We start from the raw sequence: 94,853 nt of genomic DNA, 5'->3' as shown, positions 1-94,853 counted from the left end.
ATGACCCAATCCGCTGTCAAGGGCCACAATGGCCCAGCCGACCGCTTGCAATCGGTCGGCGGGGCCTGCCGTTAAACCCGTCCCGGTCCGCCCCCGGCATGTCATCGACGCCTTCGGCTCAGTCTCATATCCGCGGATACCGCTCCGGCGGCCCGCAATCCTCTCCTTCGGCGGGGTTCCCCAAGTCTGTCGAGGCGCATGCGGAGGGCTCCGCGCGCACAGCGAAATAGGGGGTATCCCCGAAGGCCGCCCGGCTCGCCGGGGCGGGGGCTATGTCCATTCCGCGCCCTCCCGGCACATCGTGCCGAGGGCCCAGAGCCACCTCACGAGCTCGGCCGCGGTGGCCGCGTTGGCCTTCGCCTGGGGCATGCCGCGGGCGAGCATCTCCTCGCGCCGCCGCAGGAGCCGCTCGGATCCCTTCCTCCCGTGCATCCTTATCTCGAGGGGCACGCCCGTGTCCCTCGGCATGAGCTTCGGCTGGTGCCGCGCCGCGGCGTAGCACCATGAACCCTCAACGGCCAGCTTCCTCACGAGCGCGTTGCCCGCGCCGCTGATGCCTCCGAGCAGCACGGAGTCGCCGCTCGACCTCTGGCTCGGCGCGAGGCCGAAATAGGCCGTGACCTGCCTTCCGGAACGGAACCTCGTGAAGTCGCCGACCTCGGCCGAGAAGGCTGCGGCCAGCGCGAAGGCGCAGCCCTTGATCGACTGGAGGGCGGCCGCCTCCGCGGCGATCGGGCTGGCATCCACGGCCGCCCTGTACTCGGAGAGCAGGTCCGCCCGGGCCTCCGCCGCGGCCTCGACCTCGCTCCTCAGGGCGGCGAGCGTCCGAACCCCGCCGTCGTCCTCCGGCCTGACCTTGTCGAGCCACCTCAGGAAGTCGTAGGTCCAGTACTTCCTCGGGTTGCCGGCGGGCGTGGTGCCGCCGTAGGCGAACCCTCGCTTTGCGAGGAAGGCGAGCAGCCGCTGCTTGGCGGTCGCCAGGCGCGCGGTCGCCCCGTCGTAGGCGCCGGCGAGGTCCCTGATGCCCTCGACCTCGGGGGAGGGGACCCATACGGGGGAGATGTCGTGGGCGAGTATCGCCTTGGCCATCCTGGCGGCGTCGTTCCTGTCGTTCTTGGAGGCCGAGTCGGCGGCCGACCTGGGGATCTTCGAGACCGCGGCGACGACACACTCGACGCCGAGCCCGGCGAGCTCCCTCTGCGGGGCGAAGCCGGGGTAGCCGCTCTCGTAGGCCGCGAGCGACGGCCCGGGGAACCCACCCATCCACCCGGCGATCTCGCCCCAGGGGTTGCCGGGGAACCTCCTCGTCACGGCCTCGCCGGTGTCCGCGTCGAGGGCGCAGACGGTGGTCGACCTCAGGTGGACGTCCATCCCGAACGCGGTAGAATACTTTGGCATGGGAGCCTCCCAACCTCGTTGCGGCGCGGCTGCGCCTATGGCACTTCAACATCATTGTCGCAGCCCCGACCCGCGGTCACGAGCGGGGGCTCCTATCTTTTTAGTGCCCTCGGATTGGGTCATAGTGTCTGTCGTTGCCAAGACATCGGCACTCCCGTTGCTGGCAAGGGGCGGCACTTGGGGACGTTCCTTTTCTGCCGGCACCTGGGGACACTCCTGATGTAGTCGTTGGGGACGTTCTTGATGTAGTCGTTGGGGACGTTCTTAAATGACTACTGAGGATGAGCGTCCAAAAATCCGCGCTCGTTCGATTGGCGCATGTCTACGCAGCGTAGGTTGTCGAGCCTGGCCTTCAAATGGATACTGACTGTCGAACCGGTTCACTCCATTTCTTCAACTTGATTGGACAGCCCATGAACCAGACACGGCAAACCAATGCTTCCCATACTTTTTTGGCAGCGCATGCCATCAAGCGGCTGCGCGAAGAGCGCGGCCTCACCCAGCGCGCCCTGGCGGAAAGCCTTGGCGTGACCGATAAAGCCGTCAGCAAGTGGGAATCCGGCCGCGGCCTTCCTGACATTTCCCTCGTTGAGCCTTTGGCCCAGAGACTCGGCATAAGCGTGGCTGAGCTTTTGGCTGGTGACATTCGGGCTAACGCCAACCGTGCAGGCAATATGCTCAAAGGCGTCTTTTACGTTTGCCCTATCTGCGGAAACGTTGTGCACGCGCTCGGAGAAGGCAGCTTTAGCTGCTGTGGCTCCACGATGTTTCCCCAGGAGGCCGAAGAGCCGGACGCGGACCATGCCTTTTCCATCGAGCGCATCGAGGACGATTGGTACGTCACGCTCGATCATCCCATGACCAAGGATCACTACATTAGCTTTGTGGCATATGCGACTATGGACGGCATCAGCTTTAAGAAGCTCTATCCAGAGCAATCGGTGCAGCCGCGCTTCCATATTACCGGGCGCGGCAGAATATTTCTTTACTGCAACCAACACGGACTCTTTACGTCGCTGACGCCTCGCAAATAACGGCTGTCTATCCGCCCTCCTCATGCGTTCCCAGGGGACCCAAAATGAGCGTGGATAATCTCCCGGTTTTGGCTCGGTGACGGCCTCAAAGTGGGAGATTGTCCACGCTCGTTAGTTAAGCGTCCAAAAATCCACGCTCGTCGCTACTTGAGCCCGGGCAGGCGGGTGTAGGGAAACGATTGCTCCAGGAACTCGGAGCAGCGGGCGTAGTCTTTGGCAAAGTAGCTGCTGTAGAGCGAATCGAGCACGTATTGCACGGCGATGTGGCACGCGAACTGTGTGATGCGGTGCGTCATGCTCTCGTGGTCGCTCACCGTGAGGTAGGCGGCAAAGCCGGGGTGAATACGCGCGCAATGAGGCGTGCCGATGACGATGGCCGGGACATGCCGACTGCTGATGATCGGCAAGATGTCCTTGAGGTTGGGGGCAAGGCCGCTGTAGGAGATAGCGATTGCCACATGGTCGGGGCCCGAGGCAAGCGCCGTGCGCACCTGGGCTTCGGCATTGTCGTGGCACGTCGCACTTTTACCGTCGGAGAGTAGGCGATCGCGGAACATTCCTGCTGGATAGAGGTTGTGCGAGCCCGTGAAAATATCGACCTGTCGGGCGTTCGCGATGAGCTTGGCGGCGTAGTCGAGCTGTGCGGGGTCGAGCAGCTCCTGCGTCTCGGCCAGCGTAGTCTGGTAGAGTCCTTCCATACGCTCCATGACCTGCGCGGGGGTGGACGTAGCATCGAAGGGAAAGTCGATGTCCACGTCGCGACGGTTTCCCGCCTCAGTTGTCAAGCGAATAAGCTCGACCTTGAGATCCTTGAAGCCCTCGAGGCCGAGCTTTTTGCAAAAACGGTGCACGCTCGCAACGGAAACGTTGGTGCGCGCGGCAAATTCCTTAATAGAAAGCCCGCGGATGTCCTCGCCGATGGCAAGGGCCGCAATGCCGGGTTGTTGCTCGGTGGGGGTGAGGCCCTGCGCCTCGGTAATCTTGCGTTTGATATCCATGCGAACTCCCACACTTGCCAAACCTGGCAAAAAGGAACGGGTTTATTTTGGCACGTTTCGGTCGGTATCAGGAAGTGTCAGGGACGGGGCGGCGGCGGTCCGTGGGCGCGAAAAGAAGTGTCGGGTTTGGCGCGCCCGCTTCTGCCCGTTCCGTGCGCAGACGATACTCGGCTTATCGAGGGTTAATCGACAATATGAGAACCACTGGGGAAAAGGTTTTGGGAAGGGCTTGAAAGGGCTTGCGATTCGAGCCCTCGCCTTAGTATTTTGGCCATTTGGCACTATAATCACCATAGGCATGCGCATAACGTTGCGCTGAATCAAGAGGAGAAAACGTATGGGTCTGTTTGACATGTTCAAGAAGAAGGCTGAGCCCGCGGCTGCCGCTGCTCCGGCCTCCATCTCTGCTTCTGCCGGCGCCGACGTGCTGTGCTCGCCCGTCAAGGGCAAGGTCATCAAGATGGCCGACGTGCCCGATCCCGTCTTTGGTGGCGAGGTTCTGGGCAAGGGCTGCGCCGTGTGGCCCGAGGACGATCTGGTCTACGCTCCCTGCGACGGCAAGGTGACCGTCACCATGGGTCACGCCGTGGGCCTGCAGTCCGATAGCGGCATCGAGGTTCTGGTGCACGTTGGCGTCGATACCGTCAACATGAACGGCGACGGCTTCGAGGGCTTCGTCAAGGCCGACGATGTCGTTAAGGCTGGCCAGCCAATGCTCAAGATCGACCGCGCCAAGATCGCCGCTGCCGGCTACAAGGACTGCGTCGTCGTGGCTGTGTCCAACACCGCCGAGTTCGCCGACGTCGAGCTCGCCGTCGAGGCTGACTCCGCTGTCTCCGCTGGCGATGCCATCGTCAAGGTCGTCCGCAAGTAGTCTGCGGCAACATAAGGGTGTTTTGGGGTGGTCGGGTTATCCGGCCGCCCTTTTTTATTGCAATGCGGCGGAACGTTTTATTGCGCGTTGGGCGGACCGGTAAACCGTTCGGACGTTAAATCGAGCCGACTGCGCCTTTGCTTTGCCGGGGGTGTTCGTTATCGGCTAGTATGGCCTTATTGTTACGACGCGCACCGCGTCGGGAAGCGCGGTGCCGCTTGTTGGGAGGAATGTCATGAAGAAGAAGCTGCTGCTTGCGCCCCTGATGGCTGTTCTGGTCGCGTGCGTGGTTGTGCTTTCCGGCTGCGGAGGTCCTTCGGTTGAGGAGCTCATCACCGAGGATCTTACGACGCAGTTTGACGAGGTCAAGAACGGCGGCGACGACTTCCTCGCCGGCCTGGAAGAGGCCTCGGGCGACGAGTTCGAGCAGCTGGGCATCGATCCCAAGGAGTACGCCAAGAGCTATCTCGAGGGTTTTGACTACAAGATCGGCGATGTGACGGTCGACGAGGACAAGGGCACCGCGACTGCCGATGTCACCATTACCTGCAAGTCCATGAACAAGATCGTTGAAGATTTCGCCACCCAGTATCAGGAGAAGATCGCGGCGCTCGATACGATGCCTTCCGAGGACGACCTGTACAAGATGGCCGGCCAGGTCATGGTCGACGTGACCAAGGCCGCTAAGACCAAGGACACCAAGGTTACCTTCAAGTACACCGCCAATGACGATGGCGAGTGGTATGCTGACGATTCCGCAACCACCGAGATGATGAATGCAATGATGAACTAGGGGAGTTACGCGGTAGTTCGTTGCGGCGTTTTACCAAACGCCGCAACTGCTCGACGCTGCAAACGCCCCTAAGCGGCAATCTGACGTTCAATTTCAAGGGCGCGACCAGAAGGTCAGCGCCCTTTCATTTCACGTCACCTTGCTCGCTTAGGGGCGTTTTCGCTGTCCGTCCTCTACCTGCGACGTTGCCATTGTTTGACCAGTCGTTTAAGAACGTCCCCAACGACTACTTTCCGCGCAACGGCATTGCGGCGGCTGGGTTGGGCAGCGCTGGCGTTACTCGCCCAGGATCAGCGCCGCGAGCTCTTCCTGCGTGTCAACCACGTAGTCGGCACCGGCTGCTTCGAGCTCTGCGCGGCCTCGGAAGCCCCAGCTGACGCCCGCACTCTTAAGGCCGGCGTTGTGGCCGGTCAGGATATCGACATTGGAATCGCCCACATAGAGCGTGGTTGCCGGATCGGCACCCAGCTCTTCCATCACATGCAGCGTGACGGGTGCTTCGGGCTTGGGCGGAAACGCATCGACACGGCCCTGCACCAGCGCAAAGCGCTCGGAACCAAAGTATTTCTCGATAAGCGAAGCCGCCGAGACGTGGTCCTTGTTAGTGAGTACGGCAAGCTGCACACCCGCGGCGCGCAAGCGGTCGAGCATCTCGATCGTGCCGGCATAGGGGGCGGTGTGGTCCTCCTTGTGCTCGCCGTAGTAAGCCCTAAACTCGGCAAGCGTCTGCTCAAACATACGGCCGTCGCCCGCATACTCGGCGGGCATAAAGCGCTCAACCAGCTTGAGCATGCCGTTTCCCACCTTGTAGCGGTACTCGTCGACGGCAAACGTAGGCCAGCCGTGCGTCTCGCAGGTATGGTTGCCGGCGGCCGCCAGGTCCTCGAGCGTGTTGAGGATGGTGCCGTCTAAATCAAAAATCACATGGGAAAAAGCTGCTGCCATGAAAGCTCCCGTCATTGGGTTTAAAACGCACCTCATAATACTGGGCTTACGTGTCTGGCGTGGCTGGAATCTGAACATCTCCAGGGATATCAAGCCGCATCGCGCCGACCGTGCGGTTCCGCCCTAGCAAATTCTCGGAAGCTGTTCTCCTACGAGCATGTCGAGGATGCGGGTCGATCCCCAGCCGGTGCGTACGCGCACGGCGGGACGGGTGTCCTCGGCAAGCGGCAGCACGCGACCGATAATCGCGGCGTTTTCGCCGTAGCGCGCGGCGCGCATGGCTGCCAGCGCGGCATCGGCCTGCTCGGCCGGCACCACGGCAACCATCTTGCCCTCGTTTGCCACCTGCAGCACATCGTAGCCGAGCATCTCGCAGGCGGCCTGCACGTCGGGGCGCACGGGCACAGCATCCTCGTCGATCTCCATGGCAACGCCGCTGGCCTGGGCAAACTCGTTGAGCGTGGATGCCAGGCCGCCGCGCGTGGGGTCGCGGAAGCAGCGGGTGTCGGGGGCGGCGGCGAGCACGTCGGCAACCAGATGATTGAGCGGTGCGGCGTCGCTTTCGATGTTGCTCGAAAACGCCAAGCCCTCGCGCTGGCTCATGATGGCGATGCCGTGGTCGCCTAGCGTACCCGACACCAGGATGACATCGCCGGGCCGACAGTTTGCACCGCTGAGCGCTACGCCCGCGGGCACTTCGCCCACGCCGGCGGTATTGATGTAGACGCCGTCGGCACCTCCACGCTCGACCACCTTGGTGTCGCCGGTGATTATGGACACGCCCGCCTCGCGCGCTGTTTCGGCCATGGTTTGCACAATCTGGCGCAGCTTGTCCATGGGATAGCCCTCTTCGAGGATAAAGCCGCATGAGAGGTAGCGCACGTTGGCGCCCGAGGTCGCGACGTCGTTGACGGTTCCACATACGGCGAGGCGGCCGATATTGCCGCCGGGGAAGAACTGCGGCGTTACCACAAAGCTGTCGGTCGACATGGCGATTCGCCCGCTTGCGGGCAGCGCGGCGACGCCGGCATCGTTGCCCGCGAGCAGCTCGGGCGACCCAAAGGCATCCAGAAAGACCTCATCGATAATGCGCTTCATCATCTGGCCGCCGGAGCCGTGGCCCAGCAGGACAGTGCTATCGGTGGCATTACGGGACATATCGAAAACTCCAATCGTGGGTGGTGCCGGTACGCGGGAGCGTCCGGGCTAGTCGCGGTATCTAAAGTACGCCGCGCAGCTGCCTTCGGAGCTCACCATGCAGGGGCCGACGGGGTGTTCGGGCGTGCAAGCGCGGCCAAACAGAGGACAGTCGCTCGGCGTGATGGCTCCGCGCAGCACGTCGCCGCAGCGGCAGCCGCGTGGCTCGACCGTCGGTTCAATGGGTACGTCAAAGCGGGCGCCGGCATCAAAGCGCACGAATTCGGGTCGGATGGAAAGACCCGAAGCCGCAATCGGTCCCAGTCCGCGCCACGTGGTGTCGCACGGCTCAAACACCTGCTCGACCAGCTGGCGCGCTACGGGATTGCCGTCTGCATTGACGCCACGGCGGTAGGCGTTGTCGATTGCGGGCCTGTGCTCGACAACCATCTGGACCAGCATGCAGATGCCCTGCAAGATATCGACCGGCTCAAACCCGGTGACTACACCGGGGGTCTCGAACTCATCGACCAAAAACCTAAAGGGTGCCAGGCCCGTGATGGTAGCGACGTGACCAGGCAGGATAAAGCCGTCGATGGTCGTTTCGGGGTCGTTGGAGATCGCACGCAGAGCCGGCGGCGTGGTCTTGTGAGCACAGTAGACCGAGAAGTTCTGGAGCTCGCGCGCGTCGGCCTCTAGGATGGCGGCGGCAATGGTGGGCGTTGTGGTCTCAAAGCCGACGCCCATAAAGATAACCGGGCGTTCGGGATTTTGCTCAGCAATGTCGAGTGCGTCGAGCGGAGAGTAGACGATGCGGATGTCGCGTCCCGCCGCCTTTTGCGCGGCAAGCGAGGTGGACGATCCTGGCACGCGCATCATGTCGCCAAAGGTGGTGATGATGGCGCCGTCCATCTTGGCGAGCGCGATTGCATGGTCGATATCGCGGTTGGCGGTAACGCAGACGGGGCAACCCGGACCGCTCAGCAGTTTGAGCCCGGCAGGCATAATGGAGCGAAAGCCATAGCGCCCGATGTTCACGGTATGCGTGCCGCAGACTTCCATAAGGTTGATGCTGCGGCTGCCGACAAGCGCATGAATACGATCGATGAGCTCGCGAGCCAGCCTGGGGTCGCGAAATGCCGAAAAGTCGATACCGGAACGCGCCGGCTGTCCGGCCGCCACTAGTATGCCTCGGCCGGATTGCTGGCCAGTTGGTCTTCTTCGGCCAGTTCGGTCATGGCGTTAACGAGCTCGAGCGTTTCTTGCGCTTCCTGCTCGTCGACGATCTGGATGCCAAAGCCGGCGTGTACGAGAATATAGTCGCCAACCTGCGCCGTCGGTACGAGACGCAGCGAAATGGGGCGCTCGATGCCCATCATGTCGACGGTCGCCTTAAGGTCGTCGTCGCGTTTGACCACTTTACCGGGAACGGCAAGGCACATAATGTTCCCCTTTTATACGTTTTGCGCTGGATAGGCGCCTAATTACCCATCAGTTGATGGTAGCGCTCGCGGAAGTCACGAGCAAACGCGTTACACCTGTGAGACGGCGGCGCGCAGGCTGGCAAAACAGCCTATCGCAACGCCGTCTGCGCGAGGCGAGCGCGAGCGATGGCGGCCTGACCGTAGGCGATGCAGCCGTCGTTGGCGGGTACAGCGTGGGGGACCAAGACGGCAAGACCGGCGTCTTTGAGTTCGTGGGTAAGGAGCTGAAGCAAAAGCCGGTTCATGAACACACCGCCCGAGAGCGCGACGGTGTCGAGGTCTTCACGGACGCAGATCTCGCTTGCGATGCGGGCCGACGCGCGTGCGATGGTGACATGGAAGTCGAGCGCGAGCTTGCCGGCGGGCACGCCGGTCCTGATTCCATCCAAAAGCGCCTCAAAAAGCGGTCTGGAGTTCAGAACATGGAAGTCGTCCGGACGGGATGATTCGGTTACGGAAAAGCTGGCCATATTGCCGGTGGGGCAGGCACTTTCACTGCTGAACGCGCGCCAGGCGGCGGCTTCGAGTTCTATGGCAGGCTCGCCCTCGTAGGTTGCCTTGTCGCAGATGCCCAGAATTGCTGCCGCGGCATCAAAGAGACGCCCCATGCTGCTGGTGCGCGGGCTGTTGATGCCGTGCTCGATCATGGTGGCTGTCACGCTGCGCGTTTGCTCGTCGAGGCTGCCCAAAAGCCGAGCGGCGCCTGGGTGCTCGAGCAGACCGAGCTCACTGAGCAGGGCAAAGGCGTTGCGGCGGGCGTCGCGCACGGAGGCCGCCCCGCCGGGGAGCGCCCAGGTGAGTAAATGCGCGGCGCGCTCAAAGCCGCCAAGGCCGGCAACAAGAAACTCGCCGCCCCAAATGGTCCCATCGGTGCCGGCGCCGGTGCCGTCAAAGGCGATGCCAAGGACACGCGCGTCGGTTGTAAGCTGGCCCGCGGCGATGGCCTCGGCCATTACGCTCGCGATATGCGCATGATGGTGCTGCACCTCGACGAGCGGCAGATTGTGCTCCCGTGCCTGCTCGCGCGCCCACTGGCTCGATAGATAGCTGGGGTGCAAATCGCAGGCCAAGGCGGCGGGCGCCAAGTCAAAGAGATCTTCCAAGCGCGTGCGCGCGGCGTTCCAGGCATCGAAGGTCTCGCCGTTTTCAACATCGCCGATATGCTGCGACACAAAACAGGTTGCCTCGCCGTTCGTCCCTTCACGCGTGAGCGCAATCGTGGCCTTTTGTTGTGGCCCGCAGGCGAGCACGCAGGACGGAGCGCCGTCGAGCGCCGGCAACGGCAACGGCTGGGGTGCATATCCGCGAGCGCGGCGCACGGGCATAACGGCGCCGTCGACCACGCGCACTACAGAGTCGTCGTAGCGCGAGAGGATCGCGCGGTCGTTGCCGAGCAACGCATCGGCGATGCCGGCGGCAACGAGGTGTTCCCAGGCAAGATCGTCGTCGGTTTCTATGGGTTCTTCGCTCAGGTTTCCGCTGGTCATGACGAGCGCGTGCATACCGCAGGCTTCTGCCGCGGCAAGCAACAGATGTTGAAGCGGCGTATAGGGGAGCATGATGCCGAGCTCTGGAAGGTCGTGCGCGACGGACGGCGCGAGCGCGAGGGCGTCGGGGGAGCCGCCGCTCTCGCAAGCAGCACGTCGGCGCAGCAGCACAATGGGGCGAATGCTGCCGGCCAGCAAGCCGCGCTCAACGTCGCTGACATGGCATAGGCGTTCAACGTCGGCAAGGTCGCGCATCATGACGGCAAGTGGTTTGTTGCTGCGGCGTTTGCGACGGCGCAGCTCGGCCACCGCCTGCTCGCTGGCGGCGTCACAGGCTAGATGAAATCCGCCCAGGCCCTTGATGGCGACGATGCCACCGCTGGCCAGCAGCTCAACGCAGCGCTCGATAATGGCGTCGCTGGCCTCGCGTGTGGTGCCGACTGCCGGTGTCGCGGACGAATTCCCGCACGCATCGCCGTTCACAGCCTCGCGCCACGTAATATGCGGCCCGCAATCAAAGCAGGCATCGGGTTGCGCGTGAAAACGCCGGTCGAGTGGGTCGGCATACTCCGCGGCACACTTGGGACACATGGGAAAACAATCCATCGACGTGGCCGCTCGGTCATAAGGCAACGATCGGATGATGGTAAAGCGTTGGCCGCAGTTAGTGCAGTTGATAAAGGGGTAGTGATAGCGTCGGTCGGCGGGATCGAACAACTCGCGCAGACAATCGTCACAGGTAGCGATATCGGGCGAGACGAGCGTCGTGTGCGCGGTCTGGTCCTGCGATGCCACAATGCGAAAGCCCTGCTCATCGGCAGCACTCCAACCGCCAGGCCCCAAGTCCACAACCTCGACATGCTCTACGCGAGCCGCCGCGGGCGCATGCTCAGAAAGCGCGGCAACAAAAGCATCGAGCGCATCGGCCGGAGCGTGCGCCTCGATATGTACGCCGTCGCCCGCATTGAGCACCCATCCGCAAATGCCATGCGCCATGGCCTCGCGATACACAAATGGTCGCATGCCAACGCCCTGCACAATGCCCGTCACATGAATATGCACATGCCGCATGCGACACTCCTCATCAAAACCGACCAAAAAGGGACAAGTTTATTTTGGTAGGTAAAACGCTAAACCTGCCAAAACAAACCTGTCCCTTTTTGGTAGGTGCGCTACAGCCCCAGGCTCTGCTTGGTGGCGGCGCACGTGAGCTCGCCGTGCTTAACGCCGCGCAGGCCCAGCAGGCGATCGGCTAGTTCGTAGACGCGCTCGCCGCGACCCTTGAGTGCCAGGATCTCCAGACAGTTGTGGTGATCCAGATGCACGTGCATGGTCGATACGATCTCGCCGGTGTAGTCGTGCTGCACTTCGTCCAGACGGCGCGTCAGGTCGCCGGTATGGTGGTCGTAGATCATGGTGAGCGACCCGATAACATGCTCGTCGGGCGTGCGCATCTGCTCCTTGGCGATCGAGGCGCGAATCAGGTCGCGCACGGCCTCGGAGCGGTTGGCCACGTCGCCGCGGCGCGCGATCTGTTCGTCAAAACGGCGCAGCAGGTCATCCGGTGCGGTAACCGAAAAACGGACCAGCTCGGAGCCGGAGCCACTACAGTGGCAGCCCGCGTCACCGTCCGCCCCGTGCGGATGCTCGTGCTCGTACCCGCAGCCGTGCTCGTGTTCGGCCACCTTACACCAGCTTCACGGAGCCGACGGAGTTGTGGTCGGCCTCGATGGCTTCCTCGTAGCCCTCGAGCGCGTCATGCGCCTCGTGCAACGCGGCCATGGCGGCCTCGAGCTTGGCGCCGATGCGCTCCATGTCAAAATTCTCGGTCGCATGCAGCAACTGATGGCTCCATTCGTGAGCGAGCTCGATGGTGTCGTCGACCTGTTTGACGCTCATGGCAAGCTGGCTCATGTTCATTCCAACATCATGCATGGGAAATCTCCTTTTGTATGGGGCAGTTCAGTGGTTCAGATTTTACTACGCCCGCTTTGCGCGCAGCTGCATAAGAAAACGGGTGCGAGCCTGTGCGACCCGCACCCGTTCACTGGGGGCTGTTTGTAACTACCATACTATCCGTGGTCGCATGCCTTGCGTTTGGCACTCCGGTGAGCGGTGCGAAACCGCTCATGGACGGCAGACAAGTAACAAGCGTATTACAGATGTTTCTCCAGCAGTGCCTGAAGTCTTGCCTTGGGTAAGGCGCCAACCGAGCGGTCGACCTCCTCGCCGTTCTTAAAGACGATCAGCGTGGGGATGCTCATGACGCCAAACTTCATGGCCAGGTCCTGGTTGTCGTCGACGTTGCACTTGGCCACAGCCAACTTGCCGGCCAGCTCGTCGGCAACCTCGTCTACGATGGGCGAGAGCGAGCGGCAGGGGCCGCACCACGGGGCCCAAAAATCAACCAGTACGGGCAGGCTATCGTTGACGACAGCGCCGAAGTTCTCGGGGGTAATCTGCTTAATGTCAGCCATGGTGACCTCCATAATACGACGCGGCTCGGCCGCGTAAAACTCAGTACGACCGTGCTTATACCCAGCGGCCCGCAAAGCAACCACTCGCGGGCGGCTCTTTTATATAATGGTGGGCACGCAAACGATTGGAGAGCGCATGCCCACGTCACAAAGCCAGAAAAAAGAAGCCATCGCTCAGGCGACCGAGCAGGAGCTCGCGTCGCTTGCAGATCGCGGTGTGCGTATCGCGGGCAACGCGTGCTCGCCGATTGTGCTGGTCAAAGGCGATTTGGATGAAGCCGAGTGCTCGGGCGGCGAGCTGGCCGCCGGCGCGGATGGCGCCGCGTTGCGCAAGGCGCTCGGTGCCATCGGATATGCCCCCGAGGATTTTTGTGTGCTGGCAAGCGTCGCCGGCGCGGGCGACGGAGCGGTCGCGGCGGGCGAGGCCCTGACGTGCGACCTGTTCCGCGAGGCGCTGGAGACCTTGGACCCCGAGGCGGTGCTGCTGCTGGACAACAGTGCGGCCGATGTCATGCGCGAGACCTATGCCGATATGCTTGTGGCAATTGATGACTTTGACACCGCCATGCTCAAGCCCGGCCTGGTCGCCCATGTGCAGGGGCGCCGCGTGCTGGCGCTCGACGGTTTTGAGGCGGCGCTCACCGACAAGGCCGCCAAGCAGCGCATGTGGGCCTACATTAAGCAGCTGACCCCGGCGGCTGCACCGCTGTAGCGAGGTTGGCGGCAGCCCCTACATCACGGCGCGCAGCTCAAACCGGTCGCCGTTAATGCGGAACTGGCAGTTGCCGTTCATGCGCTCGACGGCAAGCATAATGCTCTTGGTGCCAAAGCCGTGCCCAGTGTGCTGAGTCACGGGCATGCCGTCGACCATGTGCGGCGCACGGCCAAACGTGTTGGAAACCAGCAATAGAAGCTGACCGTCTTCGTAGCGAAGGTCCAGGTCGACAAACCGCTTGCCTTCGGGGGCGGCGCTCGCCGCGGCGATGGCATTGTCCAGGGCGTTCGATACCACACTGAATAGATCGACATCGCCCACGTGGACGGTTTCGGGCACGGCGGCGTGCAGGTCGGCGGTGATGCCGTGCGCGTTGATGTCCGCGGAAAGCGACGAGAGCGCAATGTTGACCGTTTCGTTGGCGCAGTAGCGGCGCACGGCGGTGCGGTCGTTGGTCTCGCAGAGCGCGTCGATGCGCTCGAGTGCCTCATCGGTGTGACCCTCTTCGATCAGGGCCGCTAGACCGCGCAGGTAGTGGCGCATGTCGTGACGGAGAACCGAGAGCTCGCGTCCGGACTGGCGCCAGGCTTCGAGCTCTTTGATGGCCGCGCTGTCGCGGGTCGCGAGCATCCAGCGCTCGCGCTCGGCGATTTCCTTTGCCTCGTATTCGCGAAGGTAGACGGCAAGAAACATAAGGTAGAACGCGCAGAGGGCGAACGCCAAAAACTCAACGGTTACTACCGAGCCCGAGTGGAAGAGCGTGGTATAGACGTTGGTGGCGTAGTCGAAGATGTAGTAGACGAGCGGCAGGATGAGCAGAATCTCCAACTCGGTGGGGCTTTTGGCCGCCAGGCGCGGACCGATGTCTCTGGCCCAATGCAGCAAGATCGCAAAGACGCCGAGCGTCGTGATGATGCGCGCCGCGTAATATGCGATTTGCGAATCGGTGGCAGCGAATGCGGCGATGCCCATCCAGTTGCTAAACTGGCAGCTCAGGTAGGCACTGGTAACGCCCAGGATGGCGAGCAGCGGACTCAGGCGATAGCGAACGCACAGGTAGACGACAAGCGGCAGATGCACGACGAGTGGATAGGCCTGTCGGGCGAAAAGCTCGCCGCCGACGGCATTGGCGAGGCCGAATGCGCATCCGGTTACGGCGCCGACCCCAACCAGCTTCCACCGTATGCCGAAAACACCCGGACGATGCCGTGCAGATCGCTTCGCTCTGCTATAGTCTCCCAAATTCACGTTTTCTATTGGGATGGTGGTTAATATGGGCGACATACTCGAATCGTTCCTGCGCGTGGCGATGGTGGTGTTCATCGTCGGTCCGCTCACTGCATGGGTCGCCCGTCGCGGCGCGCGCGAGCGCAGTGAGGCGACGGACAGCCTCGATCGCTTCACGGTGCGCATGCCCGCTGCCATTCGCACGATCATCGCCTGCTGCGCCGTCGCGTTCGAACTGCTCATGCTGGGTGTCTACGTCTGGCAGGGCGTCTCGTTGGGCGAGTGGGACCACGAACTTGTGTGGTTCGGTCACGCCATGGCGCTCGCGGGCATGGCCATCTGGGCCCTGCTGAGCATCCCGCGCATCGACGTGGACGGTGAGCGAATTCTCTCGCGTAACGCCTTCGGCATCCGCAAGGAGACGACGTTTGGCAACATCACCCGTGCAACGCTTCACACGCAGATGATGAGGATCGACCTGTTCGAGGGCGACCGGAAGTTCTGCTCGATAAGCCTCGAGGGGGTGTGCTCGCTCAACCTCCTCGCCCGTCTGGAGGAAGAGGGCATCGAGGTCTCGGACGCTGTTGACGGCCCGATGACCAAGGCGGGTCTGTGTTGGTCTGCCATCAAGCCGTTGACGATTGTTTTCAACGGTATGGCGCTCGTCTTCTCGCTCGTGATCGCCTTCATGGCTGTTTTCACCGACGCCGGTGCTCGTCTGCTCCTGCTCGTCCCATGCCTCTTCCTGTTCATAGGGGGACTCCTGCCTCTGCTCATGCTCAGCATGCCCGCCCGTGGTATCTACGAGATCGGCAGACAGGAGCGCGAACTCGGTTTCTCCTTCGCCGAGGAGATGGCGAGCCGAGGTGCCACGGGCACCTCGCTTGTCGACGACGATTGGTTCATCGAGATCAGCAACGCCCGCGTCGTGGCGTTCCGCCGCGATTATCTCAAGAAGGTCACGGCGCACGAGGATAGCGAGAGCGGCGACCGTTGCACGGTGACCACGAAAGGCGGTCGCAAAATCAAGGTGTACGCAGCGGGCAGCACGCTCGAGGACCTGCGCTCGTGGTTCAAACAGGGTGCCAAGGCCAGAAGCACGCTCGACCGTGCAGAGGACGTGCTCGAGACGACGTCTGATTGGGTTGTCTGACCTGTATCGTCTTTTCGGACACGCATGCTAGAGGCCCAATCCTTTAGAATGCATTCATCGACGACCGAGAGGACGGTATGCTATGTCCAACCCAGCCGCCAAGTACACCGACGAGTTCAGGCGCGAGACCGCCGACTACATCATCTCGACGGGCAGGCCGATAACGGAATGCTGCGCAGAACTGGGCCTGAATTCCAAGACCGTGAACAAGTGGGTGCAGAGCCGCCGGCGCGAGCTTGCCGGCGGGCCCGACCCCAAGGCCGAGGACCGCGAGCTTCGCGAGGCGAAAAGGCGCATACGCGAGCTCGAGATGGAGAACGCCTTCTTGAAAAAAGCCGCGGCCTTCTTCGCCAAAAGCCAGGCGTAGCCGCATGCTACCGGATGATGTTGGCGGAGAAGGCCGAATTCCCGGTGAAAATGATGGCCCGCGTGCTCGGCGTGAGCCGATCGGGCTTCTACTCGTGGCTCTCCAACGGCTGCCCGCGAGAAGACTGGTCGGCCGAGCGCGAGGCGGTCCGGCGCGTGTGGCTGGAGTCGGACCGCAGGTTCGGCTTCCGGTTCGTGAAATGCTTCCTGCCCGGCGAGTTCTCCGGATTGACCCTGTACAGGGTGCGCAAGCTGATGCGCGAGCTGGGAATACGCGGCTGCACGCCCAACGCCAGGAAGCGCACCACCATCCCCGACCCGAAGGCCAGGCCCCGGCCCGACCTGGTGCGCCGCGACTTCACCAGTCCCGTTCCAACCTGCAAGCTCGTGGGCGACATCACCTACCTGCGCACCGGCGAGGGATGGCTGTACCTGTCGACGGTCATCGACCTCAACACCCGCATGGTGGTGGGCTGGTCGCTCTCCGAGCGCATGACCGCCGACATCGTGGTTTCGGCGCTGGCGTCGGCCAAATCGCGCGGCTACGTGGCCGGCAACGCGATATTCCACGCCGACCGCGGCGCCCAGTACACCAGCAGGCTTCTGGCCGAATGGGCGCGCGACAACGACGTGCGGCTGTCCTGCAGCCGCGCCGGCAACTGCCACGACAACGCGGTGGCCGAGTCGTTCCTCGCCACGCTGAAGAACGAGATGTACTACAGGCGCAGCTTCCCGACCAGGGATTCCGCCAAGCACGCGGTGGTCGAGTTCATCGAGGCGTACTACAACCGCCGAAGGCCCCGCTCGACGATCGGCTACAAGGTGCCGGCCGAGGCCATGGCGGCCTTCTTCGAGAGAACCGAGCCCAAGCTCGAGGCCATGCCTATGGCCGCTTGATTTCTCGAGCATGCGTGTCCGAAATCTTGACACAGGTCAGAAGGCCTCGATGCCAGCGCTGCGCCGATATGGGGCAGCGGCCCCCCGTTGGCCGCCATGGCCCTGACTTCCGAGCGTATGCTGGCGCCGCTCGTCTTAAGACGTTGACCTCCATCCGGAGCCTGCGGTTCTCGCGCTCGGGCTCCAGGATCCGGTTCTACTCGGGCGTGCGGTTGTCGGCGGCGCGCGGCGAGCCGGTCTCGTTTATCGACTTGACCCGCCTCTCCACGGTGCTCTTGTCGAGGTCGCACTCGTCCATGGCCTCGCGCCTGGGCTTTCCGGCGTTGTGGAGATCGACTATCTTCCTCTTGAACTCGTCGGTGAAATGCCTCGGTCTGGGGCCGGTCGAGGCCGAGCCCCCGGTCCGGCTGGGGTAGCATGTCGCTGCGGACCATTGTCTTTCCTCTCGTTGAATATCTAGGCGCTGACGATTCTAGGCGATGGCCCTCTCTTGCTTCTTACACCTCGATTGTGCTCGCTACCCCCCAGCGGGCCCGGATCGAGCGATTCGGGCCCGCTTTTGGGGCCTGCCGGAAACCCGGTGGTCAAAAAGGGCCAAATATGAGTACTGTTACCAGTTTGGTGGCAGCCAAATGGCCTCAAAAATCGGTGCCAGAGGCCAAAAGTGCATCGATTTTCGTTCTTCAGAGTCGCGATCGGGCTCCAAACAAGGCGATTTTGCTGCTCTGGACCGGAAAATCGATGCTACTAATTTGGTGACAGTACTCATATTTGGCCCTTTTTGACCACTGCCCCTTGGTCCAGGACAAAACGGGCTGCCCGAATCATGGGGCGGGTCCATTTTCGGCTGTCCTCAGCTTGCCAGTTCGAAAATGGACCTGCCGCATGATTGAATCTTTATTTCAACTTTACACCTAGGTTTACAGCTGTCTTGTCAGCTGTAAACCTAGGTGTCATACTAAAGCCCCAAGATTCGCCAAAAGAGAGGGGCCTTGATGGCACAGAGCGCGAACATGGATGCGTCGGAGCTTGCACGCGATATCGCGGCCGGCCTAGCATCGGCAACGACGGCAACGGAGCGCGCGGCACTGGTGCCCGCAGAGCTCGTCGAGGCCATTCAGCAACTTAAAACCCAACGCGACGCGGTGATCCTGGCGCACTATTACGTGGCGCCCGAGGTTCAGGCTGTGGCCGATTACGTCGGCGACAGCTTCTACCTGGCAAAGCTTGCCAAGAGCCTGCCGCAGCAGACCATCGTGCTGTGCGGCGTGGAGTTTATGGGCGAGAGCGCCAAGCTGCTCAATCCCACCAAGACCGTGCTGCTGCCCGAGCCGGGCGCGGACTGTCCCATGGCGCACATGGTCAAGCGCGAGACGGTCGATGCGGCGCGCGCCGAGTACGGCGACGACATGGCCGTGGTCTGCTACGTCAACTCCACGGTCGAGATCAAGAGCTGGAGTGACGTGTGCGTTACCAGCTCAAACGCCGTCAAGATCGTCTCCGAGCTGCCGCAGCAGCACATCTTGTTCATTCCCGACCAGAACCTGGGCCGCTTCGTAGCCGAGCAGGTGCCCCAAAAGCACGTCATCCTCAACAACGGCTACTGCCCGCGCCATCACATCATCACCGTCGAGCAGATCGTTGACGCGACGGAGGCCCACCCCGACGCGCTCGTGCTGGCGCATCCTGAGTGCAAGGCTGACGTCCTGGCTGAGGCCGACTACATCGGCTCCACCGCCGGCATCATCAAGTATGCCGAGGAGTCCGACGCGAGCGAGTTCATTATCGTGACGGTCCGCGGTGTGCTCTACGAGCTCGAGCGCCGCTGCCAGGGCACCGGTAAGAAGTTCTACTTCCCCGCGGTGCAGCCCAACTGCGTCAACATGGATCTCATCACGCTCGAAAAGCTCGTGCGCTGCCTGGAGACGGGTGAGGGCGAGGTGCAGATCGGCGTGTCGGACGAGGCTGCCGACCAGGCCAAACTTACGCTCGACCGCATGCTCGAGTACGCAGCACGCTAGAACAATGTGGCATGAGGGACGGTTTCTTATGTCACATTCAAGGGAGAGGATTCCTGTGGAAACCAAGCAATACCCCGATATGGAGTGCGACGTCGTCATTGCCGGCTGCGGCGTAGCGGGCCTGTACGCGGCGCTCAACCTGCCGACGAGCACGCGCGTGATCATGCTCTCCAAGGGCGCGGTCGACGAGTGCGATTCGATGCTCGCGCAGGGCGGCATCTGCGTGCTGCCCGAGGGCTCGGACTACGATGCCTTCTTTGAGGACACCATGCACGCCGGCCATTACGAGAACCGCCGCGAGAGCGTCGACATCATGATCCGCTCGAGCCGCTCGGTCATCAACGACCTGCTAGCGATGGGCGTGGATTTTGAGCGCAAGGCCGATGGCGGCCTCGACTTTACCCGCGAGGGCGCGCACAGCCGTCCGCGCATTGCCTTCCATGCCGACATTACGGGCAAGGAGATTACGACCAAGCTGCTTCAGGCCGTCCGCAAGCTGGATAACGTGCAGATTCTCGAACACGTTGCCATGACCGACATCCTGACGGCAGAGCGCGATGGGGCCACGGTGTGCACTGGTGTCGTCGCTGTTGCCGTGGACGAGGACGATTCAGCTCGCCCCGCCGACGAGCTGGCAAATGCCGCTGAGGGCGTGCATGTCGGTAAGCCGTTTAAGATCCATGCCCGCCATACGCTGTGGGCGACGGGCGGCATCGGTGGCGTATACGACCATTCGACCAACTACCCGCAGCTCACGGGCGACGCCTGCTACATCGCGCAGGAGCACGGCATTAAGATGGAGCACCTGGACTACGTGCAGATCCATCCCACGGGCCTGTTCTCGCCGCAGCCAGGCCGTACGTTCCTGATCAGCGAGAGCTGCCGCGGTGAGGGCGCGATTCTGCTCAATGCCGCCGGCGAGCGTTTTACCGACGAGTTGCAGCCGCGCGACGTTGTCGCTGCCGCCATCCGCGAGCAGATGAAGCAGGACGGCACCGAGCACGAGTGGCTGAGCTTTGCCCCCGTCGAGCGCGACGTGGTGACTGGGCACTTTGCCAACATTCGCGCGCGCTGCCTTGAGGACGGTCGCGACATCTTGGACGAGCCCATCCCCGTTACGCCCACGCAGCACTACTTTATGGGCGGCGTATGGGTCGATAAGGACGGCCGCACTTCGATGCCCGAGCTCTACGCTGCGGGCGAGACGGCTTGCAACGGCGTTCACGGCAAGAATCGCCTTGCATCAAATAGTCTGCTCGAGGCGCTGGTCTGGGGTCGTCGCGCCGCGTGGTACATGCGCACCGGCGAGTCGCTGGCCGTGGAGCAGGCGGGCGAGCCCGCGCTCGATGGACGCCATCGCGCCCTGAGTTCCGATACCCTTGCAATCGATGATTTGGCCCGTGCCGCCGGCACGCAGGCCGCAGAGGAGTAGACCATGAATCCCATTACCATGAAGCTCGTCGTCGATGATCTGATTTTACAGGCTCTGCGCGAGGACATTACGTTTGAGGACGTGAGCACGGCGAGCGTGTGCCCCACGGCGCGTCCCGCCACGGTGGAGCTTATCGCCAAGGCCGACGGCATCATCGCCGGCTTGGATGTGTTTGCCCGTACCTTTGAGCTGCTGGATTCGCAGAGCTCGGTGCTGCTCGACGTTGCCGATGGCGAGGAGGTGCACGCCGGCGACCATGTGGGTCAGGTGCGGGGCGATGCGCGCGTGCTGCTTTCGGGTGAGCGCGTGGCGCTCAACTACCTGCAGCGCATGAGCGGCATCGCTACCTACACGCACAGCATGGCCGCGGCGCTCGAGGGAACCAAGACCGTGCTCGTCGACACGCGCAAGACCACGCCGGGCATGCGCGTCTTCGAGAAGGCCGCGGTCGAGATCGGCGGCGGCAGCAACCACCGTTACAACCTGTCGACGGCCGTCATGCTCAAGGACAACCACATCGACGCCGCCGGCGGCGTGATGCGTGCGATCGAGATGGCGCGCGCCCATGCATCGTTTACCACGACGGTCGAGATCGAGTGCGAGAACCTGGACATGGTGCGCGAGGCCGTGGAAGCCGGCGCCGACATCATCATGTTCGACAACATGACCCACGACGACATGGCTGCCGCGATTGAGCTTATCGATGGCCGCGCCAAGACCGAGTGCTCGGGCAACGTGGACGCCAGCAACATTCGAGCCCTGGCCGATCTGGGTGTCGACTATATTAGCTCGGGCGCCCTGACGCACTCTGCGCCGATCCTCGACCTCTCGCTTAAGCACCTGCGTCTGCTGGACGGTAAATAATGAACGCCCGCGAGCGTCGCCGTGCCATCATGGGCGTGCTCGAAGGAGCCAAGGAGCCCGTTTCGGGCAGCGCACTTGCCCGCGAGGTTGGCGTGAGCCGTCAGGTCGTGGTTCAGGATATTGCCCTGTTGCGTGCCGATGGGCACGATATCGTGGCGACCAACCGCGGCTACGTGCTGCAGGAAGCCGCGAGTAGCCCCGCCGTGCCCACGCGTCTTGTTAAGGTGCGCCACGGCGTGGAGCAGGCGGGCGACGAGCTTACGAGTATCGTCGACGCGGGTGGCGCCGTGCTCAACGTGATCGTCAACCATCGTGTGTACGGCAAGATCACGGCCGACCTGGACATCCGCAATCGTCGCGATGTTGAGCGCTACCTGCACGATATCGAGAGCGGCAAGAGCTTTCCACTACTAACGGTGACGAGCGGCTACCACTTCCATCGCATCGCGGCGGAGGACGAGCAGACCCTCGACGAGATCGAGGCCATACTCAAGGAGAAGGGCTACCTTGCCGATTTAATGCCCTACGAGGATGATTTGTCCTAACCCGATACTGTCTATATAAGTTGCGGTGAAATAGTTCCTACAATCGGCACCTAAGCAATGAGCCAGGAACTATTCCACCGCAACTGCCAAGGTAGCCCCGTCCCCAATTAGCTGCCTGTACAAACAAAAGGAGGCCTCCGCGGCGATGCGGAAGCCTCCTTTTTTGTGCACGGTGTACTTTTGAGTGTGCAAGTGGGGGAGTTGTTACTCCTCGACGATCTCGGTGATCGCGCCAGCGGGGCAAGCGTCCTGGCAAGCGCCACAGGCGACGCAGGAGTCCTCGTCGGCGACGGTAGCGACGTCCTGGAGCTCCAGAACGCCAGCGGGGCAGGAGTCGACGCAAACGCCACAAGCGATGCACTCGTCGGCATCAATTACGGGATGAGCCATGGTAGTTTCCTCTCTGTTGACCGACGCTACAGGCGATGCGCGCCGGTTTGATTCGGGCAAAAACATACCACGGGAGCGACCGTTTGCAATACCCTCTGGCCGGCATCTTCATACCGTTCGCCGAGTATGCCAAGGTTTACTAAAAAACGCGCAGGTGGGGCCGTTGAGCTGCGCAAATGTTAGCTATAGGTGACTTGTAATATTGACCTATTGAGCGCGCCTGCGGAAAGGGCATCCCGTTATTTGGCCGAAAACCGGGTCGCAGTTTCCGGTTGGGCCCGCTAGCGGAAACTGCGACCCGGTATCAGCTCTCAAAACGGGATACGGTTTCCGGTTGAGCCTTCAGACGGAAACTGCGACCCGGAATCTACGCTCAAACCGGGATGCGCTTGCCGCAAGACGGCCCCCAGGCACCCCCGGACGCAAACCTCAGCCATCTCTACATAGATCTCAATAGATTTGCCGAGAACTCATTCAGCGCATCTACCTGCGCATTTAAGAACCTAAACTCTCAACAATAAGAAATCTTATATGAATTGACTTAGATTTTGTATATTCCGGCCCATAAGGGGATACACTACATCCTGAAAGACAAGCCGAAGCGCCGCGCGACAGATCGTCGAGGCGGCGCGAACGCAAAAGAGAGAGGGAATTTCTAATGAGTAAGATTCTTGGTATCGACCTTGGTACTACTAACTCCGCAATGGCCGTCCTCGAGGGCGGTTCTCCGACCATTATCGTGAACGCCGAGGGCGACCGCACCACCCCGTCTGTCGTGGGCTTCCGTGCTGACGGCGACCGCGTCGTGGGTAAGGCCGCTAAGAACCAGGCGGTCACCAACCCCAAGAACACCGTGTTCTCCATCAAGCGCTTCATGGGCCGCAAGTACTCCGAGTGCACCTCCGAGATCAAGACCGTGCCGTATGAGGTCAAGGAGGGCCAGGGTGGCCGTGCCGTCGTCGATATCGAGGGCAAGGATTATACCGCCGAGCAGGTGAGCGCCATGACGCTCGCAAAGATGAAGGCCGACGCCGAGAAGTATCTGGGCGAGACCGTCACCGACGCCGTCATCACCGTCCCGGCCTACTTCAACGACGCCCAGCGTCAGGCCACCAAGGACGCCGGTAAGATCGCCGGCCTCAACGTCAAGCGTATCGTCAACGAGCCGACCGCTGCTGCTCTGGCCTATGGCCTGGACAAGCAGGGCACCGACCAGCGCATTCTGGTCTTCGACCTGGGCGGCGGCACCTTCGACGTCTCCATCCTCGACCTCGCTGACGGCGTGTTTGAGGTTCTGTCCACCTCGGGCGACAACCACCTGGGCGGCGACGACTGGGATCAGCGCGTCATCGACTGGATGGCCGATAAGTTCCAGCAGGAGAACGGTGTCGACCTGCGTCAGGACCCCATGGCCCTGCAGCGTCTGAAGGAGGCCGCCGAGAACGCCAAGAAGGAGCTCTCCGCAGCCCAGCAGTCCACCATCAACCTGCCGTTCATCACCATGAACCAGTCTGGCCCGCTGCACCTCAACTACACGCTGACCCGCGCCGAGTTCGAGAAGATCACCCGCGACCTGCTCGAGCGCTGCAAGCAGCCTGTCACCAACGCCCTGCGCGACGCCAAGCTTAAGCTCTCCGATCTGACCGAGGTCATCCTCGTCGGCGGCTCCACCCGTATGCCCGCCGTCCAGGATCTGGTCAAGACCATGACCGGCAAGCAGCCCAACATGTCCGTGAACCCCGACGAGGTCGTTGCCGACGGCGCTGCCGTCCAGGGCGGCGTGCTCACCGGCGACGTCGAGGGCATCCTGCTGCTCGACGTTACCCCGCTGTCGCTGGGCGTCGAGACCATGGGCGGCATCATGACCAAGATGATCGACCGCAACACCACGATCCCGACCTCCAAGACCGAGGTCTACTCTACCGCTGCCGACAACCAGACCAGCGTCGAGATCAACGTGCTCCAGGGCGAGCGCGAGCTTGCCCGCGATAACAAGTCGCTCGGTAAGTTCCAGCTGACCGGTATCCCGGCTGCCCGCCGCGGTGTGCCGCAGATCGAGGTCACCTTCGACATCGACGCCAACGGCATCGTCAAGGTCTCTGCTAAGGACAAGGGCACCGGCAAGGAGCAGCAGATCACCATTTCCGGCTCCACCGCGCTTTCCGACGACGAAGTCGATCGCATGGTCAAGGACGCCGAGGCTCATGCCGAGGAGGACAAGAAGCAGAAGGAAGAGGTCGAGGTCCGCAACCAGACCGACAGCCTGTGCTACTCCACCGAGCAGACCCTCAACGAGCTGGGCGACAAGGTTTCCGCCGATGTGAAGTCCAAGGCCGAGGCCGCTATCGCCGACGCCAAGAAGGCGCTCGAGGGCTCTGACGTCGAGGCCATCAAGGCCGCTGGCGAATCCCTGCAGTCCGTAGCCTACGAGCTGGCTCAGGTTGTCTACGCCGACGCTCAGCAGCAGACCGACGGCGCCGCCGGTGCCCAGCCTGCCGACGATGACGTTGTCGACGCCGACTACGAGGTTGTGGACGACGAGGACAAGTAATCATGTCCGCCCGTAAAGCTCGCACGGAGGCGGCCGCCGCTGGCGCCGCCCCCGTTGACTCTGAGGAGAAGGACGTGAAGATTCCCGTAGAGGCCGTCGACGATACCGAGGCCAACGAGGCCGAGGCCGCCGAGGCTGCCGAGAACCAGGTAGAGGATTCCAACAAGGAGGCGACGATGACCGAGGACGAGATGGTGGAAGCCGCTATCCGCGCCGGTGAGGAAGCCGCCGACAACGACTTTAAGCTCAAGTTCGAGCAGGCCCAAAAGGAGCTTGCCGACGTACGCAGCGAGCTCGATGCTGCGGCAGAGGCTCAGAAGGCCGCCGAGGACAAGGCAAAGGACGCCACCGAGCGTACCGCCCGTCTGCAGGCCGACTGGGAGAACTTCCGTCGCCGCACCGCCAGCGAGCGTATCGCCGAGCGCGAGCGCGCGACCGAGAAGCTTGTCACCGCGCTGTTGCCGGTGGTTGACGATATCGAGCGTGCAATCGACCATGCCCGTAGCCAGGAGCTTTCCGACGACTTTAAGCAGTTCGTCGATGGCGTTGATGCGGTGCATGCCAAGCTGCTCGATGTGTTTGCGCACGAGGGCGTTGAGCCCATCGACCCCAAGGGCGAGGCGTTCGATCCGCTCGAGCACCAGGCCGTGGGGCGTGTCGAGGACGCATCGCAGTACGACGAGACCGTCAACGACGTGTACCAGAAGGGCTACCGCATGGCGGACCGCATCCTGCGCTCCGCGATGGTGACGGTGACCTACGGTGGCGAGAAGCGCCCCGCACCGGAGCCCGAAGCGGCGCCCGAGGATGCTGCGGCCGATACGGCTGAGAGCACCGAGGAGTAATTGAGAAGGGCCCCGGGGCAACACCCGGGGCCCTTTCTGGCCTAGTGCCATATGACAGTATGAGCCGCCGCCCGTTGAGCGGTGGATGAAACAGGAGAGGAGCTACGATGGCTGCAGGCAAGACCTTCTATGACATCCTGGGCGTATCCAAGAGCGCCTCCGACAAAGAGATCAAGAGCGCGTTTCGCAAGCTCGCGCAAAAATACCACCCCGATGCCGGCGGCGACGAGGCCAAGTTCAAGGAGATTAGCGAGGCTTACGAGACGCTTTCGGACGAGAAGAAGCGCAAAGAGTACGACCAGATGCTCATGTTCGGCGGCATGCCGGGCGCGGGCGGCGCGTATGGCGGCGGCTACTGTGCCGGCGCGGGCGCCAGCGGCTGGGGCGATATCTTCGACAGCATCTTTAGCGGCAACGGCGCTTGGGGCAGCGATTGGGGCTCGGGCTTTGCCGGGGCTGCGGGTAATGCCGGTGCCGGTGCGGGTCGCAGCCGTGCTCGCAAGGGCGGCGACCTGTCGCTGACTGTCGACGTGACGGCCGAGGACGCGTTTCGCGGCGTGACGCACAAGGTCACCTATCGCATTCCCTCGACGGGCGAGCAGCAAACCATTACGGTCTCGGTTCCCGCAGGTGCGGTCGACGGCGGCAAACTACGCTACAAGCGTCGCGGCGAGTATGGCGTTGCGGGTGGCGAGCGCGGCGACCTGGTCGTGACCACGCATGTGGAGGAGCACCCGCTGTTTAAGCGCAAGGGTGCCGATGTGACCATGGAGGTACCGATCTCGGTTTACGAGGCGGCGCTCGGCTGCACGGTGGATGTGCCCACACCCGGCGGCGCGACGGTTCGTCTGAAGGTGCCGGCGGGCACCCAGACGGGCAAGAAGTTCCGCTTTAAGGAGATGGGCGCGCCCGATGTTAAGCACCGTGGCCGCACGGGCGCGCTGCTCGTCGAGATCAAGGTGCAGGTTCCCACGAACCTGTCCGACGATGAACGCGATGCCATGACCAAGCTGCGCGAGGCCGACACGCGCGACTATCGCGAGAAGGTCAATCGTTACAAGGCGACGTACTAGGGCGGTCGCGGCGCACGCCCACGCCCGCGGGCTTATGATGGACGATAACGAGACGGAAAGGGGTCAGGTAGCATGGCCGAGGACAATAGGAACAAACCGCTGTACATGATCAGCGTGGCGGCCGAGCTGACCGGCATGCACCCGCAGACTCTGCGCGTCTACGAGTCCAAGGGCTTGGTGAACCCCCAGCGCTCGGGCGGCAACACGCGTCTGTATTCGCGTGCCGATATCGAGCGCCTGGAGCTCATCAACCAGCTGACTGACGAGGGCATCAACCTTGCCGGCGTGGTGCGCATCCTCGATATGAAGGAGCGTGCCGAGGAGCGCGAGCGCGAGAACGAAAAGCTCCGCGCCCGCGTGCGCCAGCTCGAGGACGAGCTGCACGAGTATAAGATGCAGAAGAAGATCACCGCCCTGGCCCCGCGCGACGGCTCGGTCAACCCCGAGCAAGTCATGCGCAAACTGCTGGGCACGGGCGGCGACCTGTAGGCACTCATTGGGGACAGACTTAAATGAGTACCTGCAGAATGAGAGTGGATAATCTCCCGTTTTTTGCCTGTTTGCAGGCTCAAAGTGGGAGATTATCCACTCTCGTCATTTGAGCGTCTAAGTCTGCCTCCCCAGGACCTAACTCGTCCTCTGCTTTACTGAGATAAAGTGAACGCAGAGATTCGTAACCCACTCGCAACCGTTCTATGGCACGATATTGAACGAATGTATGCTATGCGCCCAAATCTTTTGGGCAGAGTGGGAGACAGTATGGTCAAGCTGTACGAGGACGGCATCTACCTGCGCGGCGGCAGCGAGGTTGTGCCTGCGGCCGAGGCTGCCGAGCGCGGTATTACGCAGACACCCGAGGATGCCAAGCGCGGCACCATCGCGTATTCGATCCTCCAGGCACACAATACGTCGGGCGACCCCGAGGCACTCAAGATTCGCTTCGATGCCATGGCGAGCCACGACATCACCTTTGTCGGCATCATCCAGACGGCGCGCGCTTCGGGCATGGAGCAGTTCCCGCTGCCTTACGTGCTCACCAACTGCCATAACTCGCTGTGCGCCGTGGGCGGCACCATCAATGAGGACGACCACGTCTTTGGCCTTTCCGCAGCCAAGAAGTACGGCGGCATCTTCGTTCCGCCGCACATCGCCGTCATCCACTCCTTTATGCGCGAGAACTTTGCCGGTTGCGGCAAGATGATCCTGGGTTCCGACTCGCACACCCGCTATGGTGCCCTGGGTACCATAGCCGTGGGCGAGGGCGGCGGCGAGTTGGCAAAGCAGCTGCTGCGCGACACCTACGATGTCGCCTATCCCGGCGTCGTGGCCATCTACCTCACGGGCGCCCCGCGCCCCGGCGTCGGCCCGCACGACGTGGCGCTCGCCATCATTCGCGCCGTCTTTGCCAAGGGCTACGTCAAGAACAATGTCATGGAGTTTGTGGGCCCGGGCATCGCGAGCATGACGACCGACTACCGCAACGGCGTTGACGTCATGACCACCGAGACCACCTGCCTGTCGAGCATCTGGGCCACCGACGAGGACACGCACGCGTTTTTGACCATGCACGGCCGCGGCGACGACTATCGCGAGCTCAAGCCCGCCGATGTCGCCTACTACGACGGTTGCGTCGAGGTCGACCTGTCGAGCATCAAGCCCATGATCGCACTGCCGTTCCATCCTTCCAACGGCTTTGAGATCGACGAGCTCAACGAGAACCTCGAGGACATCCTGCACGAGGTGGAGCTCGAGGCCGCCAAGATCGGCGAGGGCAAGACGCACTTTAGCCTGCTCGACAAGATCGTCGACGGCAAGCTGCACGTGCAGCAGGGCGTTATCGCCGGCTGCTCGGGCGGCAACTATGACTCCGTGGTCCAGGCTGCCCGCGTGCTCAAGGGCGCCAATACCGGCTGCGGCGAGTTCTCGCTGTCGGTCTATCCCACGAGCCAGCCCGTGGCGCTCGAACTTACACGCCGCGGCTACATCTACGACCTCATGGAGGCCGGCGCAATCGTGCGCACGGCATTCTGCGGCCCGTGCTTCGGCGCCGGCGACACGCCCGCCAACAACGGCCTTTCGATCCGTCACACCACGCGCAACTTCCCCAACCGCGAGGGTTCCAAGCCGGGTAATGGCCAGCTGAGCGCCGTGGCCCTGATGGACGCCCGCTCCATTGCGGCAACGGCTGCCAACGGCGGCGTCCTGACGCCGGCGACCGACCTGCCCGAGGACACTTGGGACGAGGCCTGCGAGTACACCTTTGACGACGCGCCGTACAAGAAGCGCGTGTACTGGGGCTTTGGCAAGGCGGAGCCTGCCGACGAGCTGGTCGAAGGCCCCAACATCAAGCCGTGGCCCGCGATGGAGCCGCTCGGCGACGACATCCTGCTCAAGGTTTGCTCCAAGATCATGGACCCGGTCACCACGACCGACGAGCTCATTCCCTCGGGCGAGACGAGCTCCTTCCGCTCCAACCCGCTGGGCCTGGCTGAGTTTACGCTGAGCCGCCGCGACCCGGCCTACGTGGGTCGCTCCAAGGAGGTCGACGCTGTGGAGAAGCGTCGCGTTGCCGGCGAGTCCGCGGGCGACCTGGCGGCGTTCGATGCCGAGCTTGCCGGTGTGTTTGAGGCGCTGGCCGGCGCGGGTGTCGCGGCCGATGCCAAGGCGACCGAGTTCGGTTCCATGATTTACGCCAAGAAGCCTGGCGACGGCAGCGCCCGCGAGCAGGCCGCGAGCTGCCAGCGCGTAATTGGCGGCCTGGCCAACATCGTCCACGAGTACGCCACCAAGCGCTATCGCTCCAACGTGATGAACTGGGGCATGGTGCCCTTCCAGATGGAGGCCGAGCCCAACTTTGAGGTGGGCGATTACGTCTTTGTGCCGGGTATCCGTGCCGCGCTCGATGGCGACCTGAAGGACATCGCCGCCTACGTGGTGCGCGCCGATGGTGCGGTCGAGCAGATTGAGCTCTACATTGCCGATATGACGGCAGAGGAGCGTGCCATCGTCAAGGCCGGCTGCCTGATCAACTACAACAAGTTCAAGGCCGCTGCCGAGTAGCGCACTTAATTGTCCGCCCGGGGCTTACCCTTTCCCGCCCGCTCACGCGCTTCGCGAGGGCCGCGTTCGGGAAAGGGTAAGCCCCGGGCTACATTTCTGCGTTCTCGTTGGGTCTTGAGGGACGCTAATAAATAGACTTGCTTGATGCCGCCTCTGTTATCGGGGCGGCTTCTTTTTGTTGAAAACCACCACAAAGGGGGCAGGCACCTTTGTGGTGGTGGGGACGAGCTCGATGCTGTTGTGATCGTTGAGCGGCATGTTAATGGGCGGCTCTACAGAATTTCATCTGGGCTGGCGGGTTTGGTTGTTTTGGGGATGCCGAGTTTGGATGACGCGAAATCGTCAACATTGTCCTTAATTCCGTCTTTGGTGTAGACAGTGACCATATAGGTGCTGTGTCCGAATTCGCCCTTGTCGCGTGTTGCCCAGGCATCCCAGTAGGCGGCCCCGTTTCGCCCTTTGATTTTTCCGACACGGCGGAGTTCTGTTCGCTTTAATTTCTGGTTGCTATAGATGGTTCGACCGGCCTCCTCGGTGAGCCCGCACTGTCCAAGCATCTTGTCGAGGACTTGGTTCATGTGGCGCTCATCGGTGTTTGGTGCGTAGTCGTAGGCGAGGGTGATGAAGTCGAGTGGCTGGTCGTCGATTAGATAGTTTAGCGTCTGAGGTCCAAGGCAGAAATAGGGGGAGCATCCGTCGATCTGACCGAGCAGTGGCAACTTTGACTGCCAACTTCCGGTGGGAATTCCATCTTCGTAAAACACGCCGCGACAGATAAAGGAGAGCGAGGTGGCACGCGAGCCGGCGTCGACCATTCCGCATAAATCGAAGGGCGAGGTGATACCAATGGAAAAGGGCGTGATGACGATAAGGAAGAGCATCACGATGGGTATGGCGAGAATGGCGATGACGTTGCGACCGGTGGAATGAGGCGGCTTCATATGCGCTCCTCGAGACAAAGATCTGTTGAGGATAGGCAGAAATGGATATGTTCAGAGAGCAATTCAAGTTTAATCTCATTGCGCGAGATGGTCGACCGTTAGCGTCGAAAACCACCACAAAGGTGCCTGTCCCCTTTGTGGTGGTGAGGAGCGCGCGGCTTCTTTTGGTAATAGTGTTAGCTGGCGGTATCATTAGTGCAGGTGGCGAAGGTTTGCATTGTGGGGTGTTTTGCCGTGAGCCGTTCTGCCCGTATTGGATTGATTGTCTTGGCGCTTGCGATCGCTGTGGTTGGCGCGGGCGCTGTCGGTATGGCATTTCTACCTGCTGCGGTGACGGAGCCGGTGGTCAAGCCTGTGACTCAATCTGTCGAACTTCTGACCGGCGACGACAAGCCCGAGACCATTACCGTTGATTTTGATGAGCAGCCGGCTGTGCTGGGTATTAGCAATTATCCGCGTATTCAGCTTGGGGCCATGCGCTATACCACGGATACAAGCCTGATCGATAGGGCGTCCGAGCTACTCAAGGGCAAAACATTTAAGCGTTGGTACGGATATGCGTCCTATCGGGCAAAAGCGAACGACATGGTTGGCGGATGCCACTCGTCCATCGAGCTGGACACTGCAAACGGCGCAAAGTTATGTGATGTCTCGTACGATCCGGGCTACGAGGGCAATGAGGGTCCGGGCATCTACATCATGGACGGCGATGTCGCCTATGTCATGGAGGGCGACCAGACCGAGCTCAACGATTTTATGGGTCAGTGTATCCAAGATGCCTATAAACAGACCTGCTTGCCTGACCCGCAGACTGCACGCGATAGTGGGTCTGCCCGTACATGGCTGTTCGAGGATGAGATGCCCTGGACCGTCGAATCGGGAAGTACGGGTTCGGCGAAGGAGTAGAGACCGCGACCACCACAAAGGTGCCTGTCCTCTTTGTGGTGGTTTTCGGTCTGTCTCGATCTGTAACATCTAGGATCAAAAATGGCTGCTAGATGTTACAGATCGAGACGGTAGCGCGCCTGGGCAGCGGCGGGCTGACATCTCAGTACCCTATCCGTAATTCACTCAGAAAATCTTATATATAGAGACTTAGATTTGTGTATAAGATCGCGTAAAGCTGGCAACAATACTTCTCGAACAACGTGAAGCCGCCCCGTAGGGCGGCCGCCCCAAGAGAGGTGATTCCATGAGAATCGATAAGCTAGCAATGACGTCGCGCGAGGCGCTGCAGACCGCCATGAGCACGGCTGCCGATGCACAGGCCGGCGCGGTGGAGCCGATCCACCTGCTGTCTGCCCTGCTCGGTGCCGGCGAGCGCAATATCTCCGTGATCATCGAGCGCATCGGTGCCGACCCGGCTCAGCTCGCACGCTCCACACAAGATGCCATCGACCATGCGCCCAAGGTGTCGGGCGAGGGTCAGCAGATGGGCCTGTCCAACGAGCTCGTTCGCGTGATCGAGAAGGCCGAGAAAAAGGCCACCAAGATGGGCGACAGCTTTGTGGTGACCGAGCATCTGCTGATGGCACTTGCCGAGGACAAGGGTGAGGCGGGTCGCGTGCTGCGTGACGCCGGCGTGACCAAGGAGCGCATCGAGCAAGTCTACGAGGAACTGCGCGGCGATGACCGCGTGACGTCTGCCGAGGACAAGACGCAGTTTGAGGCGTTGGAGCAGTACGGTCGCAACATCTGCGATCTGGCTCGCGCCGGCAAGCTCGACCCGGTCATCGGCCGTACCGACGAGATCCGTCGTACTATTCAGGTTCTGTCCCGCCGCACCAAGAACAACCCCGTGCTTATCGGCGAGCCGGGCGTCGGCAAGACGGCCATCGTCGAGGGCATTGCTCAGCGAATCGTGGCCGGCGACGTACCGAGCACCCTGCGCGACCGCGACCTCATCGAGCTCGACATGAGCGCGCTGGTCGCCGGCGCCAAGTACCGCGGCGAGTTCGAGGACCGCTTGAAGGCCGTGCTCAAGGAAGTGCAAAAATCCGAAGGCAAGGTCATCCTGTTCATCGATGAGCTCCATACCATCGTGGGCGCGGGTGCCACCGAGGGCTCCATGGACGCCGGCAACATCCTCAAACCGGCGCTCGCTCGTGGCGACCTGCACGCGATCGGCGCGACCACGCTCGACGAGTACCGCAAGTACATCGAGAAGGACGCGGCGCTCGCCCGTCGTTTCCAGACCGTGATGGTCAGCGAGCCTACCGTCGAGGACACCATTTCGATCCTGCGTGGCCTGAAGGAGAAGTACGAGATCTTCCACGGCGTACACATCACCGATAGCGCGCTCGTGGCTGCCGCCGACCTCTCCGACCGCTACATCGCCGACCGCTTCCTGCCCGACAAGGCTATCGACCTGGTCGATGAGGCCGCGAGCCGCCTGCGCATGGAACTCGACAGCATGCCGGTCGAGATCGACGCCACCACGCGTCAGCTCACCCAGCTGCAGATCGAGGAACAGGCGCTCATGAAAGAGACCGACGACGCCTCTAAGGAGCGTTTGGAGGCTCTGCGCCAAGAGATTGCCGAAGTCCAGGAAAAGCTCAACGTGCAAAAGGCCGGCTGGCTCAACCAAAAGAACGCCATCGACCACGTGCAGGAGCTTAAGGGCCAGCTTGACGCGGCCAAGAGCGAAGAGGAGCGCGCGACGCGCAACGGCGATCTGGGCCGTGCGTCCGAGCTTCGCTATTCTGTGATCCCGGGTCTGCAGCAGCAGATTCAGGATTCCGAGGCTGCGCTCGAGGCGCAAAAGCAGCAGGACGGCGAGGGCCTCAACGAACAGGTGACCTCCGACGAGATCGCCGAGGTCGTGAGCGCCTGGACCGGTGTGCCCGTGTCCAAGATGATGCAGGGCGAGCTCGACAAGTTGAAGGGCTTGGAGGGCGAGCTGCATAAGCGCGTTATCGGTCAGGACGAGGCCGTCTCCGCTGTAGCCGCGGCCGTGCGTCGCAGCCGTGCGGGTCTCTCCGACCCAGACAAGCCCATCGGCAGCTTCTTCTTCCTGGGCCCCACCGGCGTAGGCAAGACCGAGCTCGCCAAGGCGCTGGCCGAGTGCCTGTTCGATGACGAGCGCGCGCTCGTGCGTATCGACATGTCCGAGTATATGGAGAAGTTCAGCGTCCAGCGTCTGATCGGTGCGCCCCCGGGATACGTGGGCTATGACGAGGGCGGCCAGCTCACCGAGGCCGTGCGCCGTCGTCCCTACTCCGTGATCTTGCTCGACGAGATGGAGAAGGCTCATCCGGATGTCTTTAACGTGCTGCTGCAGGTGCTCGACGACGGCCGTTTGACCGACGGTCAGGGTCGCCAAGTGTCCTTCAAGAACACGATTATCATCATGACGTCCAACGTGGGCTCCAAGGCTATCGCCGATCTGTCCGGCAAGGACGAGGAGGAGATGCGCCATCAGGTTGACGGGGCCATGGCTCAAACCTTCCGCCCCGAGTTCCTCAACCGTATCGACGATATCGTGGTGTTCCATCCGCTCGGCATGGCGCAGATCGAGAAGATCGTCGACATCCAGCTCGCCGACGTCCGCGCGCGTCTGGCCAAGGAGCGCATGACGCTGGCCATCACCCCGGCGGCCAAGCAGATGCTCGCCGTGGGCGGCCTGGACCCGGTCTTTGGTGCCCGTCCGCTCAAGCGTCTCGTGCAGCGCGAGGTCGTGGATGCCATTGCCGCCGCTATCATCGACGGTACGGTGCGCGAGGGCGATCAGGTGACGGTCGATGTCGACAAGGACGGCGGCTTTACCGTCGTGTGCGACAACACGCCGGCGGCCACCTACGAAGTCCCCGACGCCGAGTAGATTTTGGGCCGGCTTTAAAACCGCCCCTCATCGCAAAACGCCAAGGGCGGCGGATCCAATCGGGTCCGCCGCCCTTTTTCGTGCGACAATCGATGGTGTTGAACGTGAGTACATGGCAAGGAGCTATGCAGATGACAGACAAGAACAAGACGAACACGCCGGCGACCGATGCCGCACCCGCCGCACCTAAGCCTGCGCCTAAACCGGCGCCCAAGCCGCGCGACCCCTATATCCGTGCCGAGAACGAGGATGACGACGGCTACGATCCTTATAGCGATCGTCGCCCCGAGCGCGAGCCCCTCTTCGAAGCCGACCCCTGGCGTTAAGTAGCTCATTTGGGACGGGGCTTTTTTAGCTACTTTGTTTTCGGCTAGAGGCGTTCATGCCTGCCCCCTCGGCCGCTCGATATCCTCCGGGAGGGGCCACTAATAGAAAACTTGCTTATCCATTAATCAAGATACGCATAATCTTGCTCTCCTGCTAATCAAGAATCGTTATAATCTTGATTAGCAGGAGAGCAAGATTGGAGAATTATGGCATTCAACGACTTGGTGGCTCAAAAAATAAAGGACTTTGAGCAACAGGGGATTCCGCAGGTCTTTGAGCGCGACCTTGATCTGGGCAACCCGCAGGAGCCAAAGCGCGACAACATCGTATATGTGATTGTGGGCGCCCGTCGTTGTGGAAAGACGTATCGCCTGTATCAGGAGATACGGCGGCTTCAGGGCCAAGGCGTCGAGCTTGACCGGATGCTATATTTCAATTTTGAGGATGAGCGCTTGCGTCCGTATGAGCCATCGCTACTAGCGGACGTGCTCGATACATTCTATGCACTATATCCTGCTGCTCGAGGCGAGGGCGCCTACCTTTTCTTTGACGAGATCCAGGAAATACCCGAATGGGGTGCGTTTCTGCGACGCGTGGTCGATACGGAGAAGGCGACCGTTTACGTGACGGGATCTTCTTCTAAGATGCTGTCCTCAGAACTTAAGAGCGAGTTCAGGGGCCGTTCTCTTGTGCGAGAGCTTTTTCCGTTGAGTTTTTCGGAATACGTCCGATATAAGACGGGGGGCGTTCCTGAGTCGAACGCGCCCTTCTCCTCAAGCGCTGCAGCGTTGCTCCGACACCATCTGGTCGGATATCTCGAGCGAGGGGGATTCATCGCGACACTTGAGCAGACGCCCGCAGACGCGATTCAGCTGCTACAGGAATATGCGTCGCGAACGGTCGCCATGGACGTCGTTGAACGTTACGACGTCAAGAACCCCCGTTTGGCCTCGCTGTTTCTGGCGCGGTGCATGGCATCTTCGGGACGAGAGCTGTCAGTGAACAAAGTGTACAACGAGTTCAAGAGCAGACAGATATCCGTCAGTCGAAATACGCTCAGCGACTTACTTGAGTATTACGAGGACGCCTACCTGCTGTTTTCGGTGCCGGAGTTCACGCGTTCGCTTGCAAATAATACGCGGTCTGCGTCTAAGGTCTACGCCGTCGATCCTGCGATGTTCGGAGCGTTCTCCCCCGCATCGGCATTGGATCATGGTCAGAGGCTCGAGACCGCGGTGTTCAATGCGCTCAGAAGAAGGACCACCGCCGTGCGGCCCGGTTCGGTTTGCCGCCTGCTGATTAAATATAAGAATAAAAGCCATGAGGTGGACTTTGTGGCTGGGGATGCACTGCTCATGCAGGCTTACGGCCTGATTCAGGTAAGTGTGGATATGACAAGCGAGAAAACGCGCGAGCGCGAAATTGCCGCGCTCGATGCCGCGATGGCCCAGTTTGATCTTGGCGAGTCGGTAATCGTTACCATGGATGAGCAGGCCGATATTCCATGCAAACACGGCGTGGTGCATGCTGTGCCCGCATGGAAGTGGCTCCTTTCCTAATCGTCTATGGATTTGCGAGGCCAGGACTCAGGTGTCATGGTCCGCTAGTCCTGGGCCTTGATGCTCGGCAGGAGAATCTGGGCGAGGTAGTCGGTCTCGAGTTTGGTCGCGGCGTCTGCCTTGCCGTCTTTGCCGACCAGTACGTTCTTGATCTGGCTATAGGTGTAGCGGTTACCGGTCGTGAACTCGACAAGCTCAATGGCCGTGTCCATGGGGTAGGTTGACACGGGATTCTGCGTCCGTCCGTTGATGGTCTGGGGCACCACGTACGGATAGACGGGGCCGCTGGCGTAGACGGTATAACCGTTGCCTAGATTGGCCGCACCCAAAACCGTATCGCCCTCATCGGGCGTAAAGCTCTCGCCCTCGCGCACCGCGACGAGCGTCACAATCGGCGTATCGCTGTCGCCGGCAAGATAGATGCATAGCGTGCTGCCATTTTGCCAAGTCTCGACCTTGCCGTACCACTCGACGGGGATATCGAGCTGGTAGAGGTCGGTTGCCTTGTGGCGAGCGTCAGCATCGCGGGCTGCCTGTGCCTTTTGCGCGCTCACGGCATTGACGGCGGCGTCGCGCCGCGCGGTTGCCGCCTGCTGGAGCACCTTGGCGGTGGCGGCGGAGCTCGCGCCTCCCTCCTCGGCATATTTGGCGGCGGCATCGATCTGGTCGTCGGTTACCGTGTCGGCCGAAGGCACCTTGAGCTTAAAGGCGGCCTGGCTGCTTAGGTCCTGTCCGTCGCTCTTGATCGTGACCTGCGCCTTGGTGGTCGGCACGGTATAGACGGTGCCGTCGGACGCGATGGGGGAGGCAGCGATGGAGAGCGTGTAGTCACCGGGTAGCAGTTTGATGCCACGGCCGTGCTCGTCAACATAGAGTGTTTCGCTCACGGAGGATCCGTCAGAATCCTGGCCACTCACTTGTACGGGAATCTTGGAGCCGGCGGAACAGTCGAGGCCCGCGGCATGCACGCCAATCTGCACCGACATCATCGTGTGGGCATTGGCGGCGACAGCGGCAGCCTGCTCTTGCTGATATCCGTTCCAGGCAGCATAGCCTGCACCGCCGGCGACGAGCGCGACGGCCACGACACCGGCGACCATCAGATTGCGGCGCTTGGGCGACATCTTGCGATGGCGGACCTCGGCTTCGTGTGCCGAGGGAACGGACGGCAGGGGAATATCGCCCATGGCGATGGTCTCATCCACGGCTGGTGCGGAACCCAGGCCAGGAAGCTCGCGAGTCAGCGAATCTTCGGCCGGTAAGCTGTCGAGCAAGACGGTTTCCTCGCCCGTGTCGGATTCGGGCTGGTCGTCGGCCTCGCTTTCGGTGTCTTCGTGATCTGCCTCATCTTCGGCAGGCTCAACATCGTCTGCATCCTGATCATCGGGCTGCGCCTCGATTTCCGGCTCATCCTGCACATCAACGCTCGAATCGTCAAACGCAATCTCATCGAGTGAAATTCGGTCTAAGCTCTCCAAGGCCTCAGCGCAAGCTTCTGCATCTTGGGCCGCATCCTCTTGACCCATCGTCTCATCTTTCATATATCCCCCAAGCTCAATATCGGGACAACACTGTACCCAAAAACGGGACCACATAGAGCCGCCGTATGATTTGAAATCCGATTTTATATATGCGCATGTTTTTGAATAGATGAATAAGACGCAACGACAAAAGCCCCCGGAAAGCGAGTGAAACGCTTTCCGGGGGCTCTGCGAGACATTGGATTGAAAATCCTGGCGGGCGGGCCTATGCCCAAGCGCCAACAGCGACCAACATGTTACTCGGCGTGCGCGTAATCAACCTTGGCGCGGCGAGCGGTAGCCTTCTCCCAATCGCTGGTGCCCTCAAAGACGTCCTGCTTGTAGGGATTGCGGCCGAGCTTCTTGGCACGGTAGACGATGTAGATGATCGCGGCGATGTTGGCGACCAGTGCGGCGATCGAGACCGCGGTAGCGGCGCCGGGGTCGAGCGTGGAGTGGGTCACAAAGATGGACTCCTCCTGGAAGTACGGGAATACCTGGGCAAACATGCACCAAATAGCCAGCGTAAAGGCACGGTTCTGGATCCAGCCGCCCTTGTTCCAGATAAAGGCGGCGACGGTGGGCGCCAGCAGCAGTGCAAAGCCGCAGAACCAGGAGTGGGTGGGCAAGCAGTTGTAGGTGTAGCAGAAGTTCCAGATATCGTAGGCGATGATGTAGACCCAGGTCATGTCGGGCCACAGCATGTCGGTCTTGTCCTCAGAGGCGTAGACACTCCACCAACCGGTCATGCAGAAGATGTTGATGATACCGGCGATGCCGTTGAACACGTTGTTCCAGCCGGCGAGCTGCGTGGCGCCCTCGGAGGTGACCCAGGTGGACTCGCCCAGGACAAAGAAGTGATAGGCGCTCTCAAAGTCGGACACGACGGCGATCATGATGTTGATGGCGACGATCACAAACGGCCACGCGCGGAACCAATGCGCCTTGCCGATCTTGCCCCACTGGTACTTAATGGCAATGAAGCCCCAGCAACCGGCCAGCGCCGCGTATACCTTGGCGTAGTGGAACCAGCTGTTCTGGTACACATGGGTGGGGTTGGTGAGCGCCCACTCGGCACCCTGTGAGACGCCGATGGCGATAGCGACGCAGTAGATGGTCATGGCCAGCGGAGCCACGCCAAAGATGATGGCCGCGCCCAGCTTGGTGCGGCGGCCGACCTCGTTGAGCACGATCAGGCCAATAAAGACCATGGCCCAGCCGGCCCAGTGGATAAGGGTATTGCTACCCCAAACATCGAACAGCATGCTGCTCTCCTTTCACAAGCCCGCGGCCCCTCTTCTGATCGCGGGCAGTTTGGCCAAATGTCGTCAGTTCTGGGGCTTGCGCTCCTGATACTTGGCGGTATAGCCCTCGATATGGAGCGTCGAGGCGATGATTTCCTTGACTGTCTCGTCGGGCACATCGGGGTGCGTGCGGATATACATCAGCAGCCCCATGATGAGGGTGTAGAACGTCTCGTAGACATGGTCGATGCGTAGCTCGTGATGGGCGACAAAATCCACCACGGTGGTATCGCAGATATACTGCGCCACGCGCTGGACCACGTTGTGCAAAAAGCCGCCGTAGAGCGCGCCGCTGCTCGAGGTGAGCGTGCTCGGCAACTCGTGGCCGCTCACGACCAGGCGCTTAAAGAGCGGAGCAACGGTGTCGAGTGCGCCTTCGATGTCGCCAACCGTGCGGCTGGCGTTCCACTGCTCGAGCTCGGCGATAAAGCCGTCGATTGCCTCGTCCATAACGGCGGTGACGGCGGCATCCATATCGGCAAAGTAGTGGTAGAACAGCGAACGCGTGCAGCCAGCCCGCTTGGTCACGGCCGATACCGAAAGATGGGACACACCAAGCTCGGCGCTCACGGCGCGCACAGCGGCGAGGATCTCGCGACGGCGCTCGTCGCCCGTCAGGCGTTTTGCCGCGCTATCGGATGCGGGGACGGCATCGACCACAGAGATATCTGCTGCGTTGTTGCCCATGTTTTGCCGCCTTTCATCCTCTTTTGCCTGACCGTTCGCCTAACAGTCTTGAATATTGTTGACGGTTCGTCAATACTGTTTTTGACACAATGTCAACAATAGCGGGTGAACGGCATGGGGGCATGTCGAACCCGTACAAAGAGGGGCGCCGCGGTCTCGCCGGGCTGTGGCAAGAGAAGGGACGACTATGATTCTCAACGGACCGGGGATTAGCTATACCGAGCCCGATATCGGCGCGGAGTTCGTGCCGCCGATACCGGAGCATCCGCGCGAGGCCATCGTCAAACTGTGTGAGCACTGCACCAACCGCCTGCTGCACCGCGACGAGCTGCTGGGCTACGAGTACTGGTCGTTTGCCGAGGCCGCAACCGACGAGCAGGCCGAAGTGCTCTGCAAGATGAAGATGCGCCGTCCCTATACGCTGCCCGAGATGGTCAAGCTCACCGGCATGCCCGAGGCCGATATCGAAAAAATGCTCGACGACATGAGCTACACGGGTCTGCTCGAGTACAACTGGGAAAACCCCGAGCGCGCCAAGCAGTGGGTGCTGCCCATGCTGGTGCCGGGTTCCGCCGAGTTCCTCAACATGCGCGTGAGCCAGCTCGAGGAGCATCCGGTCTATGCCAAGTTCTTTGAGCAGGCGTCCAAGGGACCGCTGTCCAAGGCCACGCCGATGGTGCCGCCCGGCGGTGCCGGCATCGGCATGCATGTCATTCCGGTCGAGAAGGCCATCGATGCCGCGAGCACCTCGGTGCCGATCGAGCATATCGAGCATTGGCTCGACAAATACGAAGGTAAGTATGCCGCTAGCACCTGCAGCTGCCGCGCGAGCCGTCGCGTGATGGGAGAGGGCTGCGCCGACGACCCGGCCGATTGGTGCATCGCCGTGGGCGATATGGCCGACTACGTGGTCGAGACCGACCGCGGCCATTATGTGACGCGCGAGGAGGTCTACGACATCCTGCGCCAGGCCGAGGACAACGGCTTTGTGCACCAGATCACCAACATCGACGGTGAGAACAAAATCTTCGCCATCTGCAACTGCAACGTCAACGTGTGCTACGCCCTGCGCACTTCGCAGCTGTTCAACACGCCCAACCTGTCGCGCTCGGCCTACGTCGCCAAGGTCGAGAAGGACAAGTGCGTGGCCTGCGGTCGCTGCGTTGAGGTGTGTCCGGCCGGCGCCGCCAAACTGGGCCAGAAGCTCTGTAGCAAAAAGGCTGGCGGACAGGTGCCCGAGTATCCGCGCCAGGAGCTGCCCGATGCCACCAAGTGGGACCACACCAAGTGGTCGCCCAACTACCGCAACGACAACCGTATCGAGACGCATGAGTCCGGCACCGCTCCCTGCAAGACGGCCTGCCCCGCGCACGTTGCCGTTCAGGGCTATTTGAAGCTCGCGGCGCAGGGCCGCTATGACGAGGCGTTGGCGCTCATCAAGCGCGAGAACCCGTTGCCCGCTATCTGCGGCCGTGTGTGCAACCGCCGCTGTGAGGATGCCTGCACCCGCGGTCGCGTGGACGAGGCCGTGGCCATCGACGAGGTCAAGAAGTTTATCGCCCAGCGCGATCTGGATGCCGCGACTCGCTATGTCCCACCTGTGGTGACCCCGACGCGTGCCGGCGGCTTCGACCAGAAGATCGCCATCATCGGCGCCGGTCCGGCCGGTCTGTCCTGCGCCTTCTATCTGGCCGAGAAGGGCTACAAGCCCGTCGTGTTCGAGAAAAACGAGCGCCCGGGCGGCATGCTCACCTACGGCATTCCCAGCTTTAAGCTGCAGAAGGACGTTATCGAGGCCGAGGTCGAGGTCATTCGCCTGATGGGCGCCGAGTTCCGCTATGGCGTGGAGGTCGGTCGCGATGTGACGCTCGACGAGCTTCGCGCGCAGGGCTTTAAAGCCTTTTACGTGGCCATTGGCTGCCAGGGTGGCCGCCTTGCCGGTATTCCGGGCGAGGATGCCGAGGACGTGACCGTGGCCGTCGACTTTTTGCGCGAGGTCAACAGCGGCAAGATCGACGCGCTGCCCGGGCGCACCATCGTGGTGGGCGGCGGCAACGTGGCCATCGATGTCGCGCGCAACGCCTGCCGTCTGGGTTCCGAGCACGTTGAGATGTTCTGCCTGGAGAGCGAGGTCAAGATGCCTGCCAGCGAGGAGGAGCGTCGCGAGGCCATTGAGGACGGCGCGCACATTAGCTGCGGCTGGGGCCCCAAGGAGATTCACCTGGACGAGGCCGGTCGTGTGTGCGGTATCACCTTTAAGCGCTGCACGCGTGTCTTTGACGACGAGGGCCGTTTTGCGCCCGAGTATGACGAGAACGACTTGCGCCGTGTCGATGCCGACCGTGTCGTCATGTCGATTGGCCAGTCCATTGTGTGGGGCGACATGCTGGCTGGCTCCAAGGTGGAGCTCGGCCGCAGCCAGGGTGCCCTTGCCGATCCGCAGACGTACCAGACCGCCGAGCCCGACATCTTTGTGGGCGGCGACGTCTACACCGGTCCCAGCTTTGCTATCGACGCCATCGCCGCCGGTCACGAGGCCGCCGTGTCCATCCATCGCTTTGTGCAGCCGGGCTCCACGCTCACCATCGGCCGCAACCAGCGCCGCTACACCGCGCTTGACCGCGACGATGTTGTGATTGAGAGCTATGACAACGCAAGCCGCGAGGTGGCACGTGTCGACCGCGAGCGCGAGAAGGCTGCGCCCTTTAGCGAGTACGTCGAGACCTTTACCGAGGAGCAGGTGCGCGCCGAGACCGCTCGCTGCTTGGGCTGCGGTGCCTCGATCGTCGACCCCAACAAGTGCATCGGCTGCGGCCTGTGCACCACCAAGTGCGCGTTTGACGCCATCCATCTGGATCGCGACCGCCCCGAGTGCTCCACGATGGTCAAATACGAGCAAAAGCTCCCCAGCCTCGGCAAGTACGCTTTGAAGCGTGCGATCAAAATCAAATTTGGGAAGAAATAAAAAACGCAACAAACAAGAGAACGGCGTAGAGAACGGTTGGACAGCGAGCGAGTCCCAGGCGTGGCGAGGTGCCTTGAAAGAGGAGGGCATAGGGCTTTTGCCCATGCCCGACGATTGAAAGGCAGATCGTCCGTCTGGGGCTCGCGCAGCGTCAAGTCGACCGCCGTTCGTTAGAACGGCGGAAGAAAAAGTGCATGAATTAGGAATCGTCTATCACATCATTCGCGATGTCGAGAATGTGGCGCGCGCCAATGGCGTGAGTCGCGTTTCGAGCGTGACGCTGCTCCTGGGCGAGGTCTCGGGCGTCGTTCCCGATCTGCTGCTTGATGCTTGGCGCTGGGCGGCAGATAAAAAGCCTATCACGCAGGGCGCGGAGCTTATTGTGGAGCCTGTCGAGGCCGTGACGCATTGCGAGGCGTGCGGCTGCGACTACGCGACGGTCGAGCACGGCAAGACCTGCCCCCATTGCGGTAGCGGCGAGACCTATCTGCTGCAGGGCCAGGAGGTCATGATCAAGCAGATCGAGACCCCCGACGAGGACCCGACAGACGCTGCCCCCGACGGCCTATCCGATGCCCCCGATGCCGTCGACGCCGCCAACCCCCTCCACATCGCCTAACTTAGTCGTTGGGGACGTTCTTAAACGACTAGTCATTAAAGAACGTCCCTAACGACTACTTTGCTAGAGCATATTTCTTACCATTAGTCAAGCACCATCTGTTTAAACGAAATAGCCTCAACGCGAGCACATTTGTGTCTGTTTAAAACCGGCAATAATGAACAGCGTGCTCAATTCGGTCATGTAAATAGATCAGCTATCAATCCTCAGCAGCAAATCAGCCAAAATACTGGAATGTAATCAACTTGTAACAAAACAAGACGTTTAAACAAATAATGCTACCTTTTGCAGTTTTTCAAACAATTCTGCTGTATTTGCAGCTATACTCCATAACTGTCGTGTAGGAATTACGTAGACAAAAAGGAGGTTATGTGATGGTAAGTATTGTTCTTGCTAGCCATGGTGACTTGGCGGCTGGAATCAAGCAGACGGGCTCGATGGTCTTTGGCGATCAGCCGTCTGTTGCCGTGGTCTCGCTCGAGCCGAGCATGGGCCCCGACGACTTCCGTGCCAAGGTCGAGGAGGCAATCGCTTCCTTCGAGGACCAGGAGCAGGTGCTCTTCCTCGTTGATCTGTGGGGCGGCACGCCGTTCAACCAGATCAGCGGGCTCATCGAGGGCCACGATTCCTGGGCTATCGTCACCGGTGTCAACCTGCCTATGCTCATCGAGGCATATTCGCAGCGCTTTGACGCAAAGAACACTGCACATGCGATCGCAAAACATCTCGTGACTGAGGCTAAGGCCGGCGTGCGCGTCAAGCCCGAGTCTCTGGAGCCCGAGGAGAAGAAGCCGGCTGCGGCCGCCGCTGCTCCTGCGGGTGCCATTCCTCCGGGAACGGTGATCGGCGACGGGCACATCAAGATCGCCCACGTCCGTATCGACACGCGCCTGCTGCATGGTCAGGTGGCCACCACGTGGACCAAGCAGATCAACCCCAACCGCATCATCGTGGTCTCCGACGGCGTTGCTCACGACGAGCTCCGCAAGACCATGATCGAGCAGGCTGCCCCTCCGGGAGTCCACGCCAACGTCGTGCCTATCAAGAAGATGGCCGAGGTCGTCAAGGACACGCGCTTTGGCGACACCAAGGCGATGCTGCTGTTCGAGAACCCGCAGGATCTGCTCAGGGCCATCGAGGCCGGCGTCGACATCAAGGAAGCCAACATCGGTTCCATGGCCCACTCCAAGGGCAAGGTCGTCGTCACTAACGCTGTCGCTATGGGCGATGACGATGTCAAGACCATCGAGGCTCTCAAGGCCAAGGGCGTCAAGTTCGAGGTCCGCAAGGTTCCTTCGGATTCCTCCGAGGATCTCGACGCCATGTTGAAGAAAGCTAAGGCCGAACTGGCCGCTCAAGCATAGTAAAGGAGGGTCCGATACATGTCTGCAATCACTATTCTGCTTGTTGCGATTGTCGCGTTGCTTGCCGGTATGGAAGGCATTCTGGATGAGTTCCAGTTCCATCAGCCGCTCGTGGCATGCACGCTTATCGGTCTCGTAACCGGTCACCTTCAGGAGGGCATCCTCCTGGGCGGTTCGCTCCAGATGATGGCCCTTGGCTGGGCTAACGTCGGCGCCGCCGTCGCGCCTGACGCCGCTCTGGCCTCGGTCGCTTCTTCGATCATCATGGTGCTCGCCCTCAACGGCGGCGCCACCGATTCGGCCAAGGCCGTTACCGCCGCCATCGCCGTCGCCGTCCCGCTGTCGGTCGCTGGTCTGTTCCTGACCATGATCTGCCGTACCCTGGCTACCGCTATGGTTCACGCCATGGACGCCTGCGCCGAGAAGGGCGACTTCGCCGGCATCGAGCGTTGGCAGTACGCCGGCATCCTCATGCAGGGTGTTCGTATCGCCATCCCGGCAGTACTTCTGTGCATCATCCCGGCCGAGGCCGTTACCAACGCGCTTAACGCTATGCCCGATTGGCTGTCCGGCGGCATGGCTGTCGGCGGCGGCATGGTCGCTTCCGTCGGTTACGCCATGGTCATCAACATGATGGCCACCAAGGAGACCTGGCCGTTCTTCATCCTCGGCTTTGTCCTTGCTGCCATCCCTCAGCTCACGCTGATCGCCCTTGGCCTCATCGGCATCTCCCTTGCCCTCATCTACCTTGGCCTTAAGGATCTGGCCAAGCAGGGTGGCGGCATGGGCGGTGGCTCCGGTGACCCGCTCGGCGACATTCTGAACGATTACGAGTAGGAGGGGAGTGATACATATGGCAGAGAACAAGATTCAGCTCACCAAGGCTGACCGTAAGAAGGTTTGCTTCCGTCATCAGTTCCTTCAGGGCTCGTGGAACTACGAGCGTATGCAGAACGGCGGCTGGTGCTTCGCAATGATCCCTGCGATCAAGAAGCTCTACACCAGCAAGGATGACCAGATTGCCGCTCTTAAGCGCCACCTGGAGTTCTATAACACCCACCCCTATGTTTCCGCCCCCGTCATTGGCGTTACCCTCGCCCTCGAGGAGGAGCGCGCCAACGGTGCTCCGATTGACGACGTCGCCATTCAGGGCGTCAAGGTCGGTATGATGGGCCCGCTCGCCGGCGTCGGCGACCCCGCCTTCTGGTTCACCCTTCGCCCGATTCTGGGTGCACTGGGCGCTTCCCTGGCCCTGTCCGGCAGCATCGCCGGTCCGCTGCTGTTCTTCTTCGCGTGGAACATCATCCGTTACGCCTTCCTGTGGTACACGCAGGAGTTTGGCTACAAGGTCGGCTCCTCCATCGCCAAGGACCTCTCCGGCGGTCTGATGGGCAAGGTCACCGAGGGTGCTTCCATCCTGGGTATGTTCATCATCGGCGCCCTGGTCGAGCGCTGGGTGTCCATCTCCTTCACCCCGGTCGTCTCCAAGGTCACGCAGTCCGCTGGCGCCTATATCGACTGGGCCAACCTGCCCGCCGGTTCTGAGGGCATCAAGCAGGCATTGACGATGTACAGCTCTGTCGGTGCCAACGCACTCGACCCGGTGAAGGTCACCACGCTTCAGGCCAACCTCGATCAGCTCATCCCCGGCCTTGCCGCCGTGTGCCTGACCCTTCTGGTCTGCAAGCTCCTCAAGAAGAAGGTCAGCCCGATCGTCATCATCCTGGCTCTCTTCGCCGTCGGCATCATCGGTCGCGTCTGCGGCTTCATGTAAGCACGCTTCGGCTTAAGACCGAGAGTTGCTAGGCAAGGGCTTTTGAGCCATTGAAACGGGCCGCACCCGGTGGGTACACTGGATGCGGTCCGATTGTTTTTATTGGAGGGCGAGGCGCGTATGGCGCAATCTCAGAACAGCACGGTCGATCTGGCAACGCCGGCAACCTGCCTGATGGGGCTTACCAGTCACGGTAACGTGATGGTGGGCAATAAGGCGTTTGAGTACTATAACGAGCGTAATCCCGAGGATTATATCCAAATCCCGTGGGACGAGGTCGACTATATTGCCGCCGAGGTTTTGCGCGGCACCAAGAAGATTACGCGTTTTGCCATCTTTACCAAAGAGAATGGCCACTTTACGTTTTCGACGCGCAATGACAAGGAAACGCTTCGCGCGGTGCGTAAGTACATTGACGAGGACAAGCTCGTTCGTTCGCCCGACTTTATCGATGTGACGGCCAAGGGCGCCAAGAGCATCCCCTCCGTTATCAAAAACCTTTTCCACAAAGGCAAGTAGTCATTAAAGAGCGCCCCCTCAAAGTGGGGCGCAGTCTCCCATGTGGCTCGATCGGGAAAGTGCATCCCAGTTCGAGCGTCGATTCCGGGATGTAGTTTCCGGAACGGGGTCGTTTGGGAAACCGTGTCCCGTTTCGAGCCGAAATTCTGGGTCACAGTTTCCCAGCGAGGTCTCATGGGGAAAGTCTGACCCAGAATTTGCCTGGATAGTGGGACGCACTTTCCGGAGGGCTGTTCCACCGCAACTTCGAAGAGTGGGTATACGCTGCATTACAGCGGCGTAAATCTGCTACACTAATACAACATGCCTCCGTAGCTCAGGGGATAGAGCACCGCTCTCCTAAAGCGGGTGTCGACGGTTCGAATCCGCCCGGGGGCACCAGAGATTTGCCGAGCCCGGTACCACTACGGTGCCGGGCTCTTCTGGTCTAAAGGCCGGATTCGGACCGTCGACACCCGCGTCACTTATTTCCCCGCGGGGGGAGTTTTCGAATCCGCCCGGGGGCACCAGAGATTTGCCGAGCCCGGTACCACTACGGTGCCGGGCTCTTCTGGTCTAAAGGCCGGATTCGGACCGTCGACACCCGCGTCACTTATTTCCCCGCGGGGGGAGTTTTCGAATCCGCCCGGGGGCACCAGAGGAATATCGAGCCCGGTACCGCTACGGTGCCGGGCTCTTCTGGTTCATGCCATGTCAAAAATGAAGCGCCCGCTTGCTGGGGGAGCAAGCGGGCGCCTGTGAGCGAATATGTTTGCGGCGAGAGCCGTAATGAACGGTTGGGTTGCGACTAGTTGGTCGTACCGGAATCGTCGCCCGTGCTCGTGCCTGAACCCGAACCCGAGCCAGAAAGTGCAACCGTCAGCGTAATCGTGCTGTCGGTGGACTGCTTGCCGGTGGGGGAGACGCCCGTGACGGTGGTGTTTTCGTTGCCACTCACGGGGTTGCCGTTCTGATCGCAGAACGCGATGTTGTAGAAGCCGGCGTTGTTGAGCGCGGTGACGGCGGCGGAAATGCTCTTGCCGTACAGGTTGCCCGGGACGGTGGCCTTGCCGGACTTCTTGGCAATGACGACGGTAATCGTGGCGCCGGGCTTCTGCTTGCCACTGGGGTTCCAGCTAATGACGGTGCCCTCGGTGACGGAGTCGTTCTCCTGGTAGCTGACGTCGACGCCAAAGCCTGCCATATCGAGGGCGTTGCGCGCCTGGGCCTCGGTCATGTCGGTCAGGTCGGGGACGGACGTGGTATCCGGGCCGCTCGAGACCTTGTACGAGATGGTCGTGCCCTTCTCGACTTCCTTACCGGCTTCGGTGCCCTGCTCAAAGACCTGGCCCTCATCGGCCTCGTTGGCCTCCTCGGAGGCGTTGCCCTTCAGGCCAACGCTTGCCAGCGCGGCTTCTGCCTGGTCCTTGGTCAGGCCGACCAGCCGGGGAACCTCGACCTTCTCGGAGGGCTTGGGGCCCTTGGAGATTACCAGGTTCACCTTGGTGCCCTTGGCCTTCTTGGTGTTGCCGTTGGGCGTCTGCTCGGCGACCTTGCCCTCGTCGACATCGTCGTTGTAGCTTTGGTCGATGGTGCCGACCTCGAGGCCGGCTTCCTTGATCTGCTCGACGGCAGTCTGCTGGTCCTTGCCTAGCACATCGGGCACGGTGACCTGCTCGCCGCCAAAGAGTCCTGTGGCAAAGGCCACCACGATACCGATGACGGCAACGGCTGCCACCACGGCGGCGATGATCTTGTTCTTGTTGGATTTGGGCTTTTCGACCTCGTAGGAGCCGGTGGAGCCCGAAACCGAGCTACGGGCGGTATTCTGGCCGCTCACGCCCGAGACGGGACGCACCATGGCGCGCGTCTGATCGGAAAGCTCGCGAGTCTTGGTGGCGCCCAGCTCACCGGGGGCACCGATGATGCGCGTGGGCTCCGAGATGTTGACGGCACGGCCCGACAGGTAGCTGTTGAGCACCTGACGCAGCTCGTCGGCGGTCTGGAAGCGGTTTGCCGGGTCCTTCTCCATGCACTTGAGGATGATGCGCTCAAGGTCGGCGTCGACACCGGAGTTGATCTGGCTCGGCGGAATAGGCAGCTCGTTGACCTGCTTGAGTGCGACCGAGATAGCGTCGTCACCGTCAAAGGGAACGCGGCCGGTGGCGCACTCGTACATCACGACGCCCAGCGAGTAGATATCCGAGGTGGGGCCGAGGTCCTGACCACGGGTCTGCTCGGGGCTGACGTAGTGGGCGGTTCCCAGCACGTTGTTGTCTTGCGTGAGGTGGCTGTTCTTGGCGCGCGCGATGCCAAAGTCCATCACCTTGATGTTGCCGTCTGGCAGCACCATGATGTTCTGCGGCTTAATGTCGCGGTGGATGATCTCGTGCTTGTGGGCGACCGAAAGCGCGGAGCTGATCTGCGAGCCGATCTGGGCGACCTTCTTGGGGTCGAGGGCGCCGTGGCTCTTGATGCCGCTCTTAAGGTCGGTGCCGCGCAGGTACTCCATGACGATGTAATAGGTGTCGCCGTCCTTGCCCCAATCGTAGACGCCCACGATATAGGGGGAGGAGAGACCGGCTGCTGCCTGGGCCTCCTGCTTAAAGCGTGCGGCGAAGGTTGCGTCGCCAGCATACTGCGGCAGCATGATCTTGACGGCTACCGTGCGGTCGAGGACCTGGTCCTGCGCACGGTAGACGGTCGCCATACCGCCTGTCCCCACCTTATCCTTGAGGAGGTATCTTCCCCCGAGGACCCTCTGTTCCATTCCTGCTCCTAACATAACTATTCGCTCAACGATGTGTGTAGTACCTACGATGTGGCCGCTGGGGCCGTGTGGCGCGTTGCCGCTAACTCTTCGGCCGCGGCGCGCCTCGGGTGTCCGATTCGATCATGGGCATCACGCTCCCTGTGCGGCGAGCGCCGCGGTCAGGACGATGCCGGCAATCTTGGCGGCCTTGACGTCATGCTTGTCGTAATCCTCTAAGGCCACCGAGATAGCGACCGTGGGTGAATCGTAAGGTGCAAAGCCAACGAACATCGAGTTGACGTTGGTGCCGCCGGTTTCGGCCGAGCCGGTCTTGCCGGCGACCTTGACGCCGGGGATTTGGGCATCGGTGCCGGTGCCGGACTGGACGACGGCAAGCATGGCCTGCTTGACCTGGTCGGCCGTGGCGGAGCTGACGGCCTGACCCAGCGAGCGGGACTGCGTGGTCTTGACCACGGTTCCGTCCGGGGCGAGTACCTGGGCTACAAAGTACGGGTCCATGACTACGCCGCTGTTAGCGATGGCGGCGGCAATCACGGCGTTTTGCATGACGGTGGTCTGCGGGCCGGGCGTGTGGTCCATGCCGACAGGCTGGCCGGCGCCGGCCCAGGCGGTCTCCCACTCGGTCATGAGCGACGGGTCGGCCATGATGGAGGCCGCGGAGGTCAGGTCCTGGCCGAGCTTTTGGCCGTAGCCAAAGGCGTTGGCAAACTGCACGAGCGTGTTTGCGCCAACTTCGTTTGCCACCTGGCCAAAGACGACGTTGGAGGACACGGCAAAGGCCTGCTGCAGGCTGATGGTGCCGTAGCTCTCGTTGGCATAGTTGGTGACCGGTGCGTTGCCGATGTCCATGGAGCCGGGCGCCTGGTAGGTGCTGGTAAGGCTGGCGGTACCGGTCTCGAGTGCCGCGGAAAGCGTAACGACCTTAAACGTTGAGCCCGGCGTGTACAGCGCGTCCATGGCGCGATTGTACATGGAGCCGTCCTCGCCGCCGCCCGTCTGCAGCAGGGCATCGATGTTGGTGTTGTCGTAGGTGGGCGAGCTGGCACATGCGAGCACCGCGCCGGTACGCGGGTCGATGACCACTACAGCGCCCTTAAAGCCCTTGAGTGCCTGCTCGGCCGCCGTCTGGATGCGCGAGTCGATGGTGAGCTTGGCGGTGTTGCCCGGCTGGGTCTGGCCCGCGAGCGACGCGATGGCGTTGTTCCAGCTGGAGTAGTCCTTAGAACCGGTGAGCGTGTCGTTCATGACGCTCTCGATGGCGGTGGTGCCATACTGCTGACTCACGTAGCCAACCACGTGCGCTGCCAGGTTACCGTTGGGGTAGGAGCGTACGTAGGTGCCGTCCTCCTGCTGCAGCGACTCGGCCAGCGTCACGCCGTCGGACGTGATGATGGAGCCGCGCTGGATGTACTTGGAGCGGGCGATGGTGTGGTTGTTGGTCGGCATGTCCTGATAGTCCTTGGCCTTAATGACCTGGACATAGGTGAGGTTGCCGATAAGGATGGCGAACAGCGCCGTAAAGGCGAGCACCGCACGGGTTAGACGGTTGGCGAGCGCAACGCGGCCGAGCACACCGGATTCAGGCGTGTCGAGCAGGCGACGGCGCATGCGCGAGCCGACGGAATGGCTGCCGCTGCCGTAGGAAGACGAGGTGGCAAAGCGCGTGCCCGTCGGGGCGGCGGCAGATGCGACCTGATCATCGGTGATGGCGGCCATGGTGCCGGTGCCGGTAAGCTCGGCCTCGCGTCCGGTCGCCTCGTCACCGGCGCGCAGCAGGAGCGCGACGATGATAAAGCTCGCCAGCAGCGAGGAGCCGCCCTGGCTCATAAAGGGCAGGGTGACGCCGGTCAGCGGGATCAGGCGGGTTACGCCGCCAACGATCAAGAAGGCCTGGAAGCTGATGGCGGCCGTAAGGCCCGTGGCACTAAAGGCGGCAAGGTCGGATTTAGCGCGGGCAGCCGTGGTGAGGCCACGCACGGCAAAGAGCATAAACAGGATGAGCACGGCGCCGCCGCCCAAAAGGCCCATCTCCTCGCCGATAGCCGAGAAGATAAAGTCGGACTCGACGACGGGGATGTTGTTGGCCATGCCGTTGCCGATGCCAACACCGACCAGACCGCCATCGGCAAGCGAGAAGAGCGATTGGACGATCTGGTAGCCCTGGCCCTGGGCGTCCTTAAAAGGATCGACCCAAACCTGGAAACGTACCTGAACGTGAGACAGGAACTTGTAGGCGCCCACGGCTCCAACGGCTAAGAGCGCAAGGCCGATAACGACATACGAAAAGCGTCCCGTGGCAACGTAGAGCATCAGCAAGAAGATGGTGTAGAACAGCACGGCCGAACCCAGGTCGCGTTCGAAGACGACGACGAGCAGGCACACACCCCACACGGCAAACAGCGGCAGCAGCAGTCGCAGGCGAGGGATCTTAAGACCTAAGATCTTGCGGTTGGAGATGGAGAGCAGCTCGCGGTTCTCGGCCAGGTACCCGGCCAGGAACAGCACGATAAAGACCTTGGCGAACTCGCCAGGCTGGATGGTAAAGCCCGCGATGCGAATCCACAGCTTGGAGCCCGAGATCGTGGTGCCGATAAAGATGGGCAGCATCAGCAGGATGATGCCGATGATGCCAAAGGTGTACTTGTAGCGCATGACCACGTCGAGGTTTTTGACCAGTGCGAGCGTTCCCACCATCAGGGCCACCGAGACAAACAGGATGATGAGCTGTGAGATGGCGAGAGCGGGGGCGAGGCGTGTCACGAACGTGATGCCGATGCCCGAAAGTATAAATACGATGGGTAGGATGGCGGGGTCGGCGCCGGGCGCCAAGATGCGCACGGCGATATGTGCCGCGGCGAAGGCGGCAAAGAGGCCGATCGGCACGGCGAGCGTCTCAAAGGAGATGGCGGCGCCCGCGGTGAGCACGTACATCGCATACAGCAGGATGACGGGGAACGCCGAGGCGATTAGCAAGAGCAGCTCGGTGTTGCGGCGACTCATAAGCGGCACTCCCTTTCTAGTTCTTTTCGGAGGCTTCGGCCTCGGCGGACTGTTCGGCGGTTTTCTCGGAATCTGATTCGGAGGTCGATCCCTGATTGGTGTTGTCGCGAATCGTTTGCGCGTCAATCACCTGGCGGGTCTGCTCCTCGTCGATCTGGTGGCGGTATTTGGATATCGTGTCCTGCGCATCGTCGACACTTGTTTGCGGAATGCCCGCCTTGAGGCGGTTTTGCGTGTCTTCGGGCAGGTCGGATAGCTTGATGCTGGTTTCGCTTTCGAGCCAGTGGAGCTTGAGTCCGAGCGGCTTGCCGGGCAGGCCGCGCCAGACGGCGACATTGCCCTGGTAGGTACCCAGGTAGTACGAGCCGGTGACACCCGTGTAGGCCCAGATGCCAGCTGCCAGCACAAAGACGAGGGCCAGAATGGCGGCGATAGTAATGTTGCGGCGACGCACGCGCTGCGCCTCGCGCATAACGCCGTCGTCAACCAGGTCAACGACTACTACGGTCACGTTGTCGTGGCCGCCGGCGGCAAGCGCCGCGTCCACTAGGTTGTCGACGCAGATTTGCGCGGTTGAGGACTGCGTGGCGATGTTCTCTATATCGCTATCGGGAATCATGCTCGAAAGGCCGTCGGAGCACAGGATCAGGCGGTCGCCTTCCTCGATATGCAGAGTGAAGTGGTCGGCATACATGGCGGGGTCCGAGCCCAGCGCACGGGTGATGACCGAACGGTTGGGGTGGACGCGAGCCTCGTCTGCCGTAATCTCGCCGGCGTCCACGAGTTCTTCCACATAGGAGTGGTCGCTGGTCACGCGGATGAGCGTGCCCTCGTGGAGCAGGTAGGCGCGCGAGTCGCCCACGTGGGCGATGGCGAGCGTATCGTTTTCGATATAGGCGCAAGTGGCTGTGCAGCCCATGCCGGGCTTGCCCAGGCCATTCAAGGCGGCCTCGATTACGGCGGCGTTAGCGGCCTCGACGGCTGCCGCCAGGCGTGCGGCGTCGGCGGACTGCGGGGCCGTCTTGGCAATAGTCTCAACGGCGATGGAAGAGGCCACCTCGCCGGCAGCGTGACCACCCATGCCGTCGCATACGCAAAAGAGCGGCGACTGCACCAGGTAGGAATCCTCATTGTGCGGGCGCACGCAGCCAACGTCGGAGCGGGCGCCCCACATGAGTTGCGTGGTGGTGCCGGCATCATAGGTCGAGTCGGTCTCGATGCGCTCCTCGGTCAGGGGCTCAAAGCTCATGGTCGAGCCGGGGTCTTTGAGCTTGGCCTCAACGGCGGCAACGTCGATTTCGGCTGTGTCACCGGGAGAGACGGTGTCGGTCTCGGCGTTTGATTCGGAATCGCCGGTGTCCGGGGAGTCGGGCTCCTCGGAAACGCGGGCGGTCGGCTCGTCATCTTGCGGGCTGACGTCTATAGGCTCGGGCGCCGGCGTAGACGCGGGCGCAACCTCGGATGACGGGGCTATGGGAAACGCCGGCGCGGCGGGCTCGGGTGCCGCAAACACCGCAGCGCTCTCGTTGATTGCCGCGGCGACGGGCTCTGCAAAGTGAGCCGGCGTCGGGGTTGCTTCGGGCGCTGTGGGCTGATCCGCAGCATGTGCGCCGATGGGCGCCGCTACGGCATTTTCTTCGTCCTCGTTATCGGCGAGATCAGAAATATCATGCGTGACATGCGAAAGAGGCAGGGAGAACACGGTGTCCTCGGGTTCCACGGGTGCGGAGCCCGCCGGAGCGGCGTGGGCCGGCGCAGCTGTGGCGGCGGCCGGTGCCTCGGTCATAGTTGCGGACTTGTTCTCCTCGTCGATCATCGACGGTTCACCTTCATGACCACATCGCCAATCTGGACTTCGTCGCCCTCGCGCAGCGTTGCAGGCTCCACAAGCTGGCGGCCGTTGACGAGCGTGCCGTTAAGCGAGTTGAGGTCCTCGATGATGAGCGCCGGGCCCTGCAGCGAAAAGCGCGCATGCGAGGCCGAGACGAACGGTTCGTTGATGCAGATGTCCGAAGATGGCGAGCGACCAACGATGACGGGGCCGAGCATGTCTACGTGGATGCCACGGATGCCGCGCGGGCCCTTGTCCACATCGATCGTCCAGATAGCCGAGTCGCGGCGCTGTCCGCGCACAAGTCCCACGCCGGTCTTCATGACGGCGAACAGGAAGATATAGAGCAGGGCGACCAGGACGATGCGGCCTGCAAAAAGGACGATATCGATGTTCATAAGCGACTATCCCCTAAATTCAAAGGTGCTCAGGCCAAACGTCAGCAGATCGCCGTTGCGCAGCGGGCAGCGCGTAATGCGGCGGTTGTTGACGAGCGTGCCGTTGGTGGAATTGAGGTCCTCGATCGACCAGTCCGAACCGGTAAAGGTGAGCTGGGCGTGACGGCGCGACACGTTGGGGTCGCGCAGGGCGATGTCCGAAACCGAACGCTCGCGACCGATGGTCACCTGTGCGGAGGTGATGCTATGGCTCTCGCCGCTCACGACGTCGACGAGCTGGGCGAGTGGGCGCTGCGGGGCGCGAGTGCTTGCCATGTTGGAGGCGATGCCGGCTGCGGCGCCTAGGCCCACGGCGGCACCGGTCGCGGCGGCTCCGCCCATGCCGGCAAGCGCGTCGCGCGAGACGGTCTGCGGCACCGGGATGGGTGCGGCGGCGGGGTCGGGGACACTAGGCGCGAAGGGATCTGCCGTGGCAAGCGGGTCGGGAGCGGCGGCGCGAGGCGTTGGCTGCTGCTGGGGCATGGCGGCGGGGCGCTGCTGCTGCGGGGCAGCAAATTGCTGCTGGCCGGCGCGCGGGGCGCTGGCGGCGCGGCTTGCGGCCGAGTTGTTCTGTCCCAGGCCGTTTTGGTAGGCGCGCTCTTCCTCGTACAGGCGGCCGAGCGTGGGCGCATCGACGTTCTCGGCAAAGACCGAGAACTTGCCGGCGCGCAGCTGCGGATCGATCATAAAGCGCACGAGGGGCTCGCCGACAAAGACATAGCGGCGCTTTTCGGCCTGCGCTTTCACAAACTCGCGGACCTCGCGCGAAAGCTCGGGGTAGAACGGGGCGAGCATGGGATCGTCGTCGGCGGCGATCAGGATGGTATAGAGTGCCGGCGCCGTGTTGACGCCATTGATCACCAGAGTCTGATCCTCCATGTCGCGAGCGGCCTGCTTGGCAAGCTTCTTAAAGGAGAACGGGGCACGGGTGGCACCGAAGATGCCGGCCACGTGGTCCTCGAAGATGTTCAGGAAGTTCACGAAAGATCACTCTCCGTATAGGTTCTTTGGTATCCGAGCAAATATAGGCATATCCCAACGATTATAGAGGATAGGGTTCCCGCAACTGCCGCCTTGGCGGCGACCGCGGCTGCAAGGCTGGCAATTTCCATATGGTGTGCAAGACAGGATGCCGCTGCGCAGCCGATGCCGGTGACGGCGATGGCGGCGATTGCGGCAAGGTTTGAGCCCTGGTCGGCACGCTTGGCATGGGCATTGAGCAGCGCAGATGACGCTGCGGCAGTTGTCGCGACCAGCACAAAGGCAGCCCAAAGGAGTGGGTCTTCCAGCGCTGCGGCAACGTTACCGAGCCCCAGCACGCCTCCGGCTGAAAGCGCGACCGTCGCCAGACGGGCAAAAAGCACGCCCATGCCCGTTGCCGCGGCGGCGCTTGCCGGGCCGAGCCAAAATGACGCGACGCCGGCGGCGACCCCAGCTGCCAGGAAGGTATTGCCAGTCAGACAGCCAAGCGCGAGTGCACAGGTGAGCGCGGCGCTCGCGGCAGCCTCGGTGCGACCCCAGGCGATCCACCAACCGGACATGGCAGCGGCAAAGACCACCGCGACGGGCAACATCGACAGGATGCCCTGCGCCTGCATGGTGGCGTTTGCCATGAGCACCAAAAAGCCCACGGCCGAGATGGCCGAGCCAATCTGCGGTGCCAAGCCGGCTGCCGCTCCGATCGCGATAGCCGCAATGACCAGGCCGGGAAGCGCCGCGACCCCGGCTGTTTGCATCAGCAAAAAGCTAAAGGTGCCGCACGCTAGCGCCGAGATAGCGTGCATGGTGTAGTCGCGCGCATGGCTCCAGCGCGTGCCCGCCCAGCCGAGCGCGGGGTCGACCTCGATGGCGTCGTCCTCGTAGTACGACGGCTCGATATCGTCGAGCTCCTGCTCGTCATCCGAAAGCTCGCCAACCATTTGCTCCAGACTGCGACGGCCCTCGCGCACGCTGCCCAGACCGGCAAGGAGTTGGTCGCAAAATGCCTCGATGCTGTTGGGGCGGTCCTGCGGCATGGGGGAGAGCGCGCTCATGAGCGCGGCCTCGGCTCCCGGGGGAAAGTGTGGTATCAGCTCGCTGGGATAGGTGGCGCCGCCGATGATGCGGTCGAGCGAGTCGGCGGGCGTGGCCGCCATAAAGGGAGCGCTGCCGCACAAGCCCTCATAGATAACGCAGGCAAGGGCAAAGACATCGGCGCGTTCGTCGACCGTGCCGGTCTCGATATCGAGCTGCTCGGGCGGCATGTAGCCGATGGTGCCGCCGCGCGAGCCGCCAAAGCCACCGGCGGACGACAGTCGCGCCATGCCAAAGTCGGTGAGCTTTACATTGCCCGAGTGGTCGATGAGCACGTTGGCGGGCTTAATGTCCAGGTGGAGTACGCCATTGCTATGGGCGAAGGTGAGCGCCTGGCCCAGGGCATCGGCAATGGCCGCGGCCTCGTCAAAGGTGAGCGAGTGGCCGTCCACGCGATGCAAAAACTCGGCCAGCGACATGCCATCGACATATTCCATAACCAGGTAGGCATAGGCGGTGTCATGCGTAAAGTCGATGACCTGCACGATATTGGGATGTTGAAGCATGGCGGCAGTGTGCGCCTCGCGCAGGACATCCATGATGTCGCTGGCGGGCATGCCGGCGCCGTTGATAAGGGGGATGCGCTTAATGGCGACGCGGCGGCGCAGGTGCGTGTCGCGGCAAATCTCGATGGAGCCAAAACCGCCGGTCGCAAGTGTCTCGAGCGGCTGGTACCGCTTGAGCAGCTCGCGAGAGCTGGTGCCCTCCAAAGGAACGTCCGGCGAGAACCGGGCGGTATGTTGCGAGAAAAGCGGCATGGCCAACCCTCGTGCGTTTAAAGTTCGTTTGCGAGTGGCGGGCGCGGAGCCGAGCCGTTCGCGGTGGCATAGATGCTGCTAGTGTAGCACGCTCGGGCGGATGGCGAGGATAACGGGATGTGAGGCTGCCTGTCTGGTTTGGTCTTAGCGCTTCTTCTTGTTCTTCTTCTGCTTGCGCTGCTTGCCCTTGGTCTCCTGGGGCTTGTCGCCCTGCTTGGCTTCGGCTGCGGCCTTCTCGGCCTTCATCTTCTTGCGTTTGGTCTCGATGCGGAGTTTTTTGTTGATGCGCGCCTTGAGGAAGGGGCCAAACTGCTCGGCATCGCCGCGAACAAAGGTGTCCTTGGGGATCGTCACGCCCTGGTCGGCGAACATGGCCACAAAGATGCGCTCGCCGTCGAGCACGTGGTCGAGCTTCTCAAACGGGAAGAACTGCGACTTGCCGCTCTTGCCCCAGACCATCAGGCCGTCCTCGTTGGCGGCGACGCGGCGGTAGCGGCCGCCCATGGACTCGTCTGCCTCGACGGCTTCGATAAAGTCGCGCGCGAGCGTATGGTGCAGATTTTTGCTCCACCAGGCCAAAAAGGCGCCGAACACGATCAGCACGACGCCGAACTTGATCCAGCTGCCGCCGGCCACCAGCATGCCGATGCCGATGAGCACGGCAATCGCGGCGGCGACGTACAGGGAGCCACGGCGCCTGGGCGAGGCGACCAGGCGGGCGAAGTCGGTGACGAGGTCGTTTTCGTACTGATACTCGTTGAGGTACAGAATGCCGTCATCGGCCGCGGCCTGCGCCTCGAGCGCGACCTCGACCTGGTCGGCTGCTTCGGAGGGAATGAGGTTGCTCTCTGCGTCTGCCATGCTCTTTGGACTCCTATCGCGGCGGACTCGCCGTACGGGTTATTATGGAATGCAGTATGCCGTGCGACCGCATGGCCGCCGCGGCAACAAGACTCAGTATACCCGGGGGAGCACCCATGGAATCGTTGTACCGAAAGTATCGCCCGCTCACCTTTGACTCCGTGGTGGGCCAGCAGCATATCGTCTCGACGCTCGAGCACGCCATCACCGAGGGGCGCCTGTCCCACGCCTACCTGTTCTGCGGACCGCGCGGCACGGGCAAGACCACCATGGCGCGCATTCTGGCCAAGGCGCTGCTGTGCCGCAATGCCGAGGCGGCGCGCGCCGAGGGTGCAAGCGGCTGCATGCCCGACGGTACTTGCGAGGAGTGCGAGCTCATTGCCGAGGGTAACCACCCCGATGTCTACGAGCTCGATGCCGCCTCCCGCACGGGCGTGGACAATGTGCGCGAGGAAATCATCAACTCCGTCAACTTTGCCCCGGTGCGCGGCAAGTACAAGATCTATATCATCGACGAGGTCCACATGCTCACGACGGCGGCGTTCAACGCGCTGCTCAAGACGCTCGAGGAGCCGCCGGCACACGTGATCTTTGTGCTGTGCACCACCGACCCGCAAAAGATTCTGGAGACCATCCTCTCGCGCTGCCAGCGTTTCGATTTCCATCGCATCGGCAACGAGGATATCGAGCGTCGCCTGGCATACGTGTGCGAGCAGGAGGGCTTCGATTACGACGATGAGGCGCTGGCTATCGTGGCGCGCCATGCCAAGGGCGGTATGCGCGACGCGTTGTCCACGCTGGAGCAGCTGAGCGTCTTTGGCAACGGTTCTGTGCATGCGGACGACGCCCGCTCGCTTTTAGGCGAGGTTTCGGACCAGATTCTGGGCGAGTTTTCCCGCGCCATTGCCGATCGCGATGTTGCCGAGCTCTATGGACTGATCCGCGCGCAGGTCGAGGAAGGAAACGACCTGCTGGAGCTGACGCGCGACCTGGTGGCGCATGTGCGTGACGTGTACGTTGCCTGCGTTGCCGGTGCCCGTGCCGAGCTGTTTGAGGGCGGCTCCGAGCAGGCCGAGGCGCTTGCTGCCGAGGCCGCTGCCTTTGGCGAGCATCCTGCCGACCGCCTGGCCCGTGTGCTGACGGTGCTCGACGATGCCGCACTGGAGATGAGGGGCGCGAGCGACGTGCGCCTGGTGCTCGAGATCGCCTGCACGCGCCTGGCACGTCCCGAGGCCGATTTAACGATTGAGGCATTGGCCGAGCGCGTGGCCCGCTTGGAGGCCATGGTTGCCAACGGCGCCGTGCCGGCGAGCGTGGCTGCTGCTCAGGCCGCCGCGCCTGCAGCATCCGTACCCGCTGCTGCCCAACAGCCGACGCTAATTTCGGGCGCTCGTGCTGCCGCTCCGGCGGCATCCGCTGCCCCCGCTGCTACGTCCGCGCGCCAGGGCGGTATGCCTTGGGACCGTGGTGCTGCTGTTCCGGCTGCCCAGCCTGCGTCCCGTTCTGCGTCCGTGTCAGCTTCCAAGCCTGCAGCGCCTGCACCTCAGCCTGCGCCGACTCCGACGCCTCAGCCCGTTGCGGCTCCCGCGCCTGCCACCGCTCCGGCACCTAAGCCCCAGTCCAACAATGCCGCCCAGGTTGCCGCCGCCGGTACTGCCGAGACGCCCGCGGTCGAGGATGCCGGAGAGCTGCAGCGCAAATGGGCCGAGGTTGTCGAGCGTGTCAAGGCGCGTCAGGCTTCCTACGCGGGGCTTTTGCTCAATGCCCGCGCCACGGCTGACGACGGCTCCAGGCTCACGGTCTCGTTCCCCGCGGGCTCGACCTTTGCCATCAAGATGCTTGGACGCGCCGACACGCAGTCGGTGGTCCTGCCGACAGTCAGTGCGGTCTTCGGTCGTCGTACCGTCGACTATGTCCTGGATGGGGGTGGCACGCCGGCTCCTCAACATGAGGAGCATTCTCCATCTGCACGGGCTGCGGTATCTGCGGACCCGCAACCCGTGTCCTCGGCGGCCCCTGCATCCTCGAGCGCCAGCGCGACGCAGCCAAAAGCAGCACCGATAGCGGCGCCGACCCCGTCGGCGCCTAAGCCCGTCATGGCCAAACCGGCTGCTCCGACACCCGCGCCCAAGCCTGCCTCGCCCGCGCCCAAGTCGTCTGACCTGGGCAAAGCCCCCTGGCTGCGCTCCGACAACCCCGCCGGCGCTCCTGCCACGGGCAAGCTCCCGACCGAGCCCGCGCCCCGAGCGCCCGAGCGCGCGTCCGCTCCCAAGGCTCAGCCCGCCGCGCCGTCTGCGCCATGGGAATCCGAGCAGGTTCCCTACGACGATGCCATGGTTGGCGGTTTTGTTGCCGATGCTGGTGGGGACGATCTGCCTCCGTTCGACGTGCCGGGTGCGGCGTCCGCGCCCAAGTCCGCTGCAACTGCCCCCAAAGAGGAGGACGCTCCTGCAGCTCCCTGGGAGTCCAACTCCGGTGCGGGCGGCCCCTTCGGCCATCAGGGTGCAGCCCCGAGCATCCCGCAGACCGAGGACGAGGCCAAAGCCCTCATCCGCAGCGTCTTCGGCCAGTCCACCATCTTCAAGCCGGTGGAGTAGCTGCGCAGGCGGGTATACTGCTCAAGAAGAGAACCCCTTGCCCGGGCGCATCTGTATTTCGGACATGTGCAACGTGGTGCCGCGTATATCGCATTCGAGCAGACAGGCGCGTGACGGTCGGCCTAGGATGCTGAGGTCGATACGATACGTCGCATGGCTGTCCGTGTACTCGACTTGCTCGGCGTTGACGGTTGCTCCGATTGTAAATAAAGAGCCCAGTTCGGCATCGACAATCTTGGAGTCCTTTATCTTGACCTTGAACTCTTGGTAGAGGGACGGGCTGTTGTAGTAAATGGTTCGGGTTCCGTCGGTGCATTCATCGGTCGTCTCCCATTTGACGACGGGCTGGTCCGAGCTGGCTATCAGCAGTTCTGCTCCAAAAGCTATGGCATGGGTGATGATAACCAGTAATACCCAGACGACAAAGAGATAGAGAACCACATATGCAACGGGGTGTTTTGAGCGGATGTTTTGGAGTACGGCTGGGACATTCACGAGGGCACCTCCAAATCGTCATCTATGACAATCAAATTATACCCAGCCGCCATGCGTGCCGCCTCGAGCAGCGGCTCGGCATTTTGCCATGTAGCCTTGTAGCCCTACGCATAAACTGCCTGGTTCCAGCTCTGCTAGATGTAGCTTGAGATAATTATGCAACCTTGCATAATTCGACCTTGCATAATCTTGGGCGTGCGTCACGCTCAAGGACATGTATATCGACTGAGGTAGCGTGTCCGCCCCGCTTGCTTGCCCCGCGCCGTGGTACGATTTTTGAGTTTGAAAGTCCCGTCGCGCTCCGGCTGCCCTTGCAGCTTGTCGCGCGGCCGCACGTAAAGGAGCCATCATGGCCGGTATGAACATGCAGCAAATGATGAAGCAGGCTCGCAAGATGCAGGAGCAGCTTGCCGCCGCGCAGGAAAACCTTAAGTCCCAGACCGTCGACGCCTCTGCCGGCGGCGGCATGGTCAAGGTGACCGTTAACGGCGAGATGGAGCTCGTCAACCTCACCATCGACCCCGATGCCCTCGATCCCGAGGACGTCGATATGCTGCAGGACATGATCATGGCTGCCGTCAACGAGGCCGTCCGCGGTGTCAACGAGCTCGCCAACAAGCAGATGGGCGCCATCACCGGCGGCCTCAACATCCCGGGCATGCCGTTCTAAGACACGCATATATATGAGTGCCAACCATAGTCTGCAAAAATTGCTCGATGAGCTGGGCCGTCTGCCGGGCATTGGTCCCAAGTCGGCCCAGCGCATCGCCTATTACCTGCTCGAGGCCGATGCCGAGGAGGCGCGCCGCCTGGCCGAGGCTATCCTGGAGGTTAAGCAGGAGGTTCACTTTTGCAGCCGCTGCTTTAACTACGCCACGGCCGACGAGTGCTCCATCTGCCAGGATTCGATGCGCGATACCACTCGCATTTGCGTGGTGGGCGAGCCGCGCGATGTCCAGGCGATTGAGCGCACGGGCAGCTACCACGGTCTCTACCACGTATTGGGCGGCGTGATCAGTCCCATGGACAAGATTGGTCCCGAGCAGTTGCACATTCGTGAGCTGCTGGCACGCTTGGGCCACGAGGACATCCACGAGGTCATCATCGCCACCAACCCCAATATCGAGGGCGAGACCACGGCGAGCTACCTGGCCCGCACTATCAAGCCGCTGGGCGTTGAGGTGTCGCGTCTGGCGAGCGGCCTTCCCGTGGGCGGCGACCTGGAGTATGCCGACGAGCTTACGCTTGGGCGCGCCATCGAGGCCCGTCGCACGATTTAGGTGGCGAGCCTGCTCCTGCCGTATGTCTTCATCGCGACGCACGGGGTAGCCATAATTTCCCCGTGCGACTGTAAGTTTGTTGTGCAACAAAGATGCTTTGTATCCGCTTATCGCATGGATGCTTCCACTCGCATCCTTAATTTGCCCATTCGTTGCGGAACCTTTTGGGTTCGCTGATACACTCAAATATGGATTCGAATGAATGCGCCGCTCCCGAGCGGCGTGTTTTTGTTGGAGGAGAACGCATGCGGCCCGGTGGCACTCAGACAAAGCGCGGCGCCGCGGTGCGCATGCGACGCCGACTGGGCTTGGCGCCGCGGGCGTACGCACTGCTGTCTTGCTCGCTGGTGCTGGTCATAGCTGGCGTTTCTGCCTATGGCATGACCGTGCCGTCCATGATGCAGGCACATGCCGCACGCGAACCGCGCGTGGGGCATGAGGTCAAAAGTGACCTGGGGACCACGACTGGATATGCTTGGGCAAGTGTGGTCGCGCATATTGTGTTTGGCACCGGCGACGCGGACGGCGCCGAGGCCCCGGACAACGAAGTCACGCTTGCCAATGGCAAAACCATCGTGCTCACCAACACCAAGATCATCGATCGGTTGTCCAACAATAGCGTGGCGGCAACGGTGAATAAGGTCGAGCAGCAGAAGGAGCAGGACGCCCAGCAGTCCGGAAAGCCCGGTAGCTCGGATACTTCTGGCTCCGGCTCGGATTCGTCGAGTTCGGGCGGTGGCTCTGGGTCGGGTTCCTCTGCCGGAGGGTCTGGAAACGGCGGCTCGACGGGCGGCAACACTGACAACGATGCAAACTCCGGTGGCCTTTCCGCTGCTGAGGAAGAGAGCATTCACAGCTGGCTTGTGACCAAGTACAACATGCTCGACGGCTATGTTTCTCGTGCCAATGACGTGGTCTCGACCTATAACTCTACGGGAGATCCCAGGCCGTGCGACAGCCTGGTCGGGGAGATGTTTGTCATTCGAGCCGAGTTCGGTCGTCAGACATTCTCGCCCCGGTCAAAGTGGTATCAGCAGTATGCCAATCTGTGGGGCTGTTACACCAACCTATGTCAATGGGTCGGCCATTACGGCGATGATGACGTCGCGCTCGGTAACTTCAACAATAACGTGGCGGCGCTTGCCCTATGATGACCGATCTTGCATCCACCACACCACAATCGCTCGGTCGCGATCCCATGGTCGGCCTGCGCCTGGCGCGTGTCGACGGGTTTGAGCCGGCCATTGCGCTCGGTCAGGACGAACTGCCTGCCTATCTGCGTCGTTTTACGATACTGTTTGCCGACGATGCCACCATGCGCCGTGGCGGTATCGGCCGCGTGACGCGTGCCGTCAACGCCCAAGGCGAGGCCGTGGCACTCAAGCAGCTCATCTTGCCAACGTGCGATGAGTTTGACGATGCCGCCGCCCATGAGGCGCTGGTCGCCAAGTTCAAAGCGGCGTTTCGCGAGGAATACGAATGCCATCGCGCCCTTTCGGGCCTTAAGGGCTTTCCCCGCCTCTATGGCTGGGGCGAGGTCGACGGTGTGCCTGCAATTGTCATGGAATGGGTCGAGGGCGAGACGCTCGCCCGCTTGCGCTCGCGCTTTGCCGTGGACGATGCCGGCCGCCTATCGCCGCTTGTGGCGGCGCGTCTGGGTCGCGACCTGTTCGATCTGCTCTGCCGTATGAGCCTGGTGGGCGAGGGCTTTGTCCATCGCGATATCTCGCCCGCTAATATTTTGGTGCGTACGGCGCGTCTACCGCTTGACCGGCAGCTTGCCGAGGGCACCTTTGACCTGTGCCTGATCGACTTTGGCTCGTCGCTGGCGCTTGAGCCTGCGTCGGCCGTGGCCGGTACCGGCGGCAAGGCGTCGTTTACGGAGCGCTATGCCACGCTGCGTCGCGCGACGGTTGCCTATGCCCCGCCCGAGATGCTCACCGACGATATTCCCGACCTGCGCGCTTTGCGTATGTCGCCGGCGATCGACGTCTATGCCGCAGCAAGCACGGTTTACGAGCTCATTGCCGGCGCCGCGCCATACGAAGCCGCGCCGAGCACTTCGGGCACCTCGGGTTCGCGCAAAAAGACGCGCGACATCGCCAGCCCCTACCGTCTCAAGATGGACACGCTGCCCGACTATCCCATTGGTGCCCATGCGCCCGGTTGCGATTTGACTCAGCTGCTTCGTCGTGAGCCCGATGTGGCGCTCGCTGCGGCCGAGCAGGCCCAGCAGCTGGGGCTTGAGCCGGATTCCGAGGAGCTACGCGATGCGCTGGCGTTTGTCGATGCCCAGCTGTTCGACGTGGTGATGGCCTGTCTGTCCAGCCATCAAAAAGATCGTCCCGAGCCGGCGGCGGTCGAGGCGGCGCTCTCGGCGTTTTGTGACCACTATGCGCAAAATGTCGGTCGTTCGCTCCGCGGCGAGCCGCTCACGCCGTGCCCCATGGATGCGTCTGGCCGCGCGGTTCGTCGCGCGCTGATGGTCGGCGCGACGGTCGTCTGTGGCGTGGTTTGGGCTGTGGTCGTGGTTTCGGCCGCGCTGCTGGCGTCGGGCGCTCGCGTGACGGCGACTTTGGGATCGCTCGTGTGGTCTGGGTCGCTACCGGGTATTATTGCCGCACTGGCGTTGGCGCTGCCAGGCATAGCCGGCGTTGCCGCGGGGGCACTTGCGCGCGATCGGCGCTCGGGCTTCCTGCAGGGTGTGCTTGCGCTTTCTGCCTGCGAGGTTCCGGTGCTGGTTGTGGCTGCATGTAGCGTATTTTCCCAACGCGCCGTGATGGGCGGCCTTGTTGCCGCTCTGGTTGCAACCTATACGCTTACGTGGTTTTTGCTTGCGATGGGCTTTGCCTTTGAACTTCCCGTTTCGGCACCGCGACGCACAAAAGCCCAGATGGCGACTCCGCGTGCCGGTGGAGCCGCAGCTGTCCGTACTTTTGGCGGACCTGTCGAAGTATCGTCCGATTCTATTTCTACGACCAAGGAGGCCTAGGTCATGGCATCTCAAGTTGAGCTCACCCCATGCGGGGCCATGTTTGACATCTTTAAGCGCGCAGCGCATCTGAGCCATATCGAGCTGTGCGGCTTGGTGCTTTCGTCCCGTCCGCTCGCCGACGGCCGCAGCCCGCAGAGCCGAGCCGCCGATCGCTCTTGGGTTTCCCGCTTTATCGTTCGCGCGCCGGTCGGCACGCTTCAGCAGCGCTACTTTGCCGAATACGGTACCTCGGCTGCGCGTATTATGTCGCAACTGGCCCTGCGCCAGCGCAATCCCATGGACTCCACGGCTGTAATCAATATGGTGTGCGGTCCTGCAGGTGAACCGATGGTACGCGCGCTCGAAGAGTGCCACCAGGACACGAATCTCTATCGCAACGCGCTCGATCGCCTGTCCCAGGCGGTGGAACTCATGCCCGCCGAGCGCGCCGAGGTCGTGCTGGTGCTGTTTGTCGCCGTCGGTTGTTCGGCGGATGTGCGGTCCTCGGTGAACTATGCCATCGACTACGCGAACGCGACCTGCGGCGGAGGCACATCCACGCCGCGTTCGCTTGGCATGTCGCTGACTGCGGGCGAACGCGAACCCGCCCCGGCGCACCCTTTGGGCTTGCTGCGCGTGCAAAACAGTTTTGTCGTGAGCGCCCCGCGCTGGATTCAGCCGAGTGAGCAGGGTGTTGAGATTGGCGCGCTGGCCACTGGTGAGGGCGATATTACCGACGTCGGCGACGATGTCTCGGCCCGCCATGCCCATATCTGGTGCGATGCTCAAAATATCTGGCACGTCGAGGACTTGTCGTCCACCAACGGAACCGTGGTGGTAAACGGGGCCACGCGCGTTTGCATTCAGGTCGAGCCCGGCCGTTCCGCCAAGCTCAATCCCGGCGACGAGCTCAAGCTCGGCGAATCCACTACCTATGCCATCCTCTTCGGTGCCCTCTAGCCGGCAGTTAAGGACGTTCCTTTTCTGCCGGCACTTGGGGACACTCCTCGGCGCGCCAGAGCCGGTCGCCTGGGGATGGAGAGGCCATTTTGGCCCTTGGCGGTCAGTCGGGGCGAAACTAGAAGATCTTTCCGATTCGCGGCTGTTCATGCTTGTAGAGCATCTAAAACAATAGGATGTTATTCTGGAATATGCCGGGTGCGTGAACTTGCCTGTCTTAGCCTTAATAAGGTATAGGGGAGTTTGGCTCAGGGGTTCCGTGTTGTTCTTCAGCGCAGTATTGTGGGACAGATTTGCTGAGATTGGCGCCTTACACCGCAGAGCGCACGGAAGGCTCTCGATTTGTGTTCTGGCCCCAGAATACAGGGCCTGATACTTACCAACTGTGGCATGGATGTAACATCTGTAGAAATCAACCCTTTTGTTGTCGACCTTTGTAAGAAAAACACTGCCATCAACTCTTTGGATGACGAAACTAGGGTGCTTGAGGGGAGCCTTTACTCCCCTCTGAGAGATGACTCATGTTTTTCGCTTGTCGTTGTGAATCCTCCGTTACTGCCGATTCCGGATGAGATTCCTTATCCCTTCGTTTGAGATGGAGGACAATCGGGTCTGGATAAAACACTTCGTATTCTTAAGGGTGGCGATACGCATTTAGAGAAAAACGGTAAATACTGCTAATAGGGGTGACGACGATGGTGCGGGGGCGACCCGCGATGCTCTCATCAATACGTCGGATACTTGGGAAATCAGGTCTAGATGCATGTATGATGATGCTGTGTGGCTATTCAATTAATCCGCGTTCCGAATGGGTGCAGGGTATAGCTGCGACATCGTATGCTTTTGACCCGGCGCGATACTCAGATATTTCTGAGGCGGTTGACGAAGTTTATACGCACTATGCCGCGCAAGGCGTTTCGGAAGTTTGCACATCTACGTTACGGGCTTAGGTTTCTTCAAGCGAGCAGGCCGGTTGCGTTATTTCGAGCGATTTTTCTAGTCTAGACGACAAAAGGCAAAGGATTTGATGGGTATAAAACGCGGACGTTTGTGGGCGGATGCTCAAATCTATTGTGGCAATCGGGCGGTTGAAAAAGATATTTCAACCGCCCGATTGCCAGGTTCGTCGGAGGAGATGTCCGATTCCGACTCTCTTGTAGGAAGAGCTTGAGATCGTATTGGCCCAAGGCAATCTTAAAGCAGTCTCATTGGCAAATCTTCGCTCCTGTTGTGTTGAGGTGTAAGGTATCAGTGATTGATGTTTTGTGGCGGGTAGATTGGGGCCTTCCTTGATTCGATGCGTTCTCTCGAGGTTCATCAGAGCAAAAGGGGCTTTCGTCTTCATTGCTATCACGGTGATTGGAACCGCTCTCTCCTATGCCATGCCATACGTGAACGGGAAATTCTTAGATTTTCTTCTCGGTAACCGCAGCGAAAGAGACGCCGTACTCTTCGCGCTCCTGGTTGCGTCAATAGGAGTTTTCTCCACCCTCTTTACTTATTTTGCAGGAACACTTTCCATTCGCATAACCACGAGACTTTCCTTTGATCTCCTCAGGGAGGCCGTCTTGCGTTTTGAAAGAGACGATTACTTGGTGAGTCGGACCATCGATCCAGCCTATACAACGCAACGGATTATTTCCGACTCTAGCGTGGTCTCATCCTTCGTTTTGGCGAATTTTATCAGTGCGCCGCTGTCCATTGTAGCCATTCCCATCGTATTGCTTGTCATATGGTCAATTGATTCAACTCTCGCGGTGTTTTCCATCATTCTCCTCATCGTGTATTTCTGTGTAATTACTGGGTTGAGGAAACTTTTGTATAGGGTCACGTATGAGAAGAAAGAGGCGGACAGCGCCTTTTACGCCGCAATTGCATCGCAGCTTAATCAGATTCTCAACATTCAACTGACATCTTCGTACGGCAAGAGCGAACAAGCGCTCGACGCTGGGTTTAAGAGCTATTTTCCCAAAGTTTTGCGCTCCGGAAAGCTATCATATTCTCTGACATCGCTCGATGGTCTTTTCGCAGCGTTGTTTCAAGCGGTGATACTTGTTGTTTCCGGAGTACGAATCATTAACGGAACTATGTCAATAGGCGAGTACACTATCATCGGTACATACTTCGCGGTTCTCTTTAAGACTTTGAAAAGTATGATGTCATTGTTCAAATCCTATCAAGATGCCAAAGCATCATGGGATAGGACGGCTATCGCGACGAGAGAAAAGGAGAGATCGGGGTGGAATCGGACCGATTTAGCTAAACTCGATGAAATAAATGACATTTCGGTATCTGATTTGGAATTCTCGGTTGCCCTTCCAGACGGATCTGTCCGAGAGGTCCTCGGCGGGTTTTCTTTCAAGTTTTCCGGTCCTGGTACATATTGCATAGTTGGGGAAAACGGAAGAGGCAAGACGTCACTTCTTTACTTGATGCTCGGGCTATACTCATCGAAAGGCAAAGTAAAATACAACGGCGTGCCAATCGAAGAATGCGACTTGGATTACATACGTGCGAGAGAGATATCGTGCTGCCCACAGTCGTGCTTCGCGCCGGACGAAACGGTGAAAGAGCTGTTAGAGTATTTCGACACGCCCTTTTCTTCCTATCACCGGGGTGTAGATGGCCTACTTTCGCTGGAAAACAGCGTGAAGGAGTTGCTCGGGAAACGTTGCTCCGCGCTTTCGGGCGGTGAGCTGCGCCGAGTGTACTTATGGTCGGCGATTTCACGCAAGTCGTCAGTTTTGGTACTCGACGAGCCAACGACTGGGTTAGACGCTGTAAGCCGCGCCGAGCTTGCGGCCTATGTTAAGCGCAACAAGCAAAGCCAGCTGATCATCATTGTCTCTCACGATGACGAGATGGTCGGCGCGGTAGAAGGGGTAGTGGATTTAGGCAGCATGTACCGGGGTAAATGCTGACAAGTGTAGTGCTACCCAACTGACAGAGATAACAAAAAAGCGATGCAGATGCACGTAGCATTCAGTCGGTTCGGACTCGGTGCCTTCACGCCATCGCAACGCTTTCAGATATAGTTCTCATTCTCTTACTAAAGGAAACTTTAGTCTACGTTGTCTTGTCGAGACAGAGGTGAAGCGAAGTGTTGTCGCGACGTATCTTATTCCAGGTGGCTCAGTATCATCGTGAGAATCACACCAAAGTGTACTTACAATTCTCGTGTCCCACGGACAACATGAGCTGAGCATTGAGGTTCCACCCTTTGCTGCAACTACACGGGGTTGGACGGCAATGAATATGCCGGGCCGCATGCCACGCGCAGCGGGGGTCCATGCCCCAGTATGTTGCCTACAGCAGCCTCGATGTCCACGCACACATCATCTCTGCCTTCGTGTTCAATCCGTTTGCCGGAGAGTGCGAGGGTTACAAGGCCGTAGAATACGAGCCGAACAAATGAAATGCGGTATCGACGCATAGGATTAAACTGACGATTGCTTTGCACCGAAAATACGCCCGGAAAGCCGCTATGGGTGGCGGCCCGGGTTAAATTGAGAGGCCCGTCCGATCACTTTCATGTGACGAACGGTCGGGCTTCTTATTCCACTTGCCAATGCTCGGCTCATATTGGAAGAAAGCTACGCTAATGTTTGCGTGATACTCCTATTTTTTCCGAAGAAAGAATCGGATAATGAAGAATAACAATAAAAAAGGTGCCAGATATAAAGCAAGTACAAAGGTTAATCCAACGAGACCTTGCAATAATGGCATAACTCCTCCCAGACACGAGATTTTGGTATTTGTCCCCATCTTATTTTGAATTGGACCAAATAGTTCCTAGACACAAAAACTACTCGTCAACTGGATCGCACCAATCTGCTGGCAAAACACAGCTTGATTCTTTATCGACATAGCACCAATCCGCAACAGGGCACTCGGCGATGTCGTAAAAATTGCATATATCAACTCCAAGACAACAAGGCTCAACGGGAGTATGTTCATTTGAACCAACAGGATGGATATGCTTCATAACAGCTCCTCACCTTAATCCAATTAGAGACTACGTTTGATCAATGCCACAGTGATCTACAACGCAGATGCTGCCGCCATCCATGTCATAGTCGCAGTAATCGTATGCACCACAGCCATCTGCTTTATCATAAACAGTACAGATGTCAGTAATGCCCAAGAGGCAGTCAAAAGACATCGGCTTCACGCCTGCCTCGTCGCCACTTCCTGGATTAATCGGATGAATATGCTTCACGACTACCTCCCTTTGAGTGCAGAAAAACCTCAATATTGTGTATAACAAACCAAGATGTCTAGTTCACCATATTTCTAGAATGGTTTCGGCGAACGTAGCAATAAGCTTCGCAGACGGTAATCAGAAGAACGAACACCTCCACAATGGTGACAGCAATGCGCTGAACCGCTTATTCCGATACAGTAGCTTCTCGTTGATTTTTCTCCTGCGAAGATGAGTGGCGGGAAATAAGGTCAAAAGCCATCTCGTAGCACATTTTTCTATATTCACATGATGCAGGGTGTAGACTCTTGGGCAAGTAGCCGTGCTCGTCTGCAGCCTCCCAGCTACAGCCCCCACCACAGAAAGACCGAGCCCAACAGTCCGTACAGTCAATTCTTTTTTCGACACCCTGACTCCAGTTTTCAATATACCTAGTTTCGTCAATTCCGGTGACGATGTTGCCCATTTTGAATCGCATCATCCCGACAAACCTGTGACAGGGGTATACGTCCCCTTCGGGAGTCACGGAAATAAAACGCCTGCCAGCCCCGCATCCGACAAAGGCGATCCTGTTGCTCATAATCAAATCAACTGCAGTTTTCAATGTTCTAAACAAGGGCTTTTCCCCTTGATCAATCTGTTTGAGATATTGATCCGCCAAATCTATTAGGCCCGCCCTGATTTTGTTTAATGAGTGTTCGTCGAGTTTGATATTCTCATCGAATGAGCTCACGGGCGAGAAGTAAATCCTTCTGAAGCCCATCTCTTTAAACTGAAGATAGTCTTCAACAAGGTTACAGTTATTATTTGTTAAGGTCGCTCTTGCGCCGAAGGGGAACGACTCGGAAAAACGACGAACGTTTTTGTCGATATCGGAGAAAGAGCCGCCTCCCGTCTTGTACGGGCGCGATGCATCGTGCTTGCATCCTGTACCATCGAGACTAATCAGAACAGAAAACCCGTGCTCCTTGAAAGAATTCACAGCAGTGTCATTCAAAAGCGTTCCGTTGGTCGTAATAGAATAGGTAAAGTTTCTATTGGGGCATATTCTTTTTGAATAGTCGACCGTTTTCCATATCAGCGGCTCGTTAATCATGGGTTCCCCACCAAAAAAGACGATCGCAAGCGTTTCGTTTTCCGATGAACTTGCGACGAGGTAGTCGACCGCCTTGAAGGCTATCTCGTCTGTCATCAGCAGAGGAGACGTTCCATAATCTCCTTTACCGGCAAAACAGTAACTACAACCAAGGTTGCATGCATGTGAAACGTGGAGTTCGATGGATCTAAGTTTTCGAGGCGTGTCTTTTGTTAAGAAAGTCCGCTCAGACAATCGTTGATACTCATCAATGTCGTCTTCAAGTTCTGCTATGGTCGTTTGGTCGTAGCCTTTCGCAGCAAGTGACTTTGTTAGCAACTTCGAGTTGACCGTTCTTCCCGATGCTTCAAATATGCGAAGCGCATCTTCTGATGCTTGGTCAACCTGAAAGCAATTGCGAGTGACCTCATCGAAGCAGTAACGACGATCACTTACTGAGAAAAAATGCATACGTTCCTCAATTTCATGCTGGACTGGCACTAACCTTGTTTATTGTTGCGCAGCTATAAAAAACCACCAGCGGGGATTCGGTGTGCGGCCCAATCGGACTCCCAAAAGGTTCTATTTGAGACTGGCAAGCTTTGTGTTGTTGGCACTTCGACAGCGCTCTTTATTCCAACATGGAGCCTCGCAGTTTGAGTCGACTTGCCTCTGGAAGGTCCGATCTTAACTTGATTTAGGATGAAAACAGATTACAGGCGCGCTCCTCTAGAAAGAAAGGAAACCAATCGCCGCCTTTCACCAGGAAAGTTTTTATAGCCCACCTCGAGCAAAATGAAAGATGCGAGAGCGATTGGGGAACAACGCGAATCTCCCCTTTTGGGTGGGAGCGAGCCTTCAGCCACCGGCGAACGACTCGCCCTGGTCAGAATCTGGAAGTGGTGCCGGGCCGCTTGGGCCTCCCCGGTGACTTCGTGGGGCTTACCTGCCTGACGTCGAGGAGTACATCCGCAAGATTCGTTCCCTATGCCGTTTGCTCTCACGCCCGCCTTAGTTCCAAGTCGGGCGAGCCGCCGCGCTCATGCGACCCGTGGCGGCGACACGTCGACGCCGCGCTCGCTGAGCACATCTTCGGTCGCGTGCGAGCACGAGGTCGCGCCGGCGCATCCGCTGGGACTGCTGTGCGTGCAAAACGGCTACGTGGTGAGCGTCCCGCGCTGGATTCAGCCGAGTGAGGAAGGCGTTGAGATCGGCGCGCTGGCAACGGGGGAGGGCGGCATCACCGACGACGTCTCGGCCCGCCATGCCCATATCTGGTGCGACGAGTCTGGCGCATGGTTTGTCGAGGACCTGTCGTCCACTAACGGCACCGTGGTGGTAAACGGGGCCACGAGTGTGTGTATTCAAGTAGAGCCCGGCCGCTCCGCCCAGCTCAACCCCGGCGACGAGCTCAAACTCGGCGAATCCACCACCTACGCCATCCTGCTCGGCGCCCTCTAGCCGGCAGTTAGGGACGTTCCTTTCCTGCCGGTACTTGGGGACACTCCTTGGCGCGTCAGAGCCAGTCGTCCGGGGATGGAGGGACCATTCTGGCCTTTGGCGGTCACCCGAGGTAAACCTTTACCGCCCGCCTATATTTGTCGAAATTACACTTAACGGCGGGGTACAATAAGCCCGCATGCGGATTTCCGTTGCGGGCGCTTCCCATCGCCGGGGCGTGCCCGGGAGCATCCGGCATGCGGCCTTTGCGGCGCTCGGTCATGTGCAAGACGGGCGGTCGGGTCTGTGGGGCGCGTCAGTTGCCCCTCGCCTCGGCATGTCTTCTCTCCACGCCACGTACCTGCTGCTGAGCCTGCCTGCCAGATGATTGGAAGCAACAGCGTAAATCCCATCACGCCAACATCCCGGCGATCGCCGGGGCCTGTATACCTATATGAGAGGAGAGGGGTATATGGCGCGTAAGTTTAAGTCTATGGACGGCAACGAGGCGGCCGCATATGTTTCGTATGCGTACACCGAGGTAGCGGGAATCTATCCCATTACGCCGTCCAGCCCGATGGCCGACCATGTCGACCAGTGGGCGGCCCAGGGTCGCAAGAACATCTTCGGCACCCCGGTCAAGGTCGTCGAGATGGAGTCCGAGGCGGGTGCAGCCGGTACCGTTCACGGTTCGCTGGGTGCCGGTGCTCTGACCACCACCTACACGGCTTCTCAGGGTCTGCTCCTGATGATCCCGAACATGTACAAGATCGCGGGCGAGCAGCTCCCGGGCGTCTTCCACGTCTCCGCGCGTTGCGTCGCTTCCCACGCCCTGAACATTTTTGGCGATCACTCCGACGTCATGGCCTGTCGTCAGACCGGCTTCGCCATGCTCGCCGAGGGCAACGTCCAGGAGGTCATGGACCTCTCGCCGGTGGCTCACCTTGCCGCCATCGAGGGCAAGACCCCGTTCCTTAACTTCTTCGACGGCTTCCGCACCAGCCACGAGATCCAGAAGGTCGCCATGTGGGACTACAAGGATCTGGCCGAGATGTGCGACATGGACGCCGTCCAGGCTTTCCGCGATCACGCGCTCAACCCTGAGCACCCGCACACCCGCGGCAGCCACGAGAACGGCGATATCTTCTTCCAGAACCGTGAGGCCTGCAACAAGGTCTACGACGAGCTTCCCGCCGTCGTCGAGGGCTACATGAAGAAGATCAACGAGAAGCTCGGCACCGATTACGGCCTGTTCAACTACTACGGCGCTCCCGATGCCGACCGCGTCGTCGTGTGCATGGGCTCCTTCTGCGACGTGCTCGAGGAAGTCATCGACTACCTCAACGCTCACGGCGAGAAGGTCGGCCTGGTCAAGGTTCGTCTGTTCCGTCCGTTCTCCATCAAGCACTTCGTCGACGTTCTCCCCGAGACCGTCCAGAAGATCGCCGTCATGGACCGTACCAAGGAGCCGGGTTCCATCGGCGAGCCGCTCTACCAGGACGTCGTCTCCGCTCTCTACGAGGCTGGCAAGACGGGCATCAAGGTCGTCGGCGGTCGTTATGGCCTGGGCAGCAAGGACACGCCTCCCGCGTCCGCTTTCGCTGTCTTCGAGGAGCTCAAGAAGGACGAGCCCAAGCGCGAGTTCACCATCGGCATTGTCGATGACGTGACCAACCTGAGCCTGCCCGAGGCCGAGGATGCGCCCAACACCGCAGCCCCCGGCACCATCGAGTGCAAGTTCTGGGGTCTGGGTGGCGACGGTACCGTCGGCGCCAACAAGAACTCGATCAAGATCATCGGCGACCACACCGACAAGTACGTCCAGGCCTACTTCCAGTACGACTCCAAGAAGACCGGCGGCGTCACCGTCTCGCACCTGCGTTTTGGCGATTCCCCGATCCGTTCGCCGTACTACGTGACCAAGGCCGACTTTGTCGCTTGCCACAACCCCAGCTACATCGTTAAGGGCTTCAAGATGGTCCGCGACGTCAAGCCGGGCGGCACCTTCCTGGTCAACTGCCAGTGGAGCGACGAGGAGTTCGCCGAGCACATGCCCGCCGTGGCCAAGCGCTACATCGCGAACAACAACGTCAACGTCTACCTGATCGACGCTATCGACCTGGCCGCCAAGGTCGGCATGGGCAAGCGCACCAACACGGTGCTCCAGTCCGCCTTCTTCGCGCTGGCCAAGGTCCTGCCCGCCGAGGACGCCCTGCAGTACATGAAGGACGCGGCTACCAAGTCCTACATGAAGAAGGGCCAGGCTATCGTCGACGCCAACCACAAGGCCATCGATGCCGGCGCTACCGCCTTCCGTAAGTTCGAGGTTCCGGCCGACTGGGCTACCGCCGAGGATGCCGCTCCCGTCGAGCTCTCCGAGGAGACCAAGTCCGCTATCGCCCAGCAGGTCAAGAACCTGCTCGAGCCCATCGATCGCATGGACGGCGACAGCCTGCCTGTTTCCGCCTTCGTCGATTGCGCCGACGGCCAGTTTGAGCTGGGCGCCTCCGCATACGAGAAGCGCGGCGTCGCCGTGGTCGTTCCCCACTGGGACGAGACCAAGTGCATCCAGTGCAACCAGTGCGCCTACGTGTGCCCGCATGCCACCATCCGTCCGTTTGCGATGACCGAGGACGAGGCTGCCGCCGCGCCCGAGGCTACCCGCACGCTCGACGCCATGGGCCCCAAGGCCAAGGGCATGAAGTTCACCATGGCTGTGTCCCCGCTCGACTGCATGGGTTGCACCAACTGCGTCAAGGTTTGCCCCAAGGGCGCCCTCGAGATGGTTCCCACCGAGCAGGAGATGGACCAGCAGCCCGTTTGGGACTACATGGTCGAGAACGTCTCCGAGAAGAAGGAGCTCATCGCGGCCAACGTCAAGGGCAGCCAGTTTAAGCAGCCCTACCTGGAGTTCTCCGGCTCCTGCGCCGGCTGCGCCGAGACCGCCTATGCACGCCTGGTGACCCAGGTCGCCGGCGACCGCATGTTCATTTCCAACGCCACCGGCTGCTCCTCCATTTGGGGCAACCCCGCTGCCACCGCTCCTTACTGCAAGGACAAGGACGGTCACGGCCCGGCGTGGAACAACTCCCTGTTCGAGGACAATGCCGAGCACGGCCTGGGCATGGCCGTTGGCTATGAGGCCGTTCAGCACAAGCTGATCGCCGCTACCCAGGACATCATCGCCGCCGATGGTCCGTCCGACGAGCTCAAGGCTGCCGGCCAGGCTTGGATTGACTCTGTCAACGACGCCGAGGCCTCCAAGACCGCTGCCGCTGCCTACGTTGCCGAGCTCGAGAAGTGCGGCTGCGAGGCTTCCAAGGCAATCCTCGCCGACAAGGCTTACCTCACCAAGAAGTCCTTCTGGATCTTCGGCGGCGACGGCTGGGCCTACGACATCGGCTTCGGTGGCCTGGACCACGTCCTGGCTTCCGGCCACAACGTCAACGTCTTTGTCTTTGACACCGAGGTTTACTCCAACACCGGCGGTCAGGCCTCCAAGGCCTCGAACCTGGGCCAGGTCGCTCAGTTCGCCGCTGCCGGCAAGGTGACCAAGAAGAAGTCTCTGGCCGAGATTGCCATGAGCTACGGCTACGTCTACGTGGCGCAGGTCGCCATGGGCGCCAACCCGGCTCAGACCCTCAAGGCCATCCACGAGGCCGAGGCCTACGACGGCCCGTCCCTCATCATCGGCTACAGCCCCTGCGAGATGCACTCCATCAAGAAGGGCGGCATGCAGAACTGCCAGGCCGAGATGAAGAAGGCTGTCGAGTGCGGTTACTGGAACCTCTTCCGCTTCAACCCCGAGGCTGCTGCCGGCAAGAAGTTCTCGCTCGATTCCAAGGAGCCCGCGGGCGGTTATCAGGAGTTCCTGATGAACGAGGCCCGTTACGCTTCGCTGACGCGTTCCTTCCCCGAGCGCGCCGAGGAGCTCTTCAAGGAGAACGAGCAGGCCGCTATGGATCGCTATCAGCACCTGCTGAAGCTCAAGACGGTGTACAACGAGGCCTAAGTCTCCCACCGCAGGATCTGAGGGCTGACCTTCGCGGACGTCCTCGGACATGAAAGAACCCCCGCTGCGCACTACGTGCGGCGGGGGTTCTTTCGTCCTGCGGAGTGTCCGCGAAGGTCAGCCCTCAGATCCTGCTACGACTACGTCCTCGGATTGTGGGGCTGAATGAAGGATGTGGCTGTGGGGGTGCCTTGTCCCGGTCGCTGTTTCGCGGCGTGGCCGCGAAACCACGCGCCACTTTGGGCATGGAGGGCTAGCTGATTGTGGCCTTCTGCTGCCCCAGTGCTGTTTCGCGCTTTGCGCGAAACATCGCAGCACTTTGGGCATAGTGGGGGAGTTGGTTGTCGCTGCCTTCTATCCCCTTGCTGTTTCGCGCCTTTGGCGCGAAAGGCGCAGTACTTTGGGCGTGGGGGCTGGCTTGCGGACTCAGATGACCTAGAGAGATATGGGTGCAAACGAGAAATCGTTGTTGGGGTCGTCCTTTTCCATAAACTCATCGAGACAGAATGTCATATAGATTGGAACGTAAAGGATCTTGCCCTCTTTGCAAAGGTTTTCGTGGCTCAGCACAACGGCCTCGGGAATTTTGTACTCGCCCACACTCATCAAACGGTCGATGGCTGCATGTGCTCGAACTTTCTTGCCCGATTTGACTTCGATTGGGACAACATGCCCGCGGGCACCTTCGATTACAAAGTCGACTTCACCGACCTCACGCGTTTGGTAGTACCACGTATCTGCTCCGAGGGCAACGAGTTCCTGTGCGACCACGTTCTCATAGAGGCCGCCGAGGTTGGGGGTTTTCATGTCAAGGTAGACGGCGCGTGCCGTGCTGCCGGGATACCGCGATGCGAGCATACCTGTATCGGACTCGTATAGTTTAAAGGCCGTCGTTTTCTCCGTCCTCTTGAGAGGGCTTCGTGCCTCCGTCACCTGGGGGACCATCAATCCAACGCCTGCGTTCACCAGCCATAGGAAATCCTGCTCGTATTTTTGAAGACGAGCTCCCTCGCCTAGAGACGAGACGATAAAGCGATGGGACTCCGCCTCAAGCTGAACGGGAATTTGCTCGAAAATGGAGCGAACGTTAAACGCTCGAGTCGATGCATATTTAGAGATATCGCTTTTGTACTGATCGACTAGCTGAATTTGAAGCTCACGCGTTCTCACGAGCGAATAGCCCGAATCGATATAGTTCTGAACGACCTCCGGCATGCCGCCGCAAACGATATAGGCTCTAAAGTTTTTGAGCATCGCCTCATGAATATAGTTTTCGACGGGACGTCTCTCGACAAGGCGGCTGCGAATATCTGCAAGCACATTTTCGCTGACGCTGTTTGCCCAACAAAACTCTTCAAAATCCATTGGCCGCATAACAATGTGCTCGACATACCCCACCGGGAAAGAAGAGATCCCCTTAAACTCAGTCCCAAGCATAGACCCCGAGAAGACATAGCTAAAGCGCCCGTCCTCGACCAGCGCCTTCATGAGCGTGACGATCTGCGGATACTCCTGTATTTCATCGACAAAGATAAGCGTATCTCCCTCAACAAGCGGTGCATCCGCAAGAAGGGCCACGCGGTTGATAAAGTCAACGGCGTTCTTAGCGCCAATGAGCACATCTCTTGCCTCGGTATCGAGCAGCAAATTGGCCTCAAAATACGACGCGTAGTTGTCTTTACCAAACGCGCGAATCGCATAGCTCTTGCCAATTTGACGCGCACCGGTAACAAGCAATGCCTTATGAGAGTTATTTTTCCAGTTCAAAAGCCTATTAGTGACCTTACGGCGTAGCATTAAAACCCCCAAATGACAAAAATTGGCAAATAGATTTGCCCTAATCATACAAAAATTGGCAGATAGATTTGGCTCTAATCATACAAAAATTGGCAGATAGCAAAGATTCGCTTAGGTCTCAAAGTCATCGAGTCGGCGCGGTGCCATGCGAAAACGCTGGGGACGCCGTTAGCGTTCTCGGCTGCTTGAGTGGGCAGGAGCGAAAGGGCATCAGTGGCGTTCATGCAATACCCGACGGTAAAGTTCCATACTGCAAACTCACAGTCGCTTGCCGCGGGATGAAGCGCGTTCGGCTATCCCTTTTGTTGGATGAAAAGCCCCGTGTTATTGCAGGGGTGCATACTTGTCTTGCAAGTGCATAGAATCTCGTATAGTGCGAGTAAATAATTGCAGTGTCCGTTATGTGTTTAGCAAAGATATAGTTTGCATAATCCAGCCTAATCTCTGCTCTAATTAAATAAAGTCGCACGTAGATGACGTAAACATGTGTGAGCTGGGCTTCTTTACGCTGAGCGGGTAAAAACGACCGTTCACCGTTAAACTATTTTCAAAATGAATAAAATGAGCGATAAAGAGAATATAAACCTTAATAAACTCGCGTATTGCACGGACGCGGGTTATTAATGGGTTGTAGGCCTTTTACAGAAAGGATTCCAGCAATGTCTAAGCCTCTTGGCAAGCCCGATCGTATTGTCGTCGCCCTCGGCGGCAACGCCCTCGGCAACAACCCCGTCGAGCAGATCCAGGCCGTGAGCAACACCGCCCACGCTCTCCTTGGTCTTATCGAGCAGGGTAACGAGATCATCATCACCCACGGCAACGGCCCGCAGGTCGGCATGATCCAGAACGCCTTCGCCGCTGCCCACGACGCCATCGGCACCCCCGAGATGCCGCTGCCCGAGTGCGGCGCCATGTCCCAGGGCTACATTGGCTATCACCTGCAGCAGGGCATCGGCCGCGAGATGCACAAGCGCTATAAGCGTTGGCACGCCGCCACCGTCGTCACCCAGATCGAGTGCGACCCGGACGATCCCGCGTTCAAGAACCCGACCAAGCCGATCGGTCCCTTCTACACCGAGGAGCAGGCCAAGGAGTTCATGGCCGAGGATCCTTCCAAGGTCTTCGTCGAGGATTCCGGCCGCGGCTGGCGTCGCGTTGTCGCTTCCCCTGATCCCAAGAAGATCGTCGAGGCTGACTCCATCCTCAACCTGCTCGACAACGAGTTCATCGTCATCGCCTGCGGCGGCGGCGGCATCCCCGTCGTCCGCGACTACGAGAACAAGGGCTGCTACAAGGGCGTTCCCGCCGTTATCGACAAGGACCTGGGCGGCGAGCTGCTGGCCGAGGACTGCGACGCCGACGTTCTGTTCCTGCTGACCGCCGTTGAGCATGTCGCCATCAACTTTGGCAAGCCCAACCAGGAGGAGCTCGAGGACATCACCGCCGACGAGGCCGAGCGCCTGGCCGACGAGGGTCAGTTCGGCAAGGGCTCCATGGAGCCCAAGGTCCGCGCCGCCATCAAGTTCGCCCGCTCCCGCAAGGGCCGCACCTGCATCATCGGCGCCCTGGACAAGGCCGCCGAGACCATGGCCGGTCTCTCCGGTACCCGCATCCACGAGTAGTCTCTACTCTGTTGCCTCTCTCGTGGGCGCCAGACAAGACGTCCACAAACTAGCCTCTCTTCATGAGCCCCGCAGTCCGCTCCGACTGCGGGGCTTTTGCTATTCACCTAGTCGTTGGGGACAGACTTAAATGAGTAGTCCAAAACGGGATCTAGTTTCCCTTGAGGTCCTCAACGGGAAAATGCATCCCGGAATTTGGCCGAAAAGCGGGATGTTGTTTCCCAAACGGACCGCTAGCGGAAAGCGCATCTCACCATTGAGTTCCAAAGTGGGATGCGCTTTCCGTACCGGCGGTTCCTGGCAATCTGGGACTACTCATTTAAGTCTGTCCCCAATGAGTGTCCCCAATGACTAGTAGTAGGCCCACATGGCTTCGATTTCGTTGAGGACCTCCACCACGCCCCAGCGGCGGGCGCTGCGGCTGGCCGAGTTGGGGTCGTAGACGCCAATCTGGTTGGCATCGTCGATGCCGTAGAGCACGATATAGTGGCCTACGTTGGTAAACGTGCCGGGGCGCACTGCGGCGATGACGGGCGCACCCGAGCGAAGTGCTTGGGTAATCGATTCGCGATTGTTATAGAGCTGCGTTCCGTTGAGCCCCAGCTGCCACGCACCGCCTGTCATAAACGACCACTCGGTGGCACCAGTGGGGGCGTAGTTGCCGGCTTCGGCCAGTGCGCATATATCGACCGGCGTCTTATCGGTGTGGCCGGTCTTAAAGATATAGACCATGGTGAGGCAAGTGGGACCGAAAGCGTTTTCGCGAATAGTGCCACCGGCATAGGGCAGCTCCGACCATGCGGGGTCAATTTGGTAGATGTGGGGCATGGTGCCGGCACTCCACTGCGAGCGTGGGGTCGAGAACGCAAAGGAGTAACCGGGTGCGACGGGAGCTTTAAGCAGCTTGTCCTCGGCAGTGGGCTCGAGACCGGCTGATCCGTGAGAGATACAGGATCCCAAAAACACAAAGACGAGGCAGGCGGCGATGGAGCAAAGCGCAAGGCGCAGGCGGCGGGCCGGAAGCGCGTGGCTTGTGAAATGCGACGCGGGGCGAGGGGCGGAATTGCCGCGATCGCGTTGAGGTCGCGAAAAGGAGCGCTTAACGTAGTAGTCGGTCTTACGGCGATCGTAGCGGCGTGGCTGCGATGTGTCGGTCTGGCGTTGGCGTGTGCTCGTACTCATGCGGTCTGACTGCTGCACGGTACGGCTTTGTTGCCGCGAAGAAGCCCCGAGCTGCTCTTGGGGGCGCTGCGGGTTGTCGTTGTCGGAGGTGCTTCTGGGCGTTGGCGTGGTGCGGCCGGCAAGGCGCACGCTTTGTGGCCGTTGGTCGCCGTCATTGTATCCATATGCCATTCGAATCACCTTGCCTCATGTGTAACTTGTCTATCCTACATAAAAAGAGGCGCGACACATGGGTATGTGCGCCAAAAGCCTGACAAATGGTATGAACGTTGCCGCGCCGCGCGCCAAGCGTCACGGCAACATGTATTCAAAAGCAGACAAGATGAAAGCGTCCAAGACGAATGACGTCTTCCGCCATTCGTCCCAAAAACGGCGCCGCTCGTTTTGCAGTTCTGCCTTCGGTCGAGCCACAAGCGGCGCTGCTGTGCCAAGGCCGTATCTTAAAGCCACGAAATAAAAGCGCGCGGCAAAACAGACCGCGCAAGGGGTGACGCCAAAGAGGCGTCAATAAGGAAAGGAGGGGAACAATGGCGGACAAGAACGCAGAAGTTGCAGTCGAAGGTAACGGCGGCATGAAGAAAACGCTTTCGCTCTGGAACTTCTTCACCATCGGTTTCGGTGCCATCATCGGTACTGGTTGGGTCCTGCAGGTCGGCGACTGGATGGTCGTGGGCGGCGGTCCCGTTCCCGCTATGATCGCATTCCTCTTGGGTGCAATCTTCCTCGTGCCCGTCGGAGCTGTTTTCGGTGAGCTCACGGCTGCTATCCCCATCTCGGGCGGCATCGTCGAGTATGTCGACCGTAGCTTTGGCCGTACGCTGAGCTACATCACCGGATGGCTTTTGGCCCTGGGCAACGGCATCCTGTGCCCGTGGGAGGCCATCGCCATTTCGACCCTCGTGTCCGAGATGTTCGGCAGCCTGCCCGGTCTTGAGTGGCTGCGCGCCGTCAAGCTCTACACCATCTTGGGCGCCGACGTTTACTTGTTCCCGACGCTAATCGCGCTCGGCTTTGCAGTCTACGTCATCTTCCTCAACTTCCGCGGTGCCAGCTCGGCCGCCAAGCTCCAGGCCTTCCTGACCAAGGCCCTGCTCTGCGGCATGCTGCTCGCCATTGGTGTCTCGCTGTTCACCGGTTCGCCGGAACACGCCATGCCCGTGTTCTCCCAGGTCACCGGTGCTGGCGGCGGCAAGCCCGCTACCGAGGGCACCAGCCTGTTCGCCGGCATCGTGTCGGTCCTGGTTTTGACCCCGTTCTTCTACGCCGGCTTCGATACCATTCCTCAGCAGGCTGAGGAAGCAGCCGAGGGCCTCAACTGGAACAAGTTCGGCAAGATCATCTCCCTGGCCCTGCTGGCCGCCGGCGGCTTCTACATGGTCTGCATCTACTCGTTCGGCACCATCCTCGACTGGCATGAGTTTGTTAAGAGCCCGGTTCCCGCGCTTGCCTGCCTCAAGGGCATCAACATGCTCCTGTACCTGGCCATGCTCGTCATCGCCACGCTTGGACCCATGGGCCCGATGAACTCCTTCTACGGCGCCACGAGCCGCATCATGCTCGCCATGGGCCGAAAGGGCCAGCTGCCCGAGAAGTTCGCCGAGGTCGATCCCAAGTCCGGCGCTCCCAAGCTCGCCTGCGTCGTTCTGGGCGTCATCACCGTCGTCGGTCCGTTCCTTGGCAAGAACATGCTCATCCCTCTGACCAACGTGTCGGCTCTCGCCTTCATCTTCTCCTGCGGCATGGTCGCCCTCGCTTGCCTGCGCATGCGCTTCACCGAGCCCGACCTGCCTCGTCCCTACGAGGTGCCCGGCGGCAAGTTTGGCATCTGCCTCGCTGTCGCTGCCTGCGCCGTCATCATCGGCTTGCTCGTGATCCCGTTCTCTCCCGCCTCCCTCAACATGGTGGAGTGGAGCATCGTGATCGGCTGGCTGGCCATTGGCCTGGCCCTCATGGCTTTCACCAATTCCCGCAAAAAGTAACGCCTGGCCGGGGCGGATCGGGTGCGCGGAATCCTCTCTCCCGCGCACCGAACCCGGCGCCACTTGGGTAGCTTTGTGAGGCCTTAACCCAACACGGCCTCGCCCACTATATGGATCCATAAGGAGGAACCATGTCCACTAAGTATGCAATCGTTGGCGGCAAGCTCATCGACGGTACCGGTGCCGAGCCGGTCGAGAACTCCCTCGTTCTCGTCGACGACAACGGCAAGATCGAGTACGCCGGCACTATGCAGGACCTTCCCGAGGGCGTTGAGGTTATCGACGCCGCCGGCAAGACCGTCCTTCCCGGTCTGATCGACACCCACCTGCACTTCTCGGGCAACCTGACCGACGATGACACCGATTGGGTTATGCAGCCGCTCCTCGAGAAGCAGGCCGTCGCCGTCAAGCAGGCCTACGACTGCCTCACCCACGGCCTCACCACCGTCTGCGAGATCGGCCGCTTTGGTATCCAGATCCGCGACTGCATCGACAAGGGCGTCTTCAAGGGCCCGCGCGTTCTGGCCACCGGCCTTGGCTTCTGCCGCGTTGCCGGCCACGGCGACTCCCACCACTGCAGCCAGGAGCTCAACAAGGAATCGCACCCCTGGGGCGATCAGGTCGACGGTCCTTGGGATCTGCGCAAGGCCGTCCGTCGTCGCCTGCGCGAGAACCCAGATGCCATCAAGATCTGGGCTACCGGTGGCGGCATCTGGCGCTGGGACTCCGGCCGCGACCAGCACTACTGCTCCGAGGAGATCCAGGCTGTGGTCGAAGAGGCCAAGATGGTCGGCATCCCCGTGTGGAGCCACTGCTACAACAACCACGCCGCTGCCTACGATTCCGTTCGCTTTGGCTGCGAGCAGCTGATTCACGGCTTCGATATCGATGAGCGAACCATGGACCTCATGGCCGAGCAGGGCACCTTCTTCACCCCGACGATCGCCTTCCTGCCCACCTGGTACGCCACCTATCCGCCCGTCTACGTCCCCGAGCTGCACGACAAGTACGAGGGCACCCTGGTCGAGAAGGAGCTGCAGCGCAACTACGACTGCCTGCGCGAGGCCAAGAAGCGCGGCGTCGTCATGACGATCGGCTCCGACTCCTTCTCCTTCGTCACCCCGTACGGCACCTGCTCCATCGAGGAGATGTACGAGTTCGTCGACAAGATCGGCTTCACTCCGGTCGAGACCATCACCTGCGCCACCCTCAACGGTGCCAAGATGTGCCACATCGAGGACGAGACCGGTTCCATCGAGGCCGGCAAGTGCGCCGACCTGCTGGTTGTCAACGGTGACGTCGCCGCCGACATCCACGTGCTCAACACCGACAACATGGACGTCATCATGAAGGATGGCTGGATCGTCGAGGCTGGCACTTTTGGTGAGGCTAACAAATACAGCGCCTAAGATACCGTTTGTCGATGGCTTGATGTAAAACACAGTTTTTGATTGCATAATGCAATGGAGAGGGTCGCTTGCGGCCCTCTTTATTGCTATGGGTGCTAAGGACAAGAGGGGATGACGGTGGATTTAAACAGGCTGATTCTGGGCAAGAGCTACAACTCTACCAAGGTCTTTCGTACGGCCCAGCATGTGGTTCAGGCCATCCTGCTCGGTATTGTCGTTCCGGCGCTTATCCTGCTGCTTATCTGGGATTTAACCGATAATCCCAATCCCGTTCCGGGCGTTGTCGTTATTGCCGGTCTGGTCATGCTGTGCTTCTTTTTCTCGTATGTCTTTGTGGTCCCCGACGACCTCACATCGAGCGCAACCGACCGTACGCTCGCCATCGCATCAAAAATATTCGCCTACACGTCGCGCGGCCTTACGCCCGAAGCGGCCCTGGGCGCCTCCAAAATCATTCTGTCCGAAACTATCGCCTCGGCCATCTGCTTTACCGACGGCAAGCAGGTGCTGGCGAGCTGGGGCGAGGACTCGGCAAAATGCCCCGCGGGCACTCCGGTTGTGCTGCGGACTACGCTCAACGTGATCAACAGCGGTGAGCAAAGCGTATTTTCGCGCGATGCCTCGACTGAGACGGGCGGCTACTTTCCGCGCCTGCGCGCCGGTATCGTCGCACCGCTCACCGTGCGCGGGCATTGCGTGGGCACGCTCGAGCTGTATTATCCCCGTCTGAGCAGCATCGATATGCGCCAGACGGCGCTTGCCTCGGGCTTTGCCGACCTCATTTCCACGCAGCTTGCGAGCTTTGAGCTCGAGCGCCAGGACGAGCTTACAGCTCGCGTGGAGCTGCGCGCCTTGCAATCGCAGGTCGATCCTCATTTTCTATTCAATACCATCAGCACCATCGTGTCGCTCGTACGTACCGAGCCGGACAAGGCCAGGTCGCTGCTGATCGACTTTTCCAATTACTACCGTCAGACGCTTTCTGATTCCGATACCCTCACAACGCTCGAGCACGAGGTGGAACAGGGCACTCGCTATGTCAATCTTATGCAGGCCCGGTATGGCGACGGCCGTCTGCGCGTTTCGGTCGACATCGACTTTGAGGTGCGCGATTGCATGGTGCCGCCGTTTATCTTGCAGCCGTTGCTCGAAAACTGCATCAAGCACGCGCAGCGCGAGACCGAGCCGCTTTCTATTCATGTTAGGGCTTTTGAGACCGATGACGGTTTGGAGATCATCGTCGAGGACGACGGCATCGGTATGAGCGAAGAGGTCTGCGCACATCTGTTTGAGCAGCATCGCCTGGAGGAGCCCGAGAGCATTACCGCCGACGGCTCCGTCAAGCGAGGTTGCGGCCTGGCGCTCTTCAACGTGCTTCAGCGCATCCATTTCTTTTACGGAGAAGATTCCGGCATGCGCGTGAAGTCCCAGGAGGGCGTGGGAACGCAGGTCATCGTCGAGCTGAACGGCGAGCCGCATGAGCCGGCGCCGATGAAGGTGTAGCGCGCGGTTGGATTGAGAGAAAAAAAGAGGGGAAGCGCATATGTCCGAGGGATGGAACATCTTGGTGGTTGATGACGAGCCTCCTATTAGGGCTGAGCTACGTTATCTGCTGGAAAAGGATGCACGTGTGGGACAGATTGCCGAGGCGGGCAATGTCACCGAGGCCGTGGAGTCGATTCTGTCGAACAAGCCCGACGTGCTGTTTTTGGATATCACGATGCCCGGCCGCTCGGGAATCGAGCTTGCCGAGACGCTGCAGAACCTAAAAACGCCGCCGGTCGTGGTGTTTGTGACGGCATTTGCCGAGTATGCGGCCGATGCCTATAACCTCGATGCCATTGATTACGTCGTCAAGCCGGTCGAGGATGCCCGCCTGTCAAAGGCGCTCGATAAGATCGAGGCCGCCCTGGGCGTTCGTCGTGTCGTCCATGCTCCGCGCCAGCCCTTGCGCCTGACGGTGGATCGCGGGGGCAAAAAGGTGTTCATCCCCGTGGCGGATGTCTGCTACTTTGAGGCGCGTGCCGATTTTTGCAACGCCGTCTGCGCCGAGGGAACATATCTGATCAATGAGTCGATCTCTTCGCTCGAACGTCGCTTGGGCTCCGAGGGCTTTATTCGCGTTCATCGCAGCTATCTGGTCAATTTGGAAGACGTGCACAATGTTGAGATTGGCTCCACGGGGTTGATGGAGCTCAGGCTCGACCGCGTGAGCTCGACGGTGCCGGTGTCCCGTCGTCGTGCCGCCGAGGTCAAGTCGCACCTGGGGCTTGCGTAAGAGGCTTGCGTGCTGTCGTTTACCATCGCAGGTTTGGTATGGGCGCGCGGTGGGCATAATGGGTGGCATCGAATGAAATCGAAAGGATCATTATGCCCGCGCTTATCACCCATCATCTGTTTGGCGAGGAAAGCATCGACCGTCTTCCGCAGGGCGTCATCACGTCCGATGAAGAGCGCATTGCCTTTATCTTGGGCAACCAAGGCCCCGACCCGTTTTTCTTTCACATTCTGACACCGCGTGTTTCCGACTGTACGCTGCTGGCGCAGGTCATGCATCGCTCGCGCATGTCTCGCCAGTTCGCGTGCCTGCGCGACGGCGTGTCGCATCTGCTGCCGCGCGACGCCAGCTTGGGTCGCGCCTTTGCGCTGGGCCTGCTGTCTCATTACGTGCTCGACCGCAACGCCCATCCCTTTGTCTATGAGCAACAGTTTGGCATCGTGGAGTCCGATTCAGAGCTTGAGGATTCGAGCAGTCAGGTCCATGCCGTGATCGAGAGCGACCTGGATGTACTGATGCTGCAGCTTAAACGCGATGGCGCTACGGTCGACGATTACCCGCCGGCGGGCGAGATCGTCACCACCGATCGCATCAATCGCGTTGCCGGCGTGCTGATGAGCTATGTTGCCGGACGCGTGTACGGCATTGACATTCCGGCGGGGGAGTACGGTGCCGCCGTTGCCAATATGCAGCGACTTTACCGCGCGATTGAGCCGGCTGGCTCCGTAAAGACGCGCGCGATCTCGTTGGTTGAGGGCTTGGTGCACGACTACTCGCTGCTCGACGGCCTTGCCCATCGCGTGACGACGGAGCTGCCCGAGCGCACCGGTAACCTGGGCCACTTGGCATGGAAGAACCCCTTTACCGATGAAGTCTCGACCGAGAGCTTCCCCGAGGTCTTTGACCGCGCGCTGCTCGATTACGAGTGCACGGTTGCCCGCTTTATCGAGACCGGCGATATGGAAGCCGTGACCAACCATGTCAATTACAGCGGTCGCGTGCTCAATGTCGATGAGGAGTTCGACCGCGAGGAATAGGGTCCGTGAGTGCCCCTTTGCCGAATCCTTACCGGCGGTTCTGGACAATTGGGGTACGATGAACTAACTGCATATCGGGCGAATACGAAGGGTCCCTGTCCATGAAATACACCAAGCTCGAGCGTAACTGGGTTATGTATGATGTGGGCAATTCGGCCCTCGTGCTGCTCAATACCTCGGTGGTGCCCATTTACTTTAACGCCATCAATACCGGCGCTTCCTCGGCCGACCTGGTGGTCGCCTGGGGCAATGCGCAGACGATCGCCTCGCTGGTCATCGCCATGCTCATGCCCATTCTGGGCGCGCTTGCCGACTACGCTGGCAACAAGATCAAGTTCTTCTTAGGCTTCTTCCTCACGGGCCTGGTGCTTTGCCTGGCGCAGGCTATCCCAATGTCCGCCATGGCATTTTTGACCGTGTACGTGCTGTGCACCATCGGCCTTAACTCTTCTATGACGTTCTACGACGCCATGCTGCCCGACATTACCACCGACGAGCGCATGGACGCCGTGTCCAGCTCGGGCTATGCCTGGGGCTACATCGGTTCCACCGTGCCGTTCATCATCTGCCTGGCGCTTATCATGGGTGGTCCCGCTCTTGGTGTCCCCACCATGCTGGCAACGCGTCTGTCGTTTGTCATCACTGGTGCCTGGTGGCTCATCTTTACCCTGCCGCTCATTCGCACCTATAAGCAAAAGTACGGTCGCGAGCGTGGTTCCGAGGACACCATCGGCCACATCGTGGGCGGCGTGTTCTCCGAGGTCGGACACACCATGCGCGAGATCGCCCACAACAAGACCGTGCTGGTCTACATGATCGCGTTCTTCTTCTACATCGACGGTGTGCACACGGTTATTTCTATGGCAACCAGCTATGGATCGGCTCTGGGCATCGACTCGACCCAACTGGTGCTGGCTCTGCTCGTTACGCAGTTTGTGGCCTTCCCGTCCGCCATCATCTACGGTAAGCTCGCCGGCCGCGTGGGCACACTCAATATGATCATGGTGGCCGTCGCCGCCTATATGGGCATCGTGCTCTTTGCCGCGTTTTTCTTAAAGACCGCCTTTGAGTTTTGGGTGCTCGCTATTTTGGTCGGCCTGTTCCAGGGCGGCGTGCAGGCGCTGAGCCGCAGCTACTTCGGCCGCATTATCCCCAAGGAAAAGTCCAACGAGTACTACGGCTTCTTCGATATCTTTGGTCGTTACGCAAGCGTTATGGGCACCTTCTTGGTGTCGGTCGTCACCTCGCTGACCGGCAACCCCTCGCTGGGCGTCCTTTCCATTGGCGTGCTGCTGGTGGTGGGCTTTGTGCTGCTGGTCCGTCTGTCCCGCATGTCTCAGACGGCAGAGCAGGCTGCATAGGAACTTGCCGGTAATTGCGTCCGCCGCGATACTCTTTTGGGGTTATCCGCAATAAACATTCTGACTTTCGAACAATGATTAGCCCAAGTGGGTATGATGGAGTCAGCTAGGTCGCGGGGCGTCGCCTGTGTTTGGCGGCGTCCCGTTTTTGTGTTGCAGGGAGGGTAAGGCATGAACGCCACGGTCGTGATTCCAACGTATTGGGCGGGCGATGACGCTCGCGCAAACGCCCCTGGCACCTATGACCATTCGACACGACTCAACGCCGACAATCCCGAACTCGACCGCTGCCTGGCCTCGCTTGAGCAGGTGCGCGACATCCCGCGCATCATCCTTTTGGTGGTCTGTCCCGTTTCTGCCACAGCCGATGTGTCGCTGCGCGTGCACGAGATTGTCGACGCGCATCCCACGCTCAAGGTCACCGTTGTCACCAACGCCCAGGCCTCGCGCATCGCAGACCGGGTTGCTCAGATCGCGCCCAAGGGTTCGGGCGAGTGCGTGAGCCTGCGAGGCTACGGTGCCATCCGCAACATGGGGCTAGCCTGTGCCGCTGTGCTGGGGCATGACGCGGTTATCTTTTTGGATGACGATGAGACTGTCATCGACGCCGACTTTATGAAGCGCGCGACCTATGCGTTGGGGCAGCAGACGCGTCAGGGCTTGCCGATCTTGGTCAAGAGCGGCTATTTCTACGATCGCGACGGCTCGCCGCTGGCTCCCACGGACAAGGCGGGCATCTGCCATCGTTGGTGGACCAAGCGCATCGAGTTCAACCGTTGGATGAAAAAGGCGCTCTCGGGCACCCGCATCTCGCGCTCCAACTACGTGTGCGGCGGCCTGATGGCCCTGCACGCCCGCGCCTTTACGCGTGTGGCCTTTGACCCGTTCATCACCCGCGGCGAGGACTTGGATTACCTCTTTAACATGCGCATGTTTGGCTACGACGTGTGGTTCGATAACGAGTGGACCGTGCGCCATCTGCCTCCGGAGTCCGAAAAGCGCTCACCGCGCTTTATGCAGGATGTATACCGTTGGTACTACGAACGGGCCAAGTTGACGTTCGCCGCGCATCAAAAGGAGCTCATCCCCGTTACGGCGGCATCGCTCATGCCCTACCCGGGCCCGTGGATTTCGCGCGAGCTCGACGACCGCGTGCGCAAGACCGCTATGGTCCGCAGCGTGTTTACCCGCGAGCATGAGGGCTACCTGCGCATCTGGCGCCATGGTATTGACGAGACAAAGACCTACGCGCGCCAAAACGCCGCAAGCTACCTGCGTTTCCAGAGCTTTTGGCCCAAGATTATGGACGGTCTCTGGCGTGACGCACAACTGATCAGTATCCTGGAGGGGGCCGAATGATCGACCGCCGCGCCCAGCGCGATAGTTCAATATCAATCTTTCGCATCATTGCCGTTGCCTGCGCCATTTGCGTGTTGGTGTACTTTATTTTTGCCTTGGTGACCGGTATCGAGCCGATCGCCACGGTGATTGCCTGCGCGCTGCTGTGCATCTTTCTGTGCATCTTTATCTTTTTGACGCTCAATCCCGATTCGGTGCGCTCCCAGTACACCGAGGAGACGCTCTCGGTGGCCTCGGCCATGCTCGAGGACATTAAGGGCGGTCTGACGCAGGAGTCGGCGCGTTTGGTGTGCCGGCGCATTTTGCCCGAGACGCGCGCCATGACGGTGGCCATCACCGACGAGGGCAACGTGCTTGCCTGCGCGGGAGAGTTTGAGGAAAAACTACTGCCAGATTCTCCCATCCACACGCTTGCCACACGCTACGTTATCGAACATGGCATCGTGCAGTCGTTCAACCGTATGGTGGATGTCGTGGGCTCGGACGGCTCGCACAACCAAGTTCCCGCCGGCATTATCGCCCCCATCAAGGTAGGCGATCGTACCGTCGGCACGCTCAAGTTCTACTACAAGACCCCGCGCGCCGTCGACCGTACCCAGTACGCGCTTGCCTCGGGCTTTGCCGAGATCTTGTCCACGCAGCTCGCCATCCACGAGCTCGAGGTGCAAAAGGAACTCACGGCGCGCGCCGAGGTGCGTGCGCTGCAGGCGCAGATTAACCCGCACTTCCTGTTCAACACGCTGAACACCATTGCATCGTTTACGCGCACCGACCCGCTGCGGGCCCGCGAACTGCTTCGTGAGTTCTCATCGTTCTATCGTGCCACGCTCGACAACTCGGGATCGCTTATTCCGGTCTCGCGCGAGGTCGCACAGACCAAGCGCTACCTTACCTTTGAGAAGGCCCGCTTTGGCGAGGACCGCGTGCTTGCGACGTTCGATGTGTCCGAGGACGTGGAAGATACGCTGGTGCCGGCGTTCGTGATCCAGCCGATTGTCGAGAACGCCGTGCGTCATGGTATGGGCGATGACGACGCCCTGAGGATCGACGTGACCGTTCACCAAGACGGCGAGGATGCAATCTTGATTGCCGTGGCCGATAATGGCGTGGGCATGGATGAGGGTACCGCCGCCAGACTGTTTGACGAGCGCTCTGCCCGTCCCGACGCCAGCTCTCCCCAGGGTGGCGGCGCCGGTGTGGCCATGCACAATATTTCGGAGCGCATCCATCGCTTTTTTGGGCCGCACTCCTATACGCGTGTCGAATCGGCGCCGGGCAAGGGCACCAAAGTGCTTCTTCATCTTGATTTGTCAGAGAGCATCTTTGACATTCAAGAGTAAAATAAAAAGCTACGGGCTCAACGTCATGCGACGGACGCCCGGCGTAGTTAGTTGACGAAAGGTTTTATCCCTATGCTGCGTGCGATGATTGTGGATGATGAGGCGCCGGCTCGCTCGGAGCTTCGCTTCCTGCTCGAGCAAACGGGCAAGATCGGCACGATCACGGAGGCGTCGAGCGTCCGCTCCGCCATCGAGATGCTTATGGAAAGTCGCGTGGATGTCGTGTTTCTCGATATCTCGATGCCCGGTGCCTCGGGCCTGCAACTTGCCGAGGCGCTGCATAAGCTCAAAAATCCGCCGGCGATCGTGTTTGTGACTGCGTATAGCGACCATGCGGTCGAGGCATTCGACGTGGATGCCGTCGATTATCTGATGAAGCCGGTCGAGGAAGCTCGCTTGGATCGCGCGATCGAGAAGGTCATGCAACGCACCAAGCCGGTTACGGACAGCAAGGTGACCATCGAGCGTATCCCGGTGGAAAAGGGCGGCCGCAAGGTGCTCATTCCCGTGGACGACATTCGCTTTATCATGGCCAAGGACGATTACTCCTGCATCTATACCGTCGATGATCGCTTTTTGTCGACGACCTCGCTGGCGCAGTTTGAGGCCAAGCTCTGCGACTTTGGCTTCTTCCGTGTTCACCGCCGCTATATCGTTAACTTGGCGTGCGTCACGGACGTTGAGACGGTGCCCTCGGGCGCCATCCAGCTGGGCATTACGGGCGTCGACGAACGCGTGCCGGTTTCGCGCCGCCGCGTCGTGCCGCTCAAGAAGGCTCTGAGTCTCTAGCACACTGGCCCCGCAGCCCTGTGGACCCATCGTCTGCGGAGCCGTGGGGCCTTTTTTGTATGTATCTGCCGAATCGTTTTTTGCGGAAGGGATCCCATGAACAGTGCAAGCGCCAAGCGTATCGACATCATCTCGGACACCCACGGCTATCTTTCGCCTGCGCTCCTGGATGAGCTTGAAGGCGCAGACCTGATTATCCACGCCGGCGACCTCACGTCAGAGATGGACTACGAGCACCTATGCACCATCGCCCCCGTGCGGGCCGTACTGGGCAACAACGATTACTACCGCGACTACGGCCCCGATGTAGACCGTCTTGCGCTCTTTACTTACGAAGGCCTCAAATTCGCCGTAGCCCACTACCGCGAAGACCTTCCGGTGGGATCCGTAGACGTAGCTATCAACGGCCACACCCACGTAACCAAAGAAGCCCAAGTGGGTCGCTGCTTAGTCCTCAACCCGGGCAGCGCCAGCTACCCCAGAGGCACCCGAGGCCCCACCATGGCCAGAATGCTCGTCAAAGACGGCAAGATCCTAAGCACCAAGTTTATTGACTTGGACTAACCGCAACAAAAACGGGGGATGCAGATGCGTCCCACGTTTCCATTTGAGCCAAAGGCAGAGCTTCAGCAAGATCCTTAGACAAACCCCGCCGCGGAGAACGGGGCCGCCGAGCCGCGAAGCGGCGAGGAACAACAACGACTCGAACAAAGTGACGACAGGGAGGGTCTCCGGGGCTGGGGGCGGGGGTTAAGTTTGTCGCGAGTTCCGCACGCAAAGGAAAGCACT

Annotated in this window: 77 protein-coding genes, 1 tRNA gene and 2 pseudogenes; 51 read left to right on the top strand and 29 right to left on the bottom strand. The window is 60.5% G+C overall.

What is annotated here, in order from left to right; genetic code table 11:
- Positions 1-270 precede the first annotated feature (270 nt).
- A complete protein-coding gene (locus DXC18_RS01905; RefSeq protein ID WP_117716171.1) occupies positions 271-1,398 on the bottom strand; it encodes an IS110 family transposase in 1,128 nt (375 codons plus the stop codon).
- Positions 1,399-1,754: 356 nt separating this feature from the next.
- Between DXC18_RS01905 and DXC18_RS01900 the strand changes: the two genes are divergently transcribed.
- Positions 1,755-2,432, top strand: a complete 678-nt coding sequence (locus DXC18_RS01900; protein ID WP_233508976.1) for a helix-turn-helix domain-containing protein — start codon at positions 1,755-1,757, stop codon at positions 2,430-2,432.
- 143 nt (positions 2,433-2,575) lie between these two features.
- Here the strand turns inward: DXC18_RS01900 and DXC18_RS01895 are convergent, their stop codons facing one another.
- Positions 2,576-3,430 carry a MurR/RpiR family transcriptional regulator gene (locus DXC18_RS01895; protein WP_117716169.1) on the bottom strand — a complete coding sequence of 285 codons (855 nt, stop codon included), beginning with the start codon at positions 3,428-3,430 and terminating at the stop codon, positions 2,576-2,578.
- A gap of 337 nt (positions 3,431-3,767) precedes the next feature.
- On the opposite strand from DXC18_RS01895, the gene DXC18_RS01890 reads away from it, so the two are divergent.
- Positions 3,768-4,304 (top strand): PTS glucose transporter subunit IIA, encoded by a 537-nt coding sequence (locus tag DXC18_RS01890; RefSeq protein WP_117629667.1) that lies wholly within the window; start codon positions 3,768-3,770, stop codon positions 4,302-4,304.
- Positions 4,305-4,539: 235 nt separating this feature from the next.
- Entirely contained in the window at positions 4,540-5,097 is a 558-nt protein-coding gene (locus tag DXC18_RS01885) for a hypothetical protein (RefSeq protein ID WP_117629668.1), read from the top strand.
- 276 nt (positions 5,098-5,373) lie between these two features.
- Here the strand turns inward: DXC18_RS01885 and DXC18_RS01880 are convergent, their stop codons facing one another.
- The 8 genes from DXC18_RS01880 to trxA all read right to left on the bottom strand — a co-directional run bounded on the left by DXC18_RS01880 (position 5,374) and on the right by trxA (position 12,627).
- Complete coding sequence (locus DXC18_RS01880; RefSeq protein ID WP_233508975.1) at positions 5,374-6,042, bottom strand: HAD family hydrolase; 669 nt, start codon at positions 6,040-6,042, stop codon at positions 5,374-5,376.
- Between the two features lie 123 nt (positions 6,043-6,165).
- Positions 6,166-7,200, bottom strand: coding sequence for a hydrogenase expression/formation protein HypE (gene hypE / locus DXC18_RS01875; protein ID WP_117629670.1), 1,035 nt, complete (start codon positions 7,198-7,200; stop codon positions 6,166-6,168).
- A 48-nt stretch (positions 7,201-7,248) separates the two neighbouring features.
- A complete protein-coding gene (gene hypD, locus DXC18_RS01870) occupies positions 7,249-8,361 on the bottom strand; it encodes a hydrogenase formation protein HypD (RefSeq protein WP_233505688.1) in 1,113 nt (370 codons plus the stop codon).
- A complete protein-coding gene (locus DXC18_RS01865; RefSeq protein ID WP_117629671.1) occupies positions 8,361-8,621 on the bottom strand; it encodes a HypC/HybG/HupF family hydrogenase formation chaperone in 261 nt (86 codons plus the stop codon). The genes hypD and DXC18_RS01865 overlap by 1 nt, the downstream gene beginning before the upstream one ends.
- 131 nt (positions 8,622-8,752) lie before the next feature.
- Positions 8,753-11,221 (bottom strand): carbamoyltransferase HypF, encoded by a 2,469-nt coding sequence (gene hypF, locus DXC18_RS01860; protein WP_117716167.1) that lies wholly within the window; start codon positions 11,219-11,221, stop codon positions 8,753-8,755.
- A 101-nt stretch (positions 11,222-11,322) separates the two neighbouring features.
- Positions 11,323-11,835 (bottom strand): nickel-responsive transcriptional regulator NikR, encoded by a 513-nt coding sequence (gene nikR, locus DXC18_RS01855; protein WP_199408882.1) that lies wholly within the window; start codon positions 11,833-11,835, stop codon positions 11,323-11,325.
- 1 nt (position 11,836) lies between these two features.
- The gene (locus DXC18_RS01850; protein ID WP_006235225.1) at positions 11,837-12,085 is read right to left on the bottom strand and encodes a hypothetical protein; all 249 of its coding nucleotides are present in this window, start codon (positions 12,083-12,085) and stop codon (positions 11,837-11,839) included.
- A 221-nt stretch (positions 12,086-12,306) separates the two neighbouring features.
- Positions 12,307-12,627, bottom strand: a complete 321-nt coding sequence (trxA, locus tag DXC18_RS01845; protein ID WP_117629728.1) for a thioredoxin — start codon at positions 12,625-12,627, stop codon at positions 12,307-12,309.
- Between the two features lie 136 nt (positions 12,628-12,763).
- Here trxA and DXC18_RS01840 point away from each other — a divergent pair, with 136 nt between their 5' ends.
- Entirely contained in the window at positions 12,764-13,339 is a 576-nt protein-coding gene (locus DXC18_RS01840) for a hypothetical protein (RefSeq protein ID WP_117564541.1), read from the top strand.
- Positions 13,340-13,357: 18 nt separating this feature from the next.
- Here the strand turns inward: DXC18_RS01840 and DXC18_RS01835 are convergent, their stop codons facing one another.
- Entirely contained in the window at positions 13,358-14,422 is a 1,065-nt protein-coding gene (locus tag DXC18_RS01835; RefSeq protein ID WP_158551942.1) for a sensor histidine kinase, read from the bottom strand.
- Between DXC18_RS01835 and DXC18_RS10540 the strand changes: the two genes are divergently transcribed.
- From DXC18_RS10540 to DXC18_RS01805, 8 genes and pseudogenes are all read left to right on the top strand, one after another.
- The gene (locus DXC18_RS10540; RefSeq protein WP_199412176.1) at positions 14,417-14,614 is read left to right on the top strand and encodes a hypothetical protein; all 198 of its coding nucleotides are present in this window, start codon (positions 14,417-14,419) and stop codon (positions 14,612-14,614) included. The two genes, DXC18_RS01835 and DXC18_RS10540, sit on opposite strands and share 6 nt — an antisense overlap.
- 1 nt (position 14,615) lies before the next feature.
- Positions 14,616-15,722, top strand: coding sequence for a hypothetical protein (locus DXC18_RS01830; protein WP_233503821.1), 1,107 nt, complete (start codon positions 14,616-14,618; stop codon positions 15,720-15,722).
- Positions 15,723-15,804: 82 nt separating this feature from the next.
- Positions 15,805-16,032, top strand: a pseudogene (locus DXC18_RS10630) (transposase); the annotation flags it as partial.
- Positions 15,933-16,985 (top strand): IS3 family transposase, encoded by a 1,053-nt coding sequence (locus tag DXC18_RS01825; protein ID WP_158551670.1) that lies wholly within the window; start codon positions 15,933-15,935, stop codon positions 16,983-16,985. The pseudogene DXC18_RS10630 and the gene DXC18_RS01825, both read left to right, overlap by 100 nt.
- A gap of 995 nt (positions 16,986-17,980) precedes the next feature.
- The gene (nadA, locus tag DXC18_RS01815; RefSeq protein WP_117716166.1) at positions 17,981-19,006 is read left to right on the top strand and encodes a quinolinate synthase NadA; all 1,026 of its coding nucleotides are present in this window, start codon (positions 17,981-17,983) and stop codon (positions 19,004-19,006) included.
- A gap of 28 nt (positions 19,007-19,034) precedes the next feature.
- Positions 19,035-20,438, top strand: coding sequence for an FAD-binding protein (locus DXC18_RS10535; protein ID WP_199407991.1), 1,404 nt, complete (start codon positions 19,035-19,037; stop codon positions 20,436-20,438).
- Between the two features lie 3 nt (positions 20,439-20,441).
- Positions 20,442-21,302 carry a carboxylating nicotinate-nucleotide diphosphorylase gene (gene nadC, locus DXC18_RS10530; protein WP_117629675.1) on the top strand — a complete coding sequence of 287 codons (861 nt, stop codon included), beginning with the start codon at positions 20,442-20,444 and terminating at the stop codon, positions 21,300-21,302.
- The gene (locus tag DXC18_RS01805) at positions 21,302-21,847 is read left to right on the top strand and encodes a transcription repressor NadR (RefSeq protein ID WP_089573639.1); all 546 of its coding nucleotides are present in this window, start codon (positions 21,302-21,304) and stop codon (positions 21,845-21,847) included. The genes nadC and DXC18_RS01805 overlap by 1 nt, the downstream gene beginning before the upstream one ends.
- A gap of 204 nt (positions 21,848-22,051) precedes the next feature.
- Here the strand turns inward: DXC18_RS01805 and DXC18_RS01800 are convergent, their stop codons facing one another.
- The gene (locus tag DXC18_RS01800) at positions 22,052-22,237 is read right to left on the bottom strand and encodes a DUF362 domain-containing protein (protein WP_006235216.1); all 186 of its coding nucleotides are present in this window, start codon (positions 22,235-22,237) and stop codon (positions 22,052-22,054) included.
- A 658-nt stretch (positions 22,238-22,895) separates the two neighbouring features.
- Between DXC18_RS01800 and dnaK the strand changes: the two genes are divergently transcribed.
- The 5 genes from dnaK to DXC18_RS01775 all read left to right on the top strand — a co-directional run bounded on the left by dnaK (position 22,896) and on the right by DXC18_RS01775 (position 29,766).
- On the top strand, positions 22,896-24,788 hold the full coding sequence (gene dnaK, locus DXC18_RS01795) for a molecular chaperone DnaK (RefSeq protein ID WP_117564548.1): 1,893 nt from the start codon (positions 22,896-22,898) through the stop codon (positions 24,786-24,788).
- Positions 24,789-24,790: 2 nt separating this feature from the next.
- A complete protein-coding gene (locus DXC18_RS01790; protein WP_117583638.1) occupies positions 24,791-25,633 on the top strand; it encodes a nucleotide exchange factor GrpE in 843 nt (280 codons plus the stop codon).
- Between the two features lie 107 nt (positions 25,634-25,740).
- Complete coding sequence (locus DXC18_RS01785) at positions 25,741-26,706, top strand: DnaJ C-terminal domain-containing protein (RefSeq protein WP_117716165.1); 966 nt, start codon at positions 25,741-25,743, stop codon at positions 26,704-26,706.
- Positions 26,707-26,778: 72 nt separating this feature from the next.
- Positions 26,779-27,195, top strand: a complete 417-nt coding sequence (locus DXC18_RS01780) for a heat shock protein transcriptional repressor HspR (protein WP_055250809.1) — start codon at positions 26,779-26,781, stop codon at positions 27,193-27,195.
- A gap of 270 nt (positions 27,196-27,465) precedes the next feature.
- Positions 27,466-29,766: a hydratase gene (locus tag DXC18_RS01775; RefSeq protein ID WP_117583636.1), complete on the top strand. Its 2,301-nt coding sequence runs from the start codon at positions 27,466-27,468 to the stop codon at positions 29,764-29,766.
- Positions 29,767-30,038: 272 nt separating this feature from the next.
- Here DXC18_RS01775 and DXC18_RS01770 read toward each other — a convergent pair whose 3' ends face one another.
- Positions 30,039-30,707: a hypothetical protein gene (locus tag DXC18_RS01770; protein ID WP_117716164.1), complete on the bottom strand. Its 669-nt coding sequence runs from the start codon at positions 30,705-30,707 to the stop codon at positions 30,039-30,041.
- Positions 30,708-30,941: 234 nt separating this feature from the next.
- On the opposite strand from DXC18_RS01770, the gene DXC18_RS01765 reads away from it, so the two are divergent.
- From DXC18_RS01765 to DXC18_RS01750, 4 genes are all read left to right on the top strand, one after another.
- The gene (locus DXC18_RS01765) at positions 30,942-31,613 is read left to right on the top strand and encodes a hypothetical protein (protein ID WP_147329350.1); all 672 of its coding nucleotides are present in this window, start codon (positions 30,942-30,944) and stop codon (positions 31,611-31,613) included.
- Between the two features lie 286 nt (positions 31,614-31,899).
- Positions 31,900-34,527 carry an ATP-dependent chaperone ClpB gene (gene clpB, locus DXC18_RS01760; protein ID WP_117583633.1) on the top strand — a complete coding sequence of 876 codons (2,628 nt, stop codon included), beginning with the start codon at positions 31,900-31,902 and terminating at the stop codon, positions 34,525-34,527.
- 131 nt (positions 34,528-34,658) lie between these two features.
- Positions 34,659-34,853 (top strand): hypothetical protein, encoded by a 195-nt coding sequence (locus tag DXC18_RS01755; protein WP_232049598.1) that lies wholly within the window; start codon positions 34,659-34,661, stop codon positions 34,851-34,853.
- A 207-nt stretch (positions 34,854-35,060) separates the two neighbouring features.
- The gene (locus DXC18_RS01750) at positions 35,061-36,413 is read left to right on the top strand and encodes an ATP-binding protein (protein ID WP_117716163.1); all 1,353 of its coding nucleotides are present in this window, start codon (positions 35,061-35,063) and stop codon (positions 36,411-36,413) included.
- A gap of 44 nt (positions 36,414-36,457) precedes the next feature.
- On the opposite strand, the gene DXC18_RS01745 is transcribed toward DXC18_RS01750, so the two are convergent.
- From DXC18_RS01745 to DXC18_RS01735, 3 genes are all read right to left on the bottom strand, one after another.
- A complete protein-coding gene (locus DXC18_RS01745; protein WP_117583632.1) occupies positions 36,458-37,954 on the bottom strand; it encodes a hypothetical protein in 1,497 nt (498 codons plus the stop codon).
- A gap of 236 nt (positions 37,955-38,190) precedes the next feature.
- Positions 38,191-39,198 (bottom strand): DUF5692 family protein, encoded by a 1,008-nt coding sequence (locus DXC18_RS01740; RefSeq protein WP_117583631.1) that lies wholly within the window; start codon positions 39,196-39,198, stop codon positions 38,191-38,193.
- 63 nt (positions 39,199-39,261) lie between these two features.
- Complete coding sequence (locus DXC18_RS01735) at positions 39,262-39,924, bottom strand: TetR/AcrR family transcriptional regulator (protein ID WP_117583630.1); 663 nt, start codon at positions 39,922-39,924, stop codon at positions 39,262-39,264.
- A 187-nt stretch (positions 39,925-40,111) separates the two neighbouring features.
- Here DXC18_RS01735 and DXC18_RS01730 point away from each other — a divergent pair, with 187 nt between their 5' ends.
- From DXC18_RS01730 to DXC18_RS01700, 7 genes are all read left to right on the top strand, one after another.
- Positions 40,112-42,889, top strand: a complete 2,778-nt coding sequence (locus tag DXC18_RS01730; protein ID WP_199412169.1) for an FAD-dependent oxidoreductase — start codon at positions 40,112-40,114, stop codon at positions 42,887-42,889.
- Positions 42,890-43,079: 190 nt separating this feature from the next.
- Positions 43,080-43,508 carry a hydrogenase maturation nickel metallochaperone HypA gene (locus DXC18_RS01725; protein ID WP_117583629.1) on the top strand — a complete coding sequence of 143 codons (429 nt, stop codon included), beginning with the start codon at positions 43,080-43,082 and terminating at the stop codon, positions 43,506-43,508.
- 374 nt (positions 43,509-43,882) lie between these two features.
- A complete protein-coding gene (locus DXC18_RS01720; RefSeq protein WP_089573275.1) occupies positions 43,883-44,872 on the top strand; it encodes a PTS sugar transporter subunit IIB in 990 nt (329 codons plus the stop codon).
- An 18-nt stretch (positions 44,873-44,890) separates the two neighbouring features.
- Complete coding sequence (locus DXC18_RS01715) at positions 44,891-45,709, top strand: PTS mannose/fructose/sorbose transporter subunit IIC (protein WP_117564943.1); 819 nt, start codon at positions 44,891-44,893, stop codon at positions 45,707-45,709.
- Between the two features lie 16 nt (positions 45,710-45,725).
- Positions 45,726-46,646, top strand: a complete 921-nt coding sequence (locus tag DXC18_RS01710; RefSeq protein ID WP_117564942.1) for a PTS system mannose/fructose/sorbose family transporter subunit IID — start codon at positions 45,726-45,728, stop codon at positions 46,644-46,646.
- Positions 46,647-46,766: 120 nt separating this feature from the next.
- Complete coding sequence (locus tag DXC18_RS01705; RefSeq protein WP_117716162.1) at positions 46,767-47,165, top strand: DUF956 family protein; 399 nt, start codon at positions 46,767-46,769, stop codon at positions 47,163-47,165.
- A gap of 305 nt (positions 47,166-47,470) precedes the next feature.
- Positions 47,471-47,546 (top strand) — tRNA-Arg (locus DXC18_RS01700).
- Positions 47,547-47,952: 406 nt separating this feature from the next.
- Here the strand turns inward: DXC18_RS01700 and pknB are convergent.
- The 7 genes from pknB to DXC18_RS01665 all read right to left on the bottom strand — a co-directional run bounded on the left by pknB (position 47,953) and on the right by DXC18_RS01665 (position 58,877).
- Positions 47,953-49,914: a Stk1 family PASTA domain-containing Ser/Thr kinase gene (gene pknB, locus DXC18_RS01695; protein WP_117716161.1), complete on the bottom strand. Its 1,962-nt coding sequence runs from the start codon at positions 49,912-49,914 to the stop codon at positions 47,953-47,955.
- 132 nt (positions 49,915-50,046) lie between these two features.
- Positions 50,047-52,917: an FtsW/RodA/SpoVE family cell cycle protein gene (locus DXC18_RS01690; protein WP_117716160.1), complete on the bottom strand. Its 2,871-nt coding sequence runs from the start codon at positions 52,915-52,917 to the stop codon at positions 50,047-50,049.
- A 16-nt stretch (positions 52,918-52,933) separates the two neighbouring features.
- The gene (locus DXC18_RS01685; protein ID WP_117716159.1) at positions 52,934-54,733 is read right to left on the bottom strand and encodes a Stp1/IreP family PP2C-type Ser/Thr phosphatase; all 1,800 of its coding nucleotides are present in this window, start codon (positions 54,731-54,733) and stop codon (positions 52,934-52,936) included.
- Positions 54,730-55,146: an FHA domain-containing protein gene (locus DXC18_RS01680; protein WP_006235180.1), complete on the bottom strand. Its 417-nt coding sequence runs from the start codon at positions 55,144-55,146 to the stop codon at positions 54,730-54,732. Before DXC18_RS01680 ends, DXC18_RS01685 begins: the two co-directional genes overlap by 4 nt.
- A gap of 6 nt (positions 55,147-55,152) precedes the next feature.
- Complete coding sequence (locus DXC18_RS01675) at positions 55,153-56,166, bottom strand: FhaA domain-containing protein (RefSeq protein ID WP_117716158.1); 1,014 nt, start codon at positions 56,164-56,166, stop codon at positions 55,153-55,155.
- Positions 56,163-58,016 carry a serine/threonine-protein kinase gene (locus DXC18_RS01670; RefSeq protein WP_117716157.1) on the bottom strand — a complete coding sequence of 618 codons (1,854 nt, stop codon included), beginning with the start codon at positions 58,014-58,016 and terminating at the stop codon, positions 56,163-56,165. The genes DXC18_RS01675 and DXC18_RS01670 overlap by 4 nt, the downstream gene beginning before the upstream one ends.
- Positions 58,017-58,160: 144 nt before the next feature.
- Positions 58,161-58,877: a hypothetical protein gene (locus DXC18_RS01665; protein ID WP_117716156.1), complete on the bottom strand. Its 717-nt coding sequence runs from the start codon at positions 58,875-58,877 to the stop codon at positions 58,161-58,163.
- Between the two features lie 116 nt (positions 58,878-58,993).
- Between DXC18_RS01665 and dnaX the strand changes: the two genes are divergently transcribed.
- The gene (gene dnaX, locus DXC18_RS01660; RefSeq protein ID WP_158551940.1) at positions 58,994-61,474 is read left to right on the top strand and encodes a DNA polymerase III subunit gamma/tau; all 2,481 of its coding nucleotides are present in this window, start codon (positions 58,994-58,996) and stop codon (positions 61,472-61,474) included.
- A gap of 21 nt (positions 61,475-61,495) precedes the next feature.
- Here dnaX and DXC18_RS01655 read toward each other — a convergent pair whose 3' ends face one another.
- The gene (locus DXC18_RS01655) at positions 61,496-61,915 is read right to left on the bottom strand and encodes a hypothetical protein (RefSeq protein ID WP_147352053.1); all 420 of its coding nucleotides are present in this window, start codon (positions 61,913-61,915) and stop codon (positions 61,496-61,498) included.
- A gap of 403 nt (positions 61,916-62,318) precedes the next feature.
- On the opposite strand from DXC18_RS01655, the gene DXC18_RS01650 reads away from it, so the two are divergent.
- The 8 genes and pseudogenes from DXC18_RS01650 to DXC18_RS10770 all read left to right on the top strand — a co-directional run bounded on the left by DXC18_RS01650 (position 62,319) and on the right by DXC18_RS10770 (position 70,598).
- Positions 62,319-62,639 (top strand): YbaB/EbfC family nucleoid-associated protein, encoded by a 321-nt coding sequence (locus DXC18_RS01650; RefSeq protein WP_006235174.1) that lies wholly within the window; start codon positions 62,319-62,321, stop codon positions 62,637-62,639.
- A gap of 13 nt (positions 62,640-62,652) precedes the next feature.
- Positions 62,653-63,249, top strand: a complete 597-nt coding sequence (recR, locus tag DXC18_RS01645; RefSeq protein ID WP_089573257.1) for a recombination mediator RecR — start codon at positions 62,653-62,655, stop codon at positions 63,247-63,249.
- Between the two features lie 245 nt (positions 63,250-63,494).
- Positions 63,495-64,400 (top strand): hypothetical protein, encoded by a 906-nt coding sequence (locus DXC18_RS01640; protein WP_117564927.1) that lies wholly within the window; start codon positions 63,495-63,497, stop codon positions 64,398-64,400.
- A complete protein-coding gene (locus DXC18_RS01635) occupies positions 64,397-66,241 on the top strand; it encodes a hypothetical protein (protein WP_117716154.1) in 1,845 nt (614 codons plus the stop codon). The genes DXC18_RS01640 and DXC18_RS01635 overlap by 4 nt, the downstream gene beginning before the upstream one ends.
- A gap of 3 nt (positions 66,242-66,244) precedes the next feature.
- Positions 66,245-67,183 carry an FHA domain-containing protein gene (locus DXC18_RS01630; RefSeq protein ID WP_117716153.1) on the top strand — a complete coding sequence of 313 codons (939 nt, stop codon included), beginning with the start codon at positions 66,245-66,247 and terminating at the stop codon, positions 67,181-67,183.
- A gap of 327 nt (positions 67,184-67,510) precedes the next feature.
- A pseudogene (locus DXC18_RS10815) lies at positions 67,511-67,777 on the top strand (methyltransferase); the annotation flags it as partial.
- A 671-nt stretch (positions 67,778-68,448) separates the two neighbouring features.
- Positions 68,449-70,104 carry an ABC transporter ATP-binding protein gene (locus DXC18_RS01620; RefSeq protein ID WP_255413453.1) on the top strand — a complete coding sequence of 552 codons (1,656 nt, stop codon included), beginning with the start codon at positions 68,449-68,451 and terminating at the stop codon, positions 70,102-70,104.
- Positions 70,105-70,472: 368 nt separating this feature from the next.
- Positions 70,473-70,598, top strand: a complete 126-nt coding sequence (locus DXC18_RS10770; protein ID WP_255413194.1) for a hypothetical protein — start codon at positions 70,473-70,475, stop codon at positions 70,596-70,598.
- A gap of 390 nt (positions 70,599-70,988) precedes the next feature.
- Here DXC18_RS10770 and DXC18_RS10335 read toward each other — a convergent pair whose 3' ends face one another.
- The 3 genes from DXC18_RS10335 to DXC18_RS01615 all read right to left on the bottom strand — a co-directional run bounded on the left by DXC18_RS10335 (position 70,989) and on the right by DXC18_RS01615 (position 72,798).
- Positions 70,989-71,168 (bottom strand): hypothetical protein, encoded by a 180-nt coding sequence (locus DXC18_RS10335; RefSeq protein WP_128620790.1) that lies wholly within the window; start codon positions 71,166-71,168, stop codon positions 70,989-70,991.
- A 30-nt stretch (positions 71,169-71,198) separates the two neighbouring features.
- On the bottom strand, positions 71,199-71,402 hold the full coding sequence (locus DXC18_RS10330) for a hypothetical protein (protein ID WP_124785779.1): 204 nt from the start codon (positions 71,400-71,402) through the stop codon (positions 71,199-71,201).
- 169 nt (positions 71,403-71,571) lie between these two features.
- Positions 71,572-72,798, bottom strand: a complete 1,227-nt coding sequence (locus tag DXC18_RS01615) for a radical SAM/SPASM domain-containing protein (protein WP_199412167.1) — start codon at positions 72,796-72,798, stop codon at positions 71,572-71,574.
- Positions 72,799-73,446: 648 nt separating this feature from the next.
- Here DXC18_RS01615 and DXC18_RS01610 point away from each other — a divergent pair.
- Positions 73,447-73,920: an FHA domain-containing protein gene (locus tag DXC18_RS01610; RefSeq protein WP_117716150.1), complete on the top strand. Its 474-nt coding sequence runs from the start codon at positions 73,447-73,449 to the stop codon at positions 73,918-73,920.
- Positions 73,921-74,371: 451 nt separating this feature from the next.
- Positions 74,372-77,911 (top strand): pyruvate:ferredoxin (flavodoxin) oxidoreductase, encoded by a 3,540-nt coding sequence (gene nifJ, locus DXC18_RS01605; RefSeq protein ID WP_117716149.1) that lies wholly within the window; start codon positions 74,372-74,374, stop codon positions 77,909-77,911.
- Between the two features lie 435 nt (positions 77,912-78,346).
- Here the strand turns inward: nifJ and DXC18_RS01600 are convergent, their stop codons facing one another.
- Entirely contained in the window at positions 78,347-79,756 is a 1,410-nt protein-coding gene (locus DXC18_RS01600; RefSeq protein WP_117716148.1) for an ATP-binding protein, read from the bottom strand.
- A 611-nt stretch (positions 79,757-80,367) separates the two neighbouring features.
- Between DXC18_RS01600 and arcC the strand changes: the two genes are divergently transcribed.
- The gene (gene arcC / locus DXC18_RS01595; protein WP_117716147.1) at positions 80,368-81,330 is read left to right on the top strand and encodes a carbamate kinase; all 963 of its coding nucleotides are present in this window, start codon (positions 80,368-80,370) and stop codon (positions 81,328-81,330) included.
- A 351-nt stretch (positions 81,331-81,681) separates the two neighbouring features.
- Here the strand turns inward: arcC and DXC18_RS10625 are convergent, their stop codons facing one another.
- Positions 81,682-82,683, bottom strand: a complete 1,002-nt coding sequence (locus tag DXC18_RS10625; protein ID WP_233508974.1) for a C39 family peptidase — start codon at positions 82,681-82,683, stop codon at positions 81,682-81,684.
- Between the two features lie 58 nt (positions 82,684-82,741).
- On the opposite strand from DXC18_RS10625, the gene DXC18_RS10325 reads away from it, so the two are divergent.
- From DXC18_RS10325 to DXC18_RS01540, 11 genes are all read left to right on the top strand, one after another.
- Complete coding sequence (locus DXC18_RS10325) at positions 82,742-82,969, top strand: hypothetical protein (RefSeq protein ID WP_147330251.1); 228 nt, start codon at positions 82,742-82,744, stop codon at positions 82,967-82,969.
- Positions 82,970-83,039: 70 nt separating this feature from the next.
- A complete protein-coding gene (locus DXC18_RS01585) occupies positions 83,040-84,491 on the top strand; it encodes an APC family permease (protein ID WP_117716146.1) in 1,452 nt (483 codons plus the stop codon).
- Positions 84,492-84,622: 131 nt separating this feature from the next.
- Positions 84,623-85,900 (top strand): amidohydrolase family protein, encoded by a 1,278-nt coding sequence (locus DXC18_RS01580; protein WP_117716145.1) that lies wholly within the window; start codon positions 84,623-84,625, stop codon positions 85,898-85,900.
- A gap of 117 nt (positions 85,901-86,017) precedes the next feature.
- Positions 86,018-87,403, top strand: a complete 1,386-nt coding sequence (locus DXC18_RS01575) for a sensor histidine kinase (protein ID WP_233508973.1) — start codon at positions 86,018-86,020, stop codon at positions 87,401-87,403.
- 40 nt (positions 87,404-87,443) lie between these two features.
- Positions 87,444-88,178 (top strand): LytTR family DNA-binding domain-containing protein, encoded by a 735-nt coding sequence (locus tag DXC18_RS01570; RefSeq protein ID WP_117716143.1) that lies wholly within the window; start codon positions 87,444-87,446, stop codon positions 88,176-88,178.
- Positions 88,179-88,270: 92 nt separating this feature from the next.
- A complete protein-coding gene (locus DXC18_RS01565; protein WP_117716142.1) occupies positions 88,271-89,215 on the top strand; it encodes a zinc dependent phospholipase C family protein in 945 nt (314 codons plus the stop codon).
- Positions 89,216-89,316: 101 nt separating this feature from the next.
- Positions 89,317-90,576, top strand: a complete 1,260-nt coding sequence (locus DXC18_RS01560) for an MFS transporter (RefSeq protein WP_117716141.1) — start codon at positions 89,317-89,319, stop codon at positions 90,574-90,576.
- Positions 90,577-90,747: 171 nt separating this feature from the next.
- Complete coding sequence (locus DXC18_RS01555) at positions 90,748-91,935, top strand: glycosyltransferase (protein WP_117716140.1); 1,188 nt, start codon at positions 90,748-90,750, stop codon at positions 91,933-91,935.
- Positions 91,932-93,275 carry a histidine kinase gene (locus tag DXC18_RS01550; protein ID WP_117716139.1) on the top strand — a complete coding sequence of 448 codons (1,344 nt, stop codon included), beginning with the start codon at positions 91,932-91,934 and terminating at the stop codon, positions 93,273-93,275. Before DXC18_RS01555 ends, DXC18_RS01550 begins: the two co-directional genes overlap by 4 nt.
- Positions 93,276-93,347: 72 nt before the next feature.
- Positions 93,348-94,064 carry a LytTR family DNA-binding domain-containing protein gene (locus DXC18_RS01545; RefSeq protein ID WP_022094115.1) on the top strand — a complete coding sequence of 239 codons (717 nt, stop codon included), beginning with the start codon at positions 93,348-93,350 and terminating at the stop codon, positions 94,062-94,064.
- A 96-nt stretch (positions 94,065-94,160) separates the two neighbouring features.
- A complete protein-coding gene (locus tag DXC18_RS01540; protein ID WP_117584170.1) occupies positions 94,161-94,628 on the top strand; it encodes a YfcE family phosphodiesterase in 468 nt (155 codons plus the stop codon).
- Positions 94,629-94,853: the final 225 nt, after the last annotated feature.

Source organism: Collinsella sp. OM08-14AT (assembly GCF_003438115.1).
In the GTDB taxonomy this organism is placed as follows: domain Bacteria; phylum Actinomycetota; class Coriobacteriia; order Coriobacteriales; family Coriobacteriaceae; genus Collinsella.
This window is presented reverse-complemented; position numbering and strand designations above follow the sequence as displayed.

Bases quoted from the DNA above. Each gene is read 5' to 3' on its own strand.
- DXC18_RS01905 (WP_117716171.1), bottom strand. From the start codon at position 1,398: ATGCCAAAGTATTCTACCGCGTTCGGGATGGACGTCCACCTGAGGTCG.
- DXC18_RS01900 (WP_233508976.1), top strand. From the start codon at position 1,755: ATGGATACTGACTGTCGAACCGGTTCACTCCATTTCTTCAACTTGATT.
- DXC18_RS01895 (WP_117716169.1), bottom strand. From the start codon at position 3,430: ATGGATATCAAACGCAAGATTACCGAGGCGCAGGGCCTCACCCCCACC.
- DXC18_RS01890 (WP_117629667.1), top strand. From the start codon at position 3,768: ATGGGTCTGTTTGACATGTTCAAGAAGAAGGCTGAGCCCGCGGCTGCC.
- DXC18_RS01885 (WP_117629668.1), top strand. From the start codon at position 4,540: ATGAAGAAGAAGCTGCTGCTTGCGCCCCTGATGGCTGTTCTGGTCGCG.
- DXC18_RS01880 (WP_233508975.1), bottom strand. From the start codon at position 6,042: ATGGCAGCAGCTTTTTCCCATGTGATTTTTGATTTAGACGGCACCATC.
- hypE (WP_117629670.1), bottom strand. From the start codon at position 7,200: ATGTCCCGTAATGCCACCGATAGCACTGTCCTGCTGGGCCACGGCTCC.
- DXC18_RS01865 (WP_117629671.1), bottom strand. From the start codon at position 8,621: ATGTGCCTTGCCGTTCCCGGTAAAGTGGTCAAACGCGACGACGACCTT.
- hypF (WP_117716167.1), bottom strand. From the start codon at position 11,221: ATGCGGCATGTGCATATTCATGTGACGGGCATTGTGCAGGGCGTTGGC.
- DXC18_RS01850 (WP_006235225.1), bottom strand. From the start codon at position 12,085: ATGCATGATGTTGGAATGAACATGAGCCAGCTTGCCATGAGCGTCAAA.
- trxA (WP_117629728.1), bottom strand. From the start codon at position 12,627: ATGGCTGACATTAAGCAGATTACCCCCGAGAACTTCGGCGCTGTCGTC.
- DXC18_RS01840 (WP_117564541.1), top strand. From the start codon at position 12,764: ATGCCCACGTCACAAAGCCAGAAAAAAGAAGCCATCGCTCAGGCGACC.
- DXC18_RS10540 (WP_199412176.1), top strand. From the start codon at position 14,417: ATGCACGACGAGTGGATAGGCCTGTCGGGCGAAAAGCTCGCCGCCGAC.
- DXC18_RS01830 (WP_233503821.1), top strand. From the start codon at position 14,616: ATGGGCGACATACTCGAATCGTTCCTGCGCGTGGCGATGGTGGTGTTC.
- nadA (WP_117716166.1), top strand. From the start codon at position 17,981: ATGGCACAGAGCGCGAACATGGATGCGTCGGAGCTTGCACGCGATATC.
- DXC18_RS10535 (WP_199407991.1), top strand. From the start codon at position 19,035: ATGTCACATTCAAGGGAGAGGATTCCTGTGGAAACCAAGCAATACCCC.
- nadC (WP_117629675.1), top strand. From the start codon at position 20,442: ATGAATCCCATTACCATGAAGCTCGTCGTCGATGATCTGATTTTACAG.
- DXC18_RS01805 (WP_089573639.1), top strand. From the start codon at position 21,302: ATGAACGCCCGCGAGCGTCGCCGTGCCATCATGGGCGTGCTCGAAGGA.
- DXC18_RS01800 (WP_006235216.1), bottom strand. From the start codon at position 22,237: ATGGCTCATCCCGTAATTGATGCCGACGAGTGCATCGCTTGTGGCGTT.
- dnaK (WP_117564548.1), top strand. From the start codon at position 22,896: ATGAGTAAGATTCTTGGTATCGACCTTGGTACTACTAACTCCGCAATG.
- DXC18_RS01790 (WP_117583638.1), top strand. From the start codon at position 24,791: ATGTCCGCCCGTAAAGCTCGCACGGAGGCGGCCGCCGCTGGCGCCGCC.
- DXC18_RS01785 (WP_117716165.1), top strand. From the start codon at position 25,741: ATGGCTGCAGGCAAGACCTTCTATGACATCCTGGGCGTATCCAAGAGC.
- DXC18_RS01780 (WP_055250809.1), top strand. From the start codon at position 26,779: ATGGCCGAGGACAATAGGAACAAACCGCTGTACATGATCAGCGTGGCG.
- DXC18_RS01775 (WP_117583636.1), top strand. From the start codon at position 27,466: ATGGTCAAGCTGTACGAGGACGGCATCTACCTGCGCGGCGGCAGCGAG.
- DXC18_RS01770 (WP_117716164.1), bottom strand. From the start codon at position 30,707: ATGAAGCCGCCTCATTCCACCGGTCGCAACGTCATCGCCATTCTCGCC.
- clpB (WP_117583633.1), top strand. From the start codon at position 31,900: ATGAGAATCGATAAGCTAGCAATGACGTCGCGCGAGGCGCTGCAGACC.
- DXC18_RS01755 (WP_232049598.1), top strand. From the start codon at position 34,659: ATGACAGACAAGAACAAGACGAACACGCCGGCGACCGATGCCGCACCC.
- DXC18_RS01750 (WP_117716163.1), top strand. From the start codon at position 35,061: ATGGCATTCAACGACTTGGTGGCTCAAAAAATAAAGGACTTTGAGCAA.
- DXC18_RS01745 (WP_117583632.1), bottom strand. From the start codon at position 37,954: ATGAAAGATGAGACGATGGGTCAAGAGGATGCGGCCCAAGATGCAGAA.
- DXC18_RS01740 (WP_117583631.1), bottom strand. From the start codon at position 39,198: ATGCTGTTCGATGTTTGGGGTAGCAATACCCTTATCCACTGGGCCGGC.
- DXC18_RS01735 (WP_117583630.1), bottom strand. From the start codon at position 39,924: ATGGGCAACAACGCAGCAGATATCTCTGTGGTCGATGCCGTCCCCGCA.
- DXC18_RS01730 (WP_199412169.1), top strand. From the start codon at position 40,112: ATGATTCTCAACGGACCGGGGATTAGCTATACCGAGCCCGATATCGGC.
- DXC18_RS01720 (WP_089573275.1), top strand. From the start codon at position 43,883: ATGGTAAGTATTGTTCTTGCTAGCCATGGTGACTTGGCGGCTGGAATC.
- DXC18_RS01715 (WP_117564943.1), top strand. From the start codon at position 44,891: ATGTCTGCAATCACTATTCTGCTTGTTGCGATTGTCGCGTTGCTTGCC.
- DXC18_RS01710 (WP_117564942.1), top strand. From the start codon at position 45,726: ATGGCAGAGAACAAGATTCAGCTCACCAAGGCTGACCGTAAGAAGGTT.
- DXC18_RS01705 (WP_117716162.1), top strand. From the start codon at position 46,767: ATGGCGCAATCTCAGAACAGCACGGTCGATCTGGCAACGCCGGCAACC.
- pknB (WP_117716161.1), bottom strand. From the start codon at position 49,914: ATGGAACAGAGGGTCCTCGGGGGAAGATACCTCCTCAAGGATAAGGTG.
- DXC18_RS01690 (WP_117716160.1), bottom strand. From the start codon at position 52,917: ATGAGTCGCCGCAACACCGAGCTGCTCTTGCTAATCGCCTCGGCGTTC.
- DXC18_RS01685 (WP_117716159.1), bottom strand. From the start codon at position 54,733: ATGATCGACGAGGAGAACAAGTCCGCAACTATGACCGAGGCACCGGCC.
- DXC18_RS01680 (WP_006235180.1), bottom strand. From the start codon at position 55,146: ATGAACATCGATATCGTCCTTTTTGCAGGCCGCATCGTCCTGGTCGCC.
- DXC18_RS01670 (WP_117716157.1), bottom strand. From the start codon at position 58,016: ATGCCGCTTTTCTCGCAACATACCGCCCGGTTCTCGCCGGACGTTCCT.
- DXC18_RS01665 (WP_117716156.1), bottom strand. From the start codon at position 58,877: ATGGCAGACGCAGAGAGCAACCTCATTCCCTCCGAAGCAGCCGACCAG.
- dnaX (WP_158551940.1), top strand. From the start codon at position 58,994: ATGGAATCGTTGTACCGAAAGTATCGCCCGCTCACCTTTGACTCCGTG.
- DXC18_RS01650 (WP_006235174.1), top strand. From the start codon at position 62,319: ATGGCCGGTATGAACATGCAGCAAATGATGAAGCAGGCTCGCAAGATG.
- recR (WP_089573257.1), top strand. From the start codon at position 62,653: ATGAGTGCCAACCATAGTCTGCAAAAATTGCTCGATGAGCTGGGCCGT.
- DXC18_RS01640 (WP_117564927.1), top strand. From the start codon at position 63,495: ATGCGGCCCGGTGGCACTCAGACAAAGCGCGGCGCCGCGGTGCGCATG.
- DXC18_RS01635 (WP_117716154.1), top strand. From the start codon at position 64,397: ATGATGACCGATCTTGCATCCACCACACCACAATCGCTCGGTCGCGAT.
- DXC18_RS01630 (WP_117716153.1), top strand. From the start codon at position 66,245: ATGGCATCTCAAGTTGAGCTCACCCCATGCGGGGCCATGTTTGACATC.
- DXC18_RS10770 (WP_255413194.1), top strand. From the start codon at position 70,473: ATGCCCCAGTATGTTGCCTACAGCAGCCTCGATGTCCACGCACACATC.
- DXC18_RS10335 (WP_128620790.1), bottom strand. From the start codon at position 71,168: ATGAAGCATATCCATCCTGTTGGTTCAAATGAACATACTCCCGTTGAG.
- DXC18_RS01610 (WP_117716150.1), top strand. From the start codon at position 73,447: ATGCCGTTTGCTCTCACGCCCGCCTTAGTTCCAAGTCGGGCGAGCCGC.
- nifJ (WP_117716149.1), top strand. From the start codon at position 74,372: ATGGCGCGTAAGTTTAAGTCTATGGACGGCAACGAGGCGGCCGCATAT.
- DXC18_RS01600 (WP_117716148.1), bottom strand. From the start codon at position 79,756: ATGATTAGGGCAAATCTATTTGCCAATTTTTGTCATTTGGGGGTTTTA.
- arcC (WP_117716147.1), top strand. From the start codon at position 80,368: ATGTCTAAGCCTCTTGGCAAGCCCGATCGTATTGTCGTCGCCCTCGGC.
- DXC18_RS10625 (WP_233508974.1), bottom strand. From the start codon at position 82,683: ATGGCATATGGATACAATGACGGCGACCAACGGCCACAAAGCGTGCGC.
- DXC18_RS10325 (WP_147330251.1), top strand. From the start codon at position 82,742: ATGGGTATGTGCGCCAAAAGCCTGACAAATGGTATGAACGTTGCCGCG.
- DXC18_RS01585 (WP_117716146.1), top strand. From the start codon at position 83,040: ATGGCGGACAAGAACGCAGAAGTTGCAGTCGAAGGTAACGGCGGCATG.
- DXC18_RS01580 (WP_117716145.1), top strand. From the start codon at position 84,623: ATGTCCACTAAGTATGCAATCGTTGGCGGCAAGCTCATCGACGGTACC.
- DXC18_RS01570 (WP_117716143.1), top strand. From the start codon at position 87,444: ATGTCCGAGGGATGGAACATCTTGGTGGTTGATGACGAGCCTCCTATT.
- DXC18_RS01565 (WP_117716142.1), top strand. From the start codon at position 88,271: ATGCCCGCGCTTATCACCCATCATCTGTTTGGCGAGGAAAGCATCGAC.
- DXC18_RS01560 (WP_117716141.1), top strand. From the start codon at position 89,317: ATGAAATACACCAAGCTCGAGCGTAACTGGGTTATGTATGATGTGGGC.
- DXC18_RS01555 (WP_117716140.1), top strand. From the start codon at position 90,748: ATGAACGCCACGGTCGTGATTCCAACGTATTGGGCGGGCGATGACGCT.
- DXC18_RS01550 (WP_117716139.1), top strand. From the start codon at position 91,932: ATGATCGACCGCCGCGCCCAGCGCGATAGTTCAATATCAATCTTTCGC.
- DXC18_RS01545 (WP_022094115.1), top strand. From the start codon at position 93,348: ATGCTGCGTGCGATGATTGTGGATGATGAGGCGCCGGCTCGCTCGGAG.
- DXC18_RS01540 (WP_117584170.1), top strand. From the start codon at position 94,161: ATGAACAGTGCAAGCGCCAAGCGTATCGACATCATCTCGGACACCCAC.